The following is a 97,112-nucleotide window of genomic DNA, read 5'->3' as shown; positions in this document are numbered from 1 at the left end:
TGTAAATAGACCCGTTTTAGTTCCAGGCATTTTTTGAGACCCCGGCCAAATGATTGTGTTGCCGATATTCCTCCGGCGTCATATTGTTCAGTGATTCATGCGGGCGTTCACAGTTATATTCTGACACCCATCTTTCCGTGATTTCCCGCACTTCATTCAGCGTTCTGAACAGATAAAAATCGAGTATTTCTGTACGGTATGTTCGGTTAAAGCGCTCAATAAAAGCGTTCTGCGTCGGCTTACCCGGCTGAATAAATTCCAGTTTTACTGCATGTTGCTCTGCCCATTCAGCCAGTGCAAGTGAGATAAATTCCGGACCATTATCCATGCGTAGCATGACCGGATAGCCGCGATTTGCCGCGATCCTGTCGAGTACACGGACCACGCGCAAAGCTGGCAGATTCAGATCGATTTCAATCGACAATGCCTCACGGTTAAAGTCATCAACGACATTGAACGTGCGAAAACGACGGCCACAGACCAGAGCATCATGCATAAAATCGACAGACCAGCTCTGGTTCAGCGCTTCCGGTGTGGCCAGTGGCGAGGGATTACGCACCGGCAACCGTTGTTTGCCTTTACGGCGAAAATTCAGCTTCAGCAGACAATAAATACGATGGATCCTTTTGTGATTCCACGGGTATCCCTGCCGCCGCAGAACCTGGAAAAGTTTTGGAAAACCATACCGTGGGTATCGCTCTGCCACTGCCTGCAACGCGACAATAACGGGTTCGTCCCGCGTGATATCCGGACGGTAATGGTAAACTGTTCTGCTCAGGTTCAGACTCCGGCAGGCCTGACGGATACTGAGTCCAAATGTCGTTATCAGATGAGTGACCAGCTCACGCTTAAAGGCTGGTTTTAAAGCTTTTTTTCGATAACGTCTTTCAGCGCCCGGTTCTCAAGGCTCAGGTCGGCAAACATCTGTTTGAGACGCCGATTCTCGTCCTCAATATCCTTGATCTTTTTAATATCAGAAGCCTCCATGCCGCCGTATCTGGACTTCCAGTTGTAGTAGGTGGCTTCAGAGATACCGGCCTCCCGGCAGACATCTTTAACGGTTCGTCCGGCTTCAACCGATTTAATTACGGCAATGATCTGATGCTCAGTAAAACGGGCTTTACGCATAGCGATCTCCTTTGTTGGCAGAGTGATTATGCCGGCGGATCTCTAAATGTGAATGGCACGATTATGCGGGATACTTACAGTGGCGACTGGCTCACCTGATCTGCACCCATTTTATTAATGAACGGCAAAGTTAGTAATAACACCACCCGACCATTAGAAAAACTGAGAACATCTGCTTTTCGCTCACAGCGGACCTTAAGCTCAGTTATCTTGTCCGCTGAGTGCCAAAACCGGACGTTGCTGACACCAATAAGTAAAACATTTTTCGTGATACCACTCATGCTATTTGTCCTGGCTCCGAATATGCTCCAGTCATAATCAGGAATAACCGGTTTCAGTCTTGACAATGAGATAGGGGACATCGAACCTTGCGCTGCTACAAAGCTAAGTAACACAGGATTTAATTTAAACACAATATTTTCCTCAAATGAAAAATATAATTGCGTGCCACAGTAATTCGCTTTGCAGGAAGTTAAGCTGCTTATATAAATTGTTTAAAAAATTTAATTCTTGGCATCTGGCGTAATGAACATCTACGTAATGCGAAAGAAAAATCTAGTTAGGGGTTTGGGTTAGGGAATTGTGAGATAGGAGGTGGGGTTTAGGGATTTTGCTATATAAGGAATTGAATAGAATGGCTCTAAATATTAAGAGCCATCACAACACAAAGCACGCTACATTAAAAAAATAAAATTAGCCATCATCTTGAATAGCACAAATACAATTTGCTAGCCGTGTCGGTTTTAAAAGTCGATAAGCATATTTCTCTTTTAAACTCTGAATATGCCCTACCAATGTGTATTCACTACGTCTTGATAAGTTACTTTTTAAATCGGATTCAACTTTAGTATAGTCTTTCACAAAAGCATTGTTTGGTGACTCAATCATAGCTTCTATAATATCAGCCAGCCCTTTAAAACCCATTTTTAAATTATCTAGATCGACGACATTTAACTCTTCAATGGCTAGCGTCAAGTCAGAACTTATATCTGTTACACTATCACCTTGAAAAGCGACAACCCATTGCCCATGAGCAATTCTATTCCTGAGTGTGCTTGGCGTTTTCACATAGTCAATGATTAATTCTTTAATATAAATCTCAGCAGAAGATAATTGAACAGAATTGAATGTTGGTGCTGATAAAACTTTAGCCTTAGCTAGTTTTAAGCATCTACGCCATTTAGCTTCCATTCCTTTTATGTTTTTTATATCCTCTATTTCGCTTAATTCAAAACCATAAGGTGTATGAATTAATTTTGAGAATAACGCTTCAGTCCAGGCAGAATAAATTAGCGAAAGAGTTTTCGTATGGATTCTTGCCTCAGTATCTCGATCATTTTTTAAGGCAAGATTCAAACTAATCTTAGCGATGCGCCAAGCGCGATCCAATTCTTTTACGTTCTTTGTTTGGGATTGGAACACGATAAGTTGTTGGGCTCTATCCATAACGCGCCTTAGGATGAAATTTACGACTCACAAGTATGGAAAAAACACTTAGAAAATATTTTTTCCATACCTGGAATTGAACCAGGAACCTCCTTCAAACCTCAATAGATGCAGATTTAAAGGCGCTCTACCAAATTTGAGCTATATGGGCATAGGCATGATTACAAGCATGTTAAGTTTTGTCAAGTTTTTTGTCAGCAACCCAATGTTCAGCCATATAATGGCTGTAATCGACTAATGCATGAGTAGGAAATTCAGACTGATAGCTATCATCAAAGCTATAAAATAAAGCTAGCTGTGCTGATCTGCTTCCTGTTGTTTAATACGCCACGTTTTAAGTAATAACTTCATCATACTGCGAATGTCTTCTCCTCGCTCTAAACAGACCTTCAGAAAAGCGATATAAAGTACTGCCTTTTACACTTCAATTCCTTTCTGTTTCAGCTCTTTTCTAATCACACGTTTAATCCAGGCTGCCAACGATTCATCGCCATCTTGCCGTTGTGCTTCTTCCATCGCTTTTCGTAGTTCCGGATCCAGACGGAATTGAAACGGGGGATTGCCTCTTCTTTCGTTCATGTGTGTTGACACCTTAATTACACAAGAGTAGTGTGAGTATGTGTGATGACACATTACTCTCACACACCAAAAATGACAACGCCCCGAAAGTGCGGGAACACGATCAGGGCGTCTTACCACAACATTATACGAGGTAATGCTATGGCTGATGCTAATAGTACCACTAACGCCTGTTTTGCGTCTTCTTCTCCCATTCCGCAAGCCGATCTGCTTTATTTCTCACTCGCCGAGGCGTTCCGCCATCTTGATTGTAGCCATCTCACTACCGAAGAAAATCTGGCGCTATCGTTTGGCTGTGAAGAGGCGCTGGCAGGGTTGTACCAGACGCTGAATTTTATGGGCGAAAGCCTGCTGACCATGGGGGGTGAAGGTCAGGAACATTTTGCGTATGAGAGCATATGCCAGTTAGGACACAGTCTGGTCAACATCAGCCAATTGATTCCCGCGCTGGCGCAGTTGGAAGCGAAAGCTGACCAGCAACTGTTCGCTGTTGCATAGTACCTAAAATAGACAGAGCGCCCACCCCTGGCGCTCTGTTCCTGCTTCTTTACCCCGCCCGCGCAAATTCTGCCGCTTCGGCGATTAGCGCGTCATCCGGGCGTACGCCGGTGTACATGGCGAACTGCTCTACGGCCTGTAAGGCAATCACCTCTGCACCGCTGATGGTCTTTTTACCTAATTGCTGTGCCAGTTTGATTACCGGTGTTTCCGGCGGCAGGGCGACGACGTCAAACACCACGCTGGCGGCAGCGACCATTGCTTCGCTGTAGGCCAGTTCATCGCTCTCTTTACCGCCAGCCATGCCGACTGGCGTCACGTTGACCAGAATATCGCAGGTAATCCCTTCCGGCTGCGGTTGCCACTGGAAACCGTACTGTTTTGCCAGCGCCGGACCGCTCTCCCGGTTACGGGCGGCGACGATCACATCGCGAAAACCGGCATCGCGAAATGCAGCAATGACCGCTTTACCCATTCCACCGCTGCCGCGGATCATGACGCGTGCGTGGTTATCAAGCTGGTGGCTGGTAATCAGGCTTTTTACCGCAATGTAGTCGGTGTTAAATCCTGTCAGCGTACCGTTGTCATTGACGATGGTGTTAACGGAGTCAATGACTTTTGCGGAAGGATCGATGGCATCCAGAAACGGCATGCAGCTCTCTTTAAACGGCATAGAGACCGCACAGCCGCGAATCCCGAGTGCGCGAACGCCTTTGACTGCGGCCTCAATATCCTGCGTAGTAAAGGCTTTGTAGATAAAATTTAACCCTAATTTTTCATACAGATAGTTATGAAAGCGTGTGCCAAAGTTGCCGGGACGACCGGCAAGCGACATACACAACTGGGTGTCGCGGTTAATCATGTTAAATTTCCTCGGCGTGAGACAATATGTACTGTTCGGCTTCCTGCGACCAGATCCCCTGATGACGCTCCAGGATAGCGCGCAAGGCCGGATCGTCAATCTGGGTGAGCGCAGTTAACGGCAATGCTTTTCCGGTGTAAACCAGTTTTTTACCTCCACCGACCTGCGGCAGTTCCAGCGTTGTTTCACCTGCCGCATTCAATCCCAGAATGTGCGTCACCACTTTTGCCGCCTGAACTTTCTTCTCTTCGATCAGTTTTACCGCCGTGCGCATGTCGTCGGTATTGCCGCCAGATGTCCCAACATAATGGGTGAAGGCATAGTGCACGTCGTAGAAGTTAATCGGCGCGCTAAACTGCTTATCCTGCGGACCGGCAAAGAAGTTCATGCAACCATCGGCAGCCAGCAAAGAAGAGGCCAGCGTAACCAACTGTTCGTTGGGCACAAACACAAAGATGTCATCAAACCCGTGCCCGCCGCTCAACGCCATCAAGGTGTCATAACCTGCATCCTGGGCGTGGAGATAATGGATCAACGTTTGTGGTTCTGATGGATAGTGCTTGCGGGCGTAGCTCAGCTTGTCGTTATTGGTGTCGGTCACCACCAGCAGCGCCGGGTTAACCGGACCATGCAGCGCGTAGTCGATCGCCAGTAGTCCCATCGGCCCGGTGCCGCCGAGTATCAGTGTACGCCCCTGCGGACGAATGCCCATCTTGTGGTTATACGTGCCTTCCTGTAGGTGATAGTTGGCGTTGAATGCGCCAATCACGCAGGACAGCGGCTCAACCAACGAGCCTTCAAAATAGGTTTCACCTTCGTAGGCTAACAGGCAGTCCTGCTCCATGACTTCATCTGGAATGATGACGTGCGTGGCTTCACCACCTACCCACGGGAAGGAGTAGCCGGGGCAGTCCGGGCGATCCGGCAGTTGCAGGTTAGCCTGAATGACATAGCGCTGGCCGGGCTGAAACTTATGCTGCCATTTTTTGCCTACGGCAATGATATCGCCGCAAAACTCGTGACCGATGATGATCGGGTTGGTAGCCACATCGTCCGGCACCTTTTTGTGGTTCTCGCCCTGGTTAGCCTCTTTCCAGGAAGAAAGGCACAGGCTGTCGGTTACGACTGAGGCCAGAATTTCATCGTCCTGCATTTCAGGAAGATCGAAGGTTTCCAGGCGCAGATCGCGTTTACCATAAAGGCGTAAAGCTGTTGTTGTTTGCATTGTTACCACCTCTTCCTCTTTCGAGGACTATTTGTTGAAGTAGCCCCGGCATCGCCGGGGCGAAAAAATCAGGACAGGAAGCCCAGCGCGTTACCGATAATTCCCAGCGCAAACAGGGCGAAGATCAGCCATACCGGGTTAATTTTCTTGTTGAGCAGACGCACCATCAGCAGCGTCAGACCCAGCGCCAGCAGGCCGGGGCAGAGTTGGTCGAGAATGTTCTGCACGGTCATGGTGACGGTGGTGCCGTCTGCGCCAGGCGTTTGCGATACCACCAGCGGCACGTTGATGCTGGTCCATTTAGTGACCAACACCCCCATGACAAACAGGCCGAGAATCGATGCGCCTTCGGTCAGTTTCTGCAGCAGGTTGCCGCCCATGTCGCTGACGATATTGACCCCTTTACGAAAGCCAAGCTGTAAGCCGTACCACTTCATGGCAAGACGTACTGCATTGAAAATAAAGAAGAACAATAGTGGGCCGAGAATGTTTCCGGACAGCGCCAGCGATGCGCCGAGCGCGGCGGTAATCGGGCGCAATGTTCCCCAGACCAACGGGTCGCCAACACCGGCCAGCGGGCCCATCAGCCCAACTTTGATGCCGTTGATGGCACCGTCGTCAATTTCCGCACCATTGGCACGAGCTTCTTCCATCGCGGCGGTCACGCCAATCACCGGGCCGCACACGGCAGGCGTGGTGTTGAAAAACACCAGGTGGCGTTTGAGTGCCGCAACCTGGTCCTCTTTCAGCGGATACAGGCGCTTGATGGCAGGGATCATGTCGTAGCAAAAGCCCAGCCCATGAATGCGTTCAAAGTTAAATGACGCCTGTTGCAGGTTGGAGCGAACAAACATGCTAAACAGGTCGGATTTGGTCAGTTTTTTCTGTTCCATGGCTGGCTCCATTAGTCATCAAGCTGATCGAGAGCTTGAGAAGAGGCGGGTTGCACCTGCGGTTCGGCTTTACGCCACTGTGGGTTCAACTGGATGTAGACCAGCGCGATAATCACACCAACCCCACCGAAAGCCAGCAGGCTCAAATCGAGATAACCCCCAGCGATAAACCCGAGGAAGAAGAAGGGCATCAGGTACTTCACGCCCATCATGCGCAGCACCATGGCGTAGCCGACCACCACGATAAAGCCACCGGCAATCTGCAATCCGCGGGTGACGAATTCCGGAATGGCGTTGAGCATATTGCTGACCATATCGGCGCTGACAAACAGCGAGACGATTAATGCAGGGATGGCAACGCGCAGCGCCTGTACGCCGAGAGCGGAAACGTGCAGCATGTCGATGGTGCGAAAGCGGGCGTCTTCGGCTGCTTTATCCGCCGCGTGCTGGAACACCACGGTGATGGTACGGGCGAATACCGTCAGCACCTGACCTGCCGCCGCCACCGGCAGGGCGATGGCGATACCGGTAGCAATGCTTTGCTGACCGACGATAACCAGAATGGCGGAGATAATACTGGCGAGCGCCGAATCGGGAGACTGCGCTGCGCCGACGTTCATCCAGCCAAGGGCGATTAACTCCAGTGTGCCGCCGAGCATAATCCCGGTTTTTAAATCACCGAGGATCAGGCCGATAACGGTACAAGCAATTAGCGGACGGTGGGTCTGGAACTCATCCAGCACGCTGCCTATTCCGGCAATACAGGAAAATAGGAATATGGCGATAATTTGTAGGGTACTTATTTCCATAATATGTCACCTTGTGAATGTGATCATCCCTGCCTGTTAAAGCATAAGTACACAGGCATTTTTATTTATTCAGCGAACGATTGTTCTTCTATTTTTTCGAGAATATTAATAGATGGATCGGATGCGACAACGCGTAAATCCAGCGTAACACCCAGTTTATCTAACTCACGAAACGCATTAATGTCGTCGCTGTCTAAAGAAACGGCTTTGGTTAATTGTTTTTTACCTGGTCTCCAGGCCATGCCGCCAATATTTAACGTGGCAATTTTTACCCCTTGTTTTACCATTGCTAATGCATCCTGTGGGCGGGTAAATAGATAAAAAACGGTTTCGCTCTGATATTGCGGGTTATGGTAAACAGCGACCGCCTTTTCGATATTAACGACGTTCACTTTCATTCCCGGTGGGGCGGCCTGACGTAATAATGTGCGACGTACTTCATCGTTATAAACGTCGTCATTACAGATAATAATCCGTTGGGCATTCGCCACCTTCGACCAGACGGTGGTGACCTGACCGTGGATCAGGCGGTCATCAATACGAGCAAGGGTAATGTTCATCAGAAATCCTCTTCGGCCGTTTCCAGATGCTTCCAGACGACACAGGTTTGTTGAGCAATGGTCGTCAGGTGTTCGCACAGTTCATCCACATTCATACTGCTTTGGTTGTCTACCAGTTCCAGCGCCAACGGCAGTGATAACCCGCTAATGACCCGTATCGCCGGATTGTGCATCGCCAGCGTCGCGGCAGCATTCCAGGGACTGCCACACTGTAAATCGACGGCAATCAGCCATTCATCTCCAGTGTGAATGCTTACTAACTTTTTTAGCTTTTCCACAATGTCGCTGGCGTTCTCTCCGGGAACAAATGCCACGGCTTCAACGTTGGCATCACCGTAGACCATCTGTACCGATTCCAGCATGGCGCAGGCCAGTTTGCCGTGAGCACAGAAGATTGCATTGACCATAAAACCTCCTTAGCCGCGCGTTTTTCCGCCCGCAATGTTAGTGGTTACTCCGGTGATGTAACTGGCGCGCTCAGATAAAAGATAACAAACAAAATCAGCGACTTCGCTTAAGCGCCCTGATCGACCAATCGGGATCGCGTTCTTGGTGTAGCCCTCGCGCAGCTGTTCGACGGTGATGTTGCGGGTCCAGGCCAGCGCTTCTTCATACTCGGGGGTCCGCAGTCCGGTTTTTTCCAGAATGCCAGGCGCAATACCAACCACGCGGATGCCGTGTTTGCCCAACTCTTTCGACCAGGAACGGGTAAAACTATTCAATGCGGCTTTGGTCGCGGCGTAACAGCTTTGACCTTCAGAACCTTCCAGTCCGCTTTCGGAAGAGACATTCACAATCACGCCGTTACGCTGTTTTATCATTTGGCGTGCCGCTGCCTGCGACATTAAGAACACACCTTTCTGGTTGATATTAACCATTTTTTCGAAAGCAGCTTCGTTGAGTTCGTATTGCCCGGCGGGTGCTTTTTCATCGACCAGCAGACGCGGAAAATTAACGCCAGCATTATTTACCAGCCCATCAATACGTCCGTAGCGTTGGATAATTTCAGCGACAGTATGATTAACCTCTTTGGCACTGGAAATATCCGTTGGCCAGAAATGATACCCGTCATGGCTATCGTATTTACCTTCTCCACCATGAATATCTGCCATTTGTACATTAGCGCCTTGCGCTAATAACTCTTCGACAATCGCCAGACCAATTCCGGATGCACCACCGGTAACAATAATGACTTTGCCCTGCAAGTTTAACCACGTTTGCATAATAAACTCCCGATTCAGATAAGGGGATCCCACATAAAATTAATTATGGCAGGACCAATTAGAATTTATTTACTTCAACAATAATTCAGCGGTATGGCTGTTGGTAACTAAACAGTTAATATAATTCCCACGTAATGCGCCTAATATCCCACTGTATTTTTCTTCACCCATTGCAATGCCAATGGAGTAACGCGCCTGTTTTAATTTATTGGTTTCGATGGAGAGCGTCTTTTCACTCATATTGGTCTCTACGGTTACACCGTTGATATCGTAAAAGCGCGAGCAAATGTCTCCGGCAACCTGGCGGGCATGCAGGTCATCACTCTCTTCACTGCCGTAAAAAGCGTGCCAGTTGGCGCCATCACGTATCGCCGGAGATCCAATCCCGACCAGCGCGATGTCCAGATTATCCCAGTACGCGGAAATCGATTTAAAATGTCGTGACTGCATGATCCCGTTACGGATCAGCGGGTTTTCCAGCAGTGCCGGGAAATCTGCCAGGTGTGATTCCCCTTTGAGCTTTGCCGCAGCGCCGTAGGTCAGCGTATTGACATGGTAGCGGCTTTCAAGCTTGCCGGATGGTCCGCCGATAATCGGCACACAGATCAGCTGGCGCGACTGGCTGGCAGGAGATAATCCTTCCACCAGTCCCCGTACCGCGCGGCCCCATGAGAACCCGATAATGTCCCCAGGTTCCAGTAAGCGTTCCAGCAACTGTGCGCCATGTACGCCCATCATATTAAGTTGTTCATCTTCCTGCTCGCTATCGCAGGAGACTACGACCGCCTCTTTCAGGCCAAATTTCTGTTTTAGCTGCTGTTCCAGCCACAGATTTTCGTTGTAGTCGTAATTAATGGCGATGGTGACGATACCCTGCTCACGTCCACGTTTTAGTAACCGGCTGATCGTGGTGCGATAAATACCCAGCTCGCGGGCGATTTGCGCTTGTGTCATATCCTGTTCGTAATACAGCTGCGCTATTTTTACGATCAGGCGGATATCATCGCTGTTTTCCGTCGCCATTTTTGGACTCCTGCACATTTGTGCAAATCACGAAATTGCCTTCTTGATCTGATATAACCCCATCTGTTCTCCATCTCAAAGCTATTTCCACTTATTTCAGCGCCCTGAAATGACCGATTGTGTTGCACATTTGATGTGGTGATGGCGCGTTGTCGGCACAGATGTGCATACCTCTCTAATGTATTGATTCTGCTTGTTTTCACTCAACAAAATTGCGGGGATGGATCGCTGACACTTTTGTGTCAAAAGGTGTGACGGATCACAAATAGCGCGTGGACAGTCGAACACGATTATTTTTTATCGTCCGCAAGGTAGGGTATATTTCGCTGTCAAAGGAGAAACTATGCTGCCCGACTCATCTATCCGATTAAATAAATACATCAGTGAAAGCGGAATCTGCTCGCGTCGCGAGGCGGATCGCTTTATCGAACAAGGGAATGTCTTCCTGAATGGTAAACGCGCCACCATCGGCGATCAGGTGATGCCTGGCGACGTCGTAAAAGTAAATGGTCGGTTGATTGAGCCGCGTGAAGCGGAAGATCTGGTTTTTATCGCGCTGAATAAGCCGGTAGGGATTGTCAGCACCACCGAAGACAGCGAACGCGACAACATTGTTGATTTCGTGAATCACAGCAAGCGCGTGTTTCCAATTGGTCGTCTGGACAAAGATTCTCAGGGACTTATCTTTCTGACCAACCACGGCGACCTGGTGAATAAAATCCTGCGTGCCGGTAACGATCACGAAAAAGAATATCTGGTGACGGTCGATAAGCCGGTCACTGATGACTTTATCCGTGGTATGGGGGCCGGTGTGCCCATTCTCGGTACCGTCACCAAAAAATGTAAGGTGAAGAAAGAAGCGCCGTTTGTGTTTCGTATTACGCTGATTCAGGGGCTTAACCGTCAGATCCGTCGTATGTGCGAACACTTTGGCTATGAAGTTACCAAGCTTGAGCGTACGCGTATCATGAACGTTGGTTTGTCTGGTCTGCCGCTTGGTGAATGGCGCGACCTGACAGATGACGAACTGATCGATCTGTTCAAGCTGATTGAGAACTCGTCCTCAGAAGCCAAACCGAAGGCGAAAGCGAAGCCAAAAACCGCAGGCATTAAGCGTCCGGTGGTGAAAATCGAAAAATCAGCGGAGAAAGAGAAATCGCGCCCGGCGGCAAACGGTAAGCGTTTTACTTCGCCGGGACGTAAGAAGAAGGGACGTTAACGTCTGCCGCGCGTCGGCGTATTTGCTGACCAGGAAAACGATGCTTCAGCATCCGGTTTATAGGCCTGCTTTTTCTTCAACTGGCGGGCTTTTTTAGCTTCTGCTTCGCGCAAGGCCATCAGTTTATCGATGTACTCTTTCTTGATGCTGTTGGTCTCTGCGTTGGTCAGCAGACGACCATGTGCAATGCGCGCGCGGTCGAGCAGCGTTTTCAGTTCACGCTGTTCGCGCTCGGTCATCTCTTTTTGGGTAATGCGGGGGAGTGCCATAAGGGTGCCCTCTGTTAGCCGATATCCTCAGTGTACGGTAATCCAGAACCTGCTGATAGCGTCATGTATTGTATTATTCAGCAATACGTAATTTTCCGGCGAAGTCCTGCTGTGTATAGCCCGTTGTTCTGAATCGTTTGTCTGTGATGATGTTATCGATCTCTTTTAATGTGGCGATACACATCACTCCGTCCTGGCCAAATTTTGTATGGTCGGCAAGAATTACCGACTTTTTACTCATAGCAATCATTGATTTGGCAACATAGGCTTCATCGAAGCTTTTCACCAGGACACCATGTTGAGGTGAAATACCACCCGCGCCGATGAAGCAGATATCTGCGTGAATAGTGTTTATTTGCTGACAAACGGAGACGCCGAGATTGGCACGAAAATGGTAGTCATATTCACCACCTAATACATAAACGCGCGCTTTAAGATTATGTTCTTTTATTTTATCGGCAATTAAGGCTGAGTTAGTAATAACGGAGTAGGCCAGAGGAGGTAATTGTTCGGCCAGAATAAGATTTGTTGTACAGGAGTCAATGAATAGAGTGTCGTGCTCGCTGACCATCCCGGCGGCAAGTTTACCAATTGCCATTTTTTCTTCGCGGTGTATATCAATCCGCGCGCCAAATTCATCTTCCTGAACAACCTGCTTTTTGACGGCTCCGCCGTGAATCTTGGTAATTTGCCCTTCAGACTCCAGTATGGAGAGATCGCGGCGAATGGTCTCTGATGTGACTTTTAGCGTTTCCGATAATTTGATAACCGTCACTTCACCGAATTTATTTAATTCATCGAGGATATGTTTTCTTCTTTTAATCGGGTTCATTATTTTCCGCCAACGTCGTGCTTTGGCGCATGGTAACTGGATGTGCAGAGCAACGCAACCACTCCAGCGCACAGACAATACCCTCATCATCATTAGAGGCCGTCACATAGCTGGATTGTCGTTTTACTACCTCAGGCGCATTCCCCATTGCAATACCAATGCCGGCGGCGGAAAACATACTGATATCGTTTTGCTGGTCGCCAATCGCCGCAACTTTATCGGCTGTTATATTTAGCTGGTGCATTAACATGCTAATAGCATAACCTTTATTTATTTCGCTACGTTGGATATCAATGTAATTCTCCCCAGTGATAGTCGCTGTATAACCATAAGGCAATTTATTATTCACGTCTGCACACAACGCATTTATTTTTAACTGCTCAGTAACGAGTGTGATTTTATAAATATCTTGTCGGTTTAAAATATTACCGGGTGCTGCAGGAATAAGTGGTAATTCAAATAAACGGGCTTCATAAGTTGTCCATGGCGCTACCTGTAGGTCGCAACGATGATAAATAGCATCGGCGCTAAAAAAGTGATGAGGGCAGAGGGAAAGTGCAATATGTCGGTCAATATCCCGAAGATTCATACAAGAGAGCGCCGCAGTATGAATATTGCGCTGCTGCGCCATCTCGAGGATCTGACCTCCGTTAAAGCCTGCGCACCAGCCAAACAGCGCATTAACCTGCTGCTGCTGTAGCAGGCGCATCATAGAGGAGACCGGTCTGGCGGAACAGGCGGCCAACAGGCCACCGCGCTGGTGGAATTCTACGAGTGCCTGACGCGTGCGTGGACCGATTGTCTTTTGCGAAGTCAGTAGTGTTCCATCCAGATCGGTGACCAGTAACATGCTTCTTTTCCCTTAATATCAATGCGCAATAAACGGTGTGACAGCCTCTTTGGCGGCGTTGCAGACCATATTGTCGATTGCCGTACCGACGACCAGAATATTGACCCCGGTATCCTTAAACGCTTTGGCATTGGCGAGGTTAATTCCGCCTTCCGCCAGCGTCGGCACGCTTACCGCGCCGACCAGTGCCCACAGGCGATCTTTAATGGCTTGCGGAATATCACCTGCGGCTACGCCTTCGTAGCTCATACCGGTCATTAAACCAATCATGTCGACGCCAATTTCCTGCATCCGTTTTGCTACGCTGGCGACCTCTTCTGGAGTGCGCGCAGGAATACCGAAGGTATGCAGGTCATCCGGGTGACCAATATAAGCATCAACGGTCAGGCCATACTGATGGGCGAGATTAACGATGTCCTGTAGATCGTCCCAGTCGGATTTATGAGTGTGTAAGCCATCGGCACCAGCACGAGCAATCTCCAGTATCTCTGTTTCCGTGAGCGGGACCGGTAACGTTTCGGTAAAGCCACCTGCGATACCGACGGTAATGAAGATATCGTCAGGAACCACATTACGTACGCCATGTACTGCTTCGGCCATCTGGCTGTTGGTGATTTCGTGGCGGATTTGTTCTGCCGCGTGCATGTTACTCACCCCCTTATGCCCACGCGCCAGCGCCAGTGCGGGATGGTTCGGTTCGAGCAGCTTAACGCCCGCCTCACATACTGCTTTTGCCAGACGCGCATCGTCGCCGGTTATCCCTGTGCTGAGGATGGTCTGCCCGCCGTGCAGCGTGATGGCATCTTTCACTTTCTGTAACGCTTTAGCGCGTTTTTTATTCATATCGCCTTTAAACATGGTGTACCTCTGGTGTTGGTGCATTAATTAATGGGCTGACGCGGTAGATTCTTTCTGTGCGACAGCCTTAAAACGGTTGGCAAGAATGGTGGAAATACAGGTCAGGCCCATGACGGTAACCATCACAATCGCCATTTGCAGCGCATTGCTGGATAAGAACGGAGAGGCAAATGCGGGGACATAAGCCACGCCTTTGACGTTAAAGAAACCCAGCATCATGCCGCCCAGACCGGCCCAAACGATCGCTGAACCAAAGACAATTTTGTTGGCAAACATGAACGGATAGGCCGATTCAACGAAGGTCCCAAAGCCGAGGTTGATAAGCAGGCCGGGCGTCGCGACGGCTGCTTCGCTTTTTTCTCGTGGTGCGATGACGTTAGCCAGGTTGATTCCTGCAGCAACCATCACCAGGCCTACCATATCGACAGCGCCGAGGAAGCTGACTCCGGATTTTTCCATTTCCAGGAGCACCAGCGGCAGAATGACTGCGTGATAGACTCCCCCCAGAATAGCTGGCCAGATAACCAACCCAGCCAGCAGGCCAGCAAGAATAGGGCTGAAGGCCAGCGTGCTTTCGATAGCCAGTTTGATGTAATTACCTGCTGACAGCGCCAGCGGACTCAGCAGATAGTGCATGATTAACCCAGCGGCCAGGCCTGAGATCCCACCCGCTACAATGTTGACGGTGGTCATCGGAAAGCGCCAATTCAGGCATAATTCGAACAGCCAACGAACGAAAATCCCGGCCATCAAACCACCGATGATCCCTCCAATCAGACCGCCTTCGACGGAAAGTACTCCGGCGACCACCCCGGCAACAATTGAGACTTCATCCAGTTCCGAAATCTGTTTTGCTGCGAGAACCGCAACTAAAACCGGTAGGCCCTTCAGTAGAATTTCAAAGATATCGTTGAGTTTTTCCAGGCCCGGAATGTGACTGAGTGCGAGCACGATTGCCATGGCAATAAAGCCCGGCAGCGCAGGGATCATTATGCTGCGAATATTGAAGCGCTTAAGCAGACTTTTTCCAGAACCGCCCTGTGAAGGAGAGGCACTGCCCAACTGTGGTTTGTATTTAACGCCCCAGTGCTTACACAGTGATGCGATGAAGGAGACTGCGCGGGTTCGGCTGGTGGTACCCGTCGTGCCCGAGGTTGCGACGACATTTGCCCCTTTTGCCGCCACTAGCGCCATTGAGGTTCCGCCGGTGCCAACAATCGGTGTTTTCATTTCAACAGCTGCGGCAAAGACCGCCTGGTTGGCCTTCACCGGATCGGCGCTCATCACGATGATCCCGTCGATCTCACCGTTACGGATCATTTCAGCAATCCTGCAATCGCTCTCAACTACCGAGTCGTTCACATCTGAAAGTTTGCCCTGAAATATCCTTTGTGGTTTTTGTTGGTTTTCTGTGGTTAGTGCAAATACCGACGCTGGCGTGTGAGCTTTGGCAACGTCCATTGAGGCTTCTGCCGCAATGAACTGCACAGCGGCAACTTCCACTCCTGCGGCTTCGCACTGCTGGTAAATTTCCTGGAGTAGCTTTTCTGGTTCAGCACCACCCAGGTTGTAGAGGTTGCCTCCACTGCTTCCAATAATCGCAATTTTTTTCATAGCGGCCTCGAAGATAGGGTAAGGGTTTATCTGTGTTGTAGTGAAATCATATTCCCAATTAAAACAAACTAAATCAACATTAGAAAAATGATTAAATTTGAATTAAAAACAGGTTTGTTTGTATATTTTATTGAAAAATAACAATTAAATAATTATTTTGTTTTATGTTGATGTTTGTTGTTTTGTGATGGGGTTCAAATGCGGGTAGGGAGAAATGGAGGATGCCTCCTCCATTTATGAAGATTAGTGTTGTTTTACTGAGTGTGGTTTCTCTTCAATCGACTTACCGGACCAGTAGCCTGCCAACAGCGAACCGGAAAGGTTGTGCCAGACGGAGAATAACGCGCCAGGCAGGGCGGCAAGCGGGCCAAAGTAGATCTTGCCCAGCGCAGCGGCAAGTCCTGAATTCTGCATGCCCACTTCAATTGCCAACGTACGGCAGGTTGACTCGTCGAAACCAAACAATTTTCCGCCCCAGTAGCCGCTGAGCAGGCCAATAGTGTTATGTAGGATTACGGCGATAATCACCACAAAGCCGACGGATGCAATGTGCGAGGCAGAACCCGCCACGACGGCGCTGATGATTGCCAGAATGCACACCATTGAAAATGCGGGCAGATACGGTTCCACGACTTTTACGACGCGTGGGAACAGGTGGTGAATGACCAACCCCAACGCAATTGGAATGACCACGATCTGCAGGATACTCAGCAGCATACCCATCACATCCACCTGGATATGCGCGTCGACATACAGCCGTGTCAGCAGCGGTGTGGCGACAACGCCGACCAACGTTGAAACCGATGAAATAGTCACAGAGAGCGCCACATCGCCTTTTGCCAGATAGATCATTACGTTTGATGCTGTTCCGCTGGCGACGCTACCGACCAGCACCATCCCTGCGGACAATTCCGGCGGCATATTAAATGCCAGCGCTAAAATCCATGCGGCGAGCGGCATCACCAGATAGTGCAGGAAAATACCCGCCGCGACTGGTGCAGGACGTGAGAGTACGCGTTTAAAGTCGTCTACCTTCAGGTGAACGCCCATACCGAACATGATCAGCATCAGTAACGACGGCACGAATGGCCCGACAGGCGTAAAGGTGGTGGGCGTGTAATACGCAACAACAGAGAGCAGCAGTGCCCATAACGGGAACAGCCGCGTGAGAGTAGCGAGCATGTTATATTCCTTGCGATTGAAATGTGTTGTTATAAAAAAGCCGGGTTCGAGCCCGGCTATCGTTATTGTTTATTGCGTGATGAAATTTTATTCAAACAAATTATGGTGCAGCTTCTGTACCACCTGTTCGGCTTCAGTACCGGGCACCAGGAAGCACAGGTTATGACTGGACGCGCCGTAGCAAATCATGCGGATGTTGAATGGCTCCAGTACGCCGAACACCTCTTTACCCACTCCACAGGCTTTGGACAGGTCGTTGCCAATCAGTGCCACCAGCGCCAGGCCTTCTTCCACTTCAACCCGACACAGGGCAGACAGTTCCATCAGCAGAGACTGTGTTAACAGTGTATCGCCGGTGGAGGTCGAACCGGTGGTATCCAGCGTCAGCGCCACGCTGACTTCGGATGTGGTAATTAAATCGACCGAAATGTTATGGCGTGCGAGGATGCCGAACACTTCCGCCAAAAAGCCGCGAGAGTGCAGCATATTCAGGCTATGCAGCGTTAGCAGCGTTTGCTTACGGCGCAGTGCCAGCGCCCGGAACAGCGGTGGATTCGCGGTTTTATTGCATACCAGCGTACCGCCTGCTTTTGGATCCTTACTCGAGCCAACAAACACCGGGATATCGCTACGTACGGCTGGCAACAACGTTGCCGGGTGCAGCACCTTCGCGCCAAAGGTCGCCATTTCTGCGGCCTCTTCAAAGGCGATTTCATCAATACGCTGCGCCGCCGGAACAACGCGCGGATCGGTCGTGTAAATGCCAGGAACATCGGTCCAGATATCGACGCGCGTGGCGTGCAGCGCTTCGGCCAGCAGGGCAGCCGTATAATCGCTCCCGCCGCGCCCCAACGTGGTGGTGCGGCCTTTACCTTCACTGCCGATAAAGCCCTGAGTAATCACCAGACCTTCGCTCAGACGCGGGGCCAGCTGGAGCGTTGCCAGTTCGGCCAGCGCCGCGACGTCAGGTTCTGCGCGGCCAAAACGATCGTTGGTGCGCATCACTTTACGTACGTCAAACCACTGCGCCTGCACGTTGCGCTCACGCAGGATCTCGACGAACAGCAAGGTAGACATCAGTTCGCCGTGGCTGACCAGTTCGTCGGTCAGCGCAGTTGAGGTCGCCAGTGACGCCGCTTCAGCCAGCGTGGTGATGTTTTCCAGCAGACGGTCGATCTCTTCACGGATCACGTTTGGATAACGCAGGCGTTCCAGAATATTGAACTGAATTTGACGAATGGCATCGAGTTTTTCGAAGCGCGCGGTTGGCTCCAGCCCTTCAGCCAGTGCGACCAGCAGGTTGGTGATTCCCGCAGAAGCGGAAAGTACCACTACACGGACGTTAGCATCAGAAAGTACTACATCAGCGCTGCGATTCATGGCATCAAAATCCGCCACGCTGGTACCGCCAAATTTGGAGACAACTACATCAGTCATAACTACCTCGTGTCAGGGAATGAATAGAGCGACCATGGCACATAAGGCAGAACAGAAACCGGTGCAGGCGCAAATGCAAATACCGTATTTATAAATAAAATGTGTAGCTTGCACTGTCAACGCTGGGATTATGCGGATTTTTCATGCTGCAACTGCGTTGAGTAACGGTACTAATAACAACGCTGATAACCGCTATACTTTTTAGCCACGTTTGGCGGATGCCCTGGCAATGGCATTAAAACAATCACACTTTTCTGTGACTGGCGTTACAATCGATCTCAGTCACAATTCTCAAAATCAGAAGAGTATTGCTAATGAAAAACATCAATCCAACGCAGACCTCAGCCTGGCAGGCACTACAAAAACACTTTGAAGAAATGAAAGACGTTACTATCGCGGATCTTTTCGCGAAAGATAGCGATCGTTTCACTAAGTTTTCCGCGACGTTTGACGATTTGATGCTGGTGGATTTCTCCAAAAACCGCATCACTGAAGAGACGCTGGCTAAACTGCAGGATCTGGCGAAAGAAACCGATTTGGCGGGTGCCATCAAGTCCATGTTCTCCGGTGAGAAAATCAACCGCACTGAAGACCGTGCCGTGCTGCACGTGGCGCTACGCAACCGTAGCAATACGCCTATCATCGTTGACGGCAAAGATGTCATGCCGGAAGTGAATGCTGTGCTGGAGAAGATGAAATCCTTCTCTGAAGCGATCATCTCCGGAAGCTGGAAAGGCTATACCGGTAAAGCCATCACTGATGTAGTAAACATCGGTATCGGCGGTTCTGACCTCGGCCCGTTCATGGTGACCGAAGCGCTGCGTCCGTACAAAAATCACCTGAACATGCACTTTGTGTCTAACGTCGATGGTACGCACATTGCCGAAGTGCTGAAGAAAGTGAACCCGGAAACCACGCTGTTCCTGGTCGCTTCCAAAACCTTCACCACCCAGGAAACCATGACCAACGCCCACAGCGCGCGCGACTGGTTCCTGGCGACCGCAGGCGACAACAAGCACGTTGCCAAACACTTCGCAGCGCTCTCCACTAACGGTAAAGCGGTTGGCGAGTTTGGTATTGATACTGCCAATATGTTCGAGTTCTGGGACTGGGTTGGCGGTCGTTACTCCCTGTGGTCTGCAATCGGTCTGTCCATCATCCTGTCCGTAGGCTTCGACAACTTTGTTGAGCTGCTCTCCGGCGCGCATGCGATGGACAAACACTTCTCCACCACTCCGGCTGAGAAAAACCTTCCGGTGCTGCTGGCGCTGATCGGTATCTGGTACAACAACTTCTTCGGTGCCGAAACCGAAGCGATTCTGCCGTATGACCAGTATATGCACCGTTTCGCGGCTTACTTCCAGCAGGGCAACATGGAATCCAACGGTAAATACGTTGACCGTAACGGCAATGCGGTGGATTACCAGACTGGCCCAATCATCTGGGGTGAGCCGGGTACTAACGGCCAGCATGCGTTCTACCAGCTGATCCACCAGGGCACCAAAATGGTTCCATGCGATTTCATCGCGCCGGCCATCACCCACAACCCGCTGTCGGATCACCATCCGAAACTGCTGTCTAACTTCTTCGCGCAAACCGAAGCGCTGGCATTCGGTAAATCTCGTGAAGTGGTTGAGCAGGAATACCGCGACCAGGGTAAAGATCCGGCAACGTTGGACCACGTTGTGCCGTTCAAAGTGTTCGAAGGTAACCGCCCAACGAACTCCATTCTGCTGCGCGAAATCACGCCGTTCAGCCTGGGTGCGCTGATTGCACTGTACGAACACAAAATCTTCACTCAGGGCGCTATCCTGAACATCTTCACCTTTGACCAGTGGGGCGTTGAGCTGGGCAAACAGCTGGCGAACCGCATTCTGCCAGAGCTGAAAGATGGTTCCGAAGTGAGCAGCCACGACAGTTCTACCAACGGTTTGATTAACCGTTATAAGTCCTGGCGTGCCTGATAGCACACACTTGTAGGCCGGATAAGGCGTTTAGCCGCATCCGGCATTAATGAAATAAAAAGCCGATATTAATATCGGCTTTTTTATAAGAATGCTCCAGGATATCTACGTTCTAACTTCATACCTTAATTGAGCTTAATCCTAAAATAATTTTATTAATGTTATTCAATTTCTGATGTTTTCGGATTTACCGGATGTTGCATTTTAATTTTTATATTTTAATTTATTGATTTAATTGTTTTTGTTGTATTTTTTAATCATTTTTCCTTTCGTTATCTAATTTTCCTAAATTCCCGCGTGGCGTAATTTGCACACTTTGGCTTGTGTATACTCGATCTCGCCCGAAATTCTTTTGGGTAAATCTCCATTCATACAATGAAGGGAATTTGTGATGAAAAAAGTTCTGTATGGCCTGTGGGCTATATCTGCGCTTGCGGCGACTTCTGTCTATGCCGCCCCCGTTCAGGTGGGTGAGGCTGCAGGGTCGGCTGCCGCGTCGGTTTCGGCAGGAAGTTCCTCCGCAACCAGCGTGAGCACCGTAAGTTCTGCAGTGGGGGTCGCCCTGGCGGCGACCGGTGGCGGCGATGGTTCTAATACCGGAACCACAACCACTACAACCACCAGTACCCAGTAATAAAGGTACGTTTAATTCTAACCACACTTCGGTGTGGTTATTTTGAATTGCCAAAAGTATGTGGGATTTGTAGGCCGGATAAGCGTCGCGCCACCCGGCAATAATGCGGAGAAACGTCGTGAAGCGACCAGCGCTCATAATGGTTTGCCTGTTACTGCAGGCGTGCTCAGCCACCACCGAAGGGTTGGGGCATTCGCTGTGGGATAGCGTGTTTGGTACTCCCGGCGTACAGATGACGGACGATGAAATCCAAAATATGCCCTACGCCAGCCAGTATATGCAGCTAAACGGCGGTCCCCAACTGTTTGTGGTACTCGCGTTTGCGGAAAACGGACAGCAGAAATGGGTGACTCAGGATCGGGCTATTCTCGTCACGCAGCATGGGCGCATTGTGAAAACGCATCTCGGCGGGGACAACCTAATTGAGGTGAATAATCTGGCTGCAGACCCACTCATCAAACCCAATCAGATAGTCGATGGCGCAACGTGGACCCGCACAATGGGCTGGACTGAACATCAGCAGGTACGCTATGCCACCGCGCGATCGGTTTTCAAATGGGATGGCGCAGACACCATCAAGGTCGGCAGCGATGACACCCCGGTACGGATCCTCGATGAAGAGATAACTACCGAACAAACACGCTGGCATAACCGCTACTGGATCGACGGTGAAGGGCAGATTCGCCAGTCGGAACAGTATCTTGGCGCGCATTACTTCCCGGTGAAAACCACGCTGATTAAGGCGGCAAAATCATGATCAAACGAGCCGTTATGGCGCTGCTGTTGGGCCTGAGCGCAGCGTCTGTTTTTGCTGCGGGCAATGTCAAAGTAATGATTGCAGGCAGCGCTGAACCCAAAATATTGACCGGCGCGGAGCATCTGCTCGACCTGGTTGGACAGCCGCGGTTGAGTAATAGCTGGTGGCCAGGCGCGGTTATCAGCGAAGAGCGGGCAACGATGGAGGCGGGACGTCAGCAGCAGGCATTACTGGCTCGCCTGGCGACACTGGGCGCTGAAGAAAGCGGTGACGATGCCGAGGCTATCAACACCTTACGCCAGCAAATTCAGGCGCTGAAGGTGACCGGCAGACAGAAAATTAACCTTGACCCGGATGTTGTGCGCGTCAGCGAGCGAGGTAACCCGCCGTTGCAGGGCAATTACACGCTGTGGGTCGGAGCGCAGCCAACGCATATCACGCTGTTTGGCCTGCTAAGCCATCCGGGTAAACAACCGTTTCTGCCCGGGCGTGATGTTGCCAGTTATCTCGATGGGCAAAGTCGGCTCAGCGGCGCGGATCGTAGCTTCGCCTGGGTTATCTATCCTGACGGGCGCACGCAAAAAGTACCGGTCGCTTACTGGAACAAACGTCACGTTGAGCCGATGCCCGGCAGCATCATTTATGTCGGACTCTCTGATGCTGTCTGGAGCAGCACCCCGGATGAAATTAATGCCGACATTCTTCGCACCCTGACCCAGCGGATACCCGAATAATGAGAAAAACTTACCTGCTCAGCTTACTGGCGCTGGGCGTAAGCGTTGCCTGCCACGGTGAAACCTGGCCCGCGCCCATTGGACCTTCGCAGTCCGATTTTGGCGGCGTGGGGCTGCTGCAAACCCCAACCGCACGCATGGCACGTGAGGGCGAAATGAGCCTCAATTACCGCGATAACGATCAGTACCGCTACTACTCTGCGTCGGTGCAGCTCTTCCCGTGGCTGGAAACCACGCTGCGTTATACCGATGTGCGTACCAAAAAATACAGTAGCGTGGAGTCGTTTTCTGGCGATCAGACTTACAAGGATAAAGCTTTTGATCTCAAACTACGGCTATGGGAAGAGAGCTACTGGATGCCGCAGGTGGCGGTTGGCGCGCGAGATATTGGCGGAACTGGCTTGTTCGATGCGGAGTATATTGTGGCGAATAAAGCCTGGGGGCCGTTTGATTTCTCGCTTGGCCTGGGCTGGGGATATCTCGGGACCAGCGGTAACGTCAGCAATCCGTTTTGCTCATACAGTGATAAATTCTGCTATCGCGATAACAGCTACAAGCAGGCCGGTTCTATTGACGGCAGCCAGATGTTCCACGGCCCGGCATCACTGTTTGGCGGCGTCGAGTATCAGACACCCTGGCAGCCGTTACGTCTGAAACTGGAGTATGAGGGAAACAATTACCAGCAGGATTTTGCGGGCAAGCTGGATCAGAAGAGCAAGTTTAACGTCGGCGCTATTTATCGCGTCACCGATTGGGCCGACGTTAACCTCAGCTATGAGCGCGGGAACACCTTTATGTTTGGGGTCACGCTGCGGACTAACTTCAACGATCTGCGGCCAAACTATAACGACAACGCCCGCCCGAAATATCAGCCACAGCCGCAGGATGCCATCCTGCAACACTCGGTGGTGGCGAATCAGCTAACGCTGCTGAAATATAACGCCGGACTGGCCGATCCTAAAATTCAGGTGCAGGGCGATACGCTGTATGTGACCGGTGAACAGGTGAAATACCGTGATTCGCGCGAAGGGATCGAACGTGCCAACCGGATCGTGATGAACGATCTTCCCGATGGGATCCGCACGATCCGTATTACGGAAAATCGTCTTAACTTGCCGCAGGTGACGACCGAAACGGAGGTTTCCAGCCTCAAGCGTCATCTGGAAGGCGAACCGTTGGGCCATGAAACCCAGCTGGCGCAAAAACGCGTTGAGCCCGTGGTGCCGAAAACGACCGAGCAGGGCTGGTATATCGATAAGTCACGCTTCGATTTCCACATCGATCCGGTGCTTAACCAGTCGGTGGGCGGCCCGGAAAACTTCTATATGTATCAGTTGGGCGTGATGGGAACGGCGGATTGGTGGGTTACCGATCACCTGCTGGCCACCGGGAGTTTGTTCGCCAACCTCGCCAATAACTATGACAAATTTAACTACACCAACCCGCCGCAGGATTCGCATTTGCCACGAGTGCGTACCCATGTGCGCGAGTATGTGCAAAACGATGTCTACGTGAATAACCTACAGGCCAACTACTTCCAGTCACTCGGAAACGGGTTCTACGGACAGGTTTACGCTGGCTATCTGGAAACCATGTACGGCGGAGCGGGGGCAGAAGTGCTGTATCGTCCGCTGGACAGCAACTGGGCGTTTGGTGTTGATGCCAACTACGTGAAACAGCGTGACTGGCGTAGCGCGCAGGACATGATGAAATTCACCGACTACAGCGTGAAGACCGGGCATTTGACCGCGTACTGGAATCCGTCATTCGCTCAGGATGTACTGGTGAAAGCCAGCGTGGGTCAGTATCTGGCGGGAGATAAGGGCGGAACGCTGGAAGTGGCGAAGCGCTTTGACAGCGGCGTTGTGGTAGGCGGCTATGCGACCATCACCGACGCCTCGCCGGATGAGTACGGAGAGGGTGATTTTACCAAAGGGGTGTACGTATCCGTGCCGCTGGATCTGTTCTCGTCAGGTCCGACCCGCAGCCGTGCGGCGATTGGCTGGACGCCGTTAACGCGTGATGGCGGCCAGCAGCTTGGACGTAAGTTTGGTCTGTACGACATGACCAGCGACAGAAGTGAGAACTTCCGGTAATCGAGCCGTTTGCCAGCCGGATGGCGCTACGCTTATCCGGCCTACAAACTGCCTGTACTGCAGGCCGGATTAGGCATTTGCGCCGTCAGCAGGCAAGTTACAGGCGACGCAATAATTTTGCCGGGTTTCCTGCATACACGCCTTTCTCGGTGATCGATTTGGTCACCACGCTCCCCGCACCGATGACCGCGCCATCGCAGATGGTGACCGCCAGAATGGTCGCTCCACTGCCGATTGAGACATCGTTGCCAATCGAAATTCTTCCCCAACTGTTGCGGTCGGCGTTGGGTTTTCCTTCACGAAACATATCGTTGGCGAACATCACGCCATGACCGATAAAACAGCGGGCGCCCAGGGTGACATATTCGCAGATGAAGCTGTGCGACTGAATTTTGCTGCCTGCGCCAATTTGCGTATTACCCTGGATTTCAACAAATGGCCCGACAAAAACGTTGTCACCCAATGTGCAATTGTAGAGATTTGCGGGTTCATAAATTATCACGTTCTCACCGCAGGTAACGTTGCGGACAGCGGATTGTCTTAGCTGCATACTTCATCCTGTGAAATGTGTCGTGACATTCATCATTCCCCGCTGACCTTTCTTGCACAAAACATAAACAAAAAATGTAGATCTCTGTCACATTTTTGCGTTATACATGAACCTCGCCACTGAGTAAGAGGTGCTGTTATGACGTCGCTATCTCGTCCGCGAGTGGAGTTTATCTCCACCATCTTACAGACCGTGTTGAATCTGGGACTGCTGAGTCTGGGCCTGATCCTGGTTGTATTCCTCGGGAAAGAAACGCTGCATCTGGCGGATGTGCTGTTCGCGCCGGAACAAACCAGCAAGTATGAGCTGGTGGAAGGGCTGGTGGTTTACTTCCTCTATTTTGAATTTATCGCGCTGATTGTGAAGTACTTTCAGTCGGGGTTTCACTTTCCGTTGCGCTATTTTGTTTATATCGGGATCACCGCGATTGTGCGGTTGATCATTGTCGATCATAAAGCACCGATGGATGTGCTGATCTATTCCGCGGCGATCCTGCTGCTGGTGATCACCCTGTGGCTGTGTAATTCAAAACGGCTGAAGCGAGAGTAAAAGACAACACGCCGCAATCGGGCTGCGGCGTGTTGCAGGTCAGGATTACTGCGCAGAGGCAGGCTGGGTTTTCTCTGCGGCGGGTTCCCACAGTTCTTCAAGTTCTTCCAGCGTTTTGCCTTTGGTTTCCGGTACAAACTTCCACATAAACAGCGCCGCCAGAATACCCATACAACCGTAAATCCAGTAGGAGAAACCGTTGTGAAAATGGGAAACCAGCCACGAATTTTTGTCCATCATCGGGAAGGTCCAGGAGACGAAATAGTTCGCCAGCCATTGTGCGGCCACCGCAATGGCGAGCGCTTTGCCGCGAATCGCATTGGGGAAGATTTCTGCCAGCAGCACCCAGCAAACCGGTCCCCAGGACATGGCGAATGCGGCGACGTAAAACAGCATCGACAGCAGAGCAACCAGCCCGGAAGCCTGGGTATAAAACGCGGTACCGAGGCTGAACATACCAATGGCCATGCCCAGAGCGCCAATAATCTGCAGCGGTTTGCGACCAAATTTATCCACCGTCATGATCGCCAGCACGGTAAAGCTCAGGTTGATCACGCCAACAATGATGGTCTGTAACAGCGCTACATCGGTGCTGGCTCCCAGCGTTTTAAACACCTCTGGGGCGTAGTAGAGCACGACGTTAATACCGACGAATTGCTGGAAGATAGACAGCATTACGCCGATGACGATAACGCCTGCGCCAAACATCAGCAGGCGACCACCGGTTTTACGACCATGGTCCAGAGACTGATTGATCTCCTGCATGGCCTGGGTGGCGAGGGTGCTGCCCATAATTTTGCGCAGAATACCTTCCGCCTGCTCGTGTCTGCCACGCGCCATCAGCCAGCGCGGGCTTTCTGGTACGGTGTACAGCAGCAGTAAAAACAGCAGGGCGGGAATACTTTCGGACGCAAACATATAGCGCCAGCCATCGGTATTCAACCAGTTAGCGTCGCCAGAACGGGCGATAAAATAGTTAACGCAATACACCAACAATTGACCAAAAATAATGGCGAATTGGTTAAATGACACCAGTTTTCCACGAATATGTGCGGGTGCCAGTTCAGCAATATACATTGGTGAGAGCATTGAGGCTAAACCTACGCCAATACCACCAATGATACGATAAATAACAAATTCTGGAACGTATCCGGCCAAATAAACAGGTACGGAATTATCAGGATTAATCGTCGTAAAGCCTAATTCCGGCCAGGCAGAACCAATACCGGAAATAAAGAACAGCAGAGCCGCGATTTTCAGCGAGTCCCGGCGGCCAAACCGGTTACTGCAATAGCCGCCCAGTGCACCGCCGATGATGCAGCCTATCAACGCACTGGCGACGCAAAAGCCCAACAGCGAGTTGGCGGCGGATTCACTTAAATGTTGTGGTGCGACAAATACGGTATTCAGGGATTCTACCGTTCCGGATATGACCGCAGTGTCGTAGCCGAATAATAGCCCTCCTAACGTTGCCACTAATGTAATCGAAAAAATATAACTGGAATTATATTGAGAGTTCATTCAGACCTGCCTTAGAGGATACAGCTCTTTTGATCAGTGCCGTGATGTTGAATTTAACAGGCAGGGAAGACAATTATCATTTTTTACATTGCAATTACGTTTTGTCTTTTCTGTGATCTTAATTCTGTTTAATTTATCTATATTCAGACAGGGAATAGAATTGCAGTGATGGAGAGCACGAAAGGAAATAATCGTAACAGTGATGCAAAATAACATAAAAAAAGGGCGCTCCGTAGAGCGCCGAATAACAGTCACAGGTTGGGATAACATAAGTTGAGGGTTGCAGTGGCATTGCCCGTTGCCGGGCAGGTACTTCGGTAAAACTTAACCTTTCACACCACCCGCGGTCAGACCGTTGACTAGCCAGCGCTGTGCCAGCAAGAACACCAGAGTGATCGGAATGGCTGAAAGTACAGCCGCGGCGGCAAAGTCGCCCCACAAATAGTTCTGTGGGTTGAGGTACTGCTGCATACCTACCGCAAGGGTATAGCTGTTCACATCACGCAGCAGCAGTGACGCGACCGGTACTTCGGTAATAGCGGCAATGAAAGACAGAATAAACACGACCGCCAGAATCGGAACGGAAAGCGGCAACAGCACCAGGCGGAATGCCTGCCACGGCGTAGCGCCATCCAGCGCGGCCGCTTCTTCCAGTGAGCCGTCGATAGTTTCGAAATAGCCCTTAATCGTCCATACATGCAGCGCAATACCGCCGAGGTAGGCGAAGATCACGCCGCCGTGCGTGTTCAGGCCGATAAACGGAATGTACTGGCCCAAGCGATCAAACAAAGCATACAATGCGACCAGAGACAGCACAGCCGGGAACATCTGGAAAATCAGCATCCCTTTCAGCAGGGTTGCTTTGCCCGGGAAACGCATACGGGCAAAGGCGTAAGCACAGGTAGTGGAAAGCGTCACGATACCGATCGCGGTAATGCTGGCCACTTTCACCGAGTTCCACAGCCATAACAGTACCGGGAACGGCGGTGGCGTCACACGGCCATCCGCGTGTTCAACGCTAAAGCCCAGCGCCAGTTTCCAGTGTTCCCAGGAGATGTTTTCCGGGATCAGGCTGCCGGTGGCAAAGTTACCTTCGCGCAGCGAGATAGCGATAACCATCAGCAGCGGGAACATGATCGCCGCGATAAAAATCAGCAGCCCTAAGTGCGTTGCGAATAAACGTAACTTTTGTGATTTCGGTTGGACCATAGCCATTGTCGTTATCTCCCTTAATCAAACTTCATACGTGTGGCTTTCAGGTTCACAATCGCCAGCGCACCAACCAGCAGGAAGATCAGCGTGGCAATCGCCGCCGCCAGACCGAAGTCCTGACCACCGCCGCCTTCAAAGGCGATACGGTAGGTGTAGCTTACGAGCAGGTCGGTATAACCGGCTGGTGTGGTGGTACCAAGACGGTCCGGACCACCGTTGGTCAACAACTGAATCAGCACGAAGTTGTTAAAGTTAAAGGCGAAGCTGGCGATCATCAGCGGCGTCAGCGGTTTAATCAACAGCGGTAGCGTTATCTTAAAGAAGTTCTGGAACGGACCTGCGCCATCCATCGCCGAGGCTTCATACAGGTCGTCAGGAATCGCTTTCAGCAGACCCATGCACAGGATCATCATGTATGGATAACCGAGCCAGGTGTTGACGATAATAATCATCGAACGCGCGGTGGTTGGGTCGCTGAACCAGGCCGGTTTGATGCCAAACAGCGCGCTCAGCATCATGTTGATTTCACCAAAGCTCTGGTTAAATAAGCCCTTGAAAATCAGAATCGAGATAAACGACGGTACGGCATACGGAAGAATCAGCAGGACGCGGTAAATCGCTTTGCCTTTGAGAGACTCCCACTGTACGAGACAGGCCAGCACCATGCCCACGGCAACGGTCAAAATAACGGTCAGTACCGAGAAGACCACCGTCCAGACGAAGATGGCGAAGAATGGTTTCTGGATGCCTTCGTCGGTAAACACGCGGGTGAAGTTATCCCAGCCGATGGCAACGGTGTAGCCCGGGCTGAGTTTTTCGCTACCCCAGCTACCGTCAGCGTTAATCGCCTGATAATAACCAATATCGTTGTTGGCGCGGTATTTTACGCCGCTCTGGCTGTTGGTGAGTGTGCCGTCTTCAGTGAGCGTATAAAGTGGCTGCGTGCCGGAAAACTGGCGCAGCGAACTCATGATAACTTTGCTTTCATCCGGCAGGATGGCGGTCAATTGGGTAAGCGCCTGGCGATTCTGCGTGATGATACGCAGCGTTGCACGTTCGCCTGCCGGCAGCGCCTCGGCTTCTTTCAGTTGCAGTTTCTGCTCGCCGCCAAATTTAAAGGCGTCAGAAAGGTAATTCTTGCCGGTTTCACCGTCGGTGAGGGCCAGTTGCCACTCATCACCCGCCGGATACAGGCCAAAATTGTAGGTTTTACCCGCCTGATAAGAACGATCCATCAGGACTTCCTGAGCACGTTCAAATGTCAGCTGGTTGGTACTGCTGTAGTTGGTAAAAGCAATGGCGATCGTACAAACCAGCGGAAACAGGACAAACAGCCCCATACCGGCAACGCCCGGGTAAACATAGCGCCAGGCATAGGCTTTACGGTTAGCGAAAATATACAGGCCAGCAGAGCTTAAAATCAGCGTCATGATGGCAAACAGGTACTCCCCCTGAGCGTACATCAAAACAACAAGGTAACCGACCAGCAGCCCAAGCAGACCCATCACTGACCATTTCAGCGTGTCGCTTTGCCACCAGTGTTTCTTTTTAATGACATCCATGGGGTTCAATCCTCAACAACAATGAAAACCTGTTGGTCAGCGTGCCTGATGACGCTGCGCTTATCAGGCCTACAGGGTATGTAGGCCGGATAAGGCATTTATGCCGCCATCCGGCACGTTCACAACTGCATTACTTGGTGATACGACCCTGCGCGTCTTTCAGTGCGGCATCGACGGTCTGACGGCCGCTGGCTGCGTTGATCACTGCGGTACGAACGGCATACCAGAATGCGGACATCTGTGGGATGTTCGGCATGATTTCGCCTTTCTGGGCGTTATCCATGGTGGCGGCGATACGTGGGTCTTTCGCTAACTGATCCTGGAAGGATTTCAGCGCAACGGCGCCCAGCGGTTTGTCCTTGTTCACTTCATCCAGACCCTGATCGGTCAGCAGGTAGTTTTCGAGGAACTCTTTCGCCAGTTCTTTGTTCGGGCTTGCGGCGTTGATACCAGCGCTCAGAACGCCAACAAACGGTTTAGACGCTTTGCCTTTGAAGGTTGGCAGCAGCGTGACGCCGTAGTTGATTTTGCTCTTATCGATGTTGGACCACGCCCACGGACCGTTGATGGTCATCGCGGTATCGCCTTTGTTAAAGGCCGCTTCGGCGATGGAGTAATCAGTATCCGCGTTCATGTGTTTGTTCTTGATCAGATCAACCAGGAAGGTCAGACCCGCTTTCGCGCCAGCGTTATCCACGCCAACATCTTTCACATCGTACTTACCGTTCTCAAACTTGAACGCGTAACCGCCGTCGGCGGCAATCAGCGGCCAGGTGAAGTACGGTTCTTGCAGGTTGAACATCAGCGCGGATTTACCTTTCGCCTTCAGCTCTTTATCCAGTGCAGGAATTTCTTCCCAGGTTTTCGGTGGATTTGGAACGAGGTCTTTGTTGTAAATCAGCGACAGCGCTTCAACCGCGATCGGGTAGGCAATCAGTTTGCCGTTATAGCGTACGGCATCCCAGGTGAACGGATAGAGCTTGTCCTGGAACGCTTTGTCAGGCGTGATTTCAGCCAGCAGGCCAGACTGAGCGTAGCCGCCAAAACGGTCATGTGCCCAGAAGATGATGTCCGGGCCGTCGCCGGTCGCGGCAACCTGCGGGAATTTCTCTTCCAGTTTGTCAGGGTGCTCAATAGTGACTTTGATCCCGGTGTCTTTCTCGAATTTTTTGCCCACTTCAGCGAGGCCGTTATAGCCTTTGTCGCCGTTAATCCAGATAACCAGCTTACCTTCTTCAATCTTGGCGAGAGCCGAGGCGGAAAACATCATCGTCGTTAATGCAGACAATGCGAGGATGCGTGCGCCAGTTTTGATTTTCATAGTTCCCATCCTGTTTGGTGATTTTGCAGAGGTGGCTTAACGGTTACTAGTTTCTTTATACGACAACCTCTTTCCATCCTCCTTACCCCTACGCCCCACCCGCTCTTTATGTGATCTGTGTTACATAAATGTGAGTATTGCGTACTGGCGCACATAAAAACCCACCGATTTTTGCAGGCTGCATCACGAAATTCCTCTGAGGCTGGTGGCCCGGGTCTCAGACGCTGCTCTCTCATCCTCCCGCCTCCTCCCCCATAAAAAAGCCGGGGGGTGGAGGATTCACGCAGTCAAGGGATCGCGCATAGTCAGCCCATCATGAATGTTGCTGTCGATGACAGGTTGTAACGAAGGGAGAAGGGCATGGCGAGCGTACAGCTACGAAATGTAACGAAAGCCTGGGGTGACGTGGTGGTATCGAAAGATATCAATCTCGACATTCACGAAGGGGAATTCGTGGTGTTTGTCGGACCGTCAGGCTGCGGTAAGTCGACCTTGCTGCGTATGATCGCCGGACTTGAAACCATCACCAGTGGTGACCTGTTTATCGGGGAGACCCGGATGAACGACATTCCGCCCGCCGAACGCGGTGTGGGCATGGTCTTTCAGTCCTACGCGTTGTATCCCCATTTGTCTGTCGCGGAGAACATGTCGTTCGGCCTCAAACTGGCCGGGGCGAAAAAAGAGGTGATGAACCAGCGCGTGAATCAGGTTGCGGAAGTTCTGCAACTGGCGCACCTGCTGGAGCGTAAACCGAAAGCGCTTTCCGGCGGACAACGTCAGCGTGTGGCGATTGGCCGTACGCTGGTCGCCGAACCGCGCGTATTCCTGCTGGACGAACCACTGTCGAACCTCGACGCTGCTCTGCGCGTGCAGATGCGTATTGAAATATCCCGCCTGCATAAACGTCTCGGCCGCACGATGATTTACGTCACCCACGATCAGGTCGAAGCGATGACGCTGGCCGACAAAATTGTGGTGCTGGATGCCGGTCGCGTCGCGCAGGTTGGTAAGCCTCTGGAACTGTATCACTACCCGGCTGACCGCTTTGTCGCGGGCTTTATCGGTTCGCCAAAAATGAACTTCCTGCCGGTGAAAGTTACCGCAACGGCGATTGATCAGGTGCAGGTTGAATTACCAAACCGCCAGCAAGTCTGGCTCCCGGTAGACAGCCATGCGGTACAGGTTGGCGCCAACATGTCTTTAGGTATCCGCCCGGAACATCTGCTGCCCAGCGATATCGCCGATGTCACCCTCGAAGGTGAAGTGCAGGTGGTCGAGCAGCTTGGTCACGAAACACAAATTCATATCCAGATCCCCGCCATCCGTCAAAACCTGGTTTACCGCCAGAACGACGTGGTGTTGGTAGAAGAGGGTGCCACATTCGCTATCGGCCTGCCGCCAGAGCGTTGCCATCTGTTCCGTGAGGATGGCACTGCATGTCGTCGGTTGCACCAAGAGCCGGGCGTTTAAGGTGTCCCATTAAAAAAAACGCAAATCCGTCAAGGTGAAGCGTTCAAAGAAAAGCAATGATCTCAGGAGATAGAACGATGATTACTCTGCGCAAACTCCCTCTGGCGGTTGCTGTAGCAGCAGGCATTATGTCTGTTCAGGCAATGGCTGTGGATTTCCATGGTTATGCTCGTTCCGGCATTGGCTGGACAGGTAGCGGCGGTGAACAACAATGTTTCCAGGCAACAGGTGCACAAAGTAAATACCGTCTTGGTAACGAATGTGAAACCTATGCGGAAATTAAATTAGGTCAGGAAGTGTGGAAAGAGGGCGATAAGAGCTTCTACTTCGACACTAACGTTGCCTACTCCGTTGCACAGCAAAATGACTGGGAAGGGACTGACCCGGCCTTCCGTGAAGCCAACGTGCAGGGTAAAAACCTGATTGAATGGCTGCCAGGCTCCACTATCTGGGCCGGTAAGCGCTTCTATCAGCGTCATGACGTCCACATGATCGACTTCTACTACTGGGATATTTCAGGTCCTGGTGCTGGTATTGAAAACATCGATCTGGGCTTCGGTAAACTATCTCTGGCAGCAACCCGTTCTCAGGAAGCGGGCGGTTCATACGCGTTCAGCAGCCAGAATATCTATGACCGTACCAAAGACACTGCGAACGATGTATTTGACGTTCGTTTAGCGCAGATGGCTACTAACCCGGATGGTATGTTGGAGCTGGGCGTCGACTACGGTCGTGCTAACACCACCGACGACTACAGCCTGGCAGACGGCGCATCTAAAGACGGTTGGATGTTCACCGCTGAACATACCCAGAGCATGCTGAAGGGCTACAACAAGTTTGTGGTTCAGTACGCGACAGATTCCATGACCACTCAGGGTAAAGGCCTGTCTCAAGGTTCCTACGGCTCATCTAGCATTACTATTGATGGCGTGAACTATGCCAACAATGTTGTGAATAACAACGGTAGCCTGTTCCGCGTGCTTGACCACGGTGCAATTTCCCTTGGCGACAAATGGGACCTGATGTACGTCGGTATGTACCAGAACCTCGATATGGATAACGACCTGGGGACCGAATGGTACACCGTCGGTATTCGCCCGATGTATAAATGGACGCCAATCATGAGCACCCTGCTGGAAGTCGGCTACGACAACGTCAAATCTCAGCAGACCAGCGATCGCAACAGCCAGTACAAAATCACCCTGGCTCAACAATGGCAGGCTGGCGACAGCATCTGGTCTCGTCCGGCAATCCGTGTCTTCGCAACCTATGCAAAATGGGATGAAGAGTGGGGCTACGTTAAAAATGGTAACAACGTATCTAAATACGCAGCTGCAACAAACTCTGGTATCAGCACCACCAGCCGTGGCGACAGCGATGAGTGGTCCTTCGGTGCTCAGATGGAAATCTGGTGGTAATTCAGCACTAACCTGACGTAAAGACCGAAAGAGGGGCGCAAGCCCCTCTTGATTACGGTTTAGCGCGCTATTGCCTGGCCACCGCTGAACCCATGCTATCTGAGGTGATAACAATGAAAATGAAGAAAAGTCTCGTTGCCCTTTGTTTATCTGCAGGGTTATTTGCCAGTGCGCCTGGCATCAGCCTGGCCGATGTAAATATTGTTCCGCAGAACACCACCGCGGCCCCAACAATCCCCACTGCTGCGCTGCAACAGTTAACCTGGACGCCGGTTGATCAATCTAAAACTCAGTCCACACAGCTTGCCAATGCAGGTCAGCGTTTAGATGTTGCTGGTATTACTGGCCCTGTAGCGGCCTATAGCGTACCGGCGAACATTGGCGAACTGACCCTGACGCTGTCCAGTGAAGTCAACAAACAAACCAGCGTATTTGCGCCAAACGTCTTAATTCTTGACCAAAACATGACGCCATCTGCGTTCTTCCCCAGCAGCTATTTCACCTACCAGGAGCCCGGCGTGATGAGTGCCGATCGTCTGGAAGGCGTAATGCGTCTGACGCCAGCGCTGGGCCAGCAAAAACTGTATGTTCTGGTCTTTACCACAGATAAAGATCTCCAGCAGACCACGACCCTGCTCGACCCGGCAAAAGCCTATGCCAAGGGGGTAGGTAACGCTGTTCCTGATATCCCTGACCCGATCGCGCGTCATACCACCGATGGTCTGCTGAAACTGAAAGTTAAAACCAGCTCCTCCTCCAGCGTGCTGGTCGGGCCGCTGTTTGGTTCTTCCGGCCCTGGCCCTGTTACGGTTGGTAATACCGCCGCGCCTGCAGTGGCTTACGCGGCTCCGGCGGCAGCCGTTGCTGCTCCGGCACCACAACCCGTGAAGAAAAGCGAGCCAATGCTGAACGACACGGAAAGCTATTTTAATCAGGCGATTAAGGATGCCGTGGCGAAAGGCGATGTTGATAAAGCGCTGAAGCTGCTTGATGAAGCGGAACGTCTGGGATCCAAATCTGCCCGATCCACCTTTATCAGCAGTGTAAAAGGCAAGGGGTAAACATCTCCCCACATTGTTGATTTTGCAACAACTGGTGCGTCTCCTGGCGCACCTTTTTTTATCCTTCGGTGCTAATTGTTACACTTATGTTGCCCTACCGATCACTTAATCGTGTTTGCTCACCCCGTAATGCCTTTTCTGCGATACAATGCCTTCAGGTTATAAATCGGAGAGTAAGGCATGCCACACCCTGCGTTAACGCAACTGCGTGCGCTGCGTTATTTTGATGCGATCCCGGCGCTGGATGCCCAACTGCTCGACTGGTTGTTATTGGAAGATTCCATGACCAAACGTTTTGAGCAGCAGGGCAAAGAAGTCACCGTCACGTTGATTCGCGAAGCGTTCGTTGGGCAAAATGAGGTGGCTGAAGAACTGACTCTGCTGCCCAAAGAGTCCCGCTATTGGTTACGCGAAATCCTGTTATGCGCGGATGGTGAACCCTGGCTTGCCGGGCGTACCGTGGTGCCTGAATCAACCTTGTGTGGCCCTGAACTGGCCTTACAGAACCTGGGGAAAACCCCGCTCGGACGCTACCTGTTTACGTCATCGACATTGACCCGAGATTTTATTGAGATTGGCCGCGATGCAGCGCTGTGGGGGCGTCGTTCCCGCCTGCGGCTGAGCGGTAAGCCACTGATGCTTACCGAGCTTTTTCTGCCTGCGTCGCCGTTGTACTGAGAGGAAGATAAAGATGGAGTGGAGTCTGACGCAGAATAAGCTGCTGGCGTTTCACCGCTTGATGCGTACGGATAAGCCAATCGGCGCCTTACTGCTGCTCTGGCCTACGCTGTGGGCTCTGTGGGTGGCGACCCCAGGCATGCCGCAACTGTGGATTCTGGCGGTTTTTGTCGCTGGCGTTTGGTTAATGCGCGCCGCCGGATGCGTGGTGAATGATTATGCCGACAGGAAATTTGACGGGCACGTCAAACGCACCGCGAATCGACCGCTGCCGAGCGGGGCTGTCACCGAGAAAGAAGCCCGAACGCTGTTCGTCGTATTGGTGCTGCTGGCCTTCCTGCTGGTTTTGACCCTCAACACGATGACCATTTTGTTGTCCGTTGCGGCATTAGCATTAGCGTGGGTTTACCCGTTTATGAAGCGCTATACGCATCTGCCGCAGGTGGTGCTGGGGGCGGCGTTTGGCTGGTCGATCCCGATGGCGTTCGCCGCCGTGAGTGAATCCGTACCGCTGAGCTGCTGGCTGATGTTCCTTGCGAATATTCTCTGGGCGGTGGCCTATGATACGCAGTACGCCATGGTTGACCGGGATGATGACCTTAAGATCGGCATTAAATCGACCGCGATCCTGTTCGGTCAGAACGACAAGCTGATTATTGGTATTTTGCAGGTAGGCGTGCTGGTGCTGATGGCGCTGGTGGGCTGGTTAAACGGGTTGGGACTGGGCTATTACTGGTCTCTGCTGGTGGCGGGCGCGCTGTTTGTCTATCAGCAGAAACTGATCGTCAACCGTGAACGTGATGCCTGCTTTAAAGCGTTTATGAACAATAACTACGTTGGTCTGGTGCTGTTCTTAGGTCTGGCAATGAGCTACTGGCATTTTTGATTTTGGCTTAGCCTGCAAAATAAAAAACCGGTCATTTCGACCGGTTTTTTTATGCTTACTCGCCCTGAGTGGCGCTCTCGATGGTCAGACGCACATCTGACGTGACCAGTTCGGCCAGCATCTGATAGATCTTCATCGTCTCTTCCGGTTCGGCATCTCCGGTATCGCTGATGAATCCCTCGTCACGCAGCGTCAGCACCAGAGAGCTGAACACGGCTTTATCGAAGAATTCCGGCGCGTTAATGCCGTGCAGCACTGAGAGGCGTTGCGCCACGGTGCGGCTCTCTTTCTCCAGCGTGCCACGGTTGATGGACGGGTTCGCGCTCAGCAGCCAGAAGGTAATGGCGTAGCGCTGCAACGTCTCGCGAGCACCTGCGGCCAGCAGCTGTAGCGTGCGGGAGCGGGCTGGATTGATATGCAGTTCGTCATCGGTCAGGGTGATGAGTCCCTGGCGCTGCATTTCGCTGGCCAGTTCGTCAATCACTCCGGCAAGCTCATCACGCTCCCAGCGTAAGAACAGCTCCGCTTTCAGCATCGGGTACAGCGCATCAATATGCTGCTGCAACGCGGCGCGTGAAATACGACGATGCTGAGTCACAATGGCTGCCATCAACGAAGGCAGAACCAGCATATGCGCAATGTTATTGCGGTAGTAGGTCATCAATACCGCCTGCTCGCGCGGCAGAATAATGATGTCACCGATGGTGTCTTTCTCGACCTCAAACTTGTTCATCTGCAAGGCGTGGTCGATCAGTTCACTGGCGCTCTGTGCCGGCACAGTCGAATCCGCAGCATACGGCACATTGCGCAGCAGGCTCAGGTAGCAGTCGAGTTGTTCGGTCAGCTGTTCACGGGTCAGAGAGCGCTGGCGGGAGGCCAGTAAAGCAGTACAGCACAGGTTCATGGCGTTGGCCGCGCCTGCGTTGTTAATGCGCACCATCAAATCGGCGGCAATGTTATTCACCGTCGGCGTCAGCCAGGCCGGGCGGATAGACTCGATAGGGTCGATAGATTCACGCCACTCCGGCACATGCTGGTTGAGGTAAGTCATCAATGGCATTGGTTCACCAAAGTTGACGTAGCCCTGACCCAGGTTACGCAGCTTGCTTAAGCCACGCAGCATTTGCGGCAGGCTTTCTTTCTCTTTCGTCGCGCCACGCAGCTCTTTCGCGTAGGTGCCCACTTCCATTACGTGCTCATAGCCGATGTAAATAGGAACGAGAGTAATAGGGCGCGTACCGCCGCGCAGCATCGCCTGAATAGTCATCGACAGCGTGCCGGTTTTCGGGTCGAGCAGACGACCGGTACGTGAACGGCCCCCTTCGACAAAGTACTCAACCGAGTAACCGCGGCTGAACAGCTCGCCCAGGTATTCACGGAATACGGTGGAATAGAGCTTGTTGCCCTTGAAGGTACGACGAATAAAGAACGCGCCCAGACGGCGGAAAATCGGACCCGCTGGCCAGAAGTTCAGGTTGATACCGGCTGCGATGTGCGGCGGCACCAGACCCTGATGGTACAGAACGTACGACAGCAGCATATAGTCCATATGGCTGCGGTGGCACGGAACGTACACGATTTCATGCCCATCGTGCGCCAACTGGCGTACACGTTCAGCATTGTGAACGTTAATCCCCTGATACAGACGGTTCCAGGTAAAGCCCAGAATACGGTCCGTCAAACGAATCATTTCGTAGGAGAAGTTGGCGGCAATCTCTTCCATCAGCGCAATGGCATTTTGCTGCGCTTTTTCGTGGGAGATTTTTTTACTGCGCGCTTCATCTTCTACCGCACGAGCGATCGCTTTTGAAGCTAACAGCTTATTAAACAGATCCTGGCGGGCAGGGAGGCGCGGGCCGACAGCGGCCAGACGCTGGCGAGCAAAGTGCATACGCGCCACGCGTGCCAGCTTCTGAGCAATGATCTTATCCGTACCATGTTCATCCGCCATACGGCGCAGAGAGACCGACGGAGAGAAGCGGACAAAACTGTCGCGACCCAGCCAGGACACCGCAAAGAATTTCTGTACGCCGTTTAGCATACGTAACGGCGGATTGACCTCGCCTTTTTCACGCCCCGGCGCACGGCCAAACATCACCGAAACCGGCACCATCTGCACATCCAGATCTGGATTGCTGCGATGCAAGTCGAGATAGTTGTGGAACAGCTTGATGGACTCTTCTTTCGGCGTGTAATAGGTGAATACACGCGGACCGCCGTGAATAAACACGTAGCGCGGTAACAGCGTTCCGTCTATCTCTAGTGGTTCCAGGGGATCGGGGAGGTCGTGCACCAGACATTGGGCACGCAGCGTCAGCAAGTCAGCTTTCGAATTGTACGGTAGGACGTACATAATGGGACGCGAAGTATCGAGTCCCAATTCCGGAGCAGGTTCTGCTGGAATAGACTTGCTTTTTACCAGGACGCTTAATGGTAAATTCAGTAATTTGTAGTAAATTCGTGGCCAGCCGGACATAAACGATGTAAAGCCTCTGGTTAATAATGCAAATGCGCTGCAAGGATATCAGAAAGTTTAGTGAATTTCTGTGGTATCCGGTCATACTTCGCGCTGCTTTGCCACACCCTGAACAAACGGGGTAACGTTACAATGACATTGACGCTAATAATGTAAAAAGGTTCTTTTTGATGGCCAATAATACCACTGGATTCACCCGAATTATCAAAGCTGCAGGTTATTCCTGGAAAGGTTTTCGCGCCGCATGGATTAATGAGGCGGCATTCCGTCAGGAAAGTGTTGCTGTCCTGCTGGGCGTCGCCATCGCCTGCTGGCTGGATGTTGATGCAATTACCCGCGTGTTGTTGATCGGTTCTGTGATGCTGGTGATGATCGTTGAAATCCTCAACAGTGCGATTGAAGCGGTGGTTGATCGTATTGGTTCTGAGTACCACGAACTTTCCGGTCGGGCGAAAGATATGGGGTCGGCTGCGGTATTGCTGTCTATTTTTGTCGCTCTAATCACCTGGGGCATCCTGTTGTGGTCGCATTTGCGATAAGGCTTCCACAACTGCATAAATCTCCTGTTTTTTGTGCAGTTTGCGGTTCCAAAATCGCCTTTAGCTGTATATACTCACAGCATAACTGTATATACACCCAGGGGGCGGAATGAAAGCGTTAACGGCCAGGCAACAAGAGGTGTTTGATCTCATTAGAGATCACATCAGCCAGACAGGTATGCCACCGACGCGTGCGGAGATCGCGCAGCGTTTGGGGTTCCGTTCCCCAAACGCAGCTGAAGAACACCTGAAAGCGCTGGCGCGTAAAGGTGTGCTGGAAATTGTATCCGGCGCATCGCGCGGTATTCGACTGTTGCAGGAAGAAGAAGAAGGGTTACCGCTTGTGGGGCGCGTGGCAGCCGGTGAGCCACTTCTGGCGCAGCAGCACATCGAAGGCCACTATCAGGTCGATCCTTCACTGTTCAAACCGAACGCCGACTTTCTGCTGCGCGTTAGCGGTATGTCGATGAAAGATATCGGGATTATGGACGGTGATTTACTCGCTGTGCATAAAACCCAGGACGTGCGTAACGGCCAGGTTGTTGTTGCCCGTATTGATGATGAAGTCACGGTTAAGCGGCTGAAAAAGCAGGGAAACAAGGTTGAACTCCTGCCAGAAAACAGCGAGTTCAAACCTATCGTTGTCGACCTGCGCGAACAAAACTTCACTATTGAAGGGCTGGCAGTAGGCGTCATCCGTAACGGTGAATGGCTGTAATTTTCTGTTGAATCCCTGTAGGCCGGATAAGACGATGACGTCGCCATCCGGCAACGTGCCCGGTAGCGCTGCGCTTGCCGGGCCTGCATCACATTGTCCAGTACGTCTAACTTCTTCTCAGGCCCTCCTGTATGCCTTTCTTTACCTCTTCTGATAAAGCGCTCTGGCACCTCGCCTTACCGATGATCTTCTCCAATATCACTGTTCCCCTGCTGGGACTGGTGGATACCGCGGTGATTGGTCATCTGGATAGTCCGGTCTATCTTGGCGGTGTTGCGGTTGGTGCCACGGCAACCAGTTTTCTTTTTATGCTGCTGCTTTTTTTGCGCATGAGCACCACCGGTCTTACCGCCCAGGCATTTGGTGCGAAAAATCCGCAGGCGCTGGCGCGCGCACTGGTGCAGCCGCTCATGCTGGCGCTGGGAGCGGGGTTGCTTATCGCACTGTTTCGTACGCCGATTATCGATCTGGCTCTGCACATTGTTGGCGGAAGTGAAGCGGTACTGGAGCAGGCCCGACGTTTCCTCGAAATTCGCTGGTTAAGCGCACCCGCCTCGCTGGCGAATCTGGTGCTGCTCGGCTGGCTGCTTGGCGTTCAGTATGCGCGTGCGCCGGTTATCTTGTTGATTGTCGGTAATATTCTCAACATTGTGCTTGATATATGGCTGGTGATGGGCCTGCATATGAACGTGCAGGGTGCGGCACTGGCAACGGTGATTGCTGAATATGCCACCTTGCTGATCGGCCTGATGATGGTGCGCAAAGTCCTGCATATGCGCGGAATTTCGCTGGCAATGCTGAAGCAGGCGTGGCGTGGCAACTTCCGCCGTTTGCTGGCGCTTAACCGTGACATCATGTTGCGCTCGCTGCTGCTGCAGCTCTGTTTTGGCGCTATCACGGTGCTGGGTGCGCGTCTGGGAGGCGATATCATTGCGGTTAATGCCGTTCTGATGACCCTGCTAACCTTTACCGCCTACGCGCTGGATGGATTTGCCTATGCCGTGGAAGCGCATTCGGGCCAGGCCTATGGGGCGCGAGATGGTAGCCAGTTGCTGGACGTCTGGCGGGCGGCCTGCCGACAGTCCGGTATTGTGGCTATTTTGTTTTCGCTGGTTTATGCCCTGTTTGGCGAGCAGATTGTTGCGCTGCTGACCTCGCTGCCACAGATCCAACAGCTGGCCGATCGCTATCTTTTCTGGCAGGTGGTGTTACCGCTGGTGGGTGTCTGGTGTTATCTGCTCGACGGAATGTTTATTGGCGCGACGCGCGCGGCAGAAATGCGCAACAGTATGGCCGTTGCCGCCACAGGATTCGCATTAACGCTGCTGACTTTGCCGTGGCTGGGAAATCATGGCTTGTGGTTGGCGTTAACCTTTTTCCTGGCGTTGCGCGGGCTTTCACTGGCCTTTATCTGGCGACGTCACTGGCGTAATGGAACCTGGTTTGCCTGAGCGGGATGGTTAAAAATTCCGAATAGTAAATAAAACCCAGAATCACTGACTACACTTATTCTCACGTCCAGCAAAAACAGCATGTGTCTGGACATGGCACTCTCGCTATTCACAACCTAACGATGAGGACTTGATGATGAATAAAGACGAAGTCGGCGGCAACTGGAAGCAGTTTAAAGGTAAAGTGAAAGAGCAATGGGGCAAACTGACCGATGATGATATGACGGTCATTGAAGGTAAACGTGACCAACTGGTCGGTAAAGTCCAGGAGCGTTACGGTTACGCGAAAGATCAGGCGGAGAAAGAAGTTAACGATTGGGAAAAACGTAATGATTACCGCTGGTAATTAACCCTTCCCTCCTGAGAGTACAAGGATGTACGCTCTCCCGCTTACCTAGCGCCCAACTTTCTTCTTCACCTGAATCGTATGGTCATGCTGGCACTCGCCAGGATGGCGGCAAGATTCAACTTCTACACAGGCCGGACACAGCCCGTGGGCTTCAATAACGTTATGCCGCAGTGCAAAGCCCATTTTTGCCGCCAGCGTATGCATAATGTCTTCCACGCCTTCCGCACACTCTTCTTTTACCACGCCACAGCGGTCGCAAATGAACATTGCAGAACTGTGGGTTGGCTGATCGAACAGATGACAAAGCACATAGCTGTTGGTGGATTCCACCTTGTGCACGAAACCTTGTTCCAGCAGAAAATCGAGCGCACGATAGACGGTAGGTGGTTTAGCCTGTGGCTCAGTTTCCCGCAACAGGTCGAGCAGGTCATAGGCGCTGATCGCACCTTCCTGCAGGCTCATCAGGCGCAGTACTTCGAGGCGTTGTGGCGTAAGCCGCACGTTGCGTTGCGCGCAGAGTTTTTCAGCTTGAGCCAATAACTCTTGCGTAGTGGTTTTGTCCATTTGGCGCCTCGATTTGCGTGGAAGGTTAATCCCTTACTTTAACATGTTCTGCTTAAAACACCGAGATCCACCGTGGTGTGCTATACCTGACGCATCGCAATACTGGAAAATAACCATGAAAAGACCCGATTGTATTCGCCACTGGCGTGAGGTTGAGGGGGCTGATGACTCCACTTATCCTGACAGCGATGAGCTATTTGCTATTGGCGCGCCGCTTGCCCGCAAGTTGGGGTTAGGACGACTCGGCATTCATCATGAACGCCTGCCGCCGGGTCGGCGTACCTCGTACCCGCACGCCGAAAGCGATGAGGAAGAATTTATCTACGTGCTTGAAGGTTATCCTGAGGCCTGGATTAACGGGTATTTATGGAAGCTGGAACCGGGCGACAGCGTCGGTTTCCCGGCAGGTACAGGCGTGTGCCATACCTTTATCAATAACACCAGTGAAGAGGTGCGCCTGTTAGTCGTGGGTGAGGCGAACAAAAAATACAACCGCATTTATTATCCGCTTAACCCGGTCTATGCCGCTACACGTGAGGATCGCTGGGTCGACCATCCGCCGCAGTTTTTTGGATCTCACGACGGAAAACCGGGGCGTAAATAGCTTTTGTTTAGGGTCAGGGGGAGTGAGCCGCGAGGATGTGGCTCACTATCGTAACGGTCTATGCTATAGTAGCGCCCCTTTTTTAACCGGATGCTTGAATATTCGCCATGCTGCCTGAATCTCAGTCTACCGCTTTTCCCGCTCATCGTTTTTCTATCGCGCCGATGCTCGACTGGACGGACAGACACTGCCGCTACTTTTTGCGCTTACTGTCCAGCCAGACGCTGCTCTATACGGAGATGGTAACCACTGGGGCAATCATTCATGGTAAAGGCGATTATCTGGCGTATAGCGAAGAAGAACATCCGGTCGCATTGCAACTGGGCGGGAGCGATCCTGCGGCGCTGGCGCAGTGCGCAAAGCTCGCTGAACAGCGGGGCTACGACGAAATTAACCTCAACGTGGGTTGTCCTTCCGACCGCGTACAGAATGGCATGTTTGGCGCCTGCCTGATGGGGAATGCGCAACTGGTCGCCGATTGCGTCAAAGCGATGCGCGACGTGGTGTCGATTCCGGTTACGGTGAAAACTCGTATCGGCATTGATGACCAGGACAGCTACGAATTCCTCTGCGATTTCATCAACACGGTATCTGGCAAAGGCGAATGTGAGATGTTTATCATTCACGCCCGCAAGGCCTGGCTGTCAGGGTTAAGCCCGAAAGAAAACCGCGAAATTCCACCGCTGGATTATGACCGTGTTTATCAGTTAAAGCGTGATTTTCCGCATCTGACGATGTCGATCAACGGCGGCATTAAATCGTTGGAAGAAGCGAAAATTCATCTGCAACATATGGATGGCGTGATGGTGGGGCGTGAGGCGTATCAAAACCCAGGCATTCTGGCGTCCGTTGACCGCGAGATTTTTGCAGCTACCACCGAAGATACCGATCCAGTCGCCGTGGTGCGTGCCATGTACCCGTATATTGAGCGTGAACTGAGTAAGGGAACCTATTTGGGACATGTTACCCGCCATATGTTGGGGCTGTTTCAGGGCATCCCTGGTGCCCGTCAGTGGCGTCGCTATCTGAGCGAGAATGCACATAAAGCCGGGGCAGATATTAACGTTCTGGAGCATGCGCTGAAGCTGGTGGCAGACAAGCGTTAAGTTTTCACCAAAAGTTAGTTAATTTCACCACGCCCTGCGCTTTGTCGCGGGGCGTTTTCTTTATAAATCAACGCATTATTTTTGGCATGTTTCTTGTAAAGCAATGGAGAGAATTTCATTTCGGGAGAGAGCCATGCTGGAACTACTTTTTGTGATTGGATTTTTTATCATGCTGATGGTCACCGGCGTATCTTTGCTGGGCGTTCTGGTCGCATTGGTCGTAGCCACGGCCGTGATGTTTCTGGGCGGACTATTTGCCTTGATGATTAAACTGTTGCCCTGGCTGCTACTGGCTGTTGCCGTGGTGTGGGTGATCAAGGCGATAAAAGCACCAAAAGTCCCACAGTATCAGCGCAATAACCGCCGGTTTTACTAAGGTATTGAGCGGTACGTCACAACCTGCAACATTGCCTTTAGAACCAATTAGGAATTGATTATCAAATCTGTCACTATTGCCAGGTTAACGAATTCATCGAGCTGTACCCTACATACAGCCGAACTAAAAAAAGAAAGGGCTTCCTGCGGGAAGCCCTAATTCTTTCTTTCCCCGTCATCTTAAGGAATTAGCAAACTCGATCCCTGCGTGGCACGGCTTTCCAGTACTTCATGAGCACGCTGTGCATCGTGCAGTGCGAACGTTTGACCAGGCGCGACATCCACTTTGATCACTCCGCTGGCAATCAGCGAGAAAAGCTCATTGCTGGCTTCGGTTAATTCGCGGTGATTGGTGATGTAACCCTGTAGAGAAGGACGGGTCACGTATAGCGAACCTTTCTGGTTCAGAATGCCTAAGTTCACGCCAGTAACCGGCCCGGAAGCATTACCAAAGCTGACCATTAGTCCCCGGCGCTGTAAACAATCCAGCGAGGCTTCCCAGGTATCTTTCCCCACCGAGTCATACACCACCCGCACTTTTTTACCGCCAGTTACCTCTTTCACTCGCTCAATAATGCTCTCTTCACGATAGTTAATGACCTGCCATGCGCCAGCCTGCAGCGCAATTTGCGCTTTTTGCGCACTGCCGACGGTACCAATCAGCTTCGCACCCAATGCTTTTGCCCACTGGCAGGCAATCATGCCGACGCCGCCCGCAGCCGCATGGAACAAAAACGGCTCATCAGGTTGAATTTCATAGGTTTTACGTAACAGATAAAAAACGGTTAGCCCTTTAAGAAACGAGGCGGCAGCTTGTTCAAACGAGATAGCGTTAGGCAGGATGGCGGCTTTATCGGCCGGAACGTTATGCACTGAGCTGTAGGCGCCAAGAGCAGACTGGGCGTACACCACGCGATCGCCAGCTTTAATGTGTGTCACTTTGCTGCCAACTTTGCTGACTACGCCGGCGGCTTCGGTACCCAGCCCGCTGGGCAGGGAAGGCGGTGGATAAAGACCACTGCGGATGTAGGTGTCGATATAGTTGATCCCAATCGCTTTGTTCTCGACCTGGATTTCGTTTTCCGCCGGGTCTACGGGCGTAAACTCCACCGTCTTGAGTACATCAGGGCCACCATGCTTGTGAAATTCAATACGTGTTGCCATGCTTCCTCCAAAAGAAATGTGGTAATCTTTCGACCCAATCATTATCTCGGTAACTCCATTCACTATGGCAGGAAATAAACCCTTCAACAAACAACAGACTGATGCTCGTGAGCGCGATCCCCAGGTCGCCGGGCTGAAAGTACCGCCGCACTCGATTGAAGCGGAACAGTCGGTGTTGGGCGGTTTAATGCTGGATAACGAACGCTGGGACGATGTCGCCGAGCGTGTGGTGGCGGAAGATTTTTATACCCGTCCGCACCGGCATATCTTCACGGAAATGCATCGCCTGCAGGAGATGGGAAAACCCATCGATCTGATCACACTGGCAGAGTCGCTGGAAGTTCAGGGACAACTGGACAGCGTCGGCGGTTTTGCTTACCTGGCTGAGTTGTCTAAAAACACGCCAAGTGCGGCGAACATTAGCGCTTATGCGGATATCGTCCGCGAACGCGCCGTTGTTCGTGACATGATTTCAGTTGCGAACGAAATCGCGGAAGCCGGTTTTGATCCGCAAGGGCGCTCCAGTGAAGATCTGTTGGACCTTGCAGAATCCCGTGTCTTTAAAATCGCGGAAAGCCGCGCTAATAAAGACGAAGGCCCGAAAAATATTACTGACGTGCTCGACGCCACCGTCGCGCGTATCGAGCAGCTGTTCCAGCAACCGCACGACGGCGTCACCGGGGTGAACACCGGTTATGACGACCTCAATAAAAAGACGGCTGGTTTGCAGCCGTCAGACTTAATTATCGTCGCCGCGCGTCCGTCGATGGGTAAAACGACATTTGCAATGAACCTCGTCGAAAATGCGGCGATGTTGCAGGATAAGCCGGTTCTTATCTTTAGTCTTGAAATGCCCTCAGAACAGATCATGATGCGTTCCCTGGCCTCGCTCTCACGCGTAGACCAAACCAAAATTCGTACCGGTCAACTGGATGATGAAGACTGGGCGCGAATTTCCGGAACAATGGGTATTTTGCTGGAGAAACGAAACATCTATATTGATGACTCCTCCGGCCTGACGCCTACGGAAGTGCGCTCGCGTGCCCGTCGTATCGCCCGTGAACATGGCGGTATCGGACTTATCATGATCGACTACCTGCAGCTGATGCGCGTGCCGTCGCTCTCCGACAACCGTACGCTGGAAATTGCAGAAATCTCCCGCTCGCTGAAAGCGTTAGCGAAAGAACTGCATGTGCCGGTGGTGGCGCTGTCGCAGCTTAACCGCTCTCTGGAACAACGTGCCGACAAGCGTCCGGTCAACTCGGATCTGCGTGAGTCTGGCTCCATCGAGCAGGATGCCGACTTAATCATGTTTATCTATCGTGATGAGGTTTATCACGAAAACAGCGACCTGAAAGGGATCGCAGAAATCATTATTGGTAAGCAACGTAACGGCCCGATCGGAACGGTTCGCCTGACGTTTAACGGTCAGTGGTCGCGCTTTGACAACTATGCCGGTCCTCAATATGACGATGAGTAATTTCTAAGGAATACAAATGCAAGCGGCAACTGTAGTTATTAACCGCCGCGCTCTGCGACACAACCTGCAACGTCTGCGTGAACTGGCTCCAGCCAGCAAACTGGTTGCGGTTGTGAAAGCGAACGCCTACGGCCATGGTCTGTTAGAGACCGCGCGAACGCTCCCCGATGCGGACGCTTTTGGTGTCGCTCGTCTTGAAGAAGCCCTGCGCTTGCGAGCGGGAGGGATCACGCAGCCCATCCTGCTGCTGGAGGGATTTTTTGATGCCTCCGATCTGCCGACTATTTCCGCGCAGCGCCTGCATACTGCCGTCCACAACCAGGAGCAGCTCGAAGCCCTGGAAGCCGCTAAACTGGCTGAACCCGTTACCGTCTGGATGAAGCTCGACACCGGTATGCATCGACTGGGCGTACGCCCTGAGCAGGCCGAGGCGTTTTATCAGCGCTTAACACAGTGTGAAAACGTGCGCCAGCCGGTCAATATCGTCAGCCACTTTGCTCGCGCGGACGAGCCTGAGTGTGGCGCGACCGAAAAACAGCTCGATATCTTCAACAGTTTTTGTGAAGGCAAACCGGGGCAGCGTTCGATTGCCGCGTCGGGTGGTATTTTGCTGTGGCCGCAGTCTCACTTCGACTGGGCGCGTCCGGGGCTGATTCTGTATGGCGTATCGCCACTGGAAAATCACTCCATCGGCGCTGATTTTGGCTGCCAGCCGGTAATGTCGCTGACCTCAAGCCTGATTGCGGTGCGCGAGCACAAAGCGGGGGAGCCGGTTGGTTATGGTGGAACCTGGCTGAGTGAGCGCGACACGCGTCTTGGCGTGGTAGCGATGGGCTATGGCGATGGTTATCCGCGCGCAGCGCCTTCGGGGACACCGGTACTGGTCAATGGCCGTGAAGTGCCGATCGTCGGTCGCGTCGCGATGGATATGATCTGCGTCGATTTAGGCCCCGAAGCGCAGGATAAAGCCGGCGATTCGGTGATTCTGTGGGGCGAGGGCTTGCCCGTTGAACGCATTGCTGAAATGACGAAAGTAAGTGCTTACGAACTTATTACGCGTCTGACCTCAAGGGTAGCGATGAAGTATATCGATTAGCAGCATGATGTGCCGGACAGGTGGTTACGCCGCCTTCCGGCAATATTCCTCTCAACATCCTCTCGATCTTCTCCCACTTCCGGTTTATTGTGTTCTTAACCCCTGCCTGTAAACCCGGAGAACCACACGTGTTTCAAAAAGTTGACGCCTACGCCGGCGACCCGATCTTATCGCTCATGGAGCGCTTCAAAGAAGATTCACGTAGCGACAAAGTGAATCTCAGCATCGGCCTGTATTACAACGAAGACGGCATTATTCCTCAGCTTAAAGCTGTGGCAGAAGCGGAAGCTCGCCTCAATGCCAAACCGCATGGCGCTTCGCTGTATCTGCCGATGGAAGGTCTGAACACGTATCGCCATACTATTGCGCCGCTGCTGTTTGGCGCAGAACATCCGGTTCTCCAGCAGCAGCGCGTCGCAACCATTCAGACGCTGGGCGGCTCCGGTGCGTTAAAGGTTGGCGCAGACTTCCTGAAACGTTATTTCCCTGATTCTGGCGTGTGGGTCAGCGATCCGACCTGGGAAAACCATATCGCGATTTTTGAAGGTGCCGGATTCGAAGTAAACACTTACCCATGGTATGACGACACGACCAACGGCGTGCGTTTCAACGACCTGCTGGCAACGCTGAATACCCTACCGGCGCGCAGCATCGTGCTGCTACATCCGTGCTGCCATAACCCGACAGGGGCGGATTTAACGCCTGCGCAGTGGGATAGCGTTATTGAGATCCTGAAAGCACGCGATCTGATTCCGTTCCTGGACATTGCTTACCAGGGCTTTGGTGGTGGAATGGAAGACGACGCCTATGCGATTCGCGCCATTGCCAGCGCCGGATTGCCTGCTCTGGTCAGTAACTCATTCTCGAAGATTTTCTCCTTATACGGCGAGCGTGTCGGTGGACTGTCAGTGGTATGTGAAGATGCTGAAGCCGCCAGTCGCGTTCTGGGGCAGCTAAAAGCGACGGTGCGTCGGAACTACTCCAGCCCGCCAAACTTTGGTGCGCAGGTAGTTGCCGCGGTACTGGGTGATGACGCGCTGAAAGCCAGTTGGCTGGCGGAAGTTGAAGAGATGCGTACCCGCATTCTGGCGATGCGCCAGGAGTTGGTTAACGTATTGAATACGGAGATCTCAGGCCGTAACTTTGACTACCTGCTGCAACAGCGCGGGATGTTCAGCTATACCGGGCTTAGCGCAGCCCAGGTTGATCGTCTGCGCGATGAGTTCGGTGTATACCTGATCGCCAGCGGTCGCATGTGCGTGGCCGGGTTGAATCACGGTAACGTGCAGCGCGTGGCGAAGGCATTTGCCGCCGTCATGTAATCGACTTTGCAGGCCTGATAAGCGTCGCGCCATCAGGCCTGTTTTCCAATGTGATCGTGCTCCTTTTCCAGGACAAAACCAGAGAAAATCCTTCCTTTCCCTCCCCCTAAGGGGTAAGGTCAGATAGTTTTTTGACCAGTTGTTAATAAAAAAATGATAACTAACTGACTACTTAGGGAAAAATATGCGCAAGTTTACGTTGGCACTGAGTGCCGTTTGTTTATTGTTCACGCTAAATCAGCCAGCCCAGGCACTCGTTTCTTCTCCCTCTCAGCTCAATCCAGGCACTAACGTTGCAAAACTCGCTGAGCAGGCACCCATTCACTGGGTCTCCGTGGCACAAATTGAAAACAGTCTGACCGGACGTCCGCCGATGGCCGTCGGGTTTGATATCGATGACACTGTCCTCTTTTCCAGCCCAGGCTTCTGGCGCGGTAAAAAAACGTATTCTCCGGACAGTGAGGATTACCTGAAGAATCCGGCCTTCTGGGAAAAAATGAACAATGGCTGGGACGAGTTTAGTATTCCAAAAGAAGTCGCGCGCCAACTGATTGATATGCACGTGCGTCGCGGTGACAGCATCTTTTTCGTGACCGGGCGTAGCCAGACGAAGACTGAAACGGTGTCGAAAACGTTGTCTGATAACTTTCACATCCCAGCTGGAAATATGAATCCGGTCATTTTTGCCGGCGACAAGCCGGGTCAGAACACCAAAACGCAGTGGCTGCAGGATAAAAATATCCGCATGTTCTACGGTGACTCCGATAATGACATTACCGCCGCTCGCGACGTGGGTATTCGCGGTATTCGCATTTTGCGCGCCTCTAACTCCACTTATAAGCCGCTGCCACAGGCCGGTGCGTTTGGTGAAGAGGTGATCGTCAACTCGGAATATTGAGGACGCTGGCTGCGGATTGCTGTTTTTTTAAACAAATTTACATTGCTGGCTTTTACCTTTTGCGGACTTGCTGCACACTGAATAAAAGATGTTCTCATGAGGCAATATGCTGGTAAGGGGAATAAAGATGACGAATTCGGAGTTGCTGCAATACTGCATGGCAAAAACGGGCGCGGAGCAGAGCGTTCACAGTGACTGGAAGGCCACGCAAATCAAAGTCGAAGATGTGCTTTTTGCCATGGTAAAAGAGGTGGAAGAACGCCCGGCGGTGTCTCTGAAAACCAGCCCTGAACTGGCAGAACTGTTGCGCCAGCAGCATAGCGATGTTCGGCCAAGCAGGCATCTCAATAAGGCGCACTGGAGTACGGTGTATCTGGACGGCTCGCTGCCGGATTCACAGATTTATTATCTGGTCGACGCCTCTTATCAGCAGGCTGTGAACACGTTGCCGGAAGATAAACGCCGGATACTGACGCAGCCCTGATCCGTTTCGCCGGATGCGGCGCAAGCACCTTATCCGGCCTACAGGCTTTATACCTGGTCTGTAGTTTCGTAGGTCTGATAAGCGCAGCGCCATCAGGCACAACGGTTGCCGGATGCGGCGCAAGCACCTTATCCGGCCTACAGGCTTTATACCTGATCTGTAGTTTCGTAGGCCTGATAAGCGCAGCTCCATCAGGCACAACGGTAGCCGGATGCGGCGCAAGCACCTTATCCGGCCTACAGGTTTTATACCTGATCTGTAGTTTCGTAGGCCTGATAAGCGTAGCGCCATCAGGCACAACGGTAGCCGGATGCGGCGCAAGCGCCTTTTCCGGCCTACAAGCTTTATACCTGATCTGTAGTTTCGTAGGCCTGATAAGCGCAGCGCCATCAGGCGCAACGGTAGCCGGATGCGGCGCAAGCGCCTTATCCGGCCTACAGGTTTTATACCTGATCTGTAGTTTCGTAGGCCTGATAAGCGTAGCGCCATCAGGCACAACGGTTGCCGGATGCGGCGCAAGCACCTTATCCGGCCTACAGGCTTTATGCCTGGTCTGTAGTTTCGTAGGTGCTGATAAGCGCAGTGCCATCAGGCGCAACGGTTGCCGGATGCGGCGCAAGCACCTTATCCGGCCTACAGGCTTTATACCTGATCTGTAGTTTCGTAGGCCTGATAAGCGTAGCGCCATCAGGCACAACGGTTGCCGAATGCGGCGCAAGCGCCTTATCCGGCCTACAGGCTTTATACCTGGTCTGTAGTTTCGTAGGCCTGATAAGCGCAGCGCCATCAGGCACAACGGTTGCCGGATGCGGCGCAAGCACCTTATCCGGCCTACAGGCTTTATACCTGATCTGTAGTTTCGTAGGCCTGATAAGCGCAGCGCCATCAGGCACAACGGTAGCCGGATGCGGCGCAAGCGCCTTATCCGGCCTACAGGCTTTATACCTGATCTGTAGTTTCGTAGGCCTGATAAGCGCAGCGCCATCAGGCACAACGGTTGCCGGATGCGGTGTAAGCGCCTTATCCGGCCTACAGGCTTTATGCGTATTCTGTAGGCCAGACAAGTGTTGCGTAATTACAACAGCGGTTTGAGGAAGCGGGCCGTGTGTGAGGCTTCACACTCAGCGACAGTTTCTGGTGTGCCGGAGACAAGGATTTCGCCGCCGCCGCTGCCGCCTTCCGGACCGAGATCGACAATCCAGTCTGCGGTCTTAATCACGTCCAGATTGTGCTCAATCACCACGATGGTGTTGCCCTGATCCCGGAGTTGATGCAGCACGTCCAACAGTTGCTGAATATCCGCAAAATGCAGACCGGTGGTCGGCTCATCGAGAATATACAGCGTTTGCCCGGTACCGCGTTTGGACAGCTCGCGCGCCAGCTTCACGCGCTGTGCTTCACCGCCCGAGAGCGTGGTAGCGGACTGACCCAGTCGAATGTACGTCAGGCCAACGTCCATCAGCGTTTGCAGCTTACGCGCCAGCGCCGGAACGGCATCGAAGAACTCACGCGCTTCTTCAATCGTCATATCCAGCACTTCGTGGATAGTCTTGCCTTTGTACTTAATTTCTAACGTTTCGCGGTTATAGCGCTTGCCTTTGCACTGATCGCACGGCACGTAGATATCCGGCAGGAAGTGCATTTCGACTTTGATCACGCCGTCGCCCTGACAGGCTTCACAGCGTCCGCCACGGACGTTAAAGCTGAAACGCCCCGGCGTGTAACCGCGTGCTCGTGACTCCGGTACACCGGCAAACAGTTCGCGCACTGGCGTAAACACCCCGGTGTAGGTTGCCGGGTTAGAGCGCGGCGTACGGCCAATCGGGCTTTGGTCAATGTCGATCACTTTGTCGAAATGCTCCAGGCCTTGAACGTCGCGATACGGCGCAGGTTCAGCCAGCGTCGCACCGTTTAGCGCCGTCTGTGCAATCGGGAACAGTGTGTCGTTAATCAGCGTCGATTTACCCGAACCGGAAACACCGGTAATGCAGGTAAATAAACCTACCGGCAGCGTCAGGGTGACATCTTTCAGGTTATTACCGCGTGCGCCGGTGAGTTTCAGCACTTTCTCTGGGTCAGCCGCAACGCGCTGTTTAGGCACTTCAATCTTGCGTTTACCGCTCATGTACTGGCCGGTCAGCGACTCAGGCACTGCCATGATGTCGTCGAGCGTCCCTTCGGCGACGACCTGACCGCCGTGAACACCCGCGCCCGGGCCGATATCGATAACGTGGTCAGCGGCGCGAATCGCATCTTCATCGTGCTCGACCACAATGACGGTATTTCCCAGATTACGCAGGTGGATAAGCGTACCCAGCAGACGCTCGTTATCGCGTTGATGCAAACCGATAGACGGTTCATCCAGTACGTACATTACACCGACCAGACCCGCGCCGATCTGGCTTGCCAGGCGAATACGCTGGGCCTCACCGCCGGAGAGTGTTTCCGCCGACCGCGATAGCGTCAGGTAGTTGAGGCCGACGTTGACCAGGAACTTCAGACGATCGCCAATCTCTTTAAGAATTTTCTCGGCAATCTTCGCCCGCTGACCCGCAAGCTTCAGATTGTTGAAGAAATCCATTGCATGACCGATGCTCATGTCAGAAATCGCAGGCAGCGGCGTATTTTCAACAAATACGTGACGGGCTTCCCGGCGTAAACGCGTCCCTTCACAGCTAGCGCAAGGACGGTTACTGATGAACTTGGCTAATTCTTCACGTACTGCGCTGGATTCCGTCTCTTTATAGCGGCGCTCCATATTGTGCAATACGCCTTCGAACGGATGGCGACGTACGGACGTATCACCACGATCGTTCATGTATTTAAATTCGATATTCTCTTTACCGGAACCGTAAAGTACCACTTTATGCACAGCAGGGTTCAGGCTGGCCCACGGGGCTTCAACGTCGAACTTATAGTGTTCCGCCAGAGACTTAAGCATCTGGAAGTAATAGAAGTTACGGCGATCCCAACCGCGGATAGCACCACCGGCTAGCGACAGTTCCGGGTTTTGGATCACCCGATCAGGATCGAAATATTGCTGCACGCCGAGACCGTCACAGGTTGGACACGCGCCCGCCGGGTTGTTAAACGAGAACAGCCGCGGTTCCAGTTCGCGCATGCTATAGCCGCAGATAGGGCAGGCGAAGTTGGCGGAGAACAGCAGCTCCTCCGCTTTCGGGTCGTCCATATCGGCAACGACCGCCGTACCGCCGGACAGTTCCAGCGCGGTTTCAAAGGATTCCGCCAGTCGTTGGGTGAGATCGTCACGGACTTTAAAGCGGTCAATCACCACTTCAATGGTGTGTTTCTTTTGCAGCTCAAGCTTGGGCGGATCGGAAAGGTCACAGACTTCACCGTCGATACGGGCGCGGATATAGCCCTGGCCTGCCAGGTTTTCCAGCGTTTTGGTGTGCTCGCCTTTACGCTCTTTGATCACCGGCGCCAGCAGCATCAGACGCTTACCTTCCGGCTGCGACAGGACGTTATCCACCATCTGGCTTACGGTCTGCGCTGCCAGGGGGACGTCGTGATCCGGACAGCGCGGCTCGCCAACGCGGGCAAACAGCAGACGCAGATAGTCGTGAATTTCGGTAATTGTACCTACCGTGGATCGCGGGTTATGGGACGTCGATTTTTGTTCAATTGAGATGGCAGGAGAGAGCCCCTCAATGTGGTCGACGTCCGGTTTTTCCATCAGCGACAGAAATTGACGCGCGTACGCGGAAAGGGATTCAACGTAACGACGCTGCCCTTCGGCATATAAGGTGTCGAAAGCGAGCGAAGATTTGCCTGAGCCCGAAAGCCCGGTGACGACAATCAGCTTGTCGCGCGGGATGACGAGGTTGATGTTTTTGAGATTATGGGTGCGGGCGCCCCGAACTTCGATCTTATCCATTCATCTTTCCCGGATTAAACGCTTTTTTGCCTGGCTGCATGGTGCTACCGGCGATCACAAACGGTTAATTATGACACAACCTGACCTGAATGGATATACAGTATTGGAATGCAAAACGCAGACGTCTGTGCAACAATGTCTGGCTGGGGTTGTTTACTGGAATCAACTTCGCAACGTAGTAAAAGCGCTATTGGAAATGCTACAATCCCGCGCTTACACTTATTCAGTAACGTTTTTCAGGAGACACGATCATGGCCAGCAGAGGCGTAAACAAGGTGATTCTCGTCGGTAATCTGGGCCAGGACCCGGAAGTACGCTATATGCCGAATGGTGGCGCAGTTGCCAACATTACGCTGGCTACTTCCGAATCCTGGCGTGATAAAGCGACCGGTGAAATGAAAGAGCAGACTGAATGGCACCGTGTTGTGTTGTTCGGCAAACTGGCGGAAGTGGCCAGCGAATATCTGCGTAAAGGTTCTCAGGTCTATATCGAAGGTCAGCTGCGTACCCGCAAATGGACCGATCAGTCCGGCGTAGAAAAGTACACCACAGAAGTTGTGGTTAACGTTGGCGGCACCATGCAAATGCTGGGTGGTCGTCAGGGTGGTGGTGCTCCGGCAGGTGGCGGTCAGCAGCAGGGCGGTTGGGGTCAACCTCAGCAGCCGCAGGGTGGCAACCAGTTCAGCGGCGGCGCACAGTCTCGCCCGCAACAGTCAGCGCCGGCAGCACCGTCTAATGAGCCGCCGATGGATTTCGACGACGATATTCCGTTCTAATCCCACTGCGCTACGCTGAAAATAATGGCTACCTCAAGACTGGGGTAGCCATATGCAATTTTGTTATCAGTTCAACACCATCGGCCAATCTGGCGGTGTGTGGCTCATCACGTCAACCATTACGGTTTCAATGTTCTTCCAGATAGCGGACATATCCACCAGGGTTATGCCGAGCAATCCAGTCGCAAACCAGCAGGCAAAAACCAGCCCTAAACCGCTGCTAATGACGGCCAGGCCAATATAATCTGATTTACGAAAACGGATATTGAGCGTACTGGCTAAAAACATCAGCACCGCGCTGAGTAGTTGCCACCGCAGAAGAACCACGCCAGTTGTTATTGTCGCCATGAAAAACGTCCTCAGAAAGTCTGGATGCCCAGGACAGCGCGGGGGTGTTCACCGAGGGTGTGATACTCTGGCTATCGACGGGCAATAACATGAATGAAACATTGTTTCTGTTACATGATTTTTGTGAACTATATCACGTCTGGTCGTTTGTTCACCAGTATTGGCCGTTATTTTTGTAGGCTTATAACCACTTCAAGTGTGTGGTTTTGTTTAATGAAGAGTTGATAATAAATAACCATGTTTTAAACATGTATTTAGTCTGCTTGTTATATTTATCCTAAATTAAACGTTAAAAAAAATTAATGAATTTCTTAAATGCAGCCAGGATAATGCTCATAAAAAATTACTCCGTGGGGATAATAACGTTATGAAATAAGCATAACTTTAAGTTTGCCTTACGGAAAAATAATATCATCATCAACTATTATCAGACTTTTACATAGAGAAGTCTGTTGCTAATACTGATAGATTCATGCAACTTAATCAGTCGGTGTTTATAGCATCCTGCCTTGATGGGTTCTGGCATATACGAAACAGGGAAATAGGGCTGACATGAATCACAGTGCGCGACGCAAGATGCTGAAGTTCCTGGGAACATTCATGGTGGTATTGTTCCCCGTGGTGCTGGCGATATGGTTTGCGCACATCCGGGCGATGACCGAAACCCATAGCCAACTCCGCTCTTTTGCTCAACTGGTGTTAAATAAAACAGAATTGGTGATCCTACAAGCTGATTTGGCGCGTGATATGGCCCAGTTGTATCAGGGTAAGATGTGTACCCCGGCACATCAGAAAAGTATGCTAAATATTATTCGCGGTCGTTTATATATCAGTGAGCTAATTTATGCGCAGGGCGATCATTTTTTGTGCTCTACGTCTATGGCACCGCCTGTTACTTATATTATGCCGACACCTGACTATAAACGTACGCCGGATATCGCCATCTATTACTACCGCGATACCCCTTTTTTCGCTGGCTACAGAATGACGTACATGCAACGCGGAAACTACGTCGCAGTCATCAATCCATTGTCCTACAGCGAAGTCATGTCAGATGATCCGGATCTCTCCTGGGGCGTGTATGACACAGTAACGGATACGTTTTTCTCTGCTAGTGAAGCGGCAAATATTGCGCAATTCGCGCCGCTCATACGCGGTGAAGCCTCGACCTTTCAACAAGACGATCGCTTCTACACCATCGTGCATTCAGAAAAACGTCCAATTGCGATTATTGTGTCGACCTCAGACAACCGCGTAAGTCAGATTTTCTATCACGAGGCGGCATTAACCATTCCCTTCGGGATTATCTGCAGCATCCTGATATTGCTAATGTGGTGGCGCACGCGTCAGGAATACTTATCTCCCCGGCGCTTATTAAAACGCGCGATCAAAAAACGTCAGCTTTGCCTGCATTACCAGCCGATTATTGATATCAAGAACGGTCAATGTGTTGGCGCTGAAGCTCTGCTGCGCTGGCCGGGCTGTAAAGGTGAGGTGATGAGCCCGACGGAGTTTATTCCACTGGCTGAAAAAGAGGGAATGATTGAGCGGATCACGGATTATGTCGTTGAAGAGGTGTTCAACGATTTGGGGTATTTTCTTTCGGCGCATCCTCAGCTTTCTATATCGATTAACCTTTCCGCTTCTGACTTTCATTCATCCCGATTGATTGCCCTGATTAACGACAAAAATCGTGAGTACTCCGTGGCGGCCCAGCAAATTAAAGTTGAAGTGACCGAGCGTGGGTTCATAGATGTACATAAAATGACCCCCGTAATCCAGGCGTTCCGTAAGGCGGGTTATGAAGTGGCATTTGATGATTTTGGCACGGGATATTCCAATCTGCATAATTTGTCAGCGCTGAATGTCGATATCCTGAAGATCGACAAATCGTTTATTAGCACGTTGTCCACTAACAGCACCAGTCACTTGATTGCCGAACATATTATTGAGATGGCACAAAGCTTACACCTGAAGACGATTGCGGAAGGGGTGGAAACGAAGGAGCAAATCGAATGGCTGCTTGAACGCGGCGTACAGTATTGTCAGGGCTGGTATTTTGCGAAGGCGCTGCCGCCGCAGGAGTTCATGCACTGGATACAACGGTCGCCCGCCATACTGACGCAGAGCGGGCAATAATATTACAGACGATGGCGGTAGTCGCTGGGAGTACGATCAAATTCGCGGCGAAACACACGCGAGAAGGTTTGTTGCGACACATAACCAAGATCCATCGCGATATCAAAAATAGGTCGCTCAGTTGTCCGTAGTTCAACGGCGGCCAGCAAAAGTCGACGCTGGCGGATGTAGTCACCCAAGGTCTGGCGCGTCACCGTGCGGAACATTCTTTGTAAATACCACTTCGAGTAACCTGATTTTTTCGCCACCGCCTCAATGTTGAGCGGTTGATCGATATGTTCATCAATCCATTCAATAAGGGTCTGAATAATCTGCTGATGGGACATAGGGCTGCCTCTTTCTCAGTATTCGATTCGTCGTTTTGTCTGTGGGCGAGTATAATTCCTCAAGTTAACTTGAGGTAAAGCGATTTATGGAAAAGAAATTACCCCGGATAAAAGCGCTGCTCACACCAGGTGAAGTCGCCAAACGTAGCGGCGTGGCGGTATCGACCCTGCATTTCTATGAAAGCAAAGGGTTAATCAGTAGCATGCGCAACAGCGGCAATCAGCGGCGATACAAACGTGATGTGTTGCGTTACGTCGCGATAATCAAGATTGCTCAACGCATCGGGATCCCGCTGGCCACGATCGGTGACGCGTTAGGTGTATTACCTGAGGGGCATTCGCTTAGTGCCAAAGAGTGGAAGCAGCTCTCTTCGCAATGGCGTGAAGAACTGGACCGACGCATCCATACTTTGGTGGCGCTACGCGATGAGCTGGATGGGTGTATTGGTTGCGGATGCTTGTCACGTAGCGATTGCCCATTGCGTAACCCAGGCGATCAGCTTGGCGAGCAGGGGACCGGAGCGCGGCTGCTGGAAGATGATTAATTGGTTTAAAATATGTGACGGGTATGAAGGATATAAAACTAAAGCGCCACAGAGGGCGCTTTAGTTTGGTTCCGGTCTTTGTCTTTCACTCTATCCCGCTGGTTCACGGGAGGGTTTCCCCCGACATCAACACCCCTCAGTCGAGCACATTAGGGGAGGTTCCGGCCTGTGTTGATAATGTAAGTGTAAGCCACCTCCCTCCATTTGCCAGTGAAATGGTGATTTTTTAGCCAAAAAATTTTACGCATCTTCACCTGTTTTCTTGCGCGAGTTGCGCGAAATAAACACGCCGATGTTGTAATAACTCCGCGAAATTTGTTGCCAAATTGCGCATTGACGATAACGTTTGCGCATCGACTGGTTATTTCTTGCGCGTTATAAGAAGAAATGAGTAAAAAGCGGCAAAGTTCAGTTGAAAACCAGCGTATGATCGCTGGATAATCGTTTGCTTTTTTTTACCACCCGTTTTTTATGCGCGGAGCTAAACGTTTGCTTTTTTGCGACACCCCTATTGACGCAAACCTGGCACATGGAGAAAACGTTTAGCAGGCAGTGGATTGTCCAGCACGCATAATGACGAAAAAATAAACTCTCAGGGGATGTTTTCTATGTCTACGCCTTCAGCGCGTACCGGCGGTTCACTCGACGCCTGGTTTAAAATTTCGCTCCGCGGCAGTACCGTTCGTCAGGAAGTCGTTGCCGGATTAACGACCTTCCTGGCCATGGTCTACTCCGTTATCGTGGTTCCGGGGATGCTGGGTAAAGCCGGGTTCCCACCTGCTGCTGTATTTGTGGCGACCTGTCTGGTCGCGGGCGTCGGTTCTATTGTGATGGGCCTGTGGGCAAACCTGCCGCTGGCAATTGGTTGTGCCATTTCTCTGACCGCATTTACCGCATTCAGCCTGGTGCTGGGCCAACATATTAGCGTGCCCGTTGCGCTGGGTGCGGTGTTCCTGATGGGTGTCCTGTTTACCATCATTTCCGCGACCGGTATCCGTAGCTGGATCCTGCGCAATCTGCCGCAGGGCGTTGCGCATGGTACGGGGATTGGTATCGGCCTGTTCCTGCTGCTGATTGCGGCAAACGGTGTCGGTCTGGTAATTAAGAACCCGCTGGACGGCCTGCCGGTTGCGCTGGGTGACTTCGATACCTTCCCGGTCATTATGTCGTTAATTGGTCTGGCGGTGATTATTGGCCTCGAAAAACTGAAAGTACCGGGTGGCATTCTGCTGACCATTATCGGTATTTCCGTGGTTGGTCTGATTTTCGACCCGGCCGTGCATTTCTCCGGCATTTTTGCCATGCCGTCTCTGAGTGATGAAAACGGCAACTCGCTGATCGGCAGCCTGGATATCATGGGTGCACTGAACCCGATTGTCCTGCCGAGCGTGCTGGCGCTGGTCATGACCGCTGTCTTCGATGCAACCGGAACCATCCGCGCGGTAGCCGGACAGGCGAATCTGCTGGATAAAGACGGACAGATTATCGACGGTGGCAAAGCGCTGACCACTGACTCCCTGAGCAGCGTGTTCTCTGGTCTGGTGGGTGCAGCTCCGGCGGCGGTTTACATTGAATCCGCAGCGGGTACGGCGGCAGGCGGTAAAACTGGCCTGACAGCGATCACCGTTGGCGTACTGTTCCTGCTGATCCTGTTCCTCTCTCCGCTCTCTTATCTTGTTCCTGTGTACGCAACGGCACCTGCGCTGATGTATGTGGGTCTGTTGATGCTGAGCAACGTCGCGAAAATCGATTTCGCTGACTTTGTCGACGCAATGGCAGGACTGGTTACGGCCGTATTTATCGTGCTGACCTGTAACATCGTTACCGGCATCATGATTGGCTTTGCGACCCTGGTAATTGGCCGCATCGTTTCTGGTGAATGGCGCAAACTGAACATCGGCACCGTGGTGATCGCCATCGCGTTGGTGGCCTTCTACGCCGGCGGTTGGGCTATCTGATTCTGATTTCCTGACGATCCTAAAAACGGGTGGCTTTGGCCGCCCGTTTTCATTTTCAGAACACACTCGTTGTCTTTTGCGTTACTCTCAATTAGATAGAATTGAGGCACGACGCCTCTCATTAGCAATCATAAGAAACATCGCAAACAGGGAACGCATGGAAATCTTTTTCACCATACTTATCATGACCCTTGTGGTCTCGCTGTCGGGGGTATTTACTCGCGTATTGCCCTTCCAACTTCCTTTACCCCTTATGCAGATCGCCATCGGCGCCTTGCTGGCGTGGCCGACGTTTGGTTTGCATGTGGAATTCGATCCTGAGCTGTTCCTGGTTCTGTTCATCCCGCCGCTGCTCTTTGCCGATGGCTGGAAGACACCAACGCGTGAGTTTCTCGAGCACGGGCGAGAGATTTTCGGCCTGGCACTGGCGCTGGTGCTGGTCACGGTGGTCGGCATTGGATTTATGATTTACTGGCTGGTGCCGGGGATCCCTCTCATCCCAGCCTTTGCGCTGGCTGCTGTGCTATCGCCAACCGATGCCGTCGCACTTTCCGGCATTGTGGGAGAGGGACGTATACCGAAGAAAATCATGGGTATCCTGCAGGGCGAAGCGTTGATGAACGACGCCTCCGGTCTGGTCTCTCTGAAGTTTGCCGTCGCCGTGGCGATGGGGACAATGGTATTCACCGTTGGTGGCGCAACGCTTGAGTTCTTCAAAGTGGCGATTGGCGGCATCCTGGCTGGTTTTGTCGTCAGTTGGCTGTACGGCCGCTCCCTGCGCTTCCTTAGCCGCTGGGGCGGTGACGAGCCGGCAACGCAAATCGTCCTGCTGTTCCTGCTGCCGTTTGCATCTTACCTGATTGCGGAACATATCGGCGTTTCCGGTATCCTCGCGGCGGTCGCTGCCGGGATGACGATCACCCGTTCCGGGGTGATGCGCCGCGCGCCGCTGGCGATGCGTTTACGTGCTAACAGTACCTGGGCGATGCTGGAGTTTGTGTTTAACGGCATGGTCTTCTTGCTGTTAGGGCTACAGTTACCGGGGATTCTGGAGTCTTCTTTGGCGGCTGCCGAGGCCGATCCGAATGTTGAAATCTGGATGCTGTTTACCGATGTCGTGCTGATTTACGTGGCGCTAATGCTGGTACGTTTTGGCTGGCTGTGGACCATGAAAAAGTTCAGTCTGCGCTTCCTGAAGAAAAAACCGATGGAGTTTGGATCCTGGACGACGCGTGAAATCATGATCGCCTCTTTTGCCGGTGTACGCGGGGCCATTACCCTCGCCGGTGTGCTCTCCATTCCACTGTTGTTACCGGACGGTAGCGGCTTCCCGGCGCGATATGAGCTGATCTTCCTTGCCGCAGGCGTGATCCTGTTCTCGCTGTTTGTCGGCGTGGTGATGCTGCCGATTCTGCTACAACATCTGGAAGTGGCAGACCACTCGCAGCAGCAGAAAGAGGAACGTATCGCCCGCGCCGCCACGGCAGAAGTGGCGATTGTCGCTATCCAGAAAATGGAGGAGCGACTGGCCGCGGACACCGAAGAGAACATCGATAACCAGTTGCTCACCGAGGTGAGTTCACGCGTGATTGGTAACCTGCGTCGACGCGCCGACGGGCGCAACGATGTGGAAAGCTCGATGCAGGAAGAAAACCTCGAGCGACGTTTCCGCCTGGCAGCGCTGCGTTCAGAACGCGCGGAGCTTTATCACCTGCGCGCCACGCGTGAAATCAGCAATGAAACGCTGCAAAAACTACTGCACGACCTGGATTTGCTGGAAGCGCTGTTGATTGAGAATCAGTAAACGGTAGTGCCTGATGCGCTACGCTTATCAGGCCTACAAGACCGGCAACAGCGATGTAGGCGGCCGGATAAGGCGCTAGCCGCATCCGGCGAAGGGGTGCCTGATGCGCTACGCTTATCAGGCCTACAAAACCGGCAATAGCGATGTAGGCCGGATAGGGCGTCAGCCGCATCCGGCGAAAGGTGTGCCTGATGCGCTACGCTTATCAGGCCTACAAGACCGGCAACAGCGATGTAGGCCGGATAAGGCGCTAGCCGCATCCGGCGAAGGGTGTGCTTGATGCGCTACGCTTATCAGGCCTACAAGACCGGCATACCGATGTAGGCCGGATAAGGCGTTAGCCGCATCCGGCGAAGGGTGTGCCTGATGCGCTACGCTTATCAGGCCTACAAGACCGGCAATAGTGATGTAGGCCGGATAAGGCGTTAGCCGCATCCGGCGAAGGGTGGGCCAAATGCCGCGCAACTGGCTGCAAGAAATTATTCATCGTGTAATTTGCGAGCGGCTTTCCTGAACGAATCCATCCCTCTTGTCGATTCCCTCTTTTCTCCATACGGTTGAGGAAAGGGGGAAACATGTCCAACTATCGACGAAATTACATCAATGGGGGAACCTGGTTTTTTACGGTAAATCTGCAGGACCGTCGAAGCCATCTTCTGACAGACAACATTCACGCGCTTCGGTGTGCAATCGCTGCGGTCAAAAAGGTTAGGCCTTTTCGCATCAATGCGTGGGTCGTTTTACCCGAGCATATGCATTGTATATGGACGTTACCTGGCAATGATGCGGATTATTCCTCTCGCTGGCGGGAAATTAAGAAGCATTTCACCCACTCATTGTCTTCCCGACATATCTGGCAATCTCGCTTTTGGGAGCACACCATCCGTGATGAACATGATTATCGCCAGCATGTTGATTATATTTACATTAACCCAGTGAAGCACGGTTGGGTAAAGCAGGTACAGGCTTGGCCTTTTTCAACATTTCATCGTGATGTGAGGCACGGTTTGTACCCGCAAGATTGGGCAGGTGAAATCATGGATTTTAATGCGGGTGAACGTGCCTGATGCGCTACGCTTATCAGGCCTACAACACCGGCATACCGATGTAGGCCGGATAAGGCGTTAGCCGCATCCGGCATTTTACGACGCTTGCGGTAGCCAAAACCCTTCACAGCATTTGAGCCACGCCTGGGCGCTGTGCGACAGATAAACGCCTTCGCGCCAAATCATGCCCAACTGCCAGCGTAAGTCGCTCTCCAGAGGGATCCAGCGCAACGTTTGCTTATCCAGCCGCTGGCAAATCGGCTCCGGTAAAATGGCAATCCCGACCCCGGCTTGTACCATTGCCGCCAGAAAATCCCACTGCCCGCTGCGAACCGCGATGCGGGGCTTGACGTTGTGTTGGCTAAACAGCTCAAGCAATTGGCGGCTCAACGCGAAATCTTCGTTGTAGATAAGCAGCGGATGTTCCGCCAGCGCCTCGGGGGAAATGGATTCGCACGTTGTCCACTGACCGGAGCGAGGAACCAACACGCAGAGTGGATGGCTAAAAAGCGGTAAGGTTGCCAGACCGCTCTCTTCTTCAACTGGCAGCGCGGTCATCGCGACATCCAGGTCACCGTTCATTACCGCCTGCTGAACGGTTAAGCCGCCAAATTCAGAGACCTTCAGCTCAACGCCGGGATAGCGCTGGCGAAACAGGCCGATCGGCCCAGCCATTAACATCCCCACCATGGGCGGGATACCGAGGCGCAGCACGCCCTTGTTGAGGTGATTTATGTCACTGAGTTCCGCTTCAAGCTGGCGAAACTCGGCAAGGATCGCCAGGCCGCGTTCGAAAACGACCTGCCCGGTGTCGGTTAACAGCAGTCGCCGACCATCGCGGATTAACAGCGTGCAGTTAAGCTCGTCTTCAAGGTTCTTCAACATCTTGCTGATGGTGGGCTGGGTGACAAAAAGCTTCTCCGCTGCGCGGGTAAAGCTCTGCTGACGAACCACTTCAACAAAATATCGCAGCGTTCTGATATCCATGATTATTCCTTAAGACTATGCCTGCAATGAGTTTAATTCATTTCAGTCCTGGAAGGGGGCTCTCTATACTGGCGCTCTCTATTTTTTAAGGACATACCCTCATGGCTGTGGCGATAAGCCGCGTGACGCCTGCTGTTATTCATCGACTCCAGATTCCTGTTCAGGTTCTGTTGTACGCAGGTCTTTTTGTATTTGCTCAATATCTTGTCTCCTGGCTGCATCTACCGCTTCCTGCCAACCTGGTCGGGATGGTGCTGATGCTGGCGTTAATTGTCTGCCGGGTTATCCCGCTGAACTGGATTCGCGCAGGTGCTCGCTGGTTACTGGCTGAAATGCTGCTGTTTTTTGTTCCGGCGGTGGTCGCCGTTGTGAACTACACGCAGCTGTTGCTGGTTGATGGCTGGCGTATATTTGCCGTGATTGCGATCAGTACGCTGATGGTGCTCGGCGCAACGGCGTGGGTGGTGGATAAAGTGTATCGCTATGAAATGCGCAGGCTAAACCGTGAGTAATTTCCAGCTAAGCGTATTGTGTCTGGTGATTACGCTGGGTATCTACTTTGCCAATAAGCGTCTGTATCGCCGTTTTCGTAAATTACCCCTGATGCCATTAGTTCTCACCCCGGCCCTGCTGGTGCTGATACTGGTTTTCGGCCATATCTCCTGGCAAAACTATATCGGTGAATCGCACTGGTTGCTGTGGTTGTTAGGCCCGGCGACCATCGCGTTTGCCGTTCCGGTGTATGACAACCTTGCCGTGATTAAGCGTCACTGGATGTCGCTGACGGCGGGCGTGGTAACGGCAACGCTGGTGGCCGTCACCAGTTCCGTATGGCTGGCGCGCCTGTTTATGTTGCCTGATGAGATCCAACGCAGTCTGGCGGTGCGCTCCGTCACCACACCGTTTGCGCTGGCGGCGGCAGAACCGTTGGGCGGGCAGCCGGACCTGGTGGCATTGTTCGTGGTGGTGACCGGCGTATTTGGTATGGCGGTCGGCGATGTGCTGTTTTTACGGCTTTCCATTCGTGAAGGGATGGCGAAAGGCGCAGGATTTGGCGCAGCATCGCACGGCGCAGGCACGGCACGCTCTTATGAACTCGGTCAGCAGGAAGGGGTCGTTGCCAGCCTGGTGATGATGCTTTCCGGCGTGGTAATGGTGCTGGTGGCACCGCTGGTGGCGAGGCTGATGTTCTGAGAAAGGATGTAATCCTCCGGCCTGAAAGCCGGAGGAGAAGGGAAGTTAGTGCGCGCGACCTTGTTCTACACCGTACCCGGTCTGGGAACGGATGAACTGAGCACGGAACTGCTCGCGTTCGCGGTTGCCTTCTTCTGAGTTGTCGGTGGCAGAGAAGAACCAGATCCCGAGGAATGCTACGCTGATGGAGAACAGCGCCGGATACTCATACGGGAAAATGGCTTTTTCGTGACCGAGGATCTGGACCCAAATCGTTGGACCAAGAATCATCAGCACCACTGCCGTCAGCAGGCCTAACCAGCCACCCAACATTGCGCCACGCGTGGTCAGTTTCGACCAGTACATAGAGAGCAGAATGATGGGGAAGTTACAGCTCGCCGCGATGGCGAACGCCAGGCCGACCATGAAGGCGATGTTCTGGTTTTCGAACAGCACGCCGAGCACGATGGCAATCACGCCCAGCACCAGCACGGTGATTTTCGAAACCCGCAGCTCTTCACGTTCGGTGGCGCCTTTGCGGAACACGTTAGCGTACAGGTCGTGAGACACTGCCGATGCGCCCGCCAGCGTCAGACCGGCAACCACCGCCAGAATGGTGGCAAACGCCACTGCCGAGATGAAGCCGAGGAACAGGTTACCGCCCACCGCATTCGCCAGGTGAACCGCCGCCATGTTATTACCGCCAATCAGCGCGCCCGCAGCATCTTTGTACGCCGGATTTGCACCTACCAGCATGATTGCGCCAAAGCCGATGATAAAGGTCAGGATATAGAAATAACCCATAAAACCGGTGGCGTAGAACACGCTCTTACGTGCTTCACGGGCATCGCTAACCGTGAAGAAGCGCATCAGGATGTGCGGCAAGCCCGCCGTACCAAACATCAGGCCGAGACCTAACGACAGTGCGGAGATTGGGTCTTTTACCAACCCGCCCGGGCTCATAATGGCTGAACCTTTCGGGTGTACCGCCATCGCTTCGGTGAACAGATTATTGAAGCTAAAGCCGACGTGTTTCATCACCATAAAGGCCATGAAGCTGGCACCGAACAGCAACAGTACGGCTTTGATGATCTGTACCCAGGTGGTCGCCAACATGCCGCCAAACAAAACGTACATCATCATCAGCACGCCAACCAGTACGACAGCGATGTGATAGTTCAGACCAAACAGCAGCTCAATCAGCTTACCTGCGCCAACCATCTGCGCGATCAGATACAGCGCAACCACCACCAGGGAACCACAGGCAGACAGAATACGGATTGGCCCTTGCTTCAGACGATAAGACGCAACGTCTGCAAAGGTGTAACGACCCAGGTTACGCAAACGCTCAGCAATCAGGAACAGGATAATTGGCCAGCCGACCAGGAAGCCGAGTGAATAGATCAGCCCGTCATAACCGGAGGTAAAGACCAGCGCGGAAATCCCGAGGAACGATGCCGCCGACATATAGTCGCCCGCAATCGCCAGCCCGTTCTGGAAACCGGTGATGTTACCGCCAGCGGTGTAATAGTCATTGCGCGAACGTACGCGCTTTGACGCCCAGTAGGTAATGCCGAGCGTAAAGATGACGAAAATCAGGAACATAATAATCGCCTGCCAGTTGGTTGGCTGGCGTTGGACTGCACCGCTAATAGCATCCGCCGCGTTTGCGGCGAAGGGCAGCGTGGCGGCAAGCGCCGTCAGGACTCTCTTCATGATGCTTTAACCTCGTGCAAAACCGCATTGTTCAGGCGATCGAATTCACCGTTTGCCCGCCAGATGTAGATCCCGGTCAGGATGAAGGAGATAAGGATCACACCGACCCCAATCGGAATACCGCGGGTGACGCTGGTTCCCGCGTGTAGCGGAGTACCCAGCCAGCCTGGCGCAAAGGCAATCAATAATATAAAGCTGATATAAACTGCCAGCATGATGATGGACAGAATGGTGGCAAACCGTTGCCGTTTTTCTACTAACTCCCTGAAACGCGCACTGTCTTCTATCCGCTGATAAATTTGGTCATTCATCACAGAGCTCTCCAGAGGTCCCCCTGCGTCTTTCGTGCTACAGGTTCGTTGGCCGCACTCGCCCACCCCAGTCACATAGTGAACTATGCTCTTGGGGATGTGCTCGCTTGCCGCCTTCCTGTAACACGAAATCCTTTGGGGGAGGTTTTTTATATTTCCCTCCCGGTGAAGAGAGGGTAGGGTCAGATTTGTAGGTCGGATAAGACGCTTTCGCGTCGCCATCCGGCATTTTCAGGACTTTGTTATGATGGCATCGCGATGGCCTGCTTCTCTTCGAGCAGTTTCTCCACGACGCCAGGATCGGCGAGGGTCGAGGTATCGCCCAGATTGCTGGTATCGCCCGCCGCGATTTTGCGCAGGATGCGGCGCATGATTTTGCCGGAGCGGGTTTTCGGCAGTGAGTCGGTCCAGTGCAGCACGTCTGGCGTTGCCAACGGACCAATTTCTTTACGCACCCAGTTGCGAACCTCGGCGTACAACTCAGGTGACGGCTCTTCACCGTGATTCAGCGTGACGTAGGCGTAGATCGCCTGGCCTTTAATATTATGCGGAATTCCCACCACCGCGGCTTCGGCAATCTTCGGATGCGACACCAGCGCCGATTCGATTTCAGCCGTTCCCAGACGGTGGCCAGAGACGTTCAGCACATCGTCCACACGTCCGGTAATCCAGTAATAGCCATCTTCGTCACGGCGCGCGCCGTCGCCGCTGAAGTACATATTCTTGAAGGTAGAGAAGTAGGTTTGCTCAAAGCGTTCGTGATCGCCAAACAGCGTTCTCGCCTGGCCTGGCCACGAGTCGGTAATCACCAGGTTGCCTTCGGTCGCGCCTTCCAGCGGATTACCTTCGTTATCGACAATCGCAGGCTGCACGCCAAAGAACGGACGGGTTGCGGAACCGGCTTTCAGCTCGGTAGCGCCCGGCAGTGGGGTGATCATGAATCCCCCGGTTTCGGTCTGCCACCAGGTATCGACGACCGGACATTTTTCGTTGCCGATCTTCTTCCAGTACCACTCCCACGCTTCCGGGTTGATCGGCTCGCCAACGGAACCCAGGATACGCAGCGACGAACGGTCAGTACCTTCAATCGCTTTGTCGCCTTCTGCCATCAGTGCGCGAATGGCGGTCGGTGCGGTATACAGAATATTGACCTGGTGCTTGTCCACAACCTGCGACATACGCGCAGGCGTTGGCCAGTTTGGTACGCCTTCGAACATCAGCGTGGTTGCACCGCAGGCCAGCGGGCCGTACAGCAGGTAGCTGTGTCCGGTTACCCAACCCACGTCAGCGGTGCACCAATAGATATCGCCCTGATGGTAATCAAACACGTACTTAAAGGTGGTTGCAGCGTAGACCAGATACCCGCCGGTGGTGTGCAGCACGCCTTTCGGCTTGCCGGTTGAACCGGAGGTATACAGGATAAACAGCGGATCTTCCGCCTTCATCTCTTCCGGTTGGTGTTCTGAGCTGGCTTTCTCGATAAGATCGGACCACCACAGGTCACGGCCTTCCTGCCACTCCGTTTTACCACCGGTACGTTTGAGGACGACCACATGTTCAACGGTTTTCACGTTTGGGTTTTTCAGCGCATCATCCACGTTCTTTTTCAGTGGGATAGCGCGCCCGGCGCGTACGCCTTCGTCGGCGGTGATCACCAGGCGTGAATTGGAGTCGATAATACGTCCGGCGACGGCTTCCGGTGAGAAACCACCGAAGATGACAGAATGCACGGCCCCTATGCGGGCACAGGCCAGCATGGCAACCGCAGCCTCTGGCACCATCGGCATATAAATGGCCACTACGTCACCTTTTTTAATGCCTAAATCCAGTAGCGTATTGGCGAAACGGCAGACATCGCGATGCAACTCGCGATAGGTAATGTTTTTGCTTTGGGTAGCGTCATCGCCTTCCCAGATGATGGCGGTACGATCGCCATTTGCCTGCAGGTGACGGTCAAGGCAGTTTGCGGCCAGGTTCAGGGTGCCGTCTTCGTACCATTTAATAGACACGTTGCCTGGTGCGAAGGAGGTGTTCTTCACCTGGCTGTACGGCTTGATCCAATCAAGAATCTTTCCTTGCTCGCCCCAAAATGTGTCGGGTTCGTTAACGGATTGCTGGTATTTCTCTGCGTACTGCTCCGGATTTATCAGGCAACGATCCGCAATGTTTGCGGGAATAGCGTGTTTATGTATTTGGCTCATGGCTTTTGTTCTCCTTGTAGGATGTTAATAATATGTCTCATAAACGTTAAATGTAGGGGCTTTGAGAGTTTTGTTTAGTATTTGCGCGGCAGATCACGCAATAAACGAATTGTGCAAATTAGCGACAAACTGAATTTTGAAGGGAACTAGCAAAAATTGATTAAATCTCGCGATAACATGCAGTTATCTAAAGGATTGTTGAAAAGGTGATCTGTCTCTGAATTAGACAAAAGAGTGAGAGATTAGAGGGGTGTTATAACTCTAAAGTGGTATTTTACATACACTTACAATTGATTAAAGACAACATTTTCAGTGTGGTTTCTTGTTACAAATAGGGTGGAGCAATGTCATGACAGTATTCGTGTGGTTGCTGTTGTGGAAAACAATAAAAGAACCGCCATTGCAGATAATGGCGTCATCTGGATGAGACCCCTATGGCAAGGATAAAATCACGCGTACGCCGTTTCTTCAGCCTGTTATTACCTTTATTATTTATTTCTGCTGTTCACGCTGAACAAACTTCTGTACCTGCAAAAACCGTCACCGTTGAAGCGAAGAATGAAACCTTCGCACCTCAGCATCCCGATCAATATCTCTCCTGGAAAGCCACGTCTGAGCAATCAGCCCGTGAAGATGCACTGGCAGAAGATCCGCGTCTGGTGATCCTGTGGGCGGGATACCCATTCTCGCGCGATTACAACAAACCGCGGGGACACGCGTATGCCGTGACCGATGTCCGTGAAACCTTACGTACCGGCGCACCAAAAACGGCAGAAGATGGTCCGTTGCCGATGGCCTGCTGGAGCTGTAAAAGCCCGGACGTAGCGCGTCTTATCCAGAAAGACGGTGAAGATGGCTACTTCCACGGTAAATGGGCGCGCGGCGGTCCGGAAATTGTTAACAACCTCGGTTGTGCGGATTGCCATAATACCGCGTCACCAGACTTCGCCAAAGGCAAGCCAGAACTGACCCTGTCGCGTCCTTATGCAGAACGCGCGATGGAAGCCATCGGTAAACCGTTTGAGAAAGCCGGTCGCTTTGACCAGCAATCCATGGTCTGCGGCCAGTGCCACGTGGAATACTACTTCGACGGTAAAAACAAAGCCGTTAAGTTCCCGTGGGACGACGGCATGAAAGTCGAGAACATGGAGAAATACTACGACAACATTGCTTTCTCTGACTGGACCAACTCTCTGTCTAAAACGCCGATGCTGAAAGCGCAGCACCCGGAGTATGAAACCTGGAGCGCGGGCATTCACGGCAAGAACAACGTGACCTGTATCGACTGCCACATGCCGAAAGTGCAAAACGCGGAAGGCAAGATCTACACCGACCATAAGATTGGTAACCCGTTCGACAACTTCCCTCAGACCTGCGCGAACTGCCACACCCAGGACAAAGCGTCCCTGCAAAAAGTGGTCGCCGAGCGTAAACAGGCTATTCATGACCTGAAAATCAAAGTTGAAGATCAGCTGGTTCGTGCGCACTTCGAAGCGAAAGCCGCATGGGATGCGGGCGCGACTGAAGCGGAAATGAAGCCGATTCTGGAAGATATCCGTCACGCACAATGGCGTTGGGACCTGTCTATCGCCTCACACGGCATTCATATGCACGCCCCGGAAGAAGGTCTGCGGATGCTGGGTAGCGCAATGGATAAAGCCGCCGACGCGCGTACCAAACTGGTCCGTCTGCTGGCGACCAAAGGCATCACGCATGAAATTCCGTTGCCGGATATCTCGACCAAAGAGAAAGCCCAGGCGGCGATTGGTCTGAACATGCAGCAAATCAATGCTGAGAAGCAGGACTTCATCAAAACGGTGATTCCACAGTGGGAAGATCAGGCACGTAAAAACGGTCTGTTAAGCCAATAACCCCATTTCGCCCCGCAAGGGGCGGATAACTCAACGGAGTGAATATGAGCGTATTACGTTCGTTATTAACTGCTGGGGTGCTGGCGTCAGGCTTGTTATGGAGCCTGAGTGGAATCACTGCCACGCCAACGCCGCAGGAGTCGGATCAACGCTGGACGGTTACCCAACAGCGTAATCCGGATGCCGCCTGTCTGGACTGTCACAAGCCGGATACCGAAGGCATGCATGGTAAGCATGCGGAAGTCATCAACCCGAATAACAAACTGCCGGTCACCTGCACCAACTGTCACGGCCAGCCGTCACCGAACCACCGTGAAGGGGTGAAAGATGTGATGCGCTTTAATGAGCCGATGTACAACGTGGAGCAGCAGAACAGCGTCTGTATGTCCTGTCACCTGCCTGAGCAGCTGCAAAAAGCGTTCTGGCCGCACGATGTCCACGTAACCAAAGTGGCGTGTGCCAGCTGTCACTCACTGCATCCGAAGCAAGACACGATGCAAACGCTGAGCGATAAAGGACGGATCAAGATTTGCGTCGATTGCCATAGCGATCAGCGTAACAATCCGAACTTTAACCCGGCGTCGATTCCGTTGCTTAAGGAGCATCCATGAGTTGCTCTCGTCGCCAGTTTATCACCGGCGTCGGCGCGCTGGTGGCAGTGAGCGGGACGGCGGGGCGCGTTGTGGCGAAGACGCTGAACATCAACGGCGTGCGTTACGGTATGGTACATGATGAGTCATTATGCATCGGCTGTACGGCCTGTATGGATGCTTGTCGCGAAGTCAACAACGTGCCGGAAGGCGTATCGCGTCTGACGATTATTCGCAGTGAGCCGCAGGGGACGTTTCCTGATGTGAAGTATCGCTTCTTCCGTCATTCGTGCCAGCACTGCGACCACGCTCCCTGCGTTGACGTCTGCCCGACGGGGGCATCGTATCGCGATGCCGCCAGCGGCATTGTGGATGTGAACCCGGACCTTTGCGTTGGCTGCCAGTACTGCATTGCCGCGTGTCCTTATCGCGTGCGCTTTATCCATCCGGTGAGCAAAACGGCGGATAAATGCGATTTCTGCCGGAAAACCAACCTGAAAGCGGGCAAACAGCCCGCCTGCGTTGAGTCATGTCCGACGAAGGCGCTGACGTTTGGTAATCTGGACGATCCCAACAGCGATATATCCCGTTTGTTGCAGCAGAAAACGACCTACCGTTACAAGCTGGCGTTGGGTACAAAACCGAAGGTCTACCGCGTTCCCTTTAAATTTGGGGAGGTGAGCCAATGACATCCGCTTCTGCATTTCATTTTGAATCACTGGTGTGGGACTGGCCCATTGCCATCTATCTGTTCCTGATAGGTATCTCTGCCGGACTGGTCACGCTGGCGATTCTGCTGCGTCGCTTCCATCCGGAGGCGGGCGGTTCGGACAGCACGCTGCTGCGCACTACGCTGGTGTTAGGGCCGGGGGCGATTATCCTCGGTCTGTTGATTCTGGTGTTCCACCTGACGCGTCCATGGACCTTCTGGAAACTGATGTTCCACTACAGCTTCACTTCGGTGATGTCGATGGGGGTCATGCTGTTCCAGTTGTACATGGTGGTGTTAGTGCTGTGGTTGGCAAAAATCTTTGAAAAAGAAGTGATTGCCCTGCAACAGCGCTGGCTGCCGCGGTTAGGTATCGTGCAGAAAGTATTGACGCTGATTGCGCCGTTCCATCGTGCGCTTGAGACGTTAATGCTGGTGCTGGCGGTCCTGCTCGGGGCGTACACCGGCTTTCTTCTGTCGGCGCTGAAATCTTACCCGTTCCTGAATAACCCGATCCTGCCGGTGCTGTTCCTGTTCTCTGGGATCTCCTCCGGCGCCGCGGTGGCGCTGATCGCCATGGCGTTACGCCATCGTAGCAACCCGCACAGCACCGAAGCGCACTTTGTGCATCGTATGGAAGTCCCGGTGGTATGGCTGGAGATCTTCCTGCTGGCGGCGTTCTTTGTTGGTCTGGCGCTGGGCGATGACGGCAAAATGCGCGCGCTGGCGGCGGCACTGGGCGGTGGATTCTGGACCTGGTGGTTCTGGCTTGGCGTGGCTGGGCTTGGGCTGATACTGCCGATGCTGCTAAAACCCTGGGCCAACCGCAGTTCGACGTTTCATGGCGTGCTGGCAGTGTGCGGCGCCAGCCTGACCGGCGTACTGCTGCTGCGTTTTTTTATACTCTATGCGGGTCAGCTAACCGTTGCGTAAGGTGATATCTGGACGTTCTCCTTCCTGAAGCCGGTTTTCTGGCGCTGTTATTAAGCCTTGGGGTCAACGTGTTGACCCCGCTTGCCGTGTTGGTGGGTGTCCGCCAGCGCTGGCAAGGGGTGATGCGCCTTGCAACGGTGGGCGTGTGGGCGCAATTTACCCTGCTACTGCTGGCTTTTGCCATTCTGGTATTCTGCTTTTTGACCAGCGACTTTTCGGTGGTCTACGTTGCTCAGCACAGCTACAGTCTACTGCCGTGGGGATTAAAACTGGCGGCGGTGTGGGGCGGTCATGAAGGATCGCTGCTGCTGTGGGTGCTGTTTCTTTCCGGCTGGAGCGCGCTGTTCGCTTTACGCTATCGGCGTGATACCGACGCGCTGTTTCCGCTGACGCTCAGCGTCCTCTCAATGATTACGGCCCTGCTGCTACTGTTTGTGGTGGTATGGTCCGATCCGTTTGTGCGTATCTTCCCGCCAGCCATTGAAGGGCGCGACCTTAACCCGATGCTGCAACATCTCGGGTTAATCCTCCATCCACCTCTGCTGTACCTGGGTTACGGTGGTTTGATGGTGGCGGCAGGCGTGGCGCTGGCCTCGCTGCTACGTGGTGACTTTAATGCGCAGAGCGCCTGGGTGTGCTGGCGCTGGGCGCTGCCCGGCTGGTGCGCGCTGACGCTGGGGATTATCCTCGGCTCCTGGTGGGCCTACTGCGAGCTGGGCTGGGGCGGCTGGTGGTTCTGGGACCCAGTTGAAAATGCCTCCTTATTACCCTGGCTTTCCGCTAGCGCGCTGCTGCATAGCCTGTATATCACGCGCCAGCGCGGAATCTTCCGCCACTGGTCGCTGCTACTGGCGATCGTCACGCTGATTTTATCGCTGCTTGGGACGCTGATTGTACGTTCCGGCATTCTCGTTTCGGTACATGCTTTCGCGTTGGATAACGTCCGCGCCGCGCCCCTGTTTGCGCTGTTTACCGTGTTGAGTCTGGCGTCGCTCGGGCTGTACGCCTGGCGGGGCCAGCAAGTCCGGCAGAATGCGCGTTTTGGCGGTTGGTCACGCGAGATGCTGATTCTGGTTGCGCTGCTGCTCTTTAGTGCGGTGCTGCTGATTGTGTTGATTGGCACGCTCTACCCGATGATTTACGGGCTGTTCGGCTGGGGACGGCTCTCCGTAGGCGCACCGTACTTTAACCGCGCTACGCTGCCCTTTGGCCTGCTGATGCTGCTGGTTATCGTGCTGGCAACGGTCAGAAGCCGCAACGTGTCTTTCCGCATCCAGCTTCCGGCACTGCTGGCGCATGCCGGGGTGCTGGTGTTTGCGGCGGGGATCGTCTTTTCCAGCGGTAGCCGTCAGGAGATAAGCCTGAACCTGAGCCCTGGGCAGCAGGTTGAACTGGCGGGTTACATTTTCCGTTTTGAGCGTCTCGACCTGGAAGCCAAAGGTAACTACACCAGTGAAAAAGCGCAGATCACGCTGTGGCACAATGAGAAACGTATTGGCAGCCTGCAACCCGAAAGGCGCTTCTATGCCGCGCGCCGTCAACAGATGATGGAGCCGGGGATCCGCTGGAATCTGATGCATGACTGGTACGCGGTAATGGGTGAAAAAACCGGACCTGACCGCTATGCCATGCGTTTGTACGTGCAGACCGGCGTGCGCTGGATTTGGGGTGGGGGACTATTAATGGTCTTTGGCGCGCTGCTGAGCGCATGGCGAGGAAGGAAGCATCCAGAGTTATTGCCTGATGGCGCTGCGCTTATCAGGCCTACGAGTGAAAAGCATGGTAGGCCGGATAAGGCGTTCACGCCGCCATCCGGCAAAACGATGTTACTTGTGGCTTTACTGATTTTTCTACCTTTTACCACCCATGCCCAGGTTGTGGATACCTGGCGCTTTGAAAATCCGCAACAGCAGGAACAAGCGCTGTCCATTGCCAGCCAGCTTCGCTGCCCGCAGTGTCAAAACCAAAACTTGCTGGAATCCAATGCGCCGGTAGCGGTCAGTATGCGCCATCAGGTTTATAGCATGGTGGCGGAAGGGAAAAGCGAAGCTGAGATCACGACATGGATGACCGAGCGTTACGGTGACTTCGTTCGTTATAATCCGCCGCTGAATGAGCAAACGCTGCTGCTGTGGGCGTTGCCGTGCCTGCTGTTATTGCTGGTAGGTGTGGTGGTCTGGCGAGTGAGAAGACGTCAGCATACGGAGGAAGGTGAACAATGAACCAGTCCGAACCGCTGTTACGCCCAATGCCTGTGAAGCGGCTGACCGCTGCGGCGGTGCTGATGGTTGTGGCCTGCATTGGAGGCTACTTGTTGACGCCAAAATGGCAGGCGGTTCGTCAGGAGCAGACGAGACTGGCGGACCCTTTACATGCTTTCTCCGATGAGAATGTTCAGGAAAAACAGTTGCTTTTGCTGCAATCGCAGATTCGCGCTAATCCCCAGGACGGCGTGAAATGGGCGCAACTCGGGGAGTACTATCTTTGGCAAAACGCGTATCATAATGCGCTGCTGGCCTACGAGCAGGCGCTGCGTGTCGGCGGTGAAAATGCTGAGATCTATTCCGCGATGGCAACGGTATTGTATTACCAGGCCGGACAACATATGACGCCGCCCACTCGCGAAATGATTGATAAGGCTCTGGCGCTGGACCCGGCAGAGGTCACCGCGCTGATGCTGTTAGCCTCAGATGCGTTTATGCAGGCAGACTACGCCCAGGCTATTTCAGTGTGGCAAAAGGTTATGGATTTAAACTCGCCTAGGGTGAACCGGGCACAGCTCGTTGACTCTATTAATATGGCGAAGTTATTGCAGAATCGGCAAAAATAAATTTGTTTTTTTTGTGATTTGTATCATTTGGCCTGTTTAAAAAACAGGCAAACGAACAAATGGGCGAAAAAAACTCACACCATGACTTCTTCATTTTTGAACATATTAAAATTCTTTTATAACAAAAAGTTATTCATCAATACCGCGATAAAATTGCATTTTTATGCATAAAATCAGCCAAAAGCCCTGTTCTTAGAGGGTTGCGCGGAATGCCATGCAGATGATAATGATAATAAGCGTTAAAAAACTCCATAAACGAACGCAACACAATTCATACCCTTTCAGTATGTACTATTCCCACACACCGCATGTGGAATAGCGCTCCATCGAGGAAGTCCGTTGTTATGAAAAATTTGAAAGTCAGCCTGGCATGGCAGATTCTAATCGCCATGGTGCTGGGCATTCTGCTAGGGAGTTACCTGCATTACCATAGTGACAGCCGTGAATGGCTGGTTGTAAACCTGCTGTCACCGGCGGGCGATATCTTTATCCATCTGATCAAAATGATCGTTGTGCCCATTGTCATCTCTACGCTGGTTGTCGGTATTGCCGGAGTCGGTGATGCAAAACAGCTGGGCCGCATTGGCGCCAAAACTATTCTCTATTTCGAAGTGATCACCACCGTGGCGATTATCCTTGGGATCACGCTGGCTAATGTGTTCCAGCCGGGTTCCGGGATTGATATGTCGCAACTGGCGACCGTGGATATTTCGAAATATCAAAGCACGACTGCAGAAGTACAGAGCCACGCGCATGGTTTGATGGGGACAATTTTGTCACTGGTGCCGACCAATATCGTCGCCTCGATGGCAAAAGGCGATATGCTGCCGATTATCTTCTTCTCGGTGCTGTTCGGTTTAGGTTTGTCTTCCCTGCCGGCCACTCACCGCGAACCGCTGGTTACCGTGTTCCGCTCTATTTCCGAAACCATGTTTAAAGTGACCCACATGGTTATGCGCTATGCGCCAGTCGGCGTTTTCGCGCTGATTGCCGTTACCGTCGCAAACTTCGGTTTTGCCTCCCTGTGGCCGCTGGCGAAGCTGGTGCTGTTGGTGCACTTTGCCATCCTGTTCTTCGCGCTGGTGGTGCTGGGGATTGTTGCGCGTATCTGCGGTTTGAGCATTTGGATCCTGATCCGCATTCTGAAAGACGAGTTGATTCTGGCTTACTCTACCGCCAGCTCCGAGAGCGTATTGCCGCGTATTATCGAGAAGATGGAAGCCTATGGCGCACCGGCGTCAATCACCAGCTTTGTGGTGCCGACCGGCTACTCATTCAACCTTGATGGTTCAACGCTGTACCAGAGTATTGCCGCGATCTTTATTGCGCAGCTGTATGGTATCGACCTGTCGCTGTGGCAGGAAATCGTGCTGGTGTTGACGTTGATGGTGACCTCGAAAGGGATTGCGGGCGTGCCGGGCGTATCATTCGTGGTGCTGCTGGCTACGCTTGGCAGCGTGGGGATCCCGCTGGAAGGCCTGGCGTTTATTGCCGGTGTTGACCGTATCCTCGACATGGCGCGTACCGCGCTGAACGTGGTGGGTAACGCACTGGCGGTGCTGGTTATCTCCAAGTGGGAACACAAATTTGACCGCAAAAAAGCGCTGGCCTATGAGCGCGAAGTATTAGGTAAGTTTGATAAGACCGCCTTGTAGGCCGGATAAGGCAACGCCGCCATCCGGCAACCTGCTCCGGGTTGCCTGATGGCGCTACGCTTATCAGGCCTACAACGACTACCCGTTGGTTAACTTATCAAACTCTTCGCAGCCGGTATCGAATCCTTCCGTACAGCTCAGATTCAGCCAGTGCAGTGCCTTCTGTTTATTCTTCACGATAAAACCCTGCTCACCGTTTAAGAACATCATTCCGGCCCAGTACTCGGAATAACCGGTGCGGGAAATGGCTGAGCTACGCTTGAAATACCACGTCGCTTTCTCATCATCTGCGGGAATACCCACGCCGTTGGCGTAAATCAGTCCGAGCAGCATTTGCGCGTCGACGGCGGAATCATTTTCCAGGTCTTCGGAGGCGTTTTGCAGCAAGGTAATGGCTTTGGGGTAATCGGTGTGTCCAGCCTGAGTGTTGACCAGAATACGCGCCAGCGTAATTTCCCCAGTTTTACTGCCTGCCTGGGTCGCTTTTTCCGCCAGCGTTTTGGCCTGGGGGTAATCCAGACTGACCGGATTGGTAATCTTAATTTGTGCCAGCAATGCGTAAGCATCGGCATCACCATTGTCGGCGGCTTTTTGCGCCCAATATTCCGCTTTACCCAAATCGCCTGAGCTAAACCAGGTATCAGCGAGGAAATATTGTGCACGTCGGTCTCCGGACTCGGCGGCTTTCAAAAACTGACTACCGGGCTCTTCGGCATGGACAAAGCATGTCATTAACACCATCAAGGCGAAAAGTCGTTTCATCTTATATTTAGATTTAGTGTAGGGAATGAACAGTATAGAGAGATTATGTGCATAAAAAAACGGCCTCCGAATGGAGGCCGTCAGGGGAAGCTTAACCCATCGCGCTTTCGCGCAGGCTGGCTTTCAGCTTGGTGTACTCATCAATGACATACTGCTCGGCAGTGCGCTGATCGGCAATGCGTTCAACGTTTACAGCACAGTACTTGTACTCCGGCGTTTTGGTAATCGGACTTAAGTTCTCGGTTACCAGTTCATTACATGCGCCAATCCACCACTGGTAGGTCATGTAAATCGCGCCTTTGTTTGGACGATCGCTGACTGCCGCACGGGTAATGACCCGGCCTTTACGCGAGTTCACCCACACCAGCTCTTCATCCTGGATGCCCAGGCGTTCTGCGTCGGCGGTGTTGATCTGGGCATAGCCCGGTTCATCCGCCAGCGCGGCCAACGCCGCACAGTTACCGGTCATCGAACGGCAAGAGTAGTGGCCGACTTCACGCACTGTAGACAGTACCATCGGGTACTCCTCAGTGAGTTTGTCGATTGGCGCTACCCAGTCGCAGGTGAAGAACTGCGCCAGGCCGTTCGGGGTGTCGAACTTCTCTTTGAAGAGATAAGACGTACCCTGGTCGGCTTCTGAGGTGTCGCGGCAAGGCCACTGGATATAACCCAGTTCGCCCATTTTCTCGTAAGTGGCACCGTAGAAATCCGGGCACAGATGACGCAACTCGTCCCAGATTTCCTGGGTATTGTTGTAGTGCATCGGGTAGCCCATACGGGTGGCGATTTCACTGATAATCTGCCAGTCCGTTTTCAGATCCCACTTCGGCTCAACGGCTTTAAAGAAGCGCTGGAAGCCACGGTCAGCTGCGGAGAATACGCCTTCATGCTCACCCCATGACGTAGACGGTAAAATAACGTCTGCGGCAGCGGCAGTTTTGGTCATGAAGATATCCTGCACGATGACCAGTTCCAGATCCTCAAAGCCTTTGCGCACTGCGGAGAGTTCAGCATCGGTTTGTAATGGATCTTCACCCATGATGTACGCCGCGCGTACTTCGCCATGCGCTGCACGGTGCGGCAGTTCGCTGATGCGATAACCGGTATGAGCAGGCAGACTTTCCACGCCCCAGGCTTTAGCGAACTTCTCGCGGTTAGCCGGATCTTTCACATACTGATAGCCCGGATAGGTATCCGGCAGCGCGCCCATGTCACATGCGCCCTGAACGTTGTTCTGCCCACGAACCGGGTTAACGCCCACGCTCGGCTTACCGAGGTTGCCGGTCAGCATTGCGAGGCTAGTCAGTGAACGCACGGTTTCCACGCCCTGATAGAACTGGGTAACACCCATGCCCCACAGGATGGCCGCGCTTTTCGCCGTGGCATACATACGTGCAGCCTGACGAATATCCTGCGCGCTAACGCCAGTGATATCTTCGACGGACTCCGGCGTGTAGCCTTCGACGATCTTGCTGTACTCTTCGAATCCTTCCGTACGGGAGGCGACGAACGCCTGGTCGTACAGTTTTTCTTCGATGATGACATGACCCATAGCGTTGAGCAGCGCGATGTTCGAGCCGTTTTTCAACGCGATGTGCATGTCGGCAATACGCGCGGTTTCAATTTTGCGCGGATCGCAGACGATGATTTTCGCCCCGTTACGTTTAGCATTAATCACGTGATTCGCCACGATCGGGTGGGAATCCGCCGGGTTGTACCCGAAGATGAATACTAAATCTGTGTTATCAATTTCATTGATAGCATTACTCATTGCGCCGTTACCGACCGATTGGTGCAGACCTGCAACCGATGGGCCGTGTCAGACGCGAGCGCAGCAGTCAACGTTATTGGTACCAATAACGGCGCGCGCGAATTTTTGCATTACATAGTTGGTTTCGTTACCCGTACCGCGAGATGAACCGGTCGTCTGAATAGCGTCCGGGCCATACTTCGCTTTGATGGCGCTCAGACGACTGGCGACGTAATCAAGCGCTTCATCCCAGGAAACGGATTCCAGTTTGCCGCCACGCTGGCGACGGATCATAGGGGTTTTCAGACGAGGGGTCAGGATCTGGGTATCATTGATAAAATCCCAGCCATAGTAGCCCTTCAGACACAGGGTACCCTGGTTGGTTTTCCCCTGCGCCGCTTCAGCCCGGACGATTTTGCCGTTATCGACCACCAGGTTGATTTTGCAACCTGATGCGCAATATGGGCAAACCGTGACGACTTTTTTCATCGGTCTCGCTCCAGTTAATCAAATCGCGCATACGCGCTTGTCGTTTTTGTTATGCATCTTTTATGCCATGTTTTTATCAGGGGCATTAGTCGATATTACGGGCGAATTTTGCGCAAAACCCTGACGAAAAACAGGCTGTCGTCATATTTGACGTGACGAATCTCCAATACGTGACGCCCCGGCAGTGTGACCGAGGTTATGTTTCCCGCACATCCTTGTGCCTTATCGCTGTCACTCTGTGCAGAATCAATCACACTCATTTAAGTTGGCCAGAAATGGGGAAAAACAATGAAGCCAGCCATACTGGTTGTGGATGATGACATCGCTGTCTGCACGCTTTTACAGGATGTGCTGAGCGAACACGTCTTTACGGTGACCGCCTGTCACACCGGGCAGGAGGCGCTGCGCTGCATTGAGACTCAGCCGGATATCGCTCTGGTATTGCTGGACATGATGTTGCCCGATATCAACGGTCTGATGGTGTTGCAGCAGGTGCAAAAGATGAGACCCGGATTACCGGTAGTCATGCTGACGGGCTTAGGCAGCGAGTCGGATGTGGTGGTCGGACTGGAAATGGGGGCTGACGACTATATCGGTAAGCCGTTCAATGCGCGGGTGCTGGTGGCGCGGGTAAAGGCGGTGCTCAGACGCGTTGGCGTGTTAACGGCAGAAAGCGGCTGCCCGCAAACCACGGGGCTTTCTTTCAATGGCTGGCATCTCGATACCGCCGGTTGCCAGTTACATAATCCCCAGCAGTTGAAGGTGGAGTTGACGCAGGGGGAATACAGCCTGCTGTTGGCGCTGGCCCAAAATGCCCGCCGGGTGCTGAGCCGGGAACAGCTGCTGGAGCTGACGCGCAGCGACAGCGTTGAGGTGTTTGACCGCACTATTGACGTGTTAATCATGCGGCTGCGGCGAAAAATAGAGAACAACCCGCACCAGCCAATGTTGATCAAAACCCTGCGTGGGCTGGGTTATGTGTTTGCCGCCGACGTGCAGCATCACGATAAGGCGGCGTGATCGTGTGCAGTTGCCGGATGCGGCGTAAACGCCTTATCCGGCCTACAAAAGCGATAACAACTCCGTAGGCCTGATAAGCGTAGCGCATCAGGCGTCAGCCATTTCTGCTTTCAACTCTGCCAGCGTCTTCGCGCCATCTATCGCATTCGCGCACAGCAAGCTTGCCCGCGCACAGGCGTGTGCCAACCTGACGCTGTCCGTCAGCGACCAGCGCTCATGACAGCCATACAAAAATCCAGCGCAAAACGCATCTCCCGCCCCGACGCTGCCAACGATCTCCTCCTGCGCCAGGTACTGCGACGGGATCCAGACGCCCGGCAGATCCGGTGCTTCACCCCAGGCACCTTCCGGACAGTGGATCACCACCCGCTGGCGTACACCTGCATCCAATAATTCGCGTGCGGCGGTGGCGATGTGCGCAATATGCAGTTCGCCGTTGGGCTGGCGGATCTCCAGCCCGCTGAACTCCCCGGCTTCCAGCTCGTTAATCACCAGATAGTCGAGATGGCGCAGGGCTGGCATCACCAGCGGTTGATAGCGCGGGTCGCCCTTGCGTGAGACCAGATCCAGCGACGTTTCAAAGCCGTTGTCGCGCATTTGCGCCAGCAGCCGTGCGCTACGCGTCCCGAACTCCTCATCCGGCATGTCCAGACTGTCGAGCAGCAGCAGATATCCCAGATGGAAGATTTTCATCGAGGTATCCAGTTGCTCAAACGCAGGCAGATCGAGTAGCCGATTGGCACCGGGCGAGTGGAAAAAGGTGCGCTGACCGCTGGGATCGGTCATCACCTGCGACATCGACGTGGGGGCGAATGTGGTGCGCTGCACGTGTTGGCGATTAACGTGATACTGCTCCAGCATCGCCATGATGTAGTCGCCGTCGCTGTCCTGACCGATTAACCCCACCGCCTGCAACGGCAGCCCAGTGTGCATTTTTGCCAGCGTCAGCAGCACATTAAGCGGCGCACCGCCCGTGGCGCGTTCGCTACGGGTGATTTCCGCCAGCCAGCCACGTTCCGGCCACTGCACAATTTGATGCACGTGATCGACCAGCATGTTGCCTGCGGCGATAACGCCTTTGCGTTCCATCAGACCCGTCCCGCGCTGCCAAAAATGCGCATCTGTTCCGAAACGGTATCGGTAATGGCCTCTTCAATGCCGAGCAGCAGTTCGGCGAATTCGTCGTACAGCGGCTGGCGATTCGCCATCCGTGTTTCTACCGCCGACAGCGCCGCCTGCGACATGCCGGTATAGAAGTTGATTTTGTGAATGCCGAGTTCAATCGCGCGCTTGAAATCGTCGTCGCTGATGCCGGAGCCGCCGTGCAGTACCAGCGGGATTGCCGCCTGCTGGCGAATGGCGTCCAGACGTGGGAAGTCGAGCAGCGGTTCGCCTTTGTATTTGCCGTGGGCATTGCCAATGGCGACCGCCAGCGCGTCAATCCCGGTTCTGTCGACGAAATCACGCGCCATCATTGGGTCGGTAAATAGCGACTCGTCGGCATGGCCGTACAGCGCGCCGCCCTCATCGCCGCCGACTGCACCCAGTTCGGCTTCCACCGACACGCCGACGGCGTGGCACATCTTTACCACTTCGCGGGTCTGGCGGATATTTTCTTCATACTCCAGCGTGGAGCCATCGAACATCACTGAACTGAACCCTAAGCGTAGTGCCCGAACTACCGACTCAAAGTGCAGGCCGTGGTCAAGGTTTAGCACCACCGGAATGTCATGCCGCGCGGCTTCGAACTTGACCGCTTCGACCAGAGAATCCAGCGAGATATACTTAAAATGTACTTCGGCGATATTGATGATAAACGGCGAACGTTCCTGCTTTGCCGCGGCAAACAGCGCGCGCAGGAAGTGTGAATCCAGAACATTAAATGCCCCTAAGGCATAGTGATGCTCACGGGCATGGGCAAGGCCATCAGCGAGAGATATCAACGGCATAATGCGCTCCTTGGTTAGCGGAACAAGCGATATTCGTTACACAGCACCAGCTGCGCCGGCTCGTCTTCTTCAATGTCGTTATAGCGGGCGATCGGTTGCAAAAAGTGATTATCGTGGTCGTCGTCATTAACAGAAGAAACCTCGCCGACCAGCACGTCGCCAAAACCTTCTTCCGCCCAGAAGCTGTGATACAGGCCCGGCGGCAGGCAGATGCTTTCACCCGGCGTCAGGCGTAACTGACTGCCCGCTGCATGGGTTTGCCGACAGCCGTCAATTACCACGCTGACGTCGGTCTCCTCCGTTTGTTCCCGGATCCCCGCATTCCACAGTTCCACAATTAAATTGCCGCCGCCGCGATTGATAATGTCTTCGCGTTTGCGCCAGTGAAAATGCATCGGCGTGACCTGCGCATCGCGAACATGCATGATTTTCTCGGCGTAGCATTTCTCGTAAGGCATGCCTTTCGGCGAGCCATTACGCAGAGTGAACAGCGTTAACCCTTGCGCGGCGAAATTGTTGCCGCCAAATGCGGTGACATCCCAACCGAGCTTAAGGTCGAACACTTCGCTCCAGGCTGCAGCATCAAGCTTGCGCCATTGGGTCGGGGGGAAGCTGGCAAAAGGGGGGAGATGCACGTCGTGCTGAGAGAAAAACTGGCGCGTGTGGCCAAGGATCTCGTTTATTGCGGAGCGTTTCATCGGCTGAATCCTCCTTAATATAATGCCGGATGGCACCGCGCTTATCCGGCCTACAAATTCATAGCGATCTTGTAGGCCGGATAGGGCATTTTTGCCGCCATCCGGCGTTGTTGTGGCGGGCTATTTAACCGTCCAACCCTTATAACTGCCGACGTTGTTTTTATCGATCATCGTCACCGGGATCAGCACGGGTTCTTTCGGGGCGGGTTTCCCCTGCAATATGTCATAGCCGATTTCGACCGCTTTGGCAGCCATCACCTGCGGATCTTGTGCCGGAGTCGCCACAAATAGTGAGTTTTCGCGCTTCAGCGCTTCTTCACCGTCCGGGGATCCATCTACGCCGACAATAAAGAATTCGCTACGCTGCGCCTGTTTTGCCGCCAGATCGGCACCGATCGCCGTCGGATCGTTAATGGCGAATACGCCGTCGATCTTCGGATTCGCCGCCAGCAGCGCGGTCATGATCTCCAGCCCGCCTTCACGACTGCCTTTGGCGTTTTGGTTATGCGACAGCACCTTGATGTCAGGGTGGCGTTTAAACTCAGTCTGGCAGCCTTCCACGCGGTTCTGGACGGCGGAAACCGGCGGCCCGTTGATGATGACGACGTTGCCTTTGCCTTTCAGGCGGTCGGTAATGTACTTACAGGCCATTTCACCTGCCTGGGTGTTATCGGAGGTAATGGTCGCGTCTGCGCCTTCCGCTGCCACGTCAACGGCAACCACCACGATCCCGGCGTCTTTCGCGCGTTTTACCGCCGGGCCGATGCCTTTGGAGTCGGCAGCGTTAAGGATAATCATGTCGACTTTGGCGGCAATAAAGTTGTCGATCTGCGACACCTGTTGACCCAGATCGTAGCCGCTGGAAACCAGCGTTACTTTAACGCTATCACCTGCCAGCTTGCGTGCTTCCAGCTCCGCGCCTTTGGTGATCTGCACGAAGAACGGGTTGGCCAGATCGCCCACCGTAACGCCAATCGATTTCAGTTCTTTTGCCTGCACAAACGGAGCTGCAGCAAGCAGGGCGCCAGCACAGAGCGCGGTTACTAATGGCTTCAAACGCATACTCGTTTCCTCACGTAGGGTATTGTTGTTATACGCCTGATGGCGCTGCGCTTATCAGGCCTACGAATGAGTAGGCCAGTAAGCTTGTCTATGCACTTTGATGGTGTCGGGTACGGTATTTGTCGATCAGCACCGCTATGATGATCACCGCCCCTTTGATCACCAGTTGCCAGAAATAGGAGACGCCCATCAGCGTCATGCCGTTATTGAGCGTGGCGATTATCAACGCCCCCACCAGCGTGCCGGTGATAGTGCCGATCCCGCCAACAAAGCTGGTGCCGCCGAGGATCACCGCCGCGATGGCGTCCAGCTCGTAACCCATACCTAAGTTGCCGTTGGCGCTATACAGCCGCGAGGCGCTCATCACCCCGCCAAGACCTGAGAGCAAACCGCTCATGCCGTAGACGAACAGCAGCACCAGCCACACTTTGATCCCGGTTAAACGTGCGGCCTGCATATTGCCGCCGACCGCGTAGATATGAACGCCGAGCGTGGTGCGGCGCAGAATGAACCAGCACACCACCACCACCGCCAGCGCAATGACCACCAACCACGGAACCGGGCCGAGATAGTTGTTACCGATCCACTCAAAGCTGATATTGGAGTTAATCACCGTTGTACCGTCGGCCAGCAGATAGGCCGCACCGCGCAGCGCCGTATAGGTTCCAAGCGTGACGATAAACGGCGGTAGTCCGGCAAAAGCGACCAGCGCGCCGTTAAACAACCCCAGCACCAGACCGAGCATCAGCGCCGCCGGAATCGATAGCATGGCAAGCTCAGGAATAAGAGAAACGACCATGGCTGCGACAGCGGTGGTACCGAGAATCGAGCCAACCGAGAGGTCGATCCCGCCGGTCAAAATAATGAAGGTCATGCCAGCCGCCAGCACGATGTTGATCGAGGCCTGACGGGTAATATTCAGCAGGTTACTTTCGGTAAAAAAGTTAGGCGCGATAAAGCCAAATACCGCCACAATCAGGATGAGAATCGGTAAGATGCCGACCGTTTGCATCAGATCGCTCATCAGCATTTTTTTTGCGGAGGCGGATTTCGCCACCTGCTGGGGAGTGGTTGGATTATTCATGGGGCACCGCCTGATGGTGGGAGTCGTTCACGCCGGTTGCCAGCGTCATAATATTTTCCTGGGTAATGCTTTGTCCGTTCAGCTCGCCGGCAATACTGCCTTCCCGCATGACGTACACGCGATCGCTCATACCGACGACTTCCGGCAGCTCGCTGGAGATCATCAGGATCGCTACGCCTTTGCGCGCCATATCGTTCATGATCCGGTAGATCTCGCTTTTGGCGCCGACGTCCACGCCGCGCGTGGGTTCATCGAGGATCAAAATACGTGGGCCGATCGCGACCCAGCGTGAAATCAGCAGTTTTTGCTGATTTCCGCCGGACAGCCCGCCCGCGCGTACCTGTGCGTGCGGCACGCGGATGTTGAGCAGCTTGATGGCGTCATCGGAAATAGCCTGCGCCTTTTTGCGATCGAGCATGCCCCAGTTGGCGTCACGCTCCAGCGTTGCCATGGTGATGTTTTCTGCCGCTGCCAGCTCTAAAAATAATCCCTGTTCTTTGCGGTTTTCCGTCAGAAAGCCAATGCCGTGGTCAATCGCCTCGCGGGGGGAGTGGATCACTACCGGTTCACCGTCTACTTCAATCATGCCGCCGATGGCTTTACGCACGCCAAAAATAAGCTGAGCCAGTTCAGAACGCCCCGCACCGACTAGCCCGGCCAGGCCGACGATCTCCCCGGAGCGCACCAGCAAGCTGCACGGCTGGACTTTATGGCCGTCGGTCAGGTGATGAACATTGAGGCGTGCTTTACCTAAGGGAATGTCGCGCTCTTTGTTGAACAGATCGCTCAACGGACGGCCCACCATCATGCGTACCAGCTCCGAGGCGTTGAGCTTGTCGCGGGTCAGGCTGCCAACATATTGCCCGTCACGCAGGACGCTGACGCGGTCCGAGAGTTCGTACACTTCCGCCATGCGGTGGCTGATGTAGATAATCGCCATCCCCTCATCGCGCAGGCGCATGATCAGTTCAAATAGGCGGTGAGTTTCACGTGAGGAGAGGGCGGCGGTGGGTTCATCCATTACCAGAATGCGGCTGTTACGGTGCAGGGCGCGGGCAATTTCCACCTGCTGCTGTTCGGCGATGGTCAACGTCATCACACGGTCGCTGGCCTTAAACTGGGCACCGAGTCGGTCGATGACTTTCTGCGACTGCATGACCATCTCTTTACGCTGGACCAGCCCGCCGCGCGACAGCTCGCTGCCAAGAAAGATATTTTCCGCTACCGTCAGGTTCGGCGCGAGCTGCATCTCCTGATAAATCAGCGTGATGCCTGCACTAAGCGCATCTTTAGGACCGCGAATATGGAACGGCTGACCGTCAATCAGGATCTCACCGCTGGTGGCGGTATAGGCGCCTGCGAGGATCTTCATCAGGGTGCTCTTCCCCGCGCCATTCTCGCCCATCAGGGCATGAATCTCGCCCGGCCAGACCGTTAAATCGACCCCTTTCAGCGCGTAAAATTTGCCAAACGCTTTAGCAATGTTGCGCATCTCCAGAACCGGTGTCCTGCTCATGGCGGATCTCCTGTGGGGTGGCCGATATCAGCAGTCCATCACAGGAATGTAAATGCAAAATGTCAGAAGCCGTTCATATTTGTCATATTGCGATTTTTCTTCACGGAGCGTGATATGCCGCAACCGGGACGTCACTTTCTCGCCAGTGCGCGCGGACGATTGCTGTTCTTCAATCTGCTGGTGGTGGCTGTCACGCTGATGGTGAGCGGCGTGGCGGTGCTGGGTTTTCAGCATGCCAGTCAGATTCAGGAGCAGGTGCAGCAGCAAACCGTTGACGACATGACCGGCAGCATGAACCTGGCGCGGGATACGGCGAACGTGGCGACGGCGGCGGTGCGGCTGTCGCAGGTGGTCGGGGCGCTGGAATACAAAGGGGAAGCGGAGCGGCTGCAGGAGACGCAAAGGGCGCTGAAGCAGTCGCTGGAACAACTGGCTACCGCGCCGCTGGCACAGCAAGAGCCGGTGCTGGTCGAGCGTATTATCCAGCGCAGTAATGAACTACAAAGAAGCGTAGAAGGGATGTTGCAGCGCGGGCAGCGGCGACACCTGGAGCGTAACGCGTTGCTCAGTTCGCTGTATCAAAATCAAAGCTATTTACGTCATCTGCAAAAGTTGACCGGCGCGCAGGATGATGCGCTGCTGGGGCAGATGGACCGCTTAATTGTTGCCGCCATCGACACGCCCACGCCGCGTTCGGTGGTGAAACAACTGGATGCGGTGATGCCTGCGCTTCCCTTGCGCCATGCTAGTCCGCTGATTAGCGGTATCCTCAACGACTTCAACCAGGAGCTGCATAAGCTGGAGCCGCTCTCTTCCGCGCTGGAGCAGAGCGATTTGGCCATCAACTGGTATATGTTTCATATCAAAGCGCTGGTGGCGATCCTCAACAGCGATATCAATCAGTATGCCTCGCAGGTGGCGCTGATCTCAGAGCAACGGGTGGCGCAAAGCCATCAGGAACTGCAATCCGGCGCGTTGTTTATTTTAGTGTTTGCGCTGCTGGCGGTGGTGATCACCGGTTTTGCCGGGTGGTATATCTACCGTAATCTCGGTTCCAACCTGACGGCCATTTCACGGGCGATGACCCGGCTGGCGCACGGTGAATCAGACGTCAGCGTACCGGCCCTGCAGCGTCGTGATGAGTTAGGCGAGCTGGCCCGCGCCTTTAGCGTCTTTGCCCGGAATACGGCGTCGCTGGAGCACACCACCCGACTGCTAAAAGAAAAAACCAGCCAGATGGAAATCGATCGCACCGAACGTCAGGGGCTGGAAGAAGCGCTGTTGCACAGCCAAAAGCTGAAGGCGGTGGGGCAATTGACGGGCGGATTAGCACATGATTTCAATAACCTGCTGGCGGTTATTATTGGCAGTCTGGATCTGGTGAATCCGGAGTCGCCCGATGCGCCACGGGTAAATCGGGCGCTAAAAGCCGCCGAGCGTGGGGCGTTGCTTACCCAGCGACTGCTGGCCTTTTCGCGCAAACAGTCGTTGCACCCTCATGCGGTGGAACTGAAAACGCTGCTGGAAAATCTGGGCGAACTGATGCGCCACTCTCTTCCGGCCACGTTGACGCTGGAGATTGAAGCCCAGTCTCCCGCCTGGCCCGCGTGGATTGACGTCAGCCAACTGGAAAACGCCATTATCAATCTGGTGATGAACGCCCGTGACGCCACGGACGGGCAGGCGGGCACGATTAAAATCCGTACCTGGAATCAGCGGGTCACGCGCAGCGATGGGCGCAAGCAGGATATGGTGATGCTGGAGGTTGCCGACCAGGGTAGCGGGATGTCGCAGGAGGTGAAAGCCCAGGTCTTCGAGCCGTTTTTCACCACCAAACAGACCGGTAGCGGCAGCGGACTGGGGCTGTCGATGGTTTACGGTTTTGTGCGCCAGTCCGGAGGTCGGGTGGAGATTGAAAGCGCTCCCGGGCAGGGAACGACGGTCAGGCTACAACTGCCTCGTGCCGTTGTGCCGGTGCAGGCTCAGGCAGAACCGGTGGCGGTACATGCGGCGAACAGTGGTGAAAAACTGGTGTTGGTGCTTGAGGATGAAGACGATGTACGCCAGACGTTGTGCGAGCAATTACACCTGCTGGGCTACCTGACGTTAGAGGCTGCAAACGGGGAACAGGCGATGCATATGCTGGCGGCTTCATCCGAGATTGATATTTTTATCAGCGACTTAATGCTGCCAGGTGGTTTAAGCGGCGTGGATGTGGTTAACCATGCTCTGGCACATTATCCGCAGTTGTCCATCCTGCTGATAAGCGGTCAGGATTTACGTCCGGCGCATAACCCGGCGTTGCCGGATGTGGCGCTATTGCGTAAGCCTTTTACTCGGGGAGAGCTGGCGCAGGCGCTGCGGCATTCGCGTAATTGAGATTCCTCCGCTACCCGCGCAAATACGCTTTGATTACCGTGGGGCGAGTTTCTTGATGAGGCTGGTTTTATGCAACGCTCCGCGACATTCCTTCTTTTTAGTTTGCTAATGCTGACCACCGTATCGGCACAGGCGGATATTATCGATGACGCCATTGGTAATATTCAGCAGGCGATTAATGACGCATACAAACCGGACAACGGGCGGGATTATGATGATTCGCGTGATGAAAGCTGGCAGCGCCAGATGAGTGACGACCGGCGCAGGCAATATGACAATCGCCGCCGCCAGTTTGAAGATCGACGTCGCCAACTGGATGACCGTCAGCGCCAGCTCGATCAAGAACGGCGTCAGTTAGAAGACGAAGAGCGCAGAATGGAAGAGGATTACGATCGTTAGCGGTAACGATTAAATTTATGGGTATTTTATCTTTCTGGCAGGGATTTACCTGCTCGCCCAACAGCTCACCATTTTATGTTAATGAATGCACTTGAGCACAGTGCATGTATGCACTACAATCTCTCTATGCTTATGGAAAAGGTGCTGGCAATGGAATGTCTAAATCATTAAATATCAGAAATTTTCGGGATACATGGCTTGAAGATTTTTTTGAACGGGCGACATCGCACAGAAAAATACCTGCGGATATTCACACTGCATTAGCCAGAAAGCTGGATATCATTAATGCGGCTGTTTCGCATCGGGATTTGCGCTCGCCACCCGGTAACAGATATGAAGAGTTAACCGGAAAATTACAGGAATATTCTTCAATCAGAGTAAACAAGCAGTACCGATTAATATTTAAATGGATTAATGGTAAGGCCGAAGATGTGTACTTAGATCCACACATCTATTAGAGAAAACGTAAGGTAACGATATGAAACAGGCATCCAGAAAACCAACGACTGTGGGTGATATCCTGCAATATGAATACCTGGAACCGCTTGATCTGAAAATCAACGATCTGGCTGAAATTCTGCATGTTCACCGCAATACAGTGAGCGCACTGGTCAACAATAATCGCAAATTAACAACGGATATGGCGTTTCGTTTGGCAAAAGCGTTCGATACCTCCGTTGATTTCTGGCGTAACCTACAGGCGGCGGTTGACCTGTGGGAAGTTGAAAATGACATGCGGGCGCAAGAAGAACTGAACCGGATTGTTTCAGTTAAAGATTTTATTGCGCAGCGAGATGTCGGCGCAAAAAAAGTCGCTTAATCATCTGTTTGTAGGCCGGATAAGATGTTTTCATCGCATCCGGCAAATTTCCTTACTCCAGCACAATCTCCATTCCGTCATATCCTGCCTCAAACCCTACTGGTAGCGGATGTTCCATCATCCACAGGTCAAACTGATGGCTGATATGCGTCAGGATCACCCGTGGGCAGTGGATGACGTCGTTCAATGCGATAACGGTGTTTAAATCACAATGATTGCGCGGTGGCTCGGCGCGCGGGGCATGGCTGCAGTCAATGATAATCACCTGAGGCTGGTTATTGTGGAGAAACTTCAACGTCTTGTCGGGAAGTCCGGCGGTATCGGAGAGCCACGCCACGCGGCTATGTGCGGTCTCCAGCAGATAACCAAACGTCGGCTTTGAATGGTTGAGCGGTAGCGGCGTTACCTGCAATCCTTGCAGGTCGAACACCACGAACGGTGCCACGGTATGGCTAAAATCGAGGATGCCGGGATGCTTAAACAGATCGTCGCAACCCTGTTCATCCGGCGGACCGTACACCGGGATGGTCGCCCCGACACCCCAGCGCAACGGAAACAGCCCTTGCACATGATCCATATGATAGTGGGTCAGCAAAAACTGCTGGAAGCTGCCCGCCGGCCAGTCGTCCATCAGATGCGGGATCCCCGCGTCCAGCAGCGTCACCGCATTATTGAACCTGACCACTCCGCTACAAGGGCGTCGACGGTATTGCGCCTGTAAGTGTGCTCGTTGGCAGGCCGCACAGTCGCAGCCAAATGTCGGCACCAGCTGCGCGCCGCCCGTTCCCGTCAGCGTAATGGTCAGACTCATGGCTCCCCCTACAACGGTTTAGTGAAGCGAAAATGGCTCTGGGTATAGCCTTCGCGCTGATAAAAACGGTGAGCGTTAAGGCGTTGAGTGCTGGTGGAAAGCTCGGTCATCTCTGCACCCGCTTCGCGCGCGGTGGCTTCGGCCCAGGCCAGTAACTGACTGCCCACCGTTAATCCTCGCGCCTGCGGCATCACCACCAGTTCCTGTATTTCGCCAATCCAGTTAGCGTGGTGCAGATGAAACTGCAGGTGCAGACCGATCAAGCCGACGACCTGTCCGTCGAGCTGCGCCAGTTGGTAGTGCATATTGGGATCTTGCAGATTTGCGGCGTATCCGGCACTAAAGGCCTGCAGGTCGAATTGACCCTGTTTCAACTCACAGATGAGCGCATAAACCGCATCGGTATCGTATAGCGTAGCGCGGCGTAATTCACAGACAGACATGTTTCTTCTCCTTGCGTCCCATCAGTGTGAGTAGTGTATCGACAGACTGTAGCAAACTTCCATCGTTGTTCAGGACGTGGCAGTCATACGGGGCGTAGCGGGCTGCGCGCTCAAGACGGGCGGCGATTTCCGTTTCGCTCTCCCGTCCACGAGCCTGCAAGCGCTGGCGTAAAATCGCCGGAGAAACCTGTAAGCAAATGGGGAGTAAAGATGTGCCGTAACGGGCCTGCGCCTGGGGCAGATGCGCCCGTGAGCCGTTGACCACCACATCAAAACCGGCGTGTAGCCAGAGGTCAATCTCCACGCCAACGCCGTAGTAGAAGCCATTGGCGTGCCAGCTCAGTGCCAGCAGGTTCTGCCCGGCGCGGGTAAAAAATTCTTGTTCGCTCAGCGCAATATGATTTTCATTCCCGGCGTTGGCGGCGCGGGTGATGTAACGGTGCGCCACCAGCAGTTGCGCCGGTTCCTGCTGGCGGAGTTCGGCCAGCAGACTGTCCTTACCGGAGCCGGATGGCCCCATCAGCCAGATCAGTTTACCCATAGTCAGAATACCCTTTTGCCCTGACGCCAGACGTGGTCGATATGGATGTTGCCGCCTTTGCGGTGTGCCAGCACCAGATCCGCGCGTTTGCCTTCGGCTACAACGCCACGATCGTCGAGATTTAATGCCCGCGCCGGATTGCGGGTCACCAGACGAATGGCCTGCGGCAGGGTAAAGCGGTTGGCGTCGTCATCCGCCACGCGAAATGCCGCGTCGAGCAGGCTGGCGGGGTAGTAATCGGAAGAAAGAATATCCAGTAGCCCCAGCTCAGCCAGCTTATGCGCCGCCACATTGCCGGAATGAGATCCTCCGCGCACGATGTTCGGCGCGCCCATCAGCACGTTCATACCATGCTGGCGCGAGGCTTCAGCCGCTTCGAAGGTGGTGGGAAATTCGGCGATCACGCTGCCAAGCTGGTGCGATTCCAGCACATGATCATGGGTGGCATCATCATGGCTCGCCAGCGCAATCTGGCGCTCACGACACATCTGGGCAATCGCCGTGCGATTGGGCTGTGACCAACGCGCCGCCAGCGCTAACTGTTCTTCTTCATAGCGGGCCATCTGCTCGTCGGTGAGCGAATACTTGCCTTGATAATACTCGCGGTACTTCTCGCGATTGGCGAACTGACGCTGGCCTGGCGAGTGATCCATCAGTGACACCAGCGTTACCGGCTCGCGGCCGACCAGCTTTTCAAACAGCGGCAGGGTAGTGTGATGCGGCAGCTCACAGCGCAGGTGCAGGCGATGCTCGGCGCGATTGACCCCGCGCTTTTGCGTCTCTTCGACCGCATTGATCATCTTCTCCAGATTTTCCAGACGGTCGCCGCCGTCGCGCACATCGCCAATTGCCACCGCGTCCAGCACGGTGGTAATGCCGCTGGCGACCATTAGCGCGTCGTGGCTGCTCATCGCCGAGTGGGCAGGCCAGTCTACCTTCGGGCGCGGGGTGAAAAATTTGTCGAGATTATCGGTATGGAGCTCGATAAGCCCTGGTAACAGCCAGCCGCCTTCGCCGTCCAGCGCCTCAGGTAGGCTGCTCGGACTTTCTGCAAAGGTGCGAATGACCCCGCCCTCGATTTCCAGCGATCCTTGCACCACTTCATCTTCCAGTACCAGCTTTACATTATTGATAATCATGCTGTTGTTCCCATCAGATGCAGACGATCCGCTACGCGGTCGCGCACGGTTTGATCGTGAAAAATGCCGACAATTGCTGCGCCGCGGGCTTTCGCTTCTTCAATCAATGCAACGACGGCGGCGCTGTTTTTGGCGTCCAGCGAGGCGGTAGGCTCATCGAGCAGCAGAATTGGGTAATCGACGATAAACCCGCGGGCGATGTTGACGCGCTGCTGTTCGCCGCCGGAAAAGGTCGACGGCGCCAGGTGCCACAATCGCTCCGGCACGTTCAGGCGGGTAAGCAGGTTAGCTGCTTTGGCTGCACACTCCTCACGGGAGACCCCCAGATCCAGCAGCGGTTGCATCACCACGTCCAGCGCGGAAATCCTCGGGATCACGCGCAGGAACTGGCTCACCCAGCCGATGGTTGAACGGCGAACTTCCAGCACTTTGCGCGCCGGGGCCTGCACCAGATCGACCCATTCATCGCTGTGGCGGATGTGGATGTGTCCTTCATCCGGCAGGTAGTTGGCGTACAGCGAACGCAGCAATGTGGATTTGCCGCTGCCCGAGTGACCGTGCAGCACCACGCATTCGCCGCTTTTAACGTCCAGAGTGGCGTTTTGCAGCACAGGCAGACGCACGCCGTTTTGCTGATGCAGGACAAAGGTTTTACTGACATTTTCAACGCGGATCGCGTTCATTTTTAGCCTCTTTAGACATTTTTGCGTTCAATTGCCTGATGGCGCTTCGCTTATCAGGCCTACAACCAATGCCGCTCCGTAGGCCGGATAAGGCGTAGCCGCCATCCGGCACAAGCGATGCCGCCCCGTAGGCCGGATAAGGCATAGCCGCCATCCGGCACAAGCGATGCCGCTCCGTAGGCCGGATAAGGCATCGCCGTCATCC

Annotated in this window: 93 protein-coding genes; 46 read left to right on the top strand and 47 right to left on the bottom strand. The window is 53.2% G+C overall.

The window, feature by feature from the left end:
* Positions 1-16 precede the first annotated feature (16 nt).
* The 4 genes from OGY09_RS22945 to OGY09_RS22930 all read right to left on the bottom strand — a co-directional run bounded on the left by OGY09_RS22945 (position 17) and on the right by OGY09_RS22930 (position 3,153).
* A protein-coding gene (locus OGY09_RS22945; protein ID WP_115642877.1) for an IS3 family transposase occupies positions 17-1,128 on the bottom strand; the annotation gives its coding sequence in 2 pieces (ribosomal slippage) (positions 17-867 and positions 867-1,128; 1,113 coding nt in all).
* A 74-nt stretch (positions 1,129-1,202) separates the two neighbouring features.
* On the bottom strand, positions 1,203-1,541 hold the full coding sequence (locus tag OGY09_RS22940) for a hypothetical protein (protein ID WP_275399223.1): 339 nt from the start codon (positions 1,539-1,541) through the stop codon (positions 1,203-1,205).
* Positions 1,542-1,821: 280 nt separating this feature from the next.
* Positions 1,822-2,574, bottom strand: coding sequence for a hypothetical protein (locus OGY09_RS22935; RefSeq protein WP_032942067.1), 753 nt, complete (start codon positions 2,572-2,574; stop codon positions 1,822-1,824).
* 417 nt (positions 2,575-2,991) lie between these two features.
* Positions 2,992-3,153: a phage protein gene (locus tag OGY09_RS22930; RefSeq protein ID WP_003841416.1), complete on the bottom strand. Its 162-nt coding sequence runs from the start codon at positions 3,151-3,153 to the stop codon at positions 2,992-2,994.
* Between the two features lie 141 nt (positions 3,154-3,294).
* Here OGY09_RS22930 and OGY09_RS22925 point away from each other — a divergent pair, with 141 nt between their 5' ends.
* Positions 3,295-3,651 (top strand): hypothetical protein, encoded by a 357-nt coding sequence (locus OGY09_RS22925; protein ID WP_032942069.1) that lies wholly within the window; start codon positions 3,295-3,297, stop codon positions 3,649-3,651.
* A 49-nt stretch (positions 3,652-3,700) separates the two neighbouring features.
* Here OGY09_RS22925 and OGY09_RS22920 read toward each other — a convergent pair whose 3' ends face one another.
* The 8 genes from OGY09_RS22920 to OGY09_RS22885 form a co-directional block, all read right to left on the bottom strand.
* Positions 3,701-4,513 (bottom strand): shikimate 5-dehydrogenase, encoded by an 813-nt coding sequence (locus OGY09_RS22920; protein WP_032942070.1) that lies wholly within the window; start codon positions 4,511-4,513, stop codon positions 3,701-3,703.
* Between the two features lies 1 nt (position 4,514).
* Positions 4,515-5,738: an L-sorbose 1-phosphate reductase gene (gene sorE / locus OGY09_RS22915; protein ID WP_032942071.1), complete on the bottom strand. Its 1,224-nt coding sequence runs from the start codon at positions 5,736-5,738 to the stop codon at positions 4,515-4,517.
* A gap of 68 nt (positions 5,739-5,806) precedes the next feature.
* Entirely contained in the window at positions 5,807-6,631 is an 825-nt protein-coding gene (locus OGY09_RS22910; protein WP_003031641.1) for a PTS system mannose/fructose/sorbose family transporter subunit IID, read from the bottom strand.
* Positions 6,632-6,642: 11 nt separating this feature from the next.
* Positions 6,643-7,440 (bottom strand): PTS mannose/fructose/sorbose transporter subunit IIC, encoded by a 798-nt coding sequence (locus tag OGY09_RS22905; RefSeq protein ID WP_032942073.1) that lies wholly within the window; start codon positions 7,438-7,440, stop codon positions 6,643-6,645.
* 65 nt (positions 7,441-7,505) lie between these two features.
* Positions 7,506-8,000: a PTS sugar transporter subunit IIB gene (locus OGY09_RS22900; RefSeq protein WP_032942075.1), complete on the bottom strand. Its 495-nt coding sequence runs from the start codon at positions 7,998-8,000 to the stop codon at positions 7,506-7,508.
* Positions 8,000-8,407 carry a mannose/fructose/sorbose PTS transporter subunit IIA gene (locus tag OGY09_RS22895; protein WP_003031647.1) on the bottom strand — a complete coding sequence of 136 codons (408 nt, stop codon included), beginning with the start codon at positions 8,405-8,407 and terminating at the stop codon, positions 8,000-8,002. The genes OGY09_RS22900 and OGY09_RS22895 overlap by 1 nt, the downstream gene beginning before the upstream one ends.
* A gap of 9 nt (positions 8,408-8,416) precedes the next feature.
* Positions 8,417-9,223, bottom strand: coding sequence for an SDR family oxidoreductase (locus OGY09_RS22890; RefSeq protein WP_032942076.1), 807 nt, complete (start codon positions 9,221-9,223; stop codon positions 8,417-8,419).
* Between the two features lie 69 nt (positions 9,224-9,292).
* The gene (locus OGY09_RS22885; protein ID WP_032942077.1) at positions 9,293-10,246 is read right to left on the bottom strand and encodes a sugar-binding transcriptional regulator; all 954 of its coding nucleotides are present in this window, start codon (positions 10,244-10,246) and stop codon (positions 9,293-9,295) included.
* Positions 10,247-10,589: 343 nt separating this feature from the next.
* On the opposite strand from OGY09_RS22885, the gene rluF reads away from it, so the two are divergent.
* Positions 10,590-11,465, top strand: a complete 876-nt coding sequence (gene rluF, locus OGY09_RS22880) for a 23S rRNA pseudouridine(2604) synthase RluF (RefSeq protein ID WP_008786901.1) — start codon at positions 10,590-10,592, stop codon at positions 11,463-11,465.
* On the opposite strand, the gene OGY09_RS22875 is transcribed toward rluF, so the two are convergent.
* The 7 genes from OGY09_RS22875 to lysC form a co-directional block, all read right to left on the bottom strand.
* Entirely contained in the window at positions 11,462-11,734 is a 273-nt protein-coding gene (locus OGY09_RS22875; protein WP_003826541.1) for a YjbD family protein, read from the bottom strand. The two genes, rluF and OGY09_RS22875, sit on opposite strands and share 4 nt — an antisense overlap.
* Positions 11,735-11,807: 73 nt before the next feature.
* A complete protein-coding gene (locus OGY09_RS22870; protein ID WP_032942078.1) occupies positions 11,808-12,566 on the bottom strand; it encodes a DeoR/GlpR family DNA-binding transcription regulator in 759 nt (252 codons plus the stop codon).
* Positions 12,553-13,416, bottom strand: a complete 864-nt coding sequence (locus tag OGY09_RS22865) for a Cof-type HAD-IIB family hydrolase (RefSeq protein WP_032942080.1) — start codon at positions 13,414-13,416, stop codon at positions 12,553-12,555. The genes OGY09_RS22870 and OGY09_RS22865 overlap by 14 nt, the downstream gene beginning before the upstream one ends.
* Before the next feature lie 18 nt (positions 13,417-13,434).
* Positions 13,435-14,274: a beta/alpha barrel domain-containing protein gene (locus OGY09_RS22860; protein WP_032942081.1), complete on the bottom strand. Its 840-nt coding sequence runs from the start codon at positions 14,272-14,274 to the stop codon at positions 13,435-13,437.
* Between the two features lie 27 nt (positions 14,275-14,301).
* Complete coding sequence (locus OGY09_RS22855) at positions 14,302-15,888, bottom strand: PTS sugar transporter (RefSeq protein ID WP_032942082.1); 1,587 nt, start codon at positions 15,886-15,888, stop codon at positions 14,302-14,304.
* Positions 15,889-16,131: 243 nt separating this feature from the next.
* Positions 16,132-17,070 carry a ketopantoate/pantoate/pantothenate transporter PanS gene (panS, locus tag OGY09_RS22850; protein ID WP_032942083.1) on the bottom strand — a complete coding sequence of 313 codons (939 nt, stop codon included), beginning with the start codon at positions 17,068-17,070 and terminating at the stop codon, positions 16,132-16,134.
* Between the two features lie 87 nt (positions 17,071-17,157).
* Entirely contained in the window at positions 17,158-18,507 is a 1,350-nt protein-coding gene (gene lysC / locus OGY09_RS22845) for a lysine-sensitive aspartokinase 3 (protein WP_032942084.1), read from the bottom strand.
* A 314-nt stretch (positions 18,508-18,821) separates the two neighbouring features.
* On the opposite strand from lysC, the gene pgi reads away from it, so the two are divergent.
* From pgi to OGY09_RS22820, 5 genes are all read left to right on the top strand, one after another.
* Positions 18,822-20,471: a glucose-6-phosphate isomerase gene (pgi, locus tag OGY09_RS22840; protein ID WP_003826559.1), complete on the top strand. Its 1,650-nt coding sequence runs from the start codon at positions 18,822-18,824 to the stop codon at positions 20,469-20,471.
* Positions 20,472-20,862: 391 nt separating this feature from the next.
* Complete coding sequence (gene yjbE / locus OGY09_RS22835; protein ID WP_003826562.1) at positions 20,863-21,105, top strand: exopolysaccharide production protein YjbE; 243 nt, start codon at positions 20,863-20,865, stop codon at positions 21,103-21,105.
* A gap of 118 nt (positions 21,106-21,223) precedes the next feature.
* Entirely contained in the window at positions 21,224-21,862 is a 639-nt protein-coding gene (locus tag OGY09_RS22830) for a YjbF family lipoprotein (RefSeq protein ID WP_032942086.1), read from the top strand.
* Positions 21,859-22,596 carry a capsule biosynthesis GfcC family protein gene (locus OGY09_RS22825; protein ID WP_032942087.1) on the top strand — a complete coding sequence of 246 codons (738 nt, stop codon included), beginning with the start codon at positions 21,859-21,861 and terminating at the stop codon, positions 22,594-22,596. The genes OGY09_RS22830 and OGY09_RS22825 overlap by 4 nt, the downstream gene beginning before the upstream one ends.
* Positions 22,596-24,692 (top strand): YjbH domain-containing protein, encoded by a 2,097-nt coding sequence (locus OGY09_RS22820; protein WP_032942088.1) that lies wholly within the window; start codon positions 22,596-22,598, stop codon positions 24,690-24,692. The genes OGY09_RS22825 and OGY09_RS22820 overlap by 1 nt, the downstream gene beginning before the upstream one ends.
* Positions 24,693-24,789: 97 nt before the next feature.
* Here OGY09_RS22820 and OGY09_RS22815 read toward each other — a convergent pair whose 3' ends face one another.
* On the bottom strand, positions 24,790-25,242 hold the full coding sequence (locus OGY09_RS22815) for an acyltransferase (protein WP_032942089.1): 453 nt from the start codon (positions 25,240-25,242) through the stop codon (positions 24,790-24,792).
* A 138-nt stretch (positions 25,243-25,380) separates the two neighbouring features.
* Here OGY09_RS22815 and psiE point away from each other — a divergent pair, with 138 nt between their 5' ends.
* Positions 25,381-25,791, top strand: coding sequence for a phosphate-starvation-inducible protein PsiE (gene psiE, locus OGY09_RS22810; protein ID WP_003031674.1), 411 nt, complete (start codon positions 25,381-25,383; stop codon positions 25,789-25,791).
* 45 nt (positions 25,792-25,836) lie between these two features.
* Here the strand turns inward: psiE and xylE are convergent, their stop codons facing one another.
* The 4 genes from xylE to malE form a co-directional block, all read right to left on the bottom strand.
* A complete protein-coding gene (gene xylE / locus OGY09_RS22805; RefSeq protein WP_032942091.1) occupies positions 25,837-27,312 on the bottom strand; it encodes a D-xylose transporter XylE in 1,476 nt (491 codons plus the stop codon).
* 324 nt (positions 27,313-27,636) lie between these two features.
* Positions 27,637-28,527 carry a maltose ABC transporter permease MalG gene (malG, locus tag OGY09_RS22800; protein ID WP_003826575.1) on the bottom strand — a complete coding sequence of 297 codons (891 nt, stop codon included), beginning with the start codon at positions 28,525-28,527 and terminating at the stop codon, positions 27,637-27,639.
* A gap of 14 nt (positions 28,528-28,541) precedes the next feature.
* Positions 28,542-30,086 (bottom strand): maltose ABC transporter permease MalF, encoded by a 1,545-nt coding sequence (gene malF, locus OGY09_RS22795; protein ID WP_032942093.1) that lies wholly within the window; start codon positions 30,084-30,086, stop codon positions 28,542-28,544.
* A gap of 130 nt (positions 30,087-30,216) precedes the next feature.
* The gene (gene malE, locus OGY09_RS22790; protein WP_003031680.1) at positions 30,217-31,407 is read right to left on the bottom strand and encodes a maltose/maltodextrin ABC transporter substrate-binding protein MalE; all 1,191 of its coding nucleotides are present in this window, start codon (positions 31,405-31,407) and stop codon (positions 30,217-30,219) included.
* 360 nt (positions 31,408-31,767) lie between these two features.
* Between malE and malK the strand changes: the two genes are divergently transcribed.
* The 5 genes from malK (at position 31,768) to ubiA (ending at position 36,920) form a co-directional block, all read left to right on the top strand.
* Positions 31,768-32,877: a maltose/maltodextrin ABC transporter ATP-binding protein MalK gene (gene malK, locus OGY09_RS22785; RefSeq protein WP_008786916.1), complete on the top strand. Its 1,110-nt coding sequence runs from the start codon at positions 31,768-31,770 to the stop codon at positions 32,875-32,877.
* Positions 32,878-32,954: 77 nt separating this feature from the next.
* Positions 32,955-34,295, top strand: coding sequence for a maltoporin (locus OGY09_RS22780; protein ID WP_032942094.1), 1,341 nt, complete (start codon positions 32,955-32,957; stop codon positions 34,293-34,295).
* A 113-nt stretch (positions 34,296-34,408) separates the two neighbouring features.
* Positions 34,409-35,356: a maltose operon protein MalM gene (gene malM / locus OGY09_RS22775; RefSeq protein WP_008786918.1), complete on the top strand. Its 948-nt coding sequence runs from the start codon at positions 34,409-34,411 to the stop codon at positions 35,354-35,356.
* A 180-nt stretch (positions 35,357-35,536) separates the two neighbouring features.
* A complete protein-coding gene (gene ubiC / locus OGY09_RS22770; protein WP_032942095.1) occupies positions 35,537-36,034 on the top strand; it encodes a chorismate lyase in 498 nt (165 codons plus the stop codon).
* Positions 36,035-36,047: 13 nt separating this feature from the next.
* Positions 36,048-36,920, top strand: coding sequence for a 4-hydroxybenzoate octaprenyltransferase (ubiA, locus tag OGY09_RS22765; protein WP_003826589.1), 873 nt, complete (start codon positions 36,048-36,050; stop codon positions 36,918-36,920).
* A 55-nt stretch (positions 36,921-36,975) separates the two neighbouring features.
* On the opposite strand, the gene plsB is transcribed toward ubiA, so the two are convergent.
* The gene (gene plsB / locus OGY09_RS22760; protein WP_008786919.1) at positions 36,976-39,396 is read right to left on the bottom strand and encodes a glycerol-3-phosphate 1-O-acyltransferase PlsB; all 2,421 of its coding nucleotides are present in this window, start codon (positions 39,394-39,396) and stop codon (positions 36,976-36,978) included.
* A gap of 170 nt (positions 39,397-39,566) precedes the next feature.
* On the opposite strand from plsB, the gene OGY09_RS22755 reads away from it, so the two are divergent.
* The 4 genes from OGY09_RS22755 (at position 39,567) to OGY09_RS22740 (ending at position 42,450) form a co-directional block, all read left to right on the top strand.
* The gene (locus OGY09_RS22755; protein ID WP_003826594.1) at positions 39,567-39,935 is read left to right on the top strand and encodes a diacylglycerol kinase; all 369 of its coding nucleotides are present in this window, start codon (positions 39,567-39,569) and stop codon (positions 39,933-39,935) included.
* A 109-nt stretch (positions 39,936-40,044) separates the two neighbouring features.
* The gene (gene lexA, locus OGY09_RS22750) at positions 40,045-40,653 is read left to right on the top strand and encodes a transcriptional repressor LexA (RefSeq protein ID WP_003826596.1); all 609 of its coding nucleotides are present in this window, start codon (positions 40,045-40,047) and stop codon (positions 40,651-40,653) included.
* Positions 40,654-40,784: 131 nt separating this feature from the next.
* Positions 40,785-42,104 carry an MATE family efflux transporter DinF gene (gene dinF / locus OGY09_RS22745; protein WP_032942096.1) on the top strand — a complete coding sequence of 440 codons (1,320 nt, stop codon included), beginning with the start codon at positions 40,785-40,787 and terminating at the stop codon, positions 42,102-42,104.
* Between the two features lie 136 nt (positions 42,105-42,240).
* Entirely contained in the window at positions 42,241-42,450 is a 210-nt protein-coding gene (locus OGY09_RS22740; RefSeq protein ID WP_003031706.1) for a CsbD family protein, read from the top strand.
* A gap of 48 nt (positions 42,451-42,498) precedes the next feature.
* Here OGY09_RS22740 and zur read toward each other — a convergent pair whose 3' ends face one another.
* Entirely contained in the window at positions 42,499-43,017 is a 519-nt protein-coding gene (gene zur / locus OGY09_RS22735) for a zinc uptake transcriptional repressor Zur (RefSeq protein WP_003031709.1), read from the bottom strand.
* A gap of 115 nt (positions 43,018-43,132) precedes the next feature.
* Between zur and OGY09_RS22730 the strand changes: the two genes are divergently transcribed.
* From OGY09_RS22730 to pspG, 3 genes are all read left to right on the top strand, one after another.
* Complete coding sequence (locus OGY09_RS22730) at positions 43,133-43,621, top strand: cupin domain-containing protein (RefSeq protein ID WP_003031710.1); 489 nt, start codon at positions 43,133-43,135, stop codon at positions 43,619-43,621.
* Between the two features lie 107 nt (positions 43,622-43,728).
* A complete protein-coding gene (gene dusA, locus OGY09_RS22725; RefSeq protein ID WP_020996089.1) occupies positions 43,729-44,727 on the top strand; it encodes a tRNA dihydrouridine(20/20a) synthase DusA in 999 nt (332 codons plus the stop codon).
* Positions 44,728-44,860: 133 nt separating this feature from the next.
* Positions 44,861-45,103, top strand: coding sequence for an envelope stress response protein PspG (gene pspG / locus OGY09_RS22720; RefSeq protein ID WP_032942098.1), 243 nt, complete (start codon positions 44,861-44,863; stop codon positions 45,101-45,103).
* Positions 45,104-45,282: 179 nt separating this feature from the next.
* Here the strand turns inward: pspG and OGY09_RS22715 are convergent, their stop codons facing one another.
* The gene (locus OGY09_RS22715) at positions 45,283-46,266 is read right to left on the bottom strand and encodes a quinone oxidoreductase (protein ID WP_032942099.1); all 984 of its coding nucleotides are present in this window, start codon (positions 46,264-46,266) and stop codon (positions 45,283-45,285) included.
* 64 nt (positions 46,267-46,330) lie between these two features.
* Between OGY09_RS22715 and dnaB the strand changes: the two genes are divergently transcribed.
* From dnaB to OGY09_RS22690, 5 genes are all read left to right on the top strand, one after another.
* Positions 46,331-47,746 carry a replicative DNA helicase gene (gene dnaB, locus OGY09_RS22710; protein ID WP_003826610.1) on the top strand — a complete coding sequence of 472 codons (1,416 nt, stop codon included), beginning with the start codon at positions 46,331-46,333 and terminating at the stop codon, positions 47,744-47,746.
* A 16-nt stretch (positions 47,747-47,762) separates the two neighbouring features.
* On the top strand, positions 47,763-48,842 hold the full coding sequence (gene alr, locus OGY09_RS22705) for an alanine racemase (protein WP_003826612.1): 1,080 nt from the start codon (positions 47,763-47,765) through the stop codon (positions 48,840-48,842).
* Between the two features lie 128 nt (positions 48,843-48,970).
* Complete coding sequence (gene tyrB, locus OGY09_RS22700; protein WP_032942100.1) at positions 48,971-50,164, top strand: aromatic amino acid transaminase; 1,194 nt, start codon at positions 48,971-48,973, stop codon at positions 50,162-50,164.
* A 184-nt stretch (positions 50,165-50,348) separates the two neighbouring features.
* The gene (gene aphA / locus OGY09_RS22695) at positions 50,349-51,062 is read left to right on the top strand and encodes an acid phosphatase AphA (protein WP_003826615.1); all 714 of its coding nucleotides are present in this window, start codon (positions 50,349-50,351) and stop codon (positions 51,060-51,062) included.
* Positions 51,063-51,189: 127 nt separating this feature from the next.
* Positions 51,190-51,546, top strand: a complete 357-nt coding sequence (locus OGY09_RS22690) for an MmcQ/YjbR family DNA-binding protein (protein WP_008786927.1) — start codon at positions 51,190-51,192, stop codon at positions 51,544-51,546.
* A gap of 1,075 nt (positions 51,547-52,621) precedes the next feature.
* Here the strand turns inward: OGY09_RS22690 and uvrA are convergent.
* Entirely contained in the window at positions 52,622-55,444 is a 2,823-nt protein-coding gene (gene uvrA, locus OGY09_RS22685) for an excinuclease ABC subunit UvrA (RefSeq protein WP_003826619.1), read from the bottom strand.
* Between the two features lie 251 nt (positions 55,445-55,695).
* Here uvrA and ssb1 point away from each other — a divergent pair, with 251 nt between their 5' ends.
* On the top strand, positions 55,696-56,220 hold the full coding sequence (ssb1, locus tag OGY09_RS22680) for a single-stranded DNA-binding protein SSB1 (protein ID WP_003826621.1): 525 nt from the start codon (positions 55,696-55,698) through the stop codon (positions 56,218-56,220).
* Between the two features lie 66 nt (positions 56,221-56,286).
* Here ssb1 and OGY09_RS22675 read toward each other — a convergent pair whose 3' ends face one another.
* Positions 56,287-56,568 carry a YjcB family protein gene (locus OGY09_RS22675; RefSeq protein ID WP_003826625.1) on the bottom strand — a complete coding sequence of 94 codons (282 nt, stop codon included), beginning with the start codon at positions 56,566-56,568 and terminating at the stop codon, positions 56,287-56,289.
* 552 nt (positions 56,569-57,120) lie between these two features.
* Here OGY09_RS22675 and pdeC point away from each other — a divergent pair.
* Positions 57,121-58,707, top strand: a complete 1,587-nt coding sequence (pdeC, locus tag OGY09_RS22670; RefSeq protein ID WP_032942102.1) for a cyclic di-3',5'-guanosine monophosphate phosphodiesterase PdeC — start codon at positions 57,121-57,123, stop codon at positions 58,705-58,707.
* A gap of 2 nt (positions 58,708-58,709) precedes the next feature.
* Here pdeC and soxS read toward each other — a convergent pair whose 3' ends face one another.
* Positions 58,710-59,033, bottom strand: a complete 324-nt coding sequence (soxS, locus tag OGY09_RS22665) for a superoxide response transcriptional regulator SoxS (RefSeq protein ID WP_003031731.1) — start codon at positions 59,031-59,033, stop codon at positions 58,710-58,712.
* Between the two features lie 86 nt (positions 59,034-59,119).
* Here soxS and soxR point away from each other — a divergent pair, with 86 nt between their 5' ends.
* From soxR to OGY09_RS22640, 5 genes are all read left to right on the top strand, one after another.
* On the top strand, positions 59,120-59,578 hold the full coding sequence (soxR, locus tag OGY09_RS22660) for a redox-sensitive transcriptional activator SoxR (RefSeq protein WP_003826630.1): 459 nt from the start codon (positions 59,120-59,122) through the stop codon (positions 59,576-59,578).
* Positions 59,579-60,186: 608 nt separating this feature from the next.
* A complete protein-coding gene (ghxP, locus tag OGY09_RS22655; RefSeq protein WP_003826632.1) occupies positions 60,187-61,536 on the top strand; it encodes a guanine/hypoxanthine transporter GhxP in 1,350 nt (449 codons plus the stop codon).
* A gap of 157 nt (positions 61,537-61,693) precedes the next feature.
* Positions 61,694-63,340, top strand: coding sequence for a Na+/H+ antiporter (locus OGY09_RS22650; protein WP_003826634.1), 1,647 nt, complete (start codon positions 61,694-61,696; stop codon positions 63,338-63,340).
* Between the two features lie 103 nt (positions 63,341-63,443).
* Positions 63,444-63,620: a hypothetical protein gene (locus tag OGY09_RS22645; protein ID WP_164079407.1), complete on the top strand. Its 177-nt coding sequence runs from the start codon at positions 63,444-63,446 to the stop codon at positions 63,618-63,620.
* 295 nt (positions 63,621-63,915) lie between these two features.
* Entirely contained in the window at positions 63,916-64,407 is a 492-nt protein-coding gene (locus OGY09_RS22640) for an REP-associated tyrosine transposase (protein WP_032942104.1), read from the top strand.
* A 75-nt stretch (positions 64,408-64,482) separates the two neighbouring features.
* Here the strand turns inward: OGY09_RS22640 and OGY09_RS22635 are convergent, their stop codons facing one another.
* Positions 64,483-65,373: a LysR family transcriptional regulator gene (locus tag OGY09_RS22635; protein ID WP_032942105.1), complete on the bottom strand. Its 891-nt coding sequence runs from the start codon at positions 65,371-65,373 to the stop codon at positions 64,483-64,485.
* Between the two features lie 101 nt (positions 65,374-65,474).
* Between OGY09_RS22635 and OGY09_RS22630 the strand changes: the two genes are divergently transcribed.
* Complete coding sequence (locus OGY09_RS22630; protein ID WP_003826638.1) at positions 65,475-65,885, top strand: CidA/LrgA family protein; 411 nt, start codon at positions 65,475-65,477, stop codon at positions 65,883-65,885.
* The gene (locus tag OGY09_RS22625; protein WP_032942106.1) at positions 65,878-66,567 is read left to right on the top strand and encodes an LrgB family protein; all 690 of its coding nucleotides are present in this window, start codon (positions 65,878-65,880) and stop codon (positions 66,565-66,567) included. Before OGY09_RS22630 ends, OGY09_RS22625 begins: the two co-directional genes overlap by 8 nt.
* Before the next feature lie 45 nt (positions 66,568-66,612).
* Here OGY09_RS22625 and actP read toward each other — a convergent pair whose 3' ends face one another.
* The 3 genes from actP to acs form a co-directional block, all read right to left on the bottom strand.
* Entirely contained in the window at positions 66,613-68,262 is a 1,650-nt protein-coding gene (gene actP / locus OGY09_RS22620; RefSeq protein ID WP_008786931.1) for a cation/acetate symporter ActP, read from the bottom strand.
* Entirely contained in the window at positions 68,259-68,573 is a 315-nt protein-coding gene (locus tag OGY09_RS22615) for a DUF485 domain-containing protein (protein ID WP_003031750.1), read from the bottom strand. The genes actP and OGY09_RS22615 overlap by 4 nt, the downstream gene beginning before the upstream one ends.
* A 242-nt stretch (positions 68,574-68,815) precedes the next feature.
* Positions 68,816-70,774: an acetate--CoA ligase gene (acs, locus tag OGY09_RS22610; protein ID WP_032942108.1), complete on the bottom strand. Its 1,959-nt coding sequence runs from the start codon at positions 70,772-70,774 to the stop codon at positions 68,816-68,818.
* Positions 70,775-71,208: 434 nt separating this feature from the next.
* On the opposite strand from acs, the gene nrfA reads away from it, so the two are divergent.
* The 7 genes from nrfA (at position 71,209) to gltP (ending at position 79,362) form a co-directional block, all read left to right on the top strand.
* Positions 71,209-72,645: an ammonia-forming nitrite reductase cytochrome c552 subunit gene (gene nrfA, locus OGY09_RS22605; RefSeq protein ID WP_003826647.1), complete on the top strand. Its 1,437-nt coding sequence runs from the start codon at positions 71,209-71,211 to the stop codon at positions 72,643-72,645.
* Between the two features lie 44 nt (positions 72,646-72,689).
* Positions 72,690-73,256, top strand: a complete 567-nt coding sequence (gene nrfB, locus OGY09_RS22600) for a cytochrome c nitrite reductase pentaheme subunit (protein WP_003826649.1) — start codon at positions 72,690-72,692, stop codon at positions 73,254-73,256.
* Complete coding sequence (nrfC, locus tag OGY09_RS22595; protein WP_003031761.1) at positions 73,253-73,924, top strand: cytochrome c nitrite reductase Fe-S protein; 672 nt, start codon at positions 73,253-73,255, stop codon at positions 73,922-73,924. The genes nrfB and nrfC overlap by 4 nt, the downstream gene beginning before the upstream one ends.
* A complete protein-coding gene (gene nrfD / locus OGY09_RS22590) occupies positions 73,921-74,877 on the top strand; it encodes a cytochrome c nitrite reductase subunit NrfD (protein ID WP_032942109.1) in 957 nt (318 codons plus the stop codon). Before nrfC ends, nrfD begins: the two co-directional genes overlap by 4 nt.
* Before the next feature lie 8 nt (positions 74,878-74,885).
* Positions 74,886-77,099: a heme lyase NrfEFG subunit NrfF gene (nrfF, locus tag OGY09_RS22585; RefSeq protein WP_008786936.1), complete on the top strand. Its 2,214-nt coding sequence runs from the start codon at positions 74,886-74,888 to the stop codon at positions 77,097-77,099.
* Positions 77,096-77,707 carry a heme lyase NrfEFG subunit NrfG gene (gene nrfG, locus OGY09_RS22580; RefSeq protein ID WP_003826658.1) on the top strand — a complete coding sequence of 204 codons (612 nt, stop codon included), beginning with the start codon at positions 77,096-77,098 and terminating at the stop codon, positions 77,705-77,707. Before nrfF ends, nrfG begins: the two co-directional genes overlap by 4 nt.
* Positions 77,708-78,051: 344 nt before the next feature.
* On the top strand, positions 78,052-79,362 hold the full coding sequence (gene gltP, locus OGY09_RS22575; RefSeq protein ID WP_020996087.1) for a glutamate/aspartate:proton symporter GltP: 1,311 nt from the start codon (positions 78,052-78,054) through the stop codon (positions 79,360-79,362).
* 78 nt (positions 79,363-79,440) lie between these two features.
* Here the strand turns inward: gltP and yjcO are convergent, their stop codons facing one another.
* Both yjcO and fdhF read right to left on the bottom strand, forming a co-directional pair.
* On the bottom strand, positions 79,441-80,124 hold the full coding sequence (gene yjcO / locus OGY09_RS22570) for a Sel1 family TPR-like repeat protein YjcO (RefSeq protein WP_032934129.1): 684 nt from the start codon (positions 80,122-80,124) through the stop codon (positions 79,441-79,443).
* A gap of 91 nt (positions 80,125-80,215) precedes the next feature.
* Complete coding sequence (gene fdhF / locus OGY09_RS22565) at positions 80,216-82,363, bottom strand: formate dehydrogenase subunit alpha (RefSeq protein WP_080685907.1); 2,148 nt, start codon at positions 82,361-82,363, stop codon at positions 80,216-80,218.
* 288 nt (positions 82,364-82,651) lie between these two features.
* Here fdhF and OGY09_RS22560 point away from each other — a divergent pair, with 288 nt between their 5' ends.
* On the top strand, positions 82,652-83,383 hold the full coding sequence (locus tag OGY09_RS22560; RefSeq protein ID WP_032942111.1) for a response regulator transcription factor: 732 nt from the start codon (positions 82,652-82,654) through the stop codon (positions 83,381-83,383).
* Between the two features lie 87 nt (positions 83,384-83,470).
* On the opposite strand, the gene OGY09_RS22555 is transcribed toward OGY09_RS22560, so the two are convergent.
* The 6 genes from OGY09_RS22555 to OGY09_RS22530 form a co-directional block, all read right to left on the bottom strand.
* Positions 83,471-84,475: a carbohydrate kinase family protein gene (locus OGY09_RS22555; protein WP_100247236.1), complete on the bottom strand. Its 1,005-nt coding sequence runs from the start codon at positions 84,473-84,475 to the stop codon at positions 83,471-83,473.
* On the bottom strand, positions 84,472-85,332 hold the full coding sequence (locus OGY09_RS22550; RefSeq protein ID WP_008786944.1) for a ketose 1,6-bisphosphate aldolase: 861 nt from the start codon (positions 85,330-85,332) through the stop codon (positions 84,472-84,474). The genes OGY09_RS22555 and OGY09_RS22550 overlap by 4 nt, the downstream gene beginning before the upstream one ends.
* A gap of 14 nt (positions 85,333-85,346) precedes the next feature.
* Positions 85,347-86,030: a D-lyxose/D-mannose isomerase gene (locus OGY09_RS22545; protein ID WP_032942114.1), complete on the bottom strand. Its 684-nt coding sequence runs from the start codon at positions 86,028-86,030 to the stop codon at positions 85,347-85,349.
* Between the two features lie 120 nt (positions 86,031-86,150).
* Positions 86,151-87,092 carry an ABC transporter substrate-binding protein gene (locus OGY09_RS22540; RefSeq protein ID WP_003826688.1) on the bottom strand — a complete coding sequence of 314 codons (942 nt, stop codon included), beginning with the start codon at positions 87,090-87,092 and terminating at the stop codon, positions 86,151-86,153.
* 88 nt (positions 87,093-87,180) lie between these two features.
* Positions 87,181-88,176 carry an ABC transporter permease subunit gene (locus OGY09_RS22535; protein ID WP_008786947.1) on the bottom strand — a complete coding sequence of 332 codons (996 nt, stop codon included), beginning with the start codon at positions 88,174-88,176 and terminating at the stop codon, positions 87,181-87,183.
* Complete coding sequence (locus OGY09_RS22530) at positions 88,169-89,692, bottom strand: sugar ABC transporter ATP-binding protein (protein ID WP_003844755.1); 1,524 nt, start codon at positions 89,690-89,692, stop codon at positions 88,169-88,171. The genes OGY09_RS22535 and OGY09_RS22530 overlap by 8 nt, the downstream gene beginning before the upstream one ends.
* A gap of 114 nt (positions 89,693-89,806) precedes the next feature.
* Here OGY09_RS22530 and OGY09_RS22525 point away from each other — a divergent pair, with 114 nt between their 5' ends.
* The 4 genes from OGY09_RS22525 to OGY09_RS22510 all read left to right on the top strand — a co-directional run bounded on the left by OGY09_RS22525 (position 89,807) and on the right by OGY09_RS22510 (position 93,290).
* Entirely contained in the window at positions 89,807-92,071 is a 2,265-nt protein-coding gene (locus OGY09_RS22525; RefSeq protein ID WP_032942115.1) for a hybrid sensor histidine kinase/response regulator, read from the top strand.
* Positions 92,072-92,140: 69 nt separating this feature from the next.
* Complete coding sequence (gene yjdP / locus OGY09_RS22520) at positions 92,141-92,470, top strand: DDRRRQL repeat protein YjdP (RefSeq protein ID WP_003031807.1); 330 nt, start codon at positions 92,141-92,143, stop codon at positions 92,468-92,470.
* A gap of 155 nt (positions 92,471-92,625) precedes the next feature.
* Positions 92,626-92,928, top strand: coding sequence for a type II toxin-antitoxin system RelE/ParE family toxin (locus tag OGY09_RS22515; RefSeq protein ID WP_032942116.1), 303 nt, complete (start codon positions 92,626-92,628; stop codon positions 92,926-92,928).
* Positions 92,929-92,948: 20 nt separating this feature from the next.
* The gene (locus OGY09_RS22510; protein WP_008786950.1) at positions 92,949-93,290 is read left to right on the top strand and encodes a HigA family addiction module antitoxin; all 342 of its coding nucleotides are present in this window, start codon (positions 92,949-92,951) and stop codon (positions 93,288-93,290) included.
* Positions 93,291-93,342: 52 nt separating this feature from the next.
* Here OGY09_RS22510 and phnP read toward each other — a convergent pair whose 3' ends face one another.
* The 5 genes from phnP to phnL are packed head-to-tail and all read right to left on the bottom strand — an operon-like array spanning position 93,343 to position 96,907.
* Positions 93,343-94,101, bottom strand: coding sequence for a phosphonate metabolism protein PhnP (phnP, locus tag OGY09_RS22505; protein ID WP_275399205.1), 759 nt, complete (start codon positions 94,099-94,101; stop codon positions 93,343-93,345).
* 8 nt (positions 94,102-94,109) lie between these two features.
* Positions 94,110-94,544, bottom strand: a complete 435-nt coding sequence (phnO, locus tag OGY09_RS22500) for an aminoalkylphosphonate N-acetyltransferase (protein WP_008786952.1) — start codon at positions 94,542-94,544, stop codon at positions 94,110-94,112.
* Positions 94,531-95,085 carry a ribose 1,5-bisphosphokinase gene (gene phnN, locus OGY09_RS22495; RefSeq protein WP_008786953.1) on the bottom strand — a complete coding sequence of 185 codons (555 nt, stop codon included), beginning with the start codon at positions 95,083-95,085 and terminating at the stop codon, positions 94,531-94,533. The genes phnO and phnN overlap by 14 nt, the downstream gene beginning before the upstream one ends.
* Positions 95,086-95,087: 2 nt before the next feature.
* Complete coding sequence (gene phnM, locus OGY09_RS22490) at positions 95,088-96,224, bottom strand: alpha-D-ribose 1-methylphosphonate 5-triphosphate diphosphatase (RefSeq protein ID WP_032942122.1); 1,137 nt, start codon at positions 96,222-96,224, stop codon at positions 95,088-95,090.
* Positions 96,221-96,907, bottom strand: a complete 687-nt coding sequence (phnL, locus tag OGY09_RS22485) for a phosphonate C-P lyase system protein PhnL (RefSeq protein ID WP_003826708.1) — start codon at positions 96,905-96,907, stop codon at positions 96,221-96,223. The genes phnM and phnL overlap by 4 nt, the downstream gene beginning before the upstream one ends.
* Positions 96,908-97,112 lie beyond the last annotated feature (205 nt).

It is taken from the genome of Citrobacter sp. Cpo071, from assembly GCF_030332765.1.
Classification (GTDB): domain Bacteria; phylum Pseudomonadota; class Gammaproteobacteria; order Enterobacterales; family Enterobacteriaceae; genus Citrobacter; species Citrobacter portucalensis.
Note: the sequence above shows the minus strand (reverse complement) of the source record. Positions and strands in the feature narration are given on the sequence as shown.

What these genes read in the sequence shown, in the direction of transcription:
- OGY09_RS22935 (WP_032942067.1), bottom strand. Translation starts at nt 2,574, where the DNA reads ATGGATAGAGCCCAACAACTTATCGTGTTCCAATCCCAAACAAAGAAC.
- OGY09_RS22930 (WP_003841416.1), bottom strand. Translation starts at nt 3,153, where the DNA reads ATGAACGAAAGAAGAGGCAATCCCCCGTTTCAATTCCGTCTGGATCCG.
- OGY09_RS22925 (WP_032942069.1), top strand. Translation starts at nt 3,295, where the DNA reads ATGGCTGATGCTAATAGTACCACTAACGCCTGTTTTGCGTCTTCTTCT.
- OGY09_RS22920 (WP_032942070.1), bottom strand. Translation starts at nt 4,513, where the DNA reads ATGATTAACCGCGACACCCAGTTGTGTATGTCGCTTGCCGGTCGTCCC.
- sorE (WP_032942071.1), bottom strand. Translation starts at nt 5,738, where the DNA reads ATGCAAACAACAACAGCTTTACGCCTTTATGGTAAACGCGATCTGCGC.
- OGY09_RS22910 (WP_003031641.1), bottom strand. Translation starts at nt 6,631, where the DNA reads ATGGAACAGAAAAAACTGACCAAATCCGACCTGTTTAGCATGTTTGTT.
- OGY09_RS22905 (WP_032942073.1), bottom strand. Translation starts at nt 7,440, where the DNA reads ATGGAAATAAGTACCCTACAAATTATCGCCATATTCCTATTTTCCTGT.
- OGY09_RS22900 (WP_032942075.1), bottom strand. Translation starts at nt 8,000, where the DNA reads ATGAACATTACCCTTGCTCGTATTGATGACCGCCTGATCCACGGTCAG.
- OGY09_RS22895 (WP_003031647.1), bottom strand. Translation starts at nt 8,407, where the DNA reads ATGGTCAATGCAATCTTCTGTGCTCACGGCAAACTGGCCTGCGCCATG.
- OGY09_RS22890 (WP_032942076.1), bottom strand. Translation starts at nt 9,223, where the DNA reads ATGCAAACGTGGTTAAACTTGCAGGGCAAAGTCATTATTGTTACCGGT.
- OGY09_RS22885 (WP_032942077.1), bottom strand. Translation starts at nt 10,246, where the DNA reads ATGGCGACGGAAAACAGCGATGATATCCGCCTGATCGTAAAAATAGCG.
- rluF (WP_008786901.1), top strand. Translation starts at nt 10,590, where the DNA reads ATGCTGCCCGACTCATCTATCCGATTAAATAAATACATCAGTGAAAGC.
- OGY09_RS22875 (WP_003826541.1), bottom strand. Translation starts at nt 11,734, where the DNA reads ATGGCACTCCCCCGCATTACCCAAAAAGAGATGACCGAGCGCGAACAG.
- OGY09_RS22870 (WP_032942078.1), bottom strand. Translation starts at nt 12,566, where the DNA reads ATGAACCCGATTAAAAGAAGAAAACATATCCTCGATGAATTAAATAAA.
- OGY09_RS22865 (WP_032942080.1), bottom strand. Translation starts at nt 13,416, where the DNA reads ATGTTACTGGTCACCGATCTGGATGGAACACTACTGACTTCGCAAAAG.
- OGY09_RS22860 (WP_032942081.1), bottom strand. Translation starts at nt 14,274, where the DNA reads ATGTTTAAAGGCGATATGAATAAAAAACGCGCTAAAGCGTTACAGAAA.
- OGY09_RS22855 (WP_032942082.1), bottom strand. Translation starts at nt 15,888, where the DNA reads ATGAAAAAAATTGCGATTATTGGAAGCAGTGGAGGCAACCTCTACAAC.
- panS (WP_032942083.1), bottom strand. Translation starts at nt 17,070, where the DNA reads ATGCTCGCTACTCTCACGCGGCTGTTCCCGTTATGGGCACTGCTGCTC.
- lysC (WP_032942084.1), bottom strand. Translation starts at nt 18,507, where the DNA reads ATGACTGATGTAGTTGTCTCCAAATTTGGCGGTACCAGCGTGGCGGAT.
- pgi (WP_003826559.1), top strand. Translation starts at nt 18,822, where the DNA reads ATGAAAAACATCAATCCAACGCAGACCTCAGCCTGGCAGGCACTACAA.
- yjbE (WP_003826562.1), top strand. Translation starts at nt 20,863, where the DNA reads ATGAAAAAAGTTCTGTATGGCCTGTGGGCTATATCTGCGCTTGCGGCG.
- OGY09_RS22825 (WP_032942087.1), top strand. Translation starts at nt 21,859, where the DNA reads ATGATCAAACGAGCCGTTATGGCGCTGCTGTTGGGCCTGAGCGCAGCG.
- OGY09_RS22820 (WP_032942088.1), top strand. Translation starts at nt 22,596, where the DNA reads ATGAGAAAAACTTACCTGCTCAGCTTACTGGCGCTGGGCGTAAGCGTT.
- OGY09_RS22815 (WP_032942089.1), bottom strand. Translation starts at nt 25,242, where the DNA reads ATGCAGCTAAGACAATCCGCTGTCCGCAACGTTACCTGCGGTGAGAAC.
- psiE (WP_003031674.1), top strand. Translation starts at nt 25,381, where the DNA reads ATGACGTCGCTATCTCGTCCGCGAGTGGAGTTTATCTCCACCATCTTA.
- xylE (WP_032942091.1), bottom strand. Translation starts at nt 27,312, where the DNA reads ATGAACTCTCAATATAATTCCAGTTATATTTTTTCGATTACATTAGTG.
- malG (WP_003826575.1), bottom strand. Translation starts at nt 28,527, where the DNA reads ATGGCTATGGTCCAACCGAAATCACAAAAGTTACGTTTATTCGCAACG.
- malF (WP_032942093.1), bottom strand. Translation starts at nt 30,086, where the DNA reads ATGGATGTCATTAAAAAGAAACACTGGTGGCAAAGCGACACGCTGAAA.
- malE (WP_003031680.1), bottom strand. Translation starts at nt 31,407, where the DNA reads ATGAAAATCAAAACTGGCGCACGCATCCTCGCATTGTCTGCATTAACG.
- malK (WP_008786916.1), top strand. Translation starts at nt 31,768, where the DNA reads ATGGCGAGCGTACAGCTACGAAATGTAACGAAAGCCTGGGGTGACGTG.
- OGY09_RS22780 (WP_032942094.1), top strand. Translation starts at nt 32,955, where the DNA reads ATGATTACTCTGCGCAAACTCCCTCTGGCGGTTGCTGTAGCAGCAGGC.
- malM (WP_008786918.1), top strand. Translation starts at nt 34,409, where the DNA reads ATGAAAATGAAGAAAAGTCTCGTTGCCCTTTGTTTATCTGCAGGGTTA.
- ubiC (WP_032942095.1), top strand. Translation starts at nt 35,537, where the DNA reads ATGCCACACCCTGCGTTAACGCAACTGCGTGCGCTGCGTTATTTTGAT.
- ubiA (WP_003826589.1), top strand. Translation starts at nt 36,048, where the DNA reads ATGGAGTGGAGTCTGACGCAGAATAAGCTGCTGGCGTTTCACCGCTTG.
- plsB (WP_008786919.1), bottom strand. Translation starts at nt 39,396, where the DNA reads ATGTCCGGCTGGCCACGAATTTACTACAAATTACTGAATTTACCATTA.
- OGY09_RS22755 (WP_003826594.1), top strand. Translation starts at nt 39,567, where the DNA reads ATGGCCAATAATACCACTGGATTCACCCGAATTATCAAAGCTGCAGGT.
- lexA (WP_003826596.1), top strand. Translation starts at nt 40,045, where the DNA reads ATGAAAGCGTTAACGGCCAGGCAACAAGAGGTGTTTGATCTCATTAGA.
- dinF (WP_032942096.1), top strand. Translation starts at nt 40,785, where the DNA reads ATGCCTTTCTTTACCTCTTCTGATAAAGCGCTCTGGCACCTCGCCTTA.
- OGY09_RS22740 (WP_003031706.1), top strand. Translation starts at nt 42,241, where the DNA reads ATGAATAAAGACGAAGTCGGCGGCAACTGGAAGCAGTTTAAAGGTAAA.
- zur (WP_003031709.1), bottom strand. Translation starts at nt 43,017, where the DNA reads ATGGACAAAACCACTACGCAAGAGTTATTGGCTCAAGCTGAAAAACTC.
- OGY09_RS22730 (WP_003031710.1), top strand. Translation starts at nt 43,133, where the DNA reads ATGAAAAGACCCGATTGTATTCGCCACTGGCGTGAGGTTGAGGGGGCT.
- dusA (WP_020996089.1), top strand. Translation starts at nt 43,729, where the DNA reads ATGCTGCCTGAATCTCAGTCTACCGCTTTTCCCGCTCATCGTTTTTCT.
- pspG (WP_032942098.1), top strand. Translation starts at nt 44,861, where the DNA reads ATGCTGGAACTACTTTTTGTGATTGGATTTTTTATCATGCTGATGGTC.
- OGY09_RS22715 (WP_032942099.1), bottom strand. Translation starts at nt 46,266, where the DNA reads ATGGCAACACGTATTGAATTTCACAAGCATGGTGGCCCTGATGTACTC.
- dnaB (WP_003826610.1), top strand. Translation starts at nt 46,331, where the DNA reads ATGGCAGGAAATAAACCCTTCAACAAACAACAGACTGATGCTCGTGAG.
- alr (WP_003826612.1), top strand. Translation starts at nt 47,763, where the DNA reads ATGCAAGCGGCAACTGTAGTTATTAACCGCCGCGCTCTGCGACACAAC.
- aphA (WP_003826615.1), top strand. Translation starts at nt 50,349, where the DNA reads ATGCGCAAGTTTACGTTGGCACTGAGTGCCGTTTGTTTATTGTTCACG.
- OGY09_RS22690 (WP_008786927.1), top strand. Translation starts at nt 51,190, where the DNA reads ATGACGAATTCGGAGTTGCTGCAATACTGCATGGCAAAAACGGGCGCG.
- uvrA (WP_003826619.1), bottom strand. Translation starts at nt 55,444, where the DNA reads ATGGATAAGATCGAAGTTCGGGGCGCCCGCACCCATAATCTCAAAAAC.
- ssb1 (WP_003826621.1), top strand. Translation starts at nt 55,696, where the DNA reads ATGGCCAGCAGAGGCGTAAACAAGGTGATTCTCGTCGGTAATCTGGGC.
- OGY09_RS22675 (WP_003826625.1), bottom strand. Translation starts at nt 56,568, where the DNA reads ATGGCGACAATAACAACTGGCGTGGTTCTTCTGCGGTGGCAACTACTC.
- pdeC (WP_032942102.1), top strand. Translation starts at nt 57,121, where the DNA reads ATGAATCACAGTGCGCGACGCAAGATGCTGAAGTTCCTGGGAACATTC.
- soxS (WP_003031731.1), bottom strand. Translation starts at nt 59,033, where the DNA reads ATGTCCCATCAGCAGATTATTCAGACCCTTATTGAATGGATTGATGAA.
- soxR (WP_003826630.1), top strand. Translation starts at nt 59,120, where the DNA reads ATGGAAAAGAAATTACCCCGGATAAAAGCGCTGCTCACACCAGGTGAA.
- ghxP (WP_003826632.1), top strand. Translation starts at nt 60,187, where the DNA reads ATGTCTACGCCTTCAGCGCGTACCGGCGGTTCACTCGACGCCTGGTTT.
- OGY09_RS22650 (WP_003826634.1), top strand. Translation starts at nt 61,694, where the DNA reads ATGGAAATCTTTTTCACCATACTTATCATGACCCTTGTGGTCTCGCTG.
- OGY09_RS22645 (WP_164079407.1), top strand. Translation starts at nt 63,444, where the DNA reads ATGCGCTACGCTTATCAGGCCTACAAAACCGGCAATAGCGATGTAGGC.
- OGY09_RS22640 (WP_032942104.1), top strand. Translation starts at nt 63,916, where the DNA reads ATGTCCAACTATCGACGAAATTACATCAATGGGGGAACCTGGTTTTTT.
- OGY09_RS22635 (WP_032942105.1), bottom strand. Translation starts at nt 65,373, where the DNA reads ATGGATATCAGAACGCTGCGATATTTTGTTGAAGTGGTTCGTCAGCAG.
- OGY09_RS22630 (WP_003826638.1), top strand. Translation starts at nt 65,475, where the DNA reads ATGGCTGTGGCGATAAGCCGCGTGACGCCTGCTGTTATTCATCGACTC.
- actP (WP_008786931.1), bottom strand. Translation starts at nt 68,262, where the DNA reads ATGAAGAGAGTCCTGACGGCGCTTGCCGCCACGCTGCCCTTCGCCGCA.
- OGY09_RS22615 (WP_003031750.1), bottom strand. Translation starts at nt 68,573, where the DNA reads ATGAATGACCAAATTTATCAGCGGATAGAAGACAGTGCGCGTTTCAGG.
- acs (WP_032942108.1), bottom strand. Translation starts at nt 70,774, where the DNA reads ATGAGCCAAATACATAAACACGCTATTCCCGCAAACATTGCGGATCGT.
- nrfA (WP_003826647.1), top strand. Translation starts at nt 71,209, where the DNA reads ATGGCAAGGATAAAATCACGCGTACGCCGTTTCTTCAGCCTGTTATTA.
- nrfB (WP_003826649.1), top strand. Translation starts at nt 72,690, where the DNA reads ATGAGCGTATTACGTTCGTTATTAACTGCTGGGGTGCTGGCGTCAGGC.
- nrfC (WP_003031761.1), top strand. Translation starts at nt 73,253, where the DNA reads ATGAGTTGCTCTCGTCGCCAGTTTATCACCGGCGTCGGCGCGCTGGTG.
- nrfD (WP_032942109.1), top strand. Translation starts at nt 73,921, where the DNA reads ATGACATCCGCTTCTGCATTTCATTTTGAATCACTGGTGTGGGACTGG.
- nrfG (WP_003826658.1), top strand. Translation starts at nt 77,096, where the DNA reads ATGAACCAGTCCGAACCGCTGTTACGCCCAATGCCTGTGAAGCGGCTG.
- gltP (WP_020996087.1), top strand. Translation starts at nt 78,052, where the DNA reads ATGAAAAATTTGAAAGTCAGCCTGGCATGGCAGATTCTAATCGCCATG.
- yjcO (WP_032934129.1), bottom strand. Translation starts at nt 80,124, where the DNA reads ATGAAACGACTTTTCGCCTTGATGGTGTTAATGACATGCTTTGTCCAT.
- OGY09_RS22560 (WP_032942111.1), top strand. Translation starts at nt 82,652, where the DNA reads ATGAAGCCAGCCATACTGGTTGTGGATGATGACATCGCTGTCTGCACG.
- OGY09_RS22550 (WP_008786944.1), bottom strand. Translation starts at nt 85,332, where the DNA reads ATGCCGTTGATATCTCTCGCTGATGGCCTTGCCCATGCCCGTGAGCAT.
- OGY09_RS22545 (WP_032942114.1), bottom strand. Translation starts at nt 86,030, where the DNA reads ATGAAACGCTCCGCAATAAACGAGATCCTTGGCCACACGCGCCAGTTT.
- OGY09_RS22540 (WP_003826688.1), bottom strand. Translation starts at nt 87,092, where the DNA reads ATGCGTTTGAAGCCATTAGTAACCGCGCTCTGTGCTGGCGCCCTGCTT.
- OGY09_RS22535 (WP_008786947.1), bottom strand. Translation starts at nt 88,176, where the DNA reads ATGAATAATCCAACCACTCCCCAGCAGGTGGCGAAATCCGCCTCCGCA.
- OGY09_RS22530 (WP_003844755.1), bottom strand. Translation starts at nt 89,692, where the DNA reads ATGAGCAGGACACCGGTTCTGGAGATGCGCAACATTGCTAAAGCGTTT.
- OGY09_RS22525 (WP_032942115.1), top strand. Translation starts at nt 89,807, where the DNA reads ATGCCGCAACCGGGACGTCACTTTCTCGCCAGTGCGCGCGGACGATTG.
- yjdP (WP_003031807.1), top strand. Translation starts at nt 92,141, where the DNA reads ATGCAACGCTCCGCGACATTCCTTCTTTTTAGTTTGCTAATGCTGACC.
- OGY09_RS22515 (WP_032942116.1), top strand. Translation starts at nt 92,626, where the DNA reads ATGTCTAAATCATTAAATATCAGAAATTTTCGGGATACATGGCTTGAA.
- OGY09_RS22510 (WP_008786950.1), top strand. Translation starts at nt 92,949, where the DNA reads ATGAAACAGGCATCCAGAAAACCAACGACTGTGGGTGATATCCTGCAA.
- phnP (WP_275399205.1), bottom strand. Translation starts at nt 94,101, where the DNA reads ATGAGTCTGACCATTACGCTGACGGGAACGGGCGGCGCGCAGCTGGTG.
- phnO (WP_008786952.1), bottom strand. Translation starts at nt 94,544, where the DNA reads ATGTCTGTCTGTGAATTACGCCGCGCTACGCTATACGATACCGATGCG.
- phnN (WP_008786953.1), bottom strand. Translation starts at nt 95,085, where the DNA reads ATGGGTAAACTGATCTGGCTGATGGGGCCATCCGGCTCCGGTAAGGAC.
- phnM (WP_032942122.1), bottom strand. Translation starts at nt 96,224, where the DNA reads ATGATTATCAATAATGTAAAGCTGGTACTGGAAGATGAAGTGGTGCAA.
- phnL (WP_003826708.1), bottom strand. Translation starts at nt 96,907, where the DNA reads ATGAACGCGATCCGCGTTGAAAATGTCAGTAAAACCTTTGTCCTGCAT.